Below are 104512 nucleotides of genomic sequence, written 5' to 3' on the forward strand. Positions count from 1 at the left end.
GGAAACGCCCGGTTACATTCCGAACCCGGAAGCTAAGCCCTCCAGCGCCGATGGTACTGCACTCGTGAGGGTGTGGGAGAGTAGGACGCCGCCGGACAAATTTTCAGAATAGGCCACCCCCACCCGGGGGTGGCCTATTCTGCGTTCCCGTTTGTTCCTGGTTGTAGTGGCCTCACCTGCGGGCTGACACCACCACTACAACCAGGATGTTGCGTGATCTCGCCGGCAGGCGGTCCGGACGGGCCGCTTCGGCGGCGCGGGCGAGCTGAGCCGGGGCCGGATATTCCGTTGAGCGTGATGTCTGTGAGTCATCGTGATGACTCACAGACATCACGCTGATCCCTGCAATAGAGGGCAGGCCGAGACACGCCTTCGGTTGAGACTGCCCCGCCGACGAGGTGAAAGAGCCGGGCGTTCCGGCCAGGCGGTCCGGGCTAGGCGGTGCGCGATCAGTTTCGGGTCTGCATGCCGTCGCGGAGGTTACGCAGCAGACCGCCGGCGTCGTCCGGCGAGCGACCCGGGAACATCGCCATGACCACGCTGCCGTGGTCGGCCCAGCCGCACACCGCGAAGTCACCGCCCTCACCGCTCGTGCTGCCACACTTCAGCACCCCGCCGAGGTCACCCGGGGACGCTTCGCGCAGACCGTTCACCGCGCCGGTCTCGTCCGACATCAGGCGGAAGAGGCTGTCCAGGTCGCGTTCCGGCTGCCAGAGCAGGGTGGTGCCGCCGAAGATGAGGACGGAGCGCTTGTCGTCGGCCGGGTCGCGGTAGACCGTGCCGAAGCTGCGGTCCAGCTCGATGTTCGCGGCCAGGCCGCTGCGCAGGTAGTCGGCTGTGCTCTTCGCCCGTTCGCTGTCGTCCCGGGTCAGACCCGCCACCTGATCGGGCGAGGTCAGCTGGGTGTCCTTCTGCTGTGCCACCTGCCACCCGCCGACACCGAGCACCCCGGCACCGGCGAGGCCGACCACCAGCGCGACCGTCCAACCGATCTTGCGACGGCGGGACCAGCCGCCGGACCGCTCGTCGGGGTCGCCTCCGGAGTCCCGGGTGCTCAGCTGGATCGGCTCTTCGGTCAGCTCCACCGGCTCGCGACCGCCGTCGAGCGACCGCTCGGTGAGATGTGCGTCGGACATAGCCGACACCGTACGCGAACGGCAGGTGGCGCACGTCAGGTCTGCGGAAGCCCTCCGTAGACTTGTCCGGTGACCGAGAGACTGGATGCCCAACGCCCCGACGCCCCGACCCTTGCCGGCCAGTACCAGCCCGGTGAGGTAGAGCAGCGACGGTACGAGCAGTGGGTAGCCGCTGGGCACTTCCGGGCCTCCGCGGACAGCGACAAGCCCCCGTTCACCATCGTCATCCCGCCGCCGAACGTCACCGGCTCGCTGCACATGGGCCACGCGTTCGAGCACACGCTGATGGACGCCCTGACCCGGCGTAAGCGGATGCAGGGTTTCGAGGCGCTGTGGCTGCCTGGCATGGACCACGCCGGCATCGCCACCCAGAACCTGGTCGAGCGTCAGCTCGCCGCCGAGGGTCTTTCCCGGCACGATCTCGGCCGGGAGAAGTTCGTCGAGCGGGTCTGGCAGTGGAAGGCCGAGTCCGGTGGCGCCATCCTGGGCCAGATGCGCCGCCTCGGCGACTCCGTCGACTGGGACCGTGAGCGCTTCACCATGGACGAGGGGCTGACCCGGGCCGTCCAGACGATCTTCAAGAAGCTGTTCGACGACGGCCTCATCTACCGGGCCAACCGGATCATCAACTGGTGTCCGCGCTGCCTCACGGCGCTCTCCGACATCGAGGTCGAGCACACCGACGACGACGGTGAGTTGATCTCGATCCGCTACAGCGACGAGGTCGTGGTGGCCACCACCCGAGCCGAGACGATGCTCGGCGACACCGCTGTGGCGGTGCACCCGGACGACGAGCGTTACCAGCACCTGATCGGCACCGAGGTCGAGCTGCCGTTGACTGGCCGCCGGATCCCGATCGTCGCCGACGCGCACGTCGACCCGTCCTTCGGCACCGGCATGGTCAAGGTGACGCCCGCCCACGACCCGAATGACTTCGAGATCGGCCAGCGGCACGACCTGCCGGCGCTGACCGTGATGGACGAACGCGGTGTGATCACCGTGCCCGGCCCGTTCGAGGGGTTGGACCGGTTCGAGGCCCGGCCCGCGATCGTGGCCGCGCTGCGGGAGCAGGGCCGGATCGTCGCCGAGAAGCGCCCGTACGTGCACGCGGTCGGGCACTGCTCGCGCTGCAAGACCACCGTCGAGCCGCGGCTGTCGCTGCAGTGGTTCGTCAACACCGCACCGCTGGCCCAGGCCGCCGGGGACGCGGTTCGCGACGGTCGGGTCCGCATCGAGCCGGCCGAGTTGTCGAAGCGCTACTTCGCGTGGGTCGACAACATGCACGACTGGTGCATCTCCCGCCAGCTGTGGTGGGGGCACCGCATCCCGGTCTGGTACGGCCCGGCGGGTGAGATCGTCTGCGTCGGCCCCGACGAGGCGCCGCCGACCGGCGAGGGCTGGCACCAGGACGAGGACGTCCTGGACACCTGGTTCTCCAGCGGTCTGTGGCCGTTCTCCACCCTCGGCTGGCCCGAGCAGACCCCGGACCTGGCGAAGTTCTACCCGACCAGCGTCCTGGTCACCGGGTACGACATCCTGTTCTTCTGGGTCGCCCGGATGATGATGTTCGGCCTCTACGCGATGGACGGCCGGCCGCCCTTCGACGTGGTCGCGTTGCACGGCATGGTGCGCGACCAGTTCGGCAAGAAGATGTCGAAGTCGTTCGGCAACGTGGTCGACCCGCTGGACTGGATCGACCGCTACGGCGCCGACGCCACCCGGTTCACCCTGGCGCGGGGCGCGAACCCCGGCCAGGACGTCCCGGTCAGCGAGGAGTGGTGCCAGGGCTCGCGTAACTTCTGCAACAAGCTCTGGAACGCCACCCGGTTCGCCCTGATGAACGGCGCGCACACCACGGGCGACCTGCCGCCCACCGAGCAGCTCTCCACCGTCGACAGGTGGATCCTGTCCCGGCTGGCGCACGTCACCGCCGAGGTCGACGAGCAGTTCGAGGCGTACGAGTTCGCCAAGGTGTGTGACCTGCTGTACCACTTCGCCTGGGACGACGTCTGCGACTGGTACGTCGAGCTGAACAAGCCGGTGCTCGCCGAGGGCGGTGAGCCTGCGGAGGTCAGCCGTCGGGTGCTCGGGCATGTGCTCGATCAGCTGCTGCGGCTGCTGCACCCGGTCATTCCGTTCGTCACCGAGGAGCTGTGGGTGGCGCTGACCGGCGGCGAGACGGTGCAGGGCGCTGCCTGGCCGGTTGCTGACCGGTCGCTTATCGACGACGCCGCCGAGGCCGAGCTGGTCGGTGTGCAGCGGGTGGTCACCGAGATCCGCCGGTTCCGTTCCGACCAGGGGCTGCGCCCGACGCAGCGGGTGGCGGCCCGCCTGGACGGGCTGTCCGGGGCGGGAATCGCCGCCCACGAGCCGCTGATCCGTTCGCTGGTCCGGCTGGACCCGGCCGGGGACGACTTCCAGGCCAGCGCCACGCTGGCCATGCCCGGCGCGGTCGGTGTCGCGTTGGACACCCGGGGGTCGATCGACCTGGCCGCCGAACGGGCCCGGCTCACGAAGGACCGTGCCGCCGCCGAGAAGGAGGTCGCGCAGGCCCGGGCGAAGCTCGACAACCCTGCCTTCATCGGCAAGGCCCCCGAGCCGGTGGTCGCGAAGATCCGCGACCGGCTCGCCACCGCCGAGGCCGACCTGGTCCGGATCGACGCTGCTCTGGAGACACTGTCCTCGTGACCGACCGTACCGAATTCGCCGCCGTCGAGGCGGAGCTGAACGCCCGTGGTTTCACCCGCATGGTCTTCGAGCTGGACCGGATCGAGTCCCTACTCGACCTGCTCGGCAGCCCGCAGCGGGCGTACCCCTCGATCCATCTGACCGGTACCAACGGCAAGACGTCCACCGCGCGGATGATCGACTCGCTGTTGCGGGCGCACGGGCTGCACACCGGGCGCTACACCAGCCCGCACCTGGAGAGCGTCCGGGAGCGGATCAGCCTGGACGGGGAGCCGGTCAGCGAGGAGCGGTTCACTTCGGTGTACCGGGAGATCGCACCGCTGGCCGAGTTGGTCGACGCGCGGTCGGACGAGCCGCTGACGTACTTCGACATGACCACCGCGCTGGCGTTCGCCACGTTCGCCGACGCGCCGGTCGACATCGCGGTGGTCGAGGTCGGCCTCGGCGGTGCCGAGGACGCCACTAACGTCATCCAGGCCGGGGTCTGTGTGATCACCCCGATCGGGCTGGACCACACCGAGTGGCTCGGCGACACGCTGCAGGACATCGCGTTGGCCAAGGCCGGCATCATCCACCCGGGCGCCACCGTGATCGCCGCGGCGCAGGAGGAGGAGGCCGCAGGCCCTCTCCTCGAACGCTGCGCCGAGGTCGGGGCCACCCTCGCCCGGGAGGGCGCCGAGTTCGGCGTGCTGAGTCGGGCGGTCGCGGTCGGCGGTCAGGTGCTCAGCCTGCAGGGCCTGGGTGGCGTGTACGACGACGTGTTCATTCCGCTGCACGGCGCCCACCAGGCGCAGAACGCCGCCGTGGCGCTCGCCGCCGTGGAGGCGTTCCTGGGTGCCGGGGCTCGACGTCAGCTCGACATCGAGGCGGTCCGGGAGGGCTTCGCGTCGGCCAGCTCCCCGGGTCGGCTGGAGCGGGTCCGCAACGCCCCGACTGTTCTGCTGGACGGGGCGCACAACCCGCACGGCATGAAGGCCACCGTCACCGCGCTCCAGGAGGAGTTCGCGTTCAGCAAGTTGGTGGCGGTGGTCGGTGTGCTGGCCGACAAGGACGCGGAGGCCCTGCTGGAGTTGCTGGAGCCGGTGGTCGACCATGTCGTGGTCACCCGCAACAGCTCGCCACGGGCGATGCCGACGGAGGAACTCGCCGCGCTGGCCGCCGAGATCTTCGGCGAGGAGCGGGTGGACTCGGCCGAGGAGATGCCGGACGCCATCGAGCTGGCGGTGGCGCTGGCCGAGGAGGACGTCCCCGGTGAGCTCAGCGGGGTCGGGGTGCTGGTCACCGGCTCAGTGGTGACGGTCGCCGACGCACGCCGGCTGTTGAAGCGATGACCAGCCCGGAGCGGGATCCGCACGCCATCGAGGATCCGACCGGCTCGCCGGTCGAGCAGCCGGTGGGGGAGGAGCCCACGGACGGGCAGCCGCGGCGCTCCGGGTTGCGCAACCCGGAGCGGGCGGTACGCGGCCTCGGTGCTGGCACGCTCAGCCTGGAGGCGCTGGTGCTGCTGCTGGCGATCCAGCCGATCCGGGTGGTCGGCGGTGACCTCGGCGGCGTCGCGATCGGTGCCGTGGTGGCGCTGGCGGTGGCCGCCGTCGTGCTCGCCGGCATGATGCGCCGCCCCTGGGCCTGGAACGCTGGCACCGTGCTTCAGGGCCTGCTGTTGCTGGGTGGTCTGTTGCACTGGTCGCTGCTCGGGCTGGGCATCATCTTCGCCCTGGTCTGGGCGTACGCGTTGCACGTCCGCCGCGTCATCCTCGGCTGACGTCCGAGCCGGTCAGCGGCAGTCAGGCGTCAGCGCGTTCGCGCCACTGGGTGAGCGCTACACCGTGGCCGTCCGGGTCGCGGAAGGCCGCCGCCCACCCCTCCAGCTTGGTGCCCCGGTTGACCACCCGGGGCGCGTACGTGAAGCGGACGCCCGACTCGCGCAACCGCTCGTATGCGGCTTCGATGTCGTTCACCTCAAGGTTGACGTGTACCAACCGGCGGCTGATGGGCGCCGCCCCGGTCACCTCGCGCAGGACGATCCGGGTCGCCCCGGAGGCGAGGACGGCGTTGTGCGCGCCCTGGTCGACCTCGCTGAAGCCGAGCATGTCGCGGTAGAAGCTGAGCGATCGGGGCAGGTCGGTGACGAGCAGGGTGAGGCCCACCCCGCTGATCGGCCCGGCCGGATCCGAGGCCGAGCCGGCGTCGAACCCGAAGATCGCCTGGTTCAGCTCCTCGTCGGTCACGGTCTCGTGTGCCGCCCCGGCCGAAGCGGGATCGTCAAGCGGAAGGTCGAGTGGGTCCAGCGGGTCGGCCGCGCCGCGGCCGGACCGCTGCGCGGGCGGTGGGTCGGCGCGCTGCGCGCTGAGCGGGTCGACGGAGTCGTCGGAGGGGACAGTCTCCGGCAGGTCGAACCGATCGGCGGCGGGCTCGTCGAAGCGTTCCTCGGCGGGCGGACGCGGCGCCGGGGTGGCCCGGCGGGGCAGCCCACCGGCCTGCTGCTCGACGAGGACGCCCTCCAACACCACCGGGCCACCCGGGCTCTGGTGCATCACCACGGGCTCGCGCTCCTCCGGTATGACGCCCGGGTCGTCGCGCCGGAGGTCGTCGCGTACCGGGTCGGTGCGCAGCGGGTCGCCGAGCGGATCCCGGAACGGGTCACCGACCGGGTCGCGGAAGTCGTCCCGGAAGTCGTCGTCCGGCGCGCGGTCGGCCCACGGGGGAGCGTCCTGCTGGATCAGCAGCTCGTCCATCGCCTCCGCGTCGGCGAACTCCGGCGGAAGGTCGGCGACGGCGGCGGCGGTCTCGGCGTGGGTCAGCACCTCGTCCCAGAGGACCTTGACGTGCCGCTGGTCGTCCAACGCGACCCGGATCGGCAGGGTCTGGCCCAGCGACGGCCACTTGGAGACCGGCACCCGCGGCTCGATGATCTTCTTGGATCGCGGCGGCAGACCGGGCGCGTCGATCACCAGCTGCAGTTCGCAGCGGCCGAACGCGTACTGGGTGGGTGGTTCGGAGGCGCTGTGCACGTGCCCGACACCGACCACCCACGTGCGACCACCGCCGCGTACGGTCGCCAGCGCGATCGCCAGCACCAGCAGGGCGACCCCGAGAGCCACGATGGCCCAACTGGTCATGCCCAGCCCGAACAGGACGACGAACGTGGCCACGGTGCCCAGCACCGTGCCGATCAGCTTGCGTACCGGCGCGATGGGTCGGTTCCCGCCATTCGACACAGTGGACCTCCCGAGGGTCAGGCCCAGGCTAGGCCGGATCGGCCACCGGGGGAAAGACCGGCCGCCGCGCCGGCGCCGGGACCGGGTCGCTAGGCTGACCGTACCGATCCCAAGCGTTCAGCGCGTACAGGAGGAACCCAGCGTGTCCAGCAACAGCCCGGATGAGCGCAGCCTCGTTCTGATCAAGCCCGACGCGGTCCGCCGCGGCCTGGTCGGCGAGGTCCTCTCCCGCTTCGAGCGCAAGGGGCTGCGGATCGACGCGATGGCGCACCGGACGATGGACGCCGCGCTCGCCGACGAGCACTACGCCGAGCACGTCGACAAGGCGTTCTACCCGCCGCTGAAGGACTTCATGACCAGCGGCCCGCTGGTCGCCCTGGTGCTCTCCGGCGACCAGGTCATCGACGTGGTCCGCGGGCTCGTCGGCGCGACCGACGGTCGCAAGGCCGCCGCCGGCACCATTCGGGGCGACCTGTCGCTGTCCAACCGGGAGAACCTGGTGCACGCCTCCGACTCGACGGACAGCGCCAAGCGCGAGATCGCGCTCTGGTTCCCCGAGCTGGGCTGACCCACATCGGCCGGGGTCAGCCGATCGCCGGCACCTTCGTCGGGTTGCCGACTACGTAGATCCCGGTGATCCGGCCGTCGGCCGCAGCGATGGTCAGCGTGTACCGACTGCCGTCCGCGCGGGTGATCAGCACCGCAGGTTCGCCGTTGAGCTCGACCGGGTGCACTGTCATCCGGTGGCGCGGGCCGTAGATCCCGGCGTAGAACCGGGCGATCCGGTCCGCGCCGGTTACCGGGTTCAGGGCGGCCCGCACCCGACCGCCCCCGTCGTTCCAGGCGGTGGCGTCGGCGGCCACCAGGTCGGTGAGCGTCCTCAGGTCACCGTCGCGGGCGGCGGCGAGGAATGCGTTCAGCAGCCGCTCCCGCTCCGGGCGACTGGCGGTGAACCGACGCTGCTCCTGCCGTACCCGCGTGGCTGCCCGGTGGTACAGCTGCCGGCAGTCGGCGGCGGACCGGCCCAGGATCTCGGCGATCTCCGCGTACGGCAGGTCGAAGGCCGTGTGCAGGACGTACACCGCCCGCTCCGGTGGGGTGAGTCGTTCCAGGACGTGCAGTAACGCGGTGGAGAGCGAGTCGCGTAGCTCCACCCGGTCCAACGGCCCGAACGGCGAGGGCACGGTCGGCACCGGCTCGGGCAGCCACGTCCCGACGTACGTCTCGCGGGCCGCCTGCCGAGCGCGCAGCCGGTCCAGGGCCAACCGGGTGACCACTCGGGACAGGTACCGGCGCGGCTCGTCGACCCGTGCGCGGTCCACCCCCAGCCAGCGCAGGTACGCCTCCTGGAGCACGTCCTCCGCGTCGTGCCGGCTGCCGAGCAGGCGGTACGCGAGCCCAAGCAGCATCGGCCGGTGCGCTTCGAGCGCACCGGCCGCCTCTGCTGCCTCGGTGGTCACACCTGGGCCGGGGGCTCCAGCCGCATCGTCACCCCGATCCGATTCCACACGTTGATTGTGGCGATCGCGAGGACGAGGTCGGCCAGTTCCTTCTCTGACCAGACCTTCGCGGCGTCGTCCCACACGTCGTCCGGCACCCCGTGCTCACCGAGCCGGGTGACCGCGTCGGTGAGGGCCAGCGCGGTCCGCTCCCGCTCGTCGAAGAAGGGCGCCTCCCGCCAGGTGGCGACCGCGAACAGTCGCCGGCTCGACTCACCGTCGGCGAGCGCGTCGCGGCTGTGCAGGTCCACGCAGTACGCGCACCCGTTGATCATCGACGCCCGCAGCTTCACCAGCTCCAGCACGGTGTGGTCGACGTTCGTCTGAACGTACTTCTCCAACCCCATGACGGCCTTGTACGCCTGTGGTGCGACCTCGGCCGGGTTCATCCGTTGCACGACTACCTCCTGATCGGTCCGACACCGTCACGACGGGTCGGCCGGGGTGGTTCGTGACAACCGTGGCTGTGACCCCGCTCATGTCAGCGAGGGCGGACCAGAATGCAGGGGCGTGGTCAGCCGCGCGCCGCCGGGGCGACGTCCTCCAGCACCTCGCGGGGACGGGGGATCTGGACGTCCTCGGCGACCGGGGCGGGCGGGGTGGGCGTCGTGCCATCGCCGTCGCGCGGGGCCGGCCGGCTCACCCGGGCGGCCAGCCGACGGCCCACCTCGATCATGGGTAGCTCGACCCAGCGGTACATCAGGTCCGCGGCGAGCAGCGCCACCACCGTCGTCGCCACGAAGAAGCCGGTGCTGCGATGCCCGAGCGCGGGCACCAGCCCGCCCGCCACCCGCGACGCGATCGACTGGATCAGATACAACGAGTACGACCGTTCGCCGACGAAGACCAGCGGCCGCAACCCCAGCCCGCGGGCGAGCACGCTGCGGGAGAGCAGGGCCGGCAGGAGCACCGTCGCCGCCAGGGCGTAGCAGCCGATCAACGACTCCTGCCCGAAGCGGGTGGGCCAGAACTGCGCGCACGCCTGGACCACGCCGAACCCCAGGATGACGACGGTGGCGGTCACCGGGTGGGTCAGCGGCCGGACCAGGGCGAAGCCGCGGGGGTGATGCATGACGATCGCGGTCAGGCAGCCGAGCAGGATCGCCACGTAGTGGATCGGCCAACTCAGCCAGGCGATGTCCGGCGGAATCATCGCGATGAAGAGCACGAGCAGGCAGAGCGTGACCATCAGGCGGCGGCGGAAGACGGCGGCGACCGCCACGAAGGCGATGGCCGGCCAGAACAGGTAGAACTTCTGCTCGATGCCGATCGTCCAGGAATGCAGGAACGGTGCGTTCCCCGTCAGGTTCTCGTTGAGGAAGAGCAGGTAGTACTTCATTCTCTGCTCGACCGGCTCGGGGTTGCCGTTGATCCGGGCCAGCCCCCAGTACAGGAAGAGCACCAGCAGGTAGACCGGCATGATCCGGAAGAACCGCCGCAGGTAGAACGCGCGCAGCGAGACCTTGCCGTAGCGGTGCTCCTCGCGCAGCAGCAGCGTCGTGATCAGGAAGCCGGAGAGTACGAAGAACAGGTGTACGCCGCTCCAGCCGCTCAGCCATTTCCAGGACGGGCCGCCGTAGTGGAATGCGATGACGATGACGGCGGCCACGGCCCGCAGCCCGTCCAACGCGGGGAATCGGCGCATGGCCTGAAATTCGTCGTACCGAAGCGAACGCACCGGCGAAGTTTGCGCGAGCGCGTCAGCGTGGTCAAGCCGCGCGGGACGCACTCCGCCATTCCGTCCAGACAACCGACGTTCCTGCTCGTGTCATCCAGACCGCCGCTCGCGGTCACCTCCGCCCGATAGACCCACGGGGTCAACCCATGATCGGGAGGAAGCATGACCGAGCTTGATCGACGTACCCTGCTGCGGGCCGGCCTGGTGGTCGGTGCCGGAGCCGCCGGCGGCGCCCTGCTGGGCGGTGCCGGCGCGAACGCCGCTGCGGCCTGGCGCCCGGCCGCGCGCCCGGTGCTCACCCACGGTGTGCAGAGCGGCGACGTGACCGCGGACTCGGCGCTGGTCTGGACCCGGGCCGACCGGCCGGGCCGGATGCTTGTCGAGGTGAGCCGTCGGCCGGACTTCCGTGGCGCGCGCACGCTGCGCGGCCCGGTGCTCACCCCGAACGGTGACTTCACCGGCAAGGTCCGGCTGCGGGGGCTGCCGGACGCCGAGCGGCTGCACTACCGGGTGCGGGTGGAGAGCCTGGAGCGGCACGGGGTGGTCAGCGAGCCGCTGACCGGAACGCTGACCACCGCACCGGGTCGGCATCGGCGCAGCGACGTGAAGTTCGTCTGGACCGGTGACATCGTCGGGCAGGGCTGGGGAATCGACCCGAACTTCGGTGGCATGTCGATCTTCCGGGCGATGCGGGAGACCCGGCCCGACTTCTACCTGTGCAGTGGCGACACGGTGTACGCCGACGGCCCGTTGGTCGAGTCGGTGACCCTGCCGGACGGGCGGATCTGGCGCAACGTGGTGACGCCGGAGAAGAGCAAGGTGGCCGAGACGCTGACCGAGTACCGGGGGCAGTACGCGTACAACCTGATCGACGAGCACCTGCGGGCGTTCAACGCGGCGGTCCCGCAGATCAACCAGTGGGACGACCACGAGGTGCTCAACAACTGGTACCCGGGGGAGATCCTGGACGACCCGCGCTACACCGAGCGGCGGGTGGACGTGCTCGCCGCCCGCGCGCGGCAGGCGTTCGGCGAGTGGCTGCCGGTGCCGGACGACGGGCCGCTCTACCGCCGGATCTCGCACGGGCCGCTGCTGGACGTGTTCGTGCTCGACATGCGGACCCACAAGGACCCGAACGACGGCAACACGTACGCCGACCCGAAGCGCGGCCTGCTCGGCCGGGAGCAGCGGGAGTGGCTGATCCGGGAGCTGAAGCGGTCCACGGCGACCTGGAAGGTGATCGCCAACGACCTGCCGATCGGCGTGGTGGTGCCGGACGGTCCGGGCGCGCAGGAGGGTGTCGCGCAGGGCGACCCGGGTGCGCCGGCCGGGCGTGAGTTGGAGTTCGCCGAGGTGCTGCGGGCCACCCACCGCGCCGGGGTGACCGGCATGGTCTTCCTCACCGCCGACGTGCACTACAGCGCCGCGCACCACTACGACCCGTCCCGCGCGGCGGTCGGCGACTTCACCCCGTTCTGGGAGTTCGTCTCCGGCCCGGCGCACGCCGGTGCGTTCGGCCCGAACGCGCTGGACGGCACCTTCGGCCCGCAGGCCGCGTTCGTGCACGCCCCGCCGGTGGCGAACACCGGCCCGGCGGGAGGCTTCCAACACTTCGGTGAGGTCAGCATCGATGGCCGGTCGGAAGCCCTAACGGTGCACCTGCGTGACCGCGACGGCGCCTCCCTCTGGACCACCACCCTCCCAGCCCCCTGACCCCCCCGGGGTCCCCTGCGGTTGATCATGAAGTTGTTGCCACGACACGCCGATCCGGTGGGCAACAACTTCATGATCACCGGGGCGGGGGTGGGGTGGGGATTAGTCGGCGGCGGGGTGGTGGGGTGGTCTTGTATCGTTGGGCTTTGTAGGGCGATGATCCGGCTATCACCGGTGAGCCTCCGGAAGAACAGCCGGGCAACCGGCTCAGTAGAACCGGACGGGTGCGGCCCGTCACAGCCGGCAATGAGCGGGCGGTCGATCCTGACCGCCAAGCGGGGTGGTACCGCGGGCCACCTGGGAGCGTCGTCGAGGCGTACCCCGGGAAGGTTCGTCCTCGCAGTCCCACGTTGAGTGACTGCACGAGGAGAGCGACCCCGATGGCCTATCCATTGCACGACCCGACCGCCGCCGGTGTGCCGGCGAGCCCGGACCTGCCCGCGGTCGAGCGCCGGGTGCTGGAGCACTGGACGGCCGACAAGACCTTCGAGGCCAGCATCGAGGCCCGTCCCGCCGGGACCGACGGTAAGAACGAGTACGTCTTCTACGACGGCCCGCCGTTCGCCAACGGCCTGCCGCACTACGGTCACCTCTTCACCGGCTACGTCAAGGACGTGGTGCCGCGCTACCAGACCATGCGCGGCCGGCACGTCGAGCGACGCTTCGGCTGGGACTGCCACGGCCTGCCCGCCGAGGTGGTGGCCGAGAAGCAACTCGGCATCACCAGCAAGGCGGAGATCATCGACCTGGGCGTGGCCCGGTTCAACGAGGCCTGCCGCGACTCGGTGCTGGAGTTCACCCAGGACTGGGAGCGGTACATCAACCGGCAGGCCCGCTGGGTCGACTTCACCAACGACTACAAGACCCTCGACCTGGACTACATGGAAAGCGTCATGTGGGCCTTCAAGACCCTGCACGACAAGGGTCTGATCTACGAGGGCTTCCGGGTGCTGGCGTACTGCTGGCGCTGCGAGACGCCGCTGTCGAACACCGAGACCCGGATGGACGACGTCTACCGGGACCGGCACGACCCCACCCTGTCGGTGTGGTTCGAGCTGACCGCCGACGAGTCCGCCCCGGAGCTGGTGCGCGGGCCGGTCAAGCTGGGCGTCTGGACCACCACGCCGTGGACCCTGCCGTCGAACCTGGCGCTCGCCGTCGGCCCGGACATCGAGTACGCGGTGCTGGAGCGCGACGGCGACCGGTTCGTCGTCGGCGCGGCGCGGCTGGCCGCGTACGCCAAGGAGCTGGAAGGGTACGAGCAGGTCGGCACGGTGTACGGCCGCGACCTGGCCGGGCGTCGCTACACGCCGCTGTTCGACTTCCTCGTCGAGCAGGCCGGGGAGAACGCCTACCAGGTGCTCGGCGCGGAGTTCGTCACCACCGAGGACGGCACCGGGATCGTCCACCTGGCCCCGGCGTTCGGTGAGGACGACCAGAACGTCTGCAACGCCGCCGGCATCCCCACCATCGTCACCGTGGACGACCACACCCGGTTCACCGCGCTGGTCCCGCCGTACCAGGGCGAGCAGGTCTTCGACGTCAACAAGCCGGTGATCCGGGAGCTGAAGGACCGGGGGGTGGTGCTCAAGCAGGACACCTACACCCACTCGTACCCGCACTGCTGGCGCTGCGACACCCCGCTGGTCTACAAGGCCGTGTCGTCGTGGTTCGTCGCGGTGACCCAGTTCCGGGACCGGATGGTCGAGCTGAACCAGGAGATCAACTGGACGCCCGGCCACATCAAGGACGGCTCGTTCGGCAAGTGGCTGGCGAACGCCCGGGACTGGTCGATCAGCCGGAACCGGTTCTGGGGCTCGCCGATCCCGGCCTGGAAGTCCGACGACCCGAACTACCCGCGCCTGGACGTCTACGGCTCGCTGGCCGACATCGAGCGGGACTTCGGCGTACGCCTGACCGACCTGCACCGGCCGGCGGTGGACGACCTGGTCCGCCCCAACCCGGACGACCCGACCGGGCAGTCGATGATGCGTCGGGTGCCGGAGGTGCTGGACTGCTGGTTCGAGTCCGGGTCGATGCCGTTCGCCCAGGTGCACTACCCGTTCGAGAACGCGGACTGGTTCGAGCACCACTACCCGGGTGACTTCATCGTCGAGTACATCGGGCAGACCCGTGGCTGGTTCTACACGATGCACGTGCTGGCCACCGCGCTGTTCGACCGGCCGGCGTTCCGCAACTGCCTGAGCCACGGCATCCTGCTCGGCTCGGACGGGCGCAAGATGTCCAAGAGCCTGCGCAACTACCCGGACGTCTACCACGTCTTCGACGCGTACGGCTCGGACGCGATGCGCTGGATGCTGATGTCCTCGCCGGTGCTGCGCGGCGGCGACATGGCGGTCACCGAGGCGGGCATCCGCGACGCCGTCCGGCAGGTGCTGCTGCCGCTGTGGAACGTGTGGTACTTCTTCACGCTCTATGCCAACGCCGACGGGTACCAGGCGCGGCGGCGCACCGACTCCACCCACCTGCTCGACCGGTACATCCTGGCGAAGACGAACGAGCTGGTGTCGACGGTCGGCGCGCAGATGGACGCGTACGACATCTCCGGTGCCTGCGCCACCGTCCGGTCCTACCTGGACGCGTTGACCAACTGGTATGTGCGCCGGTCCCGGGACCGGTTCTGGTCCGGTGACGCCAACGCCTTCGACACGCTGTCGACGGTGCTGGAGACCCTCTGCCGGGTGGTGGCGCCGCTCGCGCCGCTGACCGCGGAGGAGATCTGGCGTGGCCTGACCGGGGAGCGTTCGGTGCACCTGACCGACTGGCCGGAGGCGAGTGAGTTCCCGGCCGACCACGACCTGGTCGCCGCGATGGACAACGTGCGGGCGGTCGCCTCGGCGGCGCTGTCGCTGCGCAAGGCCAAGGGGCTGCGGGTGCGTCTGCCGCTGTCGAAGCTGACCGTGGCCTCGCCGGCGGCGGAGCAGCTGCGACCGTTCGCCGACCTGGTCACCGACGAGGTCAACGTCAAGACTGTCGAGTTCAGCGCGGAGCTGTCCGCGTACTGCGAGCAGGTGTTGACGGTGGTGCCCCGGGCGCTCGGCCCGCGCGTCGGCAAGCAGGTGCAGCAGGTGATCAAGGCGGTCAAGGCGGGCGAGTGGGAGCTGGTCGACGGCGCCCCGGTGGCCGCCGGCGTCACCCTCGCCGAGGGTGAGTACGAGCTGCGCCTGGTCGCGGCCGACGCCGAGCACTCCGCGCCGCTGCCCGGCGGCGAGGGCGTGGTGGTGCTGGACACCGACGTCACCCCGGAGTTGGCCGCCGAGGGGCTGGCCCGCGACGTGGTGCGGGTGGTCCAGCAGGCCCGCCGGGACGCCGACCTGGACGTCTCGGACCGGATCGTGGTGTCGGTGTCGGCCTCCGACGAGGTGCGCGCCGCGGTGGCCGCGTACGTCGACTTCGTCGCCGGGGAGGTGCTGGCCGACTCGGTGGACTTCGTCGAGGGCCTGGACGGCTTCGCCGGCGAGGTCGGCGAGGGTGAGCGAGTGACGGTCACCGTCCGCCGGTCGTAGCGCGCGGATGCGGACGCCGCCACACCTCAGTCTGCGGGGTGTGGAGGCGTCCGCTACCGTGACACCGCCTGTTCGCACCTGATCTGCCGGAGGACCAGTGCCCCTGCTCTACACCATCGGCAAGCTCACCGTGGCGCCCTCGCTGCGGTTGGCGTTCCGCCCGACCGTGGAGGGTCTGGAACACGTGCCGGAGACCGGCGGCGCGATCTTCGCCGGCAACCACCTCTCGGTGGCCGACGAGCTGTTCCTCGGCACGGTGGTGCCCCGACACCTGGCGTTCTGGGCGAAGTCGGAGTATTTCAAGGGCACCGGTGTGAAGGGCGCCATCTCCAAGTTCGTCCTCACCGGCCTGGGTGCGATCCCGGTCGAGCGGGCCGGTGGTCGGGCCGCGTTGTCCGCGTTCGACGCGGCGATCCCGGCGCTCAAGGGCGGTGACCTGGTGGTGGTCTACCCGGAGGGCACCCGCTCGCCCGACGGCAAGCTCTACCGGGGGCGGACCGGCGCGGCCCGGCTGGCCATCTCCGCGGGTGTGCCGATCATCCCGGTCGGCATGATCGGCACCGACAAGGCGCAGCCGATCGGTGCCCGGGTGCCCCGGCCCGGCGCTGCCAAGGTCACCGTCCGGTTCGGCAAGCCGCTGGACTTCAGCGGCCGGCCGGACGACCGTGCCTCGCTGCGGCAGATGACCGACGAGCTGATGAGCGAGATCCAGAAGCTCACCGGCCAGGAGTACGTGCCCCGCTACGCTCCGCCGCGCGCACACCCAGACCCCACCCGCGACGCCTGACCACCAGACCTAGGTCCAGCCCAAGGCACTAGGCCTTGGGCTGGACGATCTGGGCACGCAGGGTGGCCAGCAGGTCGGCGCTGTCGCCTACGGAGAGTCGGGTGAACACGCCGGTGGCGATGCTGCCGTGGTCGACCGACGTGCAAACCACCACGTCGCTGCCGTCGGCGCTACCCACCGCGCATCGCTCGTGCCGGCCCCGCACCCCGGTGTCCACGCTCTGCGGGGCGTTCAGCGCGTACCGCTCGGTGAGCCGGCTGATCTCGGCTTCCGCGTCCGACTCCGGGCTGAACCGGAAGCCGGTGCCGCCGAAGACCGTCACCCGCTTGCCGCTCGTCGTCGAGTAGACGCCGGCGAACGTCTCCTCGGCCAGCCAGTGCTCCTTGCGCACCTCGCCCTCCAACTGCCGGGCGGTCTCCGCGCTGCGGTCGTCCTGGCGCAGGCTGAGGTCGTCCACCTGGACGGGCAGTGCCGCCCGAGCGGGGTACTGGGCCGAGATCGGGAACCCGTAGTAGGCGGGGCAGCCGCAGCAGCAGGCCAGCGTGAGCAGCAGCAGCCATGGCCAGCGGCGTCGCCGACGGACCGGGACCGGCACGTACCCCTTGGGGGCCTGCCAGCCCGGTGGTGGCGTCGGTGGTGGCGTGGCCGGTCGCCGGCCCCGGCGCTGCTTCGGCGCCTTCGGCGGCGCGGGTGGCGGGGGTGGCGACATCGGCCGGGCCGGCACCATGGGGCCGATGGCCTGCGGCTGTCTCGGGGCAGCCGGCGGCGACACCGGGTACGGCCCGACCGGGGGACCGGGCGGCCCGGACCACGGCCGGGTGTCCGGCGGTGCCGGATACGTGGCCGTCGGCGGCAGCGGGGGCAGCTCGGCGGAGGGCAGGTCCCAGCCGCCGGTGTCCACGCCGGCCCACGGGTCGACCGGCGTCTGATGCTCCGGCGGGCTGACGGGGACGGGTGGGACAGGGGTCGGCTCGGCGGACTCGCCCCAGGCGGGCCGGCGCGGCAGCGGCGGCGGCACCGAGGCCGAGCCGCTCCACCTGGGCGCCGGGACCTCCGCGGTGGCGGCGGGTTCCGGCTGGTCCGGCGGTTCCGACTGGTTCGAGGGGTCCGGCTGGTCCGAGGGTACGGGTGGGGAGGTCGGCTCGTCGGCGACCGCCGGGTCCCGCTCCGGCTCCGCACCCGGGGTGCTCCCGTCGGCCGGCCGTGCTCCCGGCTGGGGCTCCGGCATCGCGGCAATCTCCTCTCGCGCCGATCCGAGGTTAGTACCGCGCCGCCACCACCGCCGATCGGGCGTGCGCGCGATCACCGCCGGGCAGCGCGTACCCTTGGGCATCATGAGTGCCTCGTCCACGACGCCGCGTGCGGCCGCGACCAATTCGGTCTGGTCCCAGCTTGAGCCGCTGCTGCCCCAGATCTCCAAGCCCATCCAGTACGTCGGGGGCGAGCTGGGTGCGGTGACCAAGGAGTGGGACACGGCGGCCGTGCGGTGGGCGCTGATGTATCCGGACGCCTACGAGGTGGGCCTGCCCAACCAGGGCGTGCAGATCCTCTACGAGGTGCTCAACGAGCTGCCCGACACCCTCGCGGAGCGGACGTACGCGGTCTGGCCGGACCTGGAGACGCTGATGCGCACGCACGGCGTGCCGCAGTTCACCGTCGACGCGCACCGGTCGGTGCGCAGCTTCGACGTGTTCGGCATCTCCTTCTCCACCGAGCTGGGCTACACCAACATGCTCACCGCGATCGACCTGGCCGGCATCCCGATGCTGGCCGCCGACCGCACCGACGCCGACCCGGTGATCGTGGCCGGCGGGCACGCCGCGTTCAACCCGGAGCCGATCGCCGACTTCATCGACGCCGCGGTGCTCGGTGACGGCGAGGAGGCGGTCCTGGAGATCACCGCGATCGTCCGGGAGTGGAAGGCCGAGGGCTCGCCGGGGGGCCGCGACGAGCTGCTGCTGCGGCTGGCCCGCACCGAGAGCGTCTACGTGCCGCGCTTCTACGACGTCGACTACCTGCCGGACGGCCGGATCCAGCGGGTCGTGCCGAACCGGGCGGACGTGCCGTTCCGGGTGCACAAGCGCACGACGATGGACCTGGACGCCTGGCCCTACCCGAAGAAGCCCCTCGTTCCGCTGGCCGAGACGGTGCACGAGCGGTACGCGGTGGAGATCTTCCGGGGCTGCACCCGAGGCTGCCGGTTCTGCCAGGCCGGGATGATCACCCGGCCGGTGCGGGAGCGGTCGATCACCACGGTCGGGCAGATGGTCCGCGAGGGCCTGGAGTTCTCCGGCTTCAACGAGGTGGGCCTGCTGTCGCTCTCCTCGGCGGACCACTCCGAGATCGGCGACATGTGCTCGGGCCTCGCCCAGCAGTACGAGGGCACGAACGTCTCGCTGTCGCTGCCGTCGACCCGGGTGGACGCCTTCAACATCGACCTCGCGCAGGAGCTGTCCCGCAACGGGCGGCGTACCGGCCTGACCTTCGCCCCGGAGGGCGGGTCGGAGCGGATCCGCAAGGTCATCAACAAGATGGTGTCGAAGGAAGACCTGATCCGTACGGTCGTCACCGCGTACACCAACGGCTGGCGGCAGGTGAAGCTCTACTTCATGTGCGGCCTGCCCACCGAGACCGACGAGGACGTCCTCGAGATCGCCGAGATGGCCCACGAGGTGATCAGGGCTGGTCGGGCCGCCACCGGCTCCAAGGACATCCGCTGCACGGTCTCGATCGGCGGGTTCGTGCCGAAGCCGCACACCCCGTTCCAGTGGGCCGCGATGGACCGTCCGGAGGTCATCGACCACCGGCTCAAGATCCTCAAGCAGGCCATCAACTCGGACCGCTCGCTGGGTCGGGCCATCGGCTACCGCTACCACGACGGCGAGCCGTCGCTCATCGAAGGGCTGCTGTCCCGGGGCGACCGCCGGGTCGGCTCGGTGATCCGCAAGGTCTGGGAGAACGGCGGCCGGTTCGACGGGTGGAGCGAGCACTTCTCGTACCAGCGCTGGGTGGACGCCGCGGCCGAGACGCTGCCCGCGTTCGGGGTGGACCTCGACTGGTACACCACCCGTCAGCGCGACGAGCTGGAGGTCCTTCCCTGGGACCACCTCGACTCGGGCCTCGACAAGGACTGGCTCTGGCAGGACTGGCAGGACTCGTTCAGCGAGTTCGAGCAGGACGACTGCCGGTGGACGCCCTGCTTCGACTGCGGTGTCTGCCCCTCGATGGACACCGAGATCCAGATCGGCCCCACCGGTAAGAAGCTGCTGCCGCTCACCCCGTTGGGCGGCAACGGCATGAAGGTTCAGGCGGGTCACTCGCACGCCTGACCGAGCCCGCCTTGGGGCAGCGCCGGTCGGCGGTGCCCCACCACCCTCCACATCCGACCGGTCGTCAAACGGGCCCGCATTCCGCGGGCCCGTTTGCGCTGTCTGGACTCCGCCACGCGCCAGCGTCGCCGCAGTGACCTCCCTGGATCGACAGTGATCTGTACCGGCTGCTGGTGGCTGGGGCTGCCCCGGCTGGGTCACACTCGATACGCTGCGTCTGACATGGACCGACCTCGGAGGGTCGGGGACGGGGGAGGAAGCGCATGGGCAGCATCCCGCCGCCGAACATCGGCGATCTGCACGTCAGCGTCGAGGATCTGGACGCTGCGGCGGCGTACGTCGAGCGGCTGAAGCAGTACGTCGAGGACACCCTCAGCTACGAGATGGAACGCATCAAGGAGCGGATGAAGGGCGACAGCAACAACGCCCAGACCGTTCCGAACGGCACCCCCTTCGGTGCCTACGAGGACGCCCGCATGCAGTGGCGGGCCCTTGAGACGTCCACGGGCAACATGGAGGCGCACCTCACGATGATCTCCCAGAAGCTCGCCGCGCTGAAGGAGGGCACCGAGGAGATCGCCAAGGCGTTCCGCGACACCGAGGCGCGTAACGCCGCCAACGGCAAGGAGATCGAGCGACTGCTGGAGTCTGCGGCGCCGCCGCCCACTGCCAGCGGCGCGCCCACCTACCCGTACACGGCCTGAGGGGGACGTCATGGCTGGAGGAACTTGGGAGCGGTGCGTCCGCGAGGTGACGCTCTCCGCGGACCCGGAGACGGTCGGCTCGGTCGGGGTGGGCTGGAGCAACCTCTCCAGCGGCCTGCAACAACTGCGCGACGCGCTCGTCGGCCGATCGTTCGTCGGCCCGATCGCGACCGGCCAGGAACGCCCGCACGTCGGCGGCCTGCCCGGGATGCTCGCCGGTTGGAAGGGCAGCGGTGGTGACGCCTACCGCGAGCACCTGGGCAAGATCGGCAAGCAGATCGAGGATCTGATCACCGACGCGACAAACGTCAGTGGCGCGTTGACGCGGATCGAGGGCGACATCCGCAAGTCGGTCTCCACGATCCCGATCCCGCTGATGGACGACTTCGGCATCAACGAGTGGAGCCTGCCCAACGGCACCGAGCTCGACGATGCCCGCGACGGGGAGAGCTCCTCGGGGTTCCTCGCCGCGCTGCGCAAGGACTACCAGAACAACCCCGCCTCGTACGCCGACGGCGCGTTCCGCGACAAGGCCGACGACCTCGAAGCGACGATGAAGGTCGACGGCCAGGCCGGCGACCAGAAGCGGGGCGGCTGGTGGGACACCAAGGCCCACCTGGACAACTGGTACCGGGACAACCAGCAGGCGGCGACCACGGCGATGGCGCCGCTACCCAAGGCGGTCTACACCGAGCGTCCCAAGCTCACCGTGAACGGGCCGGACGGGAGGCTCATCGAGGATGAAATCCGTCGCGACACCCGGGTCCCGCCGACCGGGCGGCCCGACATCGGTGGTGGCGAGTTCGGCGGGAAGCCCGACATCGGTGGTGGCGGCCCCACGATCGGTAGTAGGCCACCGGGCATCGGCGACGTGGGCGGTCCGACGTCGAGCGTCGACCCGTTCTCCCCGACCACGTCCGGTGGGCTCGGCGATGGCTCGCCCACCGGCCAGCTCACGACCCCACCGACCGGCTCCGGTTACCCGGGCTACGGCGACGATGACTACACCAGCGGTCTGGCTGGCGCCACTCCGAGCGGCGTCGGCGGCCTGGGCGGTGGCATCGGCGGCGGTGGGGTCGGCAGCGCCGGTCTCGGTGGTGCCGGCGGTGGTTTCGGCGGCGGGGCCGGCGTGGGTTCGGCCGGCGGGATCGGCGCCGGCGGTGGCCTGGGCGGCGGCGCCGGGATCGGCGTGGGCGGCATCCCCGGCATGGTGGGCGGCGGCAACGGCAAGGTGCCACCGATGACGAGCGCGGCGAACGCGCTGCGCGCCGCCGCAGGCGCGGGCGGCGCCGGGATGGCGGGTGGCGCGCGTGGCGGTGCCGGCGTCGGCGGGGCTGGAATGATGGGCGGCGGCATGATGGGCGGCGCGGGCGGCGCCGGGCACGGTGGCGGCACCGGCTCCGAGCACTCGTCGTGGTTGACTGAGGACGACGATCCGTGGGGCCCTGGTGACGGCGCGTCCCCGGGCATCCTTCGATGAGGACGGACGGATGAGGGTGAACGTCGGAAGCCTCCGGCCGGTAGTCGCCTGCCTGCTGGCGGGGTTCCTGGTGGTGGGGGCCGCCCAACCGGCGGCCGCCGCGCCACGGCGGGCCGAGCAGTGGTATCTGGACGAGCTCCGGATCGACCAGGTGCAGAAGATCTCGACCGGGCGCGGCGTGGTCGTGGCCGTGATCGACACCGGCGTCGAGGCCACCCACCCCGACCTGCGCGGTCAGGTGCTGCCCGGTGGTCGCAGCTACGGCGCCTCCGGAGACGGCCGAGCCGACGAGAACGGGCACGGCACGCACATGGCCGGCATCATCGCGGCGAAGAGCGGTGGCCGCGACGGGGTGGACGGCATCGCCCCCGGTGTGAAGATCTTGCCCATCAAGATGCGCAAGGACGACGGGTTCTTCCGCAGCGAGGGGATTGCCCGGGCCATCCGGATGGCCGTCGACGGCGGTGCCAAGGTCATCAACATGTCCTTCGGTGGCGCTGGCTTCGCCAACGCCGTGGAAGAGAGCGTAATCAAGTACGCGTTGGACCGTGACGTCGTCCTGGTGGCTTCCGCAGGAAACACCGCCCAGGGCCGTACCTCCGTGGGAAGCCCGGCCAACACTCCCGGTGTGATCGCGGTGACCGGGACGACCAAGGGTGGCAAGTTCTGGTCCGGCTCCGTCCAGGGGCCGGAGGCGGTGGTCGCCGCTCCGGGCGACAGCGTCTACAACGTCACCAACGAGGCGGGCTACGGCTGGGGCGATGGAACCTCCGACTCCGCTGCGATCGTCTCCGCTCTGGCCGCGTTGATCCGAGCCAAGTACCCGGACCTCAACGCTCCGAGCGTGATCAACCGGATCATCCGGACCGCGCGGGACGCCGGCCCCTCCGGGCGGGATCCGCAGTACGGCTTCGGGGTGATCGACCCGATGAAGGCGCTGACCGCGAACGTGCCGCCGGTCTCCGCCAACCCGCTGCTCGACCCGGCCGCGGCGGTCGACCCGAGTCCGGTCCGCACCGGGGGTGCGGACGAGGAGTTCGACGTCACCCAGCACGGCGATCGCGGTGGCCCCACCGACCAGCAGGTCATGGTGGTGGGCATCGGCATCGCCGTGGTGCTGGTGTTGCTGCTGGGGCTGGCGGTCTTCCTGATCTGGAACCGCCGTCGGTACCGGCGGGAGGCGGCCCGAGCCGCCGACATCCCGGACGAGGTGCTCGACCGGGCGGCCCAGGGCGGGTACCCGCCTCCGGAGGCGGGTTACGCCCCGCAGCCCGGCTATCCGCCGCCCGGGTACGCCCCTCCCTCGGGCTACGCCCCGCCGCCCGGTTACGGCCCACCCTCGGGTTACGCCCCGCCCCCTGGTTACGGGCCGCCCGGCGGAGCGCCGCCGCCCCCGCCGAGCGAGCGGTAACCGGTCCCGATCGTGATGGCCGGCTGGTGACCTACGCGTCACCGGCCGGCCATCGGCTTTCCTGACGGGCGGGTCGCGACCCGATTGACCGATTTGCACCCGTCTGCCGGGGCGATTCGCCCGCCCCGGCTGCGTACCGTCACGAGCCCTGCGCCAGGATGGGCGGACACGCAGGTACACCCGAGGAGCCCACGATCGCCAAAAAGCCTCAACCCGAGGGCGGCCAGGCGCCGGTCGTCCAGCGCGTCCGCATCCGGTACGCCAAGCGCGGGCCGCTGCGGTTCACCTCGCACCGGGACTTCGCCCGGGCGTTCGAGCGCGCGCTACGCCGGGCCGCCGTGCCGGTCGCCTTCTCCCAGGGTTTCCACCCGCACCCCAAGATCTCCTACGCCAGCGCCGCGCCCACCGGGGTGGCGAGCGAGGCGGAGTACCTGGAGATCGCTCTCCAGGCGACGGTCGACCCGGAGCAGCTGCGCGTCGCGTTGGACGCCGCGCTCTCGCCGGGGCTGGACATCCTGGACGCCGTGATCGCCGAGGGGGGCAACCTGCCGGACCGAATCGAGGCGTCGCACTGGCACATCGAGTTGCCTGAGGTCGACACAGCGGTGTTGCGCGCCGCGGTGGACGCGTTCGTGGCGGCCGAGGAGGTGCTGGTCGAGCGGATGACCAAGCAGGGGCGACGTACTTTCGATGCCCGCGCCGCCGTGATATCGATCGATGTCCAACTGCCTGCGCCGACGCCTTCCGGGGCACCGGCCGTACCGTGTGCGATACTCGAACTGGTCGTGCGGCAGGTCACCCCGTCCGTACGGCCCGATGACGTCCTTTCCGGCCTCCGCGTGGTGGCCGACCTGGAGCCGCCGGTTTCGCCGAGGGTGACCCGGCTGGCTCAGGGCACGTTGACCGCGCAGGGTGTGATCGTGGATCCGTTGGATGCGGACCGCGACGGGGCAGCCATCGTTGGGCACTGACCGACGGTCCGTGCTCTGGCAGGCAGACTTCGGCGGTCGCGCACCACGCGCGCCCGGCGGAAACACTTTTGCGGCGACCCTGCGTGGCAGCGCTCACCCGCGCCCGGGGTAGCCAGAACTGGAGAACGTCCATGCTCGAGAACGAGCCCGAGGGCGGCGAACGGACCGGTTCACAGCCGGCCAGCGAGACCGCCGACCAGAGCAGCACGGCCGACGGCGCCGCCGTCGCGCCGCCCCCCACCACCGCTGTCGGTTCGGCCTCGGTGGAACCTGCCGGCGCCCAGAGCGCTGCCGGCGGGGAGGCCGCCGAGCCGGCCGCGCCGGTGCGGCGCACCCGGACGACCCGACGCCGGGCCGCTCCGCTCAACCAGCCGGAGCAGACCGACGCTCCGATCGAGGCTTCCACCGGTGGGGTCGGCAGCGCCGAGTCGCCGCAGGCGGAGGTCTTCGCACCGATCTCCGGCGACCTGGACGTCGCCCCGAAGACCCCCCGGCGTCGCCGCAAGGCCACCGCCGTCGAGACGACCGCCGAGGAGCCGCTGGTCGCGGCCTCCGCAGAGGCGGCGTCGGCCGAGGTGGTTCCGCCGGTCAAGGTGACCCGGACCCGGCGCAGGAAGGCCACCCCGGCAGCCGTCGAGGAGCCGCCCGCCGTCGAGGAGCCGGTCTCCGACGAGGTGCCCGCGGTCGAGGAGCCGGTCGCCGTCGAGGAGCCGGCGGAGTCTGACCTGCGCGAGGCCGAGGCCGAGCTGAATGACACCGGGGCCACCTCGAGCGTGACCCGTGTCGGGCTGCCCTGGAGCACGCAGGAGCCCTCCGGCGACGTGTCGCCAGGTGCGGCCGTGTCCGGTGTGGCGGATGAGCCGAACGAGCCGGCCGAGATCGAGCCGGAGCAGCCGCGTACCCGGCGTCGCCGGGCCGCGCTCTCCGCCCCCACCGTGCTGTTCATGGCACCTCAGCCGGACGCCGTGCCGGTGACCCGGCCGGTGGAGCCCACTCCGGTGGCCGAGGAGCCGGCCGTCGAGGAGGCCGCTGAGCCGTCCCGCCGCCGTCGACGTGGTCGCCGCGAGGCCGAGCCGGTGGAGCCGATCGAGGCGATCGAGGCCGAGGAAGAGCCGACCGAGGAGGCCGACGAGGCCGCCGAGGCGGATGAGGACGACGAGGACAGCGCCGCCGCGCGCCGCCGCCGTCGGCGTGGTCGCCGAGGTCGGGGTCGGGGCAAGGGCGGGGCCGACGACGCCGAGGACGAGGAGTCCGAGGAGGCGGCGCAGGCCGACGAGGAAGAGACCGCCGAAGCTGAGGCAGAGGGCGACGAGGACGAGGAGTCCGAGGGTGGGGACGGCCTGACCCGTCGTCGCCGCCGCCGTCGCCGCCGTGGCGCCGGTGACACCGAAGGCGCGGCCGACGACGGTGTGCCGACCGTGGTGAAGATCCGTGAGCCGCGCCGGACCGTCGACGAGGTGCAGGGTGTGTCCGGCTCGACCCGGCTGGAGGCCAAGCGCCAGCGCCGCCGCGATGGTCGGGAGCAGCGGCGTACCCGCCCGCCGATCCTCAGTGAGTCGGAGTTCCTGGCTCGGCGCGAGGCCGTCGACCGGGTGATGGCGGTGCGCCAGCGCGGTGACCGTACCCAGATCGCCGTCCTGGAGGACGGGGTGCTGGTCGAGCACTACGTCACCCGCAACTCCTCCGGCACGATGGCCGGCAACGTGTACCTGGGCAAGGTGCAGAACGTGCTGCCGAGCATGGAGGCGGCGTTCGTCGACGTCGGCCGGGGCCGCAACGCGGTGCTGTACGCCGGTGAGGTCAACTGGGACATGTCCGGCCTGGAAGGGCGGGCCCGCTCGATCGAGCAGGCACTGCGCTCCGGTGACTCGGTGCTGGTCCAGGTCACCAAGGACCCGATCGGGCACAAGGGCGCCCGACTGACCAGTCACATCGCGCTCTCCGGACGGCACCTGGTCTACGTGCCCAACGGCAACGCCTCCGGGATCAGCCGCAAGCTGCCGGACAACGAGCGCAAGCGGCTGCGCGACGTGCTCAAGAAGCTGGTGCCGGACGGCGCGGGCGTGATCGTCCGGACGGCTGCCGAGGGCGCCACCGAGGACGAGCTGGCCCGCGACGTCAAGCGGCTGCAGGCGCAGTGGGAGGACATCCAGGCCAAGGCCGCCGAGGGCGGCGCGCCGGCGCTGCTCTACGGGGAGCCCGACCTGGTCATCCGGGTGGTCCGGGACCTGTTCAACGAAGACTTCCGCGAGCTGGTGATCGAGGGCGAGCAGTCGTACGACATCGTCGAGTCGTACCTGTCGCACGTCTCGCCGGATCTGGTCGACCGGGTGCGCCGGCACGTCGGCACGAGCGACGTCTTCGCCGAGTACCGGATCGACGAGCAGATCATCAAGGGCCTGGACCGCAAGGTCTTCCTGCCCTCCGGTGGCTCGCTGGTGATCGACCGCACCGAGGCGATGACTGTCGTCGACGTCAACACCGGCAAGTACACCGGCTCCGGGGGCAACCTGGAGGAGACCGTCACCCGCAACAACCTGGAGGCGGCGGAGGAGATCGTCCGTCAGCTCCGGTTGCGCGACATCGGCGGCATTGTGGTGATCGACTTCATCGACATGGTGTTGGAGTCGAACCGTGAGCTGGTGCTGCGCCGACTCACCGAGTGCCTTGGCCGGGACCGCACCAAGCACCAGGTCACCGAGATCACCTCGCTCGGCCTGGTGCAGATGACCCGTAAGCGGATCGGCGCGGGCCTGCTGGAGGCGTTCAGCGAGACCTGCGAGTGCTGCAAGGGCCGGGGCGTCATCATGCACACCGAGCCGGTGCCGGAGAAGCCACGCCCCGCCGGTGCGGCGGAGAAGGTCAAGGCGGTCGCCTCGTCTGTTGCCGCCGCTCCGGCCGCCGAGCAGGGCACCGCGTCGTCCCGCCGCCGGGCGCGTAAGAGCGCCCCGGCCGAGCGGACCGTGGTCGAGGTCGTCGACACCGCCACCGACTCCAGCGCCGAGCCGGACGCCGACTACCAGGACACCATGGGCTACGACCTGTCCCGCTACGAGTCGGACACCGCCGCCGCGCCGGCGATCTCCGATGCTCAGCAGGGCGAGTCGGCCCGGCTGGCCGCGGCGGACGACCCGGACGCGCTCGGCGACGGTGAGGGCGACGAGGAGACCACCGAGGGCGGCGGCGGCCGCCGCCGATCGCGCCGGGGTGGCACCCGTCGGCGGACCCGCCCCTGACCGCCTGACCGGCCATGTGTTTGGCGAGGTCCCTTCCCCGGCAATGTGACGGGGGAGGGACCTCGTCGTTGTGGCCACCCGGTCCAGGAACGGTCGTCCCGGGTCAGGAGAAGAAGATGCGCCGTCTGTTCGCCGTCACCGCGCTGGTCACCGTGCTCTCCAGCGTGGCCGGCTGTTCCACCGATCGGCCCATTGGCGGGGCCACCGAGGGCTCTGGCTCGGCGGGCGGTGGCGCTTCCCCCGGGCCGACCGGCCTGTTGACAAGCGGTGGTGTGGCGGGCGGCAACACCACCCAGGTGTGTCGCGCCGCGCAGGAGGCCAGCGCCACCGCCGTCCGGACGTACGTGGCGGAGTTGGGCCAGATGATCGCGGCGGTGGGTGCCGGGGACAGCCGCCCGGCCGAGGCCGCCCGGGGGCGGGCTGAGGTGGCGCTGATCGACTGGCGGACCGCGCTGCGGGAGCAGTCGGAGCGGACCGCCGATCCGCAGCTCAAGACCCTGCTCACCGATATCGGCACCGAGGTCTCCGCACTCGGAGCGGATGTCGAGTCGATCGACGAGACCGAACTCGACCGGCTCCAGCAGCGCCTCGACCAGCTCTGCGCCCGCTGACCAGGGCGGGCCGGTTTGGGATCCGGGCCGGCAATGGCGTACTCTTGCCTGCGGCGCACTTTTGGTGTGCCGAGTTCCCGTGTGCCCGCGCCGCCGTGCACTGCTACCCGGCGAGCCGCCGCGGGGACAACCGCCAGCAGCCTCAACGACAGGGAGTCCGCCTCCGATGTACGCGATCGTCAAGACCGGCGGCAAGCAGTACAAGGTCGCCGAGGGCGACGTGATCGAGGTCGAGAAGCTCACCGGTGCCCCCGGTGACGCGGTGAAGCTCACCGCGGTGCTCCTCGTCGACGGTGACGACCTGGTGACCGACGCGGCAAAGCTTGCCGAGGTCGCGGTGTCCGGCGAAATCGCCGCGCACACCAAGGGCCCGAAGATCCGGATCCACAAGTTCAAGAACAAGACTGGCTACCACAAGCGCCAGGGTCACCGCCAGCCGTTGACCCAGGTCAAGGTGACCGGCATCTCCAGCGGGAAGTAGGTCGTCCTCTCATGGCTCACAAAAAGGGTGCGTCCAGCTCGCGTAACGGTCGTGATTCTGCGGCCCAGCGACTCGGCGTGAAGCGCTTCGGTGGTCAGGTCGTCAGCGCCGGTGAGATCATCATCCGGCAGCGTGGCACCAAGTTCCACCCCGGTGACCTGGTCGGCCGTGGCGGCGACGACACGCTGTTCGCGCTGTCCGCCGGTTCGGTCCTGTTCGGCACCAAGCGCGGTCGCAAGACCGTCAGCATCGTTCCGCAACAGTAGTTCTCGGGCTAAGCGGGCCGCGGACCTCCGGGTCCCGGCCCGCTTAGCTTTTTTCGAAGTGCGGGGTCGGACCTCGCTGGAAGGATTGACGCCGTGGCAACGTTCGTTGACCGGGTCGTGCTGCACCTGCAGTCCGGCGATGGCGGGCATGGTTGTGCCTCGATCCACCGCGAGAAGTTCAAGCCCTTCGGCGGGCCGGACGGCGGCAACGGTGGGCACGGCGGCAGTGTGTCGCTGGTGGTCGACCCGCAGGTCACCACGCTGCTCGACTTCCACTTCCACCCGCACGTCAAGGCCGACAGCGGCAAGGGCGGCGCCGGGTCGAACCGGGACGGGGCCAACGGCCAGAACCTGCTACTCAAGGTGCCCAACGGCACCGTGGTGCAGACCACCGACGGCACCGTGCTGGCCGACATGGTCGGTGCCGGCACCACCTTCGAGGTCGCCCGCGGCGGGCGTGGCGGGCGTGGCAACGCGTCCCTGGCCAATGCCAAGCGCAAGGCACCCGGCTTCGCCGAGCTGGGGGAGCCCGGCGACCAACTGGACATCGTGCTGGAGCTGAAGAGCGTCGCCGATGTGGGCCTGGTGGGCTTTCCGTCGGCCGGCAAGTCGTCGCTGATCTCGGTGATCTCCGCCGCGAAGCCGAAGATCGCGGACTACCCGTTCACCACGCTGGTGCCCAACCTCGGCGTGGTCCGGATGGACAACCACACCTTCACCGTCGCCGACGTGCCGGGCCTGATCCCCGGCGCGGCCACCGGCAAGGGGCTGGGCCTGGAGTTCCTGCGGCACATCGAGCGCTGCTCCGTGCTGGTGCACGTCATCGACTCCGCGACCCTGGAGCCCGGCCGTGACCCGGTGGCCGACATCGACGCCATCGAGGCCGAGCTGAGCCAGTACGGCGGCCTGACCGACCGTCCACGGCTGGTCGCCGTCAACAAGGTCGACGTGCCGGACGGCCGGGACCTCGCCGAGATCGTGCGCCCCGACCTGGAGGAGCGCGGCTACCGGGTCTTCGAGGTCTCCGCGGCCACCCGGGAAGGGCTCAAGGAGCTGACCTACGCGATGGCCGAGTTGGTCGACGCGGAGCGTAAGGCCGCCCCGCCCGCCGAGCCGACCCGGATCGTGATCCGCCCGATGGCCGTGGACGACGACGGTTTCACCATCACGGCCGAGACGGACGGCTCGTTCACCGTTCGCGGTATCCGGCCGGAGCGCTGGGTCAAGCAGACCAACTTCGACAACGACGAGGCGGTCGGCTACCTGGCCGACCGGCTGGCCCGACTCGGGGTGGAGGCCAAGCTGGCCAAGGCCGGCGCGCAGCCCGGTGACCTGGTTCGGATCGGTGCCCGCGAGTTCGACTGGCAGCCGACACTCTTCGCCGGCGTGGAGTTCGTCCCCGGCAACCGGGGCACCGACGTCCGCCTGGAGGAGAAGTCGAACCGGGCCTCCGCCGCGGATCGGCTGGCGGCCCGGAAGGCTCGCCGGGTGCGGTCGGCGGACCACCTGGGTGCGGACGCGTCCGACGACCTCGACGACGACATCGACGACGAAGATGACGCCGAGTAGTTCGTTGCGCTCCGTGATCGGGTTGAATTCCGGAAACCTTCGCGAAATCCACGCCTCCTAGCGTGGGGTGATGTTGATCGAAGCCCGGCCTGCCATCGATCCGGAGATTGCCGCCATGGTCATCGCGCAGCAGCGTGAGCTGCGCGAGGCCGACGGTGGGTTGGATGGGCAGGTCTACGTCCCCCATGACGACGTGCGCTACCTGGCGGTGGTGGTCAACGGTCGGGCGGTCGCCTGCGGTGGGCTCCAGGCCATCGATGCCGAGACTGGCGAGGTCAAGCGGATGTACGTCCGGCCCGCGTACCGGGGGCGGGGCATCGCCCGTCAGTTGCTCGCCGCGCTGGAGGAGTGCGCGTTCCGGCAGGGGCAGTCGGTGGTCTGCCTGGAGACGGGCACCTACCTGCCGGCCGCGATCGCGTTGTACACCTCGTGTGGCTACGAGCGGATCCCGGTCTACGGCGAGTACGTGGGTAACCCGTACAGCGTCTGTTTCGCCAAGCGGCTGCCGGTCGCGGCCTGACGGCCGGCGTCGCCGCTGCCGCGCCACCGTGTAGCGGGTGACCAAGAAACCCAGGTCAGTGCCGGTCGGCCGGGCTGTCCAGGCGTCCGCCGGTGCCCGCCTGGCTCGACAGCAGCAGCCCGAGCGCGATCATCCCGAAGCCGAGCGCGAGGTGCAGCCAGTTGTCGGCGTCGTTGACCGGCAGGATGTTCGCCCCGCCCTCCGGGCTCAACCCCTCGATCACCAGGCCGTAGATCCAGAGCGCGAGGTAGATCGCGCCGCCGGCGGCCAGGAACACGCGGGCGCCGGAGACCCTGCGGGCCAGCACCAGACCGGCCAGCCCGAAGAGCAGGTGCACCGCGTTGTGCAGGATCGACACCTGGAACAGCCCGAGCAGGTGGGCGCCCGAGTGGTGCCCGCCGAACCTCAGCTCGCCGTAGTCGGTGGTGATGCCGGGAATGAAGCCGAGCACGCCGATCAGCAGGAAGACCCCGGCCACGACCAGCGCGGCCACCTGTACCCGGGGTCGGTGGCCGGCCGCTCGGCCGCCCCGTGCGTCTCGTGCCATCGCTGCCCCCTTCGTGGATCTGCCAGCCTTCGCGAACCTCACTGTCCGCAGCGGCGACGTGACGCAGCCCGACGATCCTCCATTTTGAAGACCATCCGGCCGGCGGCGCAGAGAAATACACGAAGAGGTATGGATGCCGAAACGCAGGGTAGGTGAATGGTCAGCGGCTGCGGAAACGCGACCGCATCCCCCCGACACAACCGCGACGATTTTCTGAGCGGAAGGGAAATCATGACCTACGATCTTTCACCGACGCCTTCCACGTACGGGCAGCAGTCGACAAACGGCGGTGGCGTCCGCGACCAGGCCCGCCAGGTCGGCTCGGAGGCCGCACAGGCTGGCGGCGCGGTCGCCCAGACCGCCAAGGAACAGGGCACCGAGGTCGGCCGCGAGGCGGCCCGGCAGGCCCGCAACCTGTACGGCGAGGCGCGCAGCCAGCTGGCCAGCCAGACTGGTGAGCAGCAGCGCCGGGCGGCCGGCGGGCTGCGTTCGCTGGCCGACGAGATGCGCTCGATGGCCGAGCAGGGTGGCCAGGCCGGCCCGGTGACCGAGCTGGCCCGCCAGGCCGCCGACCGGGTGCACGGCGTCGCCGGTTGGCTTGAGGCGCGCGAGCCCGGTGACCTGCTCACCGAGGTACGCGACTACGCCCGCCGCAGTCCGGGCACCTTCCTGGTCGGCGCGGCGGTCCTCGGCGTGCTGGCCGGCCGGCTGACCCGTGGCATCTCCGCCGCTGGTGACGGCTCCGGCAACGGTTCCTCGACCTATCGGGGCGCCGGGGCGTACGACCCGGAGCAGACCGCCGTGATCCCGACGCCGCCGCCGGCGCCCCGCGCGGTGCCGGACGCCGTCCCGCCGGGCGGCTACCTCGACCCGACCCCCGGCACGCACACACCGCCGACCTCCGGCGGTTACGCCGATCCGGCACCCGGCGGTCACGCCGAGCCCAGCCGGGGCGACTACACCGAGCCCAGCCGGGGCGACTACGCCGAGCACTCCGGCACCGGTCAGCCGCTGCCGCCGGTGACCCAGACCGACCCGCTGCCGGGCGTGCCGTCCAGCGGCAGCCCTCGCCCGTGAGCCGCCGAGTCATCCGAAGGGAGGCGAAGGCATGAGCATGCCGACGCAGGGGTCCGGCCTGGACTCCGGTTACCACCCCGACGCGGGTGCCCCGCACAGCGCGGCCGAGGTGAAGGGCAGCTCGCTGGGTGACCTGATGCGGCAGGTCACCACCGACCTGTCGACGCTGATGCGGCAGGAGGTCGAGCTGGCCAAGGCCGAGATCCGCCAGGAGGGCAAGAAGGCCGGCAAGGCGGCGGGCCTCTTCGGCGGTGCCGGCTTCGGCGGCTACATGGTCGCGCTCTTCGTGTCCATCGCCGTGTGGCAGTTCCTGGACAACGTCATGGACTCCGGCCTGGCCGCGCTGATCGTGGCCATCATCTGGGCCGCGATCGCCGCAGCCTTCTATTCCATGGCCAAGAAGAACGCCCAGCAGGTACGTGGGCTGAAGCAGACCAACGACAGCGTGCAGCGGATTCCCGACGCGCTCAAACCGCACCCGGAGGGAGTCACCCGATGAGCACCGATCCCGATCAGATCCGCCGGGAGATCGAAGCGACCCGTAACAGCCTCAGCTCCGACGTGGACGCGCTGGCGTACAAGGTCAGCCCCAGCCGCATCGTGGACGACCGCAAGCAGCGGGCCCGTTCCGCTCTGCAGAATGTGAGGAACAAGGTCATGGGAACCGCATCTGACCTCGGCCACGGCACTGGCCAGGCCGCCCACTCGGTGGGCGACCGTGCCTCGTCGGCGGCCTCCAGCGTCAGCGACGCGGCGCACTCGGCGGCGACCACGGTCAGCGACGCCGCGCACAGTGCGCCGCGGGTGATCCGGCAGAAGTCCCAGGGCAACCCTCTCGCCGCCGGCCTCATCGCGTTCGGGGTCGGCTGGCTGGCCTCGTCGCTGATCCCGGCCTCCCGCCGCGAGCAGCAGGCGGCTACCCAGGTGAAGGCCAAGGTCAGCGAGCACAGCGGGGCGGTGAAGGAGAAGCTGGGCGAGGTGGCGAGCGAGCTGCGCGAGCCGGCCCAGCGCGCCGCCGAGTCGGTGAAGGCCACCGCTCAGGACGCCGTGCACGCGGTCCGGGACGACACGAAGTCCGCCGCGCACGACGTCAAGGACCAGGCCCAGCAGGCAAGGCACCAGGTCAACTCCTAACCGCACCCGACCACCCCAACAGCAATGACAGCTCGCGGCCACCACCCGGTGCCCGCGAGCTGTCGCATTCCCCCGCCGATCTTGCACTTATGGTTGGGTTTTTGTCCCCTCTGGGGTGTTCTGTCCCAACACAAAGTGCAAGATCGCGCGGGTCTGCGGGGTGTGGGTCGCGGCTCGGCGGATTCGGGTGTCTCTGTAGCGGACGCCGCCGAGGACGAGGCGCTGGCCGAGCGCCAGCCAGCTGCACGCGCCACGTTCCAGCAGCCAGAGCGGGGCGGCCAGCGTGGCGCTCGGCGGAAAGACCCTCCCGCCGCCGGCACGGCGGCGACCGGCCTCGGCCAGGGCGACGACTCCGGCCGCCGCGCCGAGCAGCAGCCCGGGCCGGCGGGCCGCGAGCGCCGCCGCCAGCCCCGGCAGGACCGCGAGCGCGGTCAGCAGGCGAGCCGGCTGGGCCAGATCGTCGTACGCCTGGCGGACTCGTTGACCACGAAAGTGCGCGGCAGGCGGGGGCAGCCGGCGGACGTACAGCCAGCCCGGCTTGGCCTCGACACCGCCGTACCCGCGCACGGTGCGGATCAGCTCCAGGTTCTCGAAGAGCACATCCGGGTCGTACCCGCCCATGGCGAGGAAGGTGCTGCGCCGCACGGCGAGGGTGCCCGGGTAATCATCCCCGAGCGCCCGGTTGAGCAGCGTACGGCCGGTGTCCCACCAGGCGTGCCAGGGCAGCGGGTCGAAGTAGTTCTGCGGTCGTACGAGATCGACCCGGGCCAGCAGTCGGTGCATGGCGGTCAGCGCGACTTCGTCGTACCGGACGTCGTCGTCGGCGATCAGCACCTGCTCGTGGCCGGCCGCGCGGACGCCGGTGCGTACGCCGAGCACCTTGCCGTTGAGGCCGCGCTCGGCGGGGTCGGGTGGGAGGTGCCGGACCAACCCTCGCCAGGCCTCGGCGTGCCGAGCGAAGCGGTCCGGAGGTGAGCCGTCGACCACGAGCACGTCGACCCGGTCGGCCAGCCAGCGCAGATAGTCGGTCAGCTCGGTCAGGCCCAGGTCGGTGTGCCAGTGCAGCGGCAACACGTACGTCATCGGCAGGCGGGACGGTGCAGCGTCGACCCGCCGTGCCGCCCGCAGGACGTCGCCGCCGTACCGCTCGCCGCGCTCGCCGGTGGACCGGTAGCTGGCGCGGAGCAGCGCGAGGGTGCTGTCCGGGCTGCGGTCGGCCGGCATCCTCGCCATCGAGTGCTCCTCACGCGCGGGGCGGGCCGGTCGCCGCCGGCCGGCTGCGTCTACCCCCGTGGCCGCCGCTGAATCCCCCGCGCCGGCTGGCCCCTCCCAGGGGCGGCGGAACCTGGTTTGCTGCTGGTGGGACAACCACGGGGAGGGCGGATGCGCGACAACAGATCGCCGCACTGGCGGCAGCGGCGAGCGGCCGGGGCACTGGGTGGAGGCCGCGACGGGCGGTCCCTGATCGGGCCGCCACGGCGGCCCACCCGTCCACACCGGTTCTTCACCGTGCACCTGGGCTTCACCGCGCCGGGCACGGCCGAGGCGCGCGAGCTGGCCGTGGCGTACGCGGAGGCGCTGAGCCTGCTCCGCTCGGAGGTGGCGCTCGGGGCGGCGGCCCTGTCCCCGGCGGACGCCTGGCAGCGGGCCGAGCGGCTGTTCTGCGGTGCGCTCGGCCCGGACGGGGAGCGTTGCGTCGACGTGGCCGACCATCCCGGCTTTCACCATGCCCCGGGGCCCGGTGGCCTCGGCTGGGGCAACGGCGACGGCCCCGGCGATGGCTGACCACCGGCCGGAGTTGGTCGAGCCGGGAGCGCGTCGGCGACCCCGCCCCCGTGGCTGTGCCGGCACCCTGACCACGGGCACCGGCACGGCCATCCACCACCGACGAGTCGGCGGGCACGATCAGTCCAGGTCGAACTCGCCGTCCTGCGCGCCGGCCACGAACGCGTCCCACTCGGCCTGGGTGAAGACCAACACCGGCCCTTCCGGCTCGGCCGAGTTGCGCATCCCGATCAGGTCGTCGACGAAGGCGACCTCAACGGCACTGTCGGAGGTGTCCCCTTCGGCCCGCTGCCAGACCGCCCGAGAGAGGTCGAAGTCGCCCTTGGGGTGTTGCGCCATGGTTCTTTCCTCCAGTGCCGAGGGTCATGTGGTGACCGGGTGCCGATCCCCATCGGGCAGGATAAGCGGATGCCGAGCCTGACCCGTGTAGAGGCGACCGCGCGTGGCGCGGCGATTACTGTCGAGTCTTATCAGGTGGACCTCGACCTGACCGGTGACGCCGAGCTGTTCCGCTCCCGCGTCGAGATCCGGTTCCGAGCCACCGCCGGCGCCGCGACCTTCGCCGAGGTCAAGCCCGCCAAACTGCTCGGTGTACGCCTCAACGACCGCGATCTCGACCCCGACCTGCTCACCGACAACCGGCTGCCGCTCGACGACCTCGCCGGGGAGAACACGCTAATCGTCGAGGCGGAGATGGCGTACTCCAGGACGGGGGAGGGGATGCACCGCTTCGTCGACCCGGCCGACGGCGAGACCTACCTCTACGCCGAGTCCTTCCTCGACAACGTGCAGCGCATCTTCGCCGCCTTCGACCAACCCGACCTCAAGGCCCCGTTCACCCTCTCGGTCACGGCCCCACCGGAGTGGATCGTCGCCGGCAACGCCGAGGTGACGGCCAACCCGGCCCCCGGGCGCTGGGAGTTCGCACCGAGCGCACCCCTGGCCACGTACTTCTTCTCGCTGATCGCTGGGCCGTACCACGTCCGGCGGGCCGAGCACGACGGTGTGCCGCTGGGCATCTACTGCCGCCGGTCGCTCGCCGAGCACCTGGACGCCGACGCCGAGGAGATCTTCACCATCACCCGGCAGTGCCTGGACCGGTTCCACCAGCTCTTCACCGAGCGCTATCCGTTCGGCAAGTACGACCAGGCGTTCGTGCCCGAGTTCAACGGCGGCGCGATGGAAAATCCCGGCCTGGTCACCTTCCGCGACGACTACGTGTTCCGATCGGCGGTCACCGACACCCAGCGCGAGCAGCGGGCCGGCACCATCGCCCACGAGATGGCCCACATGTGGTTCGGCGACCTGGTCACCATGCGCTGGTGGGACGACCTGTGGCTGAACGAGTCCTTCGCCGAATATCTGGGCACCCGGGTCAGCGCCGAGGCGACCCGCTTCGACCAGGCGTGGACGACCTTCGCCATGCGCCGCAAGGCCTGGGGGTACGCCGCCGACCAGCGTCCCTCCACTCACCCGATCGCCCCGCAGGAGGTGGCCGACGCCGAGCAGGGCCTGCTCAACTTCGACGGCATCTCGTACGCCAAGGGGGCCAGCGTGCTGCGGCAGCTGGTCGCGTGGCTCGGCGACGAGGCGTTCCTCGCCGGTCTGAACGCGCACTTCGCCGCGCACCGTTTCGGCAACGCCACCCTCGCCGACCTACTGGCCAGCCTCTCCACCAGCAGCGGACGGGACCTCTCCGAATGGGCCGAGCTGTGGCTGCGCCGGCCGCAGGTCAACACGTTGCGTGCCGAGGTCACCGTGGACGCCGACGGCCGCTACCACGAGGTGGCCGTGGTGCAGACCGCGCCGGAGTCTCACCCGGTGCTGCGCCCGCACCGGATCGGCGTGGGCCGCTACTCGGCGGACGGCACCGTGCGGCGCGACGAGGTGGACATCGACCCGCGCGCCGACGGAGGCCGGACCGTGCTCGGCGCGCTGACCGGCGAGCCGGCGGCCCGGCTGCTGCTGCTCAACGACGGTGACCTCACCTTCGCGAAGGTGCGACTCGATCCGGCGTCGGCGGACGCCGTCGCGCTGGTGCTGCCCGGTCTGACCGATCCGCTGGCGCGGGCGGTGCTCTGGAGTGAGGCGCTCGACGCGGCGACCGACGGGGAGCGGCCGGTAACCGGCCTGGTCGACCTGATGGTCGCCGCGCTGCCCGCCGAGACCGAGGTGATCATCGCGGAGGACGTGCTCACCCTCAGCCGGTCACTTGTCGACCGCTACCTCGACCCGCTGACCCGGTCTGCGGCGCTGGCCCGGATCGCCGGGGCGTGCCGACAACTGCTCGACGGGGCGCCGGCCGGGGAGTCGTTGCAGCTCGCCGCCGCACGGGGCTGGATCACCGCGACCACCGACGCGGACCTGCTCGTCGGCTGGCTTGCCGGCCGGGACGTGCCGGTCGGTCTGCAGGTCGACGCGGAGCTGCGCTGGGCGGTGCTGCGCCGACTTGTGGTGCTGGGTGCCGCCGGCGAGGCGGAGATCGCCATCGAGGCCGCCGCCGACAACAGCTCCACCGGCGCGGAACGGGCCGCGCGCTGCCGGGCCGCCCTGCCCGACCCGGCAGCGAAGCAGGCAGCCTGGGAGATCATCGTGCAGGACGCCGAGCTGTCGAGTCGGCTGCTGGAGGCGACCGCCGAGGGGTTCTGGCAACCCGAACAGGCCGAGCTGACCAGCGCGTACGTCGATCGGTACTTCGCGGAGATGCCGGCCGCCGCGCAACGGCGTACCCCGTGGACGGCCGATCGGGTGGCGGCCCTGGCGTTCCCTCGCTACGCCGTGGCGCAGCCGACCCGAGAGGCGGCCGCGGCGCTGTTGGCCCGCGATGACCTGACGCCCGGCCTGCGCCGGGTGGTGACCGACGCCGACGACGACCTGCGTCGCGCGCTTCTCGCCCGGACGGCGGTGGCCGCCGCCTCGGCCTGAACGCTGGCTGGCGCGGGGCGGCCAACCTGCCGCCCCGCGCCCACAGCTCAGCGCAGGGCGGGCTCCGCCGTGACCGGCGCGTCCCAGTCGATGACGTAGCGCTGCTCGTCGGCGACGGTCTTCTCCGGGTCCAGCACCGTGCGCGCCATCAGCGGCATCAGCAACGGCATCAATGTCCGGGCGACCGCCCCGGGGGCCTTCGCATGGTTGATCCGGGCCGCGCGGGCGGCGACCTTCTCCACGCGGGTACGACGCAGCCGCACGTACGCGGAGAACGCCGCCTCGACGTCCGGCAGGTCACGCAGGCAGCGGGCGAGCTGCACCGCGCTCTCGATCGCCAGTGAGGCGCCCTGCCCCGAACTGTTCGACGGCGCGTGCGCCGCGTCGCCGACCAACACCATGCGACCTCGGTGCCAGTGCGGTACGGGCGGCATGATCTGCAACGACCCGACCACCTGGAGTTCGTCGGCGCTGCTGGTCGCGATCAACTCCCGGCCCGGGTCGTCGTCGCCGTACGTGGTGCGCAGCGTGTCCAGCCACTGCTCCGCCGGCACCGCGCGGGCCTCGACGAGGCTCATCGGCCGCTGCTGCGGCAGGTTGGCCCCCCACCGGGTGCCGCCGCCGGGCTCCGGCCAGTACAGGTAGTAGCCGCGTCGCCCGAACGCGAACGTCATCGTGCCCGGCTCGGCGTCCACCTCGTGCCGGGCGACTGCCTCGAAGCCGAGCAGCCCGGTGAACCGGGGGCCGGGCGCGGCCGGGTCGATGAGGCCCCGGACCGTGGAGCGGATGCCGTCCGCGCCGACGAGGATGTCGGCGGTCGCGGTGCTGCCGTCCTCGAAGTGGGCGGTCACGCCGTCGCCGGTCTGCGCGGCGTCGAGCAGTCGCTTGCCGTACGCGAACAGCACGCCCTCGGCGGTCGCCTGGTCGTGCAGCACCCGGTACAGCTCGGCGCGATGCACCACGCGCAGCGGCGGCACCCCGGCCAGCGTGGGCATGCTGATGCGGCGACGGCCGATGGCCAGGGCGCTGCGTTCGATCGGAGTCGCGATCGCCGTCACCGCCTCGTGGACGTCGACCGTGCGCAGCGCCGCCACGCCGTTGGGCGCGAGGGCGAGGGTGCCGCCGATGCCGTTGGCCGTCGTGGGGTACGCCTCGTAGACGGTTGCGGTGATGCCGGCGCGGCGCAGCGCGAGCGCTGTCACCGGCCCGGCGATGCCGCCGCCGATGACGATCGCGGTTCGTACCGTGGTCATGCTCTCTCCCTGGGTGTGGTCGTTGGTGCGCTGCCGCGTTGGCGCGCGGACGCACGGACCTGGGAGGGAGCCCGGTTATCCTCGTGGTTGCCGCTTCGGGCCGGGTGCCTTCCCAGGCGTCGGTTCGGGGTAAGGGCCCCGGCGAGGTGTTGGCGCACCTTGTCGGGGCCGATCTTCATTCGATGGTGTCCACGCTCCGGCTGTCTCCGGCCTTCTCGGTCAGCTCGGTCGGCATCTCGCCGGTCTCGTGGTAGGCCCGCCAGGTGTCCAGCCCGGGGTAGCTCCCCGAGGTCAGCTCCGCGAGCAGCGCCCGCAGCCAGGCTGCCTCCGCGTTGCGCATGGCGAGGTCGTACTCCGACTCCACCAGGAACAGCCGCGGAATCTCCCGCAGGTGCGCGTCGAGCGTCTCGCGGTCCTGGCGGATCGCGTCCTGCAGCAGGTCGAGCCGTTGCCGCAGCAGGTCGGTGGCCTCGTCGGGATGCAGTGCCGCGAGCACGGACAGCCCGGCCCGGAAGCGGGGATGCTCCGGCATCGGGGTGGCGACCAGCTCGCGGGCCCAGTCGACCAGCTCCGCCCGCCCCGCGTCGGTGATGCGGTAGACGGTGCGTTCCGGGCGTCGGCCCTCGCGCCTGCTCTCCACCGCCTCGATCAAGTGGTGTTTGTCCAGGTTGCCGATCACCGTGTAGAAGGACCCCCACTTGAACTCCATGTCCTGGTCCTTGCCCCAGGCGCGCAGTGTGGTGGCGATCTCGTACGGGTGCATCGGCCGCTGGGCCAGAGCGGACAGCACGGCCAGCGCCAGCAGGTTGCCGACCTTGCGCCGCTTCGGCACGGTGAATCCCTTCGCTCGTCGACGGTTACTCGTAGACGAATATACGCCCACGGTCAGCCTGGCTGCCACCCCTGCCTACGGCGGCTTGCTAGGCCGGGATGGTCGGAAATGACGCTCGGCCTACGATCATTGGGTGGAGGAAGATATCCGGCGGATCGGGATCATGGGTGGCACCTTCGACCCGATTCACCACGGGCACCTCGTCGCGGCCAGCGAGGTGGCGGACCGGTTCGGCCTGGACGAGGTGGTCTTCGTCCCCACCGGGCAGCCGTGGCAGAAGGCCGACGAGCCGGTCAGCCCCGCCGAGGACCGGTACCTGATGACCGTGATCGCCACCGCCTCCAACCCTCGCTTTCAGGTCAGCCGGGTCGATATCGACCGCAGTGGGCCGACCTACACGGTCGACACCCTTCGTGACCTTCAGGCCGAGTACGGCCCAAAGGTGCAGCTGTTCTTCATCACCGGCGCGGACGCTCTGCAACGCATCCTGTCCTGGAAGGACCTGGAAGAGATCTTCGAGCTGGCCCACTTCGTCGGCGTGACCCGGCCCGGCTTCCCGCTGACCGACAAGCACCTCCCGGCGGACACGGTCAGCCTGATCCAGGTGCCCGCGATGTCCATTTCGTCGACCGACTGTCGTGCTCGGGTCGCCCGAGGCGAGCCGGTCTGGTATCTGGTGCCCGACGGTGTGGTGCAGTACATCGCCAAGCGGAGCCTCTATCAGCGCTGAGCGCACCCGGTATGCCCTGGTTCATGCCTTTAACCGACCAGAACTGACCGATCGGGGTGCGGCCGGGTATGAGACGCTTGGAGGATCGCACGCTTGATCGAAGGAGAACGGTGACAGTTTCCGAACGCGCTCACGAGCTGGCTATCGCGGCCGCCCAGGCCGCCGCCGACAAGAAGGCGCAGGACATCGCGATCATCGACGTCGGCGACCAGCTCGCCATCACCGACGCGTTCGTGCTCGCCGCGGCACCCAGCGAGCGTCAGGTGCAGGCCATCGTCGACGCCATCGAGGAGACCCTGCTGGAGCTGCCGGAGAAGGCCAAGCCGATCCGGCGCGAGGGCGAGCGCGGTGGCCGCTGGGTGCTGCTCGACTACGTCGACATCGTGGTGCACGTCCAGCACACCGAGGAGCGCGAGTTCTACGGGCTCGACCGCCTCTGGAAGGACTGCCCCACCATTCCGTTCGTCGATCGCGACCTGGTCGAGGCCGACGCCAGCGGGTCCGCCGCCGCCGAATGACCCGGCTGATCGTCTGGCGGCACGGCAACACCGACTGGAACGCCGCCAACCGCGTTCAGGGGCAGACCGACGTACCCCTCAACGAGCTTGGCCGTGACCAGGCCCGCGCCGCCGCCCCGCTGCTCGCGGGGCTGCGGCCCGACGCCATCGTGGCCAGCGACCTCAGTCGTGCCGCCGACACCGCCGCCGCGCTCGCCGCGCTGACGGGTCTACCGGTACGCACCGACCCCCGGCTGCGCGAGCGGCACTTCGGCCAGTGGCAGGGTCTGCACCTCACCGAGGTCGCCGAACGCTTCCCCGAGGAGTACGCGCGCTGGCGGGCCGGCGACCCGGACCCGGGCGCGGATCTGGAGCCTCTGCACGACCTCGGCGAGCGGGTTGGCCTCGCGCTGCGGGAGGCGGCCGAGGCGGCACCGGGCGGCACCGTGGTGATCGCCACCCACGGTGGCGGCTCCCGGCAGGGCATGGGTCATCTGCTCGGCTGGGACACTGCCGTGCTGCGCTCCATCGGCTCGTTGGCCAACTGCCACTGGAGTGAGCTACGGCACGACGACCGCGCGCCGGCCATCGGGCGTCCGCAGGACGTCCGGGGTTGGCAGTTGCGGGCGCACAACGTCGGCCTGATCACCGCTCCGGTCGCCGCCGACGCGGTCTGAGCCCTCGCGCCTCGTCGTTCGCGGCCTCGATCGGCTAGCGTGCCGGGCATGCCCGTCGCGGTTGTCATCGACTCCACCGCCTACCTTCCGCCCGAGCTGGTGCAGGCGCACCGGCTGACCGTCGTGCCGTTGACCGTTGTGCTCAACGGCGCGGAAGGGCTGGAGGGGGTGGAGACCCAGCCGGCCGACGCGACCCTGGCGTTGAGCGCCCGCCGGGTCACGGCGACCACCTCCCGCCCGGCACCCGAGCAGTTCGCCCGGACGTACCGGCAACTGCTCGACGCCGGCGCCGACGGGATCGTCTCGGTGCACCTCTCCGCGGCGCTCTCCGGCACGGTGGACGCCGCCCGGCTGGCCGCCGCCGACCTGGGCGGCCGAGTGGAGGTCGTGGACAGCCGCTCGGCGGGCATGGGGCTGGGCTTTCCGGCCATCGCCGCCGCCACCGCCGCTGAGGCCGGCGCAGACCTTGCCGGGGTACGCGACGCGGCGCTCGCCGCCATCGCCCGCACCACCGTCTGGTTCTACGTCGACACGCTGGAGTTCCTCCGCCGAGGCGGCCGGATCAACGCGGCCGAGGCGCTGGTCGGCACCGCACTATCCGTCAAGCCGATCATGCACATGCCGGACGGGGCGATCGTGCTGCGCGAGAAGGTCCGTACCGCCAGCCGAGGCGTGGCCCGGCTGGTGGACCTGGCCGCCGAGGCGGCCGGCGACGACGACGTGGATCTCGGGGTACACCACCTGGCCGCGCCGCAACGGGCCGAGGCGTTGCGCGCCGCGCTGACCGAGCGGTTCGGCGACCGGCTGCACGACACGTACGTCTCCGAGGCGGGTGCTGTCGTCGCCGCGCACGCCGGGCCGGGCCTGGCCTGCGTGGTCGTCCACCGCCGATCGGAGAGCTGAGCGGCGCCCACGCCGTGCGTCCGGGCGCTCGGGCTTCCTAGCTGTCGGCGACGAAGACCCCTTGCCCCTGCTGGCCGTAGACCAGGTCCCGCTCGTGAAGTTCTTTGACGGCTCGATAGGCCGTGGAGCGTGCCACGTTGTAAAGCTCGCCGATCTCGGACACCGACGGCAATTGTTGGCCAGGCGAGTATTCGCCCGAGCGGATCTTCTGCTCGATGTCATCCGCCACGCGGCGGTAGTGCGGTGGTCTCGTCGGCATGAGCGGCTCTCCTGGACTTCAGCGGAGATCATGTTTCCAGCCCAGACGTGATCGAGACAAGGTGACAACGCAGCAAAGTGGAGATAGTGAGAACTTGACTACACTGAGACAGTAGATACAGTGAGACAGTGGTCGGGTGCTCCTGGACTTCAGCACTCCTGAGGTATCCGGTCTGCCCGCCCTGAGGGAGCGCGCCGCAAGGGTTCGGCCTCTCAGGGCGGGCCACTTCGGGTCGCGCGGAAGGTGCCAGCCATGCCAATCGATGAACCGGTGTCCACGGCGACCGAACTGTTCATGGCCAAGCGGGTGCTGGATGCTCACTGGACTCGGGCGCTCGACCGGCCGTGGCGGGCGGGCGGGTGCCTGGAGTGCCGAGGTCGCAACGACTGCCGGCAACTTGACTGGGCGTTGGCGCTAACGGCGGAAGTCGCCTCGGTCATGTTCCAGAAACCGTGAATGATCCCGCCCGCGCCGCCGTGTTAGCCTCCGTGCGCGCCCCAGATGGGCCTACCCCCCGGAGGTTCTGGCTACTTCAGCCACCACGCCGAGATCGACGCGATGCGCGCGTCTCTCGGGCGGGATCCGGGGCGGTAATGCCTTCGGGGTTGTTGTCATCTGCGTGGCTGGGTGAACGCTGCGGGCCTCCGGTCGGGTCAACGGATCGACCGGAAAGAAGACGGTACGCATGACTGTCACGTTCAACCACACCATCATCGCCGCGAAGGACAAGAGCGCGTCGGCCGCGTTCTATCGGGAGCTGTTCGAGCTGCCGGAGGCGCCGTCGTGGGGGCCGTTCATCAACGTCCAGCTGGACGAGGGTGTGCTGCTCCAGTTCGCCGAGCCGCCGGTGGACATCCAGATGCAGCACTACGCGTTCCTCGTCGACGACGAGATGTTCCCGCGTTGTCTGGCGTTCGTCGAGGAACGGGGCATCACGTACTGGGCCGACCCGCAGCTGGAGCGCGAGGGGGAGACCAACACCGAGCACGGTGGACGGGGCTTCTACTTCTTTGACCCGGCGGGCCACGCCATCGAGATCATCACCCGACCGTACCTGTAGCGGGCCCGGCGGCCGGTCGGGCGTTGCCCCACCGGCCGTCAGCCTCGCTGCGGAGCCTCGTGGGCGGTGGAATCCGCGCTCTAGCCCGGGTGGACGGGATTAGTCAGGTGGAACCCCGGCGCCGCGAAGTTGGCCCCATGCTCGCGATCGGACAGCACGAACGTTCCGCCCCGCTGCTCTGGCTGCCAACCGTTCTGCAGGCCGCAGATGATGACCTCCCGCACGTCTGCGGGTGTGGGGTAGCCGTCGTCGACAACATACGGCCCGGGGGCCGACAGCAGATCCGCTTCGAGTTTCTGGCCGTTCTTGCCAGCGGCACCCCAGGCGCGAACGTAGACGGCCCGGTGGTGGAAACCGTTGACCTGCACGCTGTGCAGCGCCGCGCGCCACGTATAGGTGTGCCCGTCGACGTGTATCTGCCGTAGTCGAGCCCCCACCTAAGCCACCTCCGTGGTCGAACCTTTCAAGATCGACGAGGGGTACTCTACTGCGCACGCCTCGATGGACCGGCAGGAATTTTGGGCAGCAGAACTGCTCTGCTGCCATGAGGCCTCGCTGACTGCTGGCAGTAGACCTGACGTACCCATAGCAGATCGCGGCATGATCAGGGCGTTGTCCACAGTGCCGCTGGTTGTCCACAGGGCGACTTCGTCACCCCCACCGTTCCCGGCCGCCGCCATAGCGTCGCGGTGTGTCGCACGACGAGGAGACAGAGGTACGCCAGCGTCTGCGCCGGCTGACGGAAACGGTTGTTCCGCCGTCACCCCGGCCCGAGGCGCTGGTTGCGGGCGTACCCCCGGTTGGTGTGCTGCCCGCCGCGCCGGTCGCGGAGCCGGCGTCGGGCGGCCTCGCGACCCCGCCGGAGGCGCGGTTGCCCGGCCCGGGGGCGTTCGACCCTGGGCGGCGGGGTGTGCGGGCGTTGGCGGTGGTCGCCGTGGTGGTGGTGTTGGTCGCGGCCGGTTGGGCCTGGCAGGCCCGGCCGCGTTCGGAGCCGGTCGCCCCGCTGGTCGCCGAGACCGTTTCGGCCGCGCCGGCGGGTGACCCCGGCGCGTCCGGCTCCGGGGAGCTGGTGGTGGCCATCGCGGGCAAGGTCCGAAAACCCGGTTTGGTACGCCTGCCGGCCGGGTCCCGTCTCGCCGACGCGGTGCAGGCGGCCGGCGGCGCGCTGCCCGGGGTCGACGTGGCGTTGCTCAATCCCGCCCGCAAGGTCACCGACGGCGAGCTGATCGTGGTCGGGGTGACGCCACCGCCGGTGCCGGGCGGCGCGGCCGGGCCTGCGGCGGGCGGTGCGGCGCCCGCCGCCGGCCCGTTGAATCTCAACACCGCGACACTGGCGCAGCTCGACGCGCTGCCCGGGGTGGGGCCGGTGCTCGCCCAACGGATCCTCACCCACCGGGATCAGCACGGCGGGTTCAAGTCCGTCGGCGACCTGCGCCAGGTCGACGGGATCGGCGATGCCCGTTACGAGCAGCTCAAGGATCTGGTGACGGTGTGAGCGACTACGCCGTCACCGCTGGCCCAGCACCGGCTGACCGGGCTCAGTCCGAGCCGCCGGATCTGCGACTGGCTGGGCTCGCCGTGGCAGCCTGGCTCACCGCGCTCGCCGGGCTGCACCTCGGCAGCCGATCCGTCCTGCTGGTGACCGGTGTGGCGGCCGGTCTGACGGCGGTTGGCGCTGTGCACCTGTTCGGTCGCCTCGGCCGCCCCCGAGCCGTGGTGCGGCGCTACGGGTGGGTCGCCGTGGCGGTCGGTCTCGGGGTGCTCTGCGGTGGTGCGGCCACTGCGGCCCGGCTCGCCGTTCGCGACGCGCCGCCGATCCGTGCCCTGGCCGAGCAGCGTGCCCCGGTCACCGTCGACCTGGTCGTCCGGGACGATCCGCGCCCAATCCGGAGCGCCGGGCGTCCGGGCATGCTGCTGGTGTCGACCGAGCTGGTCCGGCTCACCGGCCCGGATGGTCGACGAATCCACGCGTCGGTGCGGATGCTCGTTCTGGCGACCGACCCGGCCTGGCGGGGCCTGCTGCCCGGGCAGCGCCTCAGCGCCGACGGCCGGCTCGGCGTTCCGCGTGGCGGCGACCTCACCGCAGCGGTGCTCAGCACCAACGGCCCACCCGTGCGGCACGGCGTCTCGTCCTGGGTGCAGCGCGCCGCCGGGACGCTGCGTGCCGGCCTGCAACGCGCCTGCGCGCCGCTGCCCGACGACCCAGGCGGGCTGCTGCCCGGTCTGGTGGTGGGCGACACCAGTCGGCTGCCGCCCGCCGTCGAGGAGGACTTCCAGGCCACCGGCATGACTCATCTCAACGCGGTTTCCGGGAGCAACGTCGCGATCGTGGTGGGTGCGGTGTTGTTGCTGGCCCGGTGGTCACGGGCCGGCCCGTGGCTCGCCGCCGGTCTGTGCGGGGTGGCGCTGGTGGGGTTCGTCATTCTGGTCCGCCCGTCGCCGAGCGTCGTACGGGCCGCCACGATGGGAGCGATCGGGCTCGCGGCGCTCGCCGCCGGTCGTCCTCGGGCCGCGCTGCCCGCGTTGGCCGCTGCCGTGACCGTGCTGGTGCTCGTCGACCCGGAGCTGGCCGGCGATCCCGGGTTCGCGCTCTCCGTGCTGGCCACCGGTGGTCTGCTGTTGCTCGCGCCGCGCTGGCGGGACGGTTTGCGCCGACGGGGTGTCCCGCCTGGGCTGGCCGAGGCGTTGGCCGTGCCGGCGGCCGCTCAACTTGCCTGCGGCCCGGTCGTCGCCGGGATCTCCGGCACAGTGAGCCTGGTGGCGGTGCCGGCCAACCTGCTGGCGGTGCCAGCGATCGCGCCAGCAACCGTGCTGGGCGTGCTGGCGGCCGTGGTGTCCCCGATCTGGCCGGCCGGTGCCGAGTTCGCCGCATGGCTGGCGAGCTGGCCGGCCTGGTGGCTGGTGGTCGTCGCGCGGCAGGGCGCTCGGCTGCCGTCCGGCAACCTGCCCTGGCCGAGCGGGGTGTTGGGGGCGCTGCTGCTCGCCGGGCTGACCGTTGCGCTGTTGATCGCGGTGCGCCGGCCACTCGTACGCCGGCTGGTGGCAGTTGTCGGCGTCGCTGCCGTGCTGGGTGCGCTGCCGGTGCGGCTGGTCGCTGCCGGTTGGCCGCCCGCCGGTTGGGTGGTGGTGGCCTGTGCGGTGGGCCAGGGTGATGCCCTGGTGCTCCCGGTCGCCCCCGGTCGGGCGGTGGTGGTGGACGCTGGGCCGGAGCCGGGTGCGGTGGACGGTTGCCTGCGTCGGCTCGGCGTACGCGAAGTGCCCCTATTGGTGATCAGCCACTTTCACGCGGACCACGTGGGCGGGGTAGCCGGGGTGTTCCGGGGGAGGCGGGTGGGTGCCGTGCTGATTCCGTCGTCGACTGACCCGGAGAGCGGCCGGGACCTGGTCTGGGCGGCGGCCACCGGCGGGCGAGCCGCGCTGCTGACCACCGTGGCCGGCGCTCGCCATCCCGTGGGCGGGGTCGACCTGCTGGTGATCGGCCCGCCGTACCCGCTGGCCGGGACCAGGTCCGACCCGAACAACAACTCGCTTGTGCTGCGTGCCACGGTGGCCGGGGTGCGGATCCTGCTGCCTGGCGACGCGGAGACCGAGGAGCAGCACGCGATGGTGGCGCGGGCGGCACCCGGCCAGTTACGGGCGGACGTGTTGAAGATCGCCCACCACGGTTCGGCGTATCAAGACCCGAGTTTTCTCGACGCGGTGCGGCCGGCGGTGGCGCTCGTGCCGGTGGGCGCGGGCAACACCTACGGGCACCCGAGTCCAGGGCTGCTGGCCCGACTGAGCAGGGCCGGCACCCGAGTGCTGCGTACCGACACGGACGGCGACGTGGCGGCGATCCGAACGGTCGACGGGTTGGCGGTAGCCCGACGAGGTGTGCCCGCCGGCCGGCAGCCCTGACCCTCGGGCGGACAGCCCGAAGCTGCGTCTTCTCCGCGATCTTGCACTTACTGTCGCGGCATAGGGTGCATTCGGGGCATAGCGGCAACCGAAACTGCAAGATCGGCGCGGGTCGGGGGGATTGCGAACGCAGTGGTGCGGATTAGGAAGCGCGGGTGACTTGCGGATTAGATGGATAATTGAGGTGTATGTCTGGATTTGCACTGAGTGCGGGCTGCGCCGACCAAGTAGCGAATGAGCAGGCACGATCCCGCCGCAGGCCGTGCGAATATGGGCGGCGTGACCCCCGCCAGCCTCGCCCCCATTCTGCTCGTCCTCGGTGACGAGGAACTGCTCGCCACGCGCGCGGTCACCGAAGCTGTCGCGAAGGCCCGCAGCATCGAGCCCGAGGTGGACGTCCGCGAATACCAGGCCAGTCAGCTCACCGTCGGCGAGATCGCCGAGATGCTCAGCCCCTCGCTGTTCGGCGGGCGGCGGTTGCTGATCCTGCGTTCCGGCCAGGACGCCCGCAAGGACCTGGTGGCCGCACTGCTGGCGTATGCGAAGAATCCCGACCCGGACGTCCAACTGCTGGTGCTGCACCTGGGCGGCGCAAAGGGCAAGGCGTTCGCCGACGGCCTGCGGGCGGCCGGCGCGACAGTGGTCCCGGCCGCCAAGCTCAAGGGGCACCGCGACCGGGTGGCCTTCGTCCGCGACGAGATCCGCCGGGCTGGCGGAAAATGCACCGACGACGCTGCCGAGGCGCTCATCGCGGCGGTCGGCAACGACCTGCGCGAGCTGGCTGCCGCCTGCTCCCAACTGGTCGCCGACACCGACGGGCGGATCAGCGCCGACACGGTCTCTCGTTACTACCGGGGCCGGGTTGAGGTGACCGGCTTCACGGTGGCGGACGCCACCATGGTCGGCGACGTGCCGGCTGCGCTTGAGGCACTGCGCTGGGCCCTGCACGTCGGGGTCGACCCGGTGCCCATCGCCGACGCGCTGGCCGACGGGGTGCGGACGGTGGCCCGGGTGGCCTCGGCCGGGCGGGGCAGCCCGTACCAGCTCGCCAGCAGCCTCGGAATGCCCGCCTGGAAGATCGAGCGGGCGCAGCGGCAGGGGCGGGGTTGGACGCCGGAGGGTCTGGTCCGGGCCATGCAGGTCGCCGCCGAGTGCAACGCGGCCGTCAAGGGCGGCTCCGACGACCGGGCGTACGCCCTGGAGCGTGCGGTCTTCTCGGTCGCGGCGGCCCGGCAGGGCAGCACCAGGTGACGGGAGCGAACCGCCCAGCGTGGGCCGCCGCCATCGGAGTGGACGAGGAGCGTTACCGGCCGCTCTACGCCCGACTTCTCGGCCTGCGGTTCGTCAACCCAGGCGGCGTGCTGTGCTTCCTCTTCTTCGAGGGCGCCATCGCGCTGGCGGTGCTGCTCGCCCTGGCCGAGCTGGTCAGCTGGTGGGCGGTGCTGGTGCTGCCGATTGTGGTGGCGGCGATGGTCAAGCTCAACGACATGGTGGCCGCGGTCGTGGTCCGGTCCGCCGCGCTCGTGCCCGAGCAGGAGCGGGATCGGTTTCGCCGGCAGATGGAACCGGTGGTCGGCCGAGCCCGGGTGGAGTGGGTCTCGCACAGCGTTTCCGGCGTCGTGATCACCGCCGACCCGGTGCCGCCTCCCCGGCGTGCCAACCCGTCCGACTGAGCGCCGACCCGGACGAGGCCGCGTACAGATCGGCCGGCCTCAGGACACACGGAAGCCCCGGGCCTAGGCCCGGGGCTTTCCGAATCAGTCTGACGGTGAAATCGTCAGGCGGAGAGCGACACCACGCGCTTTGCGATCGCGGACTTGCGGTTCGCGGCCTGGTTGGAGTGGATCACGCCCTTGCTGACGGCCTTGTCCAGCTTGCGAGAGGCGTCCAGCATGAGCGCGGTCGCCTTCTCGACGTCACCGGCCTCGGCAGCCTCGTGGAACTTCCGGACGGCGGTCTTCAGCGACGACTTGACCGACTTGTTGCGCAGCCGGGCCTTCTCGTTCTGCCGGTTGCGCTTGATCTGGGACTTGATGTTCGCCACGCGACAGCCTCGTCTTGATAGCTCGGGTTGGTCAGCTTATTGCGCGGGATGACGAACACGTGTCATCGCTGCGCGAAGAGCCAGGTTACCAGGTCGCCCGGGACGAGCCAAAACGGCTCGGCCTTCGCGCGACGGAACCGGCCCGTCGGGCACCAGTTTACGCCCTCAGACGTCACGCCCGGCCACCGCAAGCCAGCCCGGTCACTGCCAGCCCTGGCGGTGGGCCAGCCAGTCGAGTGCCTGCTCGCCACTCCAGCGCTGGTGGGCGGGCAGGTGCGGCGAGGCCGTCGGCGGTGCCGCCGCCGCGCCGGTGAGGTAGTAGCCGGCCAGCGCGGCCAGGGTCGCGTCCAGCGCGTCCGGGGGAGCACCGACGGTGGCCGGGTGCGCGGCGAAGAGCCGGTCCCCGTCCAGTCCACTGGCGTACGCGGTGAGCAGCAGGCCGGCCAGGTCGAACCAGGCCGGCCCGGTGCAGACCCAGGTCCAGTCGCAGAACCAGGCTCGGCCGTCCGCGCCGATCAGCACGTTGTCGACCCGCAGGTCGCCGTGGATCAGGCCGGTCGTGCCGGCGGCGTACCGGGGGAGGAGGGACTCCAACTCCACCAGCTCGGGTAGTCGGCCTCGCATCGGGGCGGGCAGCGGCGGGGTCGGTTCGCGGCCGGCGGCGACCTCCTCCCACCAGAGGATGTCCGACCGGGCCAGGTCGGCCAGGTGCGGCAGGCCGAGCGCGGTCAGCTCGGCCGGCGGATCGGCCAGGGCGGTGGCGACCTGCGCGTACCCGGCGAGGGTGGCGTCCAACTCGGCGGGCACCCAGGGCAGGCGTGGGGTGTGCCCGTCGACGGCGTCGGTGCACAGCACGAACCAGCCGGCCGCGGAGAGGGTCCATCGCGGGCGGGGCGCCGGCAGGTCCGCCGGCAGCCGATCGAGGATCGCGGCCTCTCGGGCGTACCAGTCGACCAGATGCGGTTGCTCGGCGGCGGGTGCCGCCTTGACGAAGGCCCGACCACCGTCGGCGGTGTCGAGCACGGCGGCGAACCCCCGGGTGAAGCCCGCGTCCGCGACCCGGGCGGTGACCACCGCGGCGCCGAGCCGTTCGGCGACCGCGGACCGCAGCGCCGCCGGCAACGCCGGCCAGGACGGACGCAGCGCGCTCGCGTGGTACGGCACCGGCGGCAGCGGGGGAGGCGACATCCCACCATGCTGCCCCGGGGTACGTGCGCGACGCACGGCGACACTGCCAGACTGCCAAGCCATGAGGACCGAGGACTTCTGGCAGCTGATCGACGAGGCTCGGGCCGGTGGCGGGGGTGAGCCCGGCCCGGTCGCCGCGCGAGCCGTCGCGCTGCTCGCCGCGCGCGATCCGGAGGACATCATCGGGTACGCGCGGCACCAGACGCGGGTGCTGGCCGCCTCGCACAAGGCGGATCTGTGGGGTGCGGCGTACCTGATCAACGGCGGTGCCTCGGCCGACGGCTTCGAGCACTTCCGGGGCTGGCTGATGACCCAGGGTCGGGCCGTCTTCGCCCGCGCGGTCACCGAACCGGACTCGCTGGCCGAACTGCCCCAGGTGCGGGCGGCCTCACTGAGCGGCGAGGAGTTCTCCGCCGAGCAGATGCTCTCGGTGCCCTGGGACGCGTACCGCAAGGCCACCGCGGCCGAACTGCCGGCGGACCGCGACCCGGTGCGGACGCCGGACCTCAACGACTTCTGGGACTTCGACGACGAGGACGAGGCGCGGCGGCGGCTGCCCCGACTGGCCGCGCTCTTCGTCGAGCCGCCGATGGAGTGAGGGGTCCTCGGACCGATCCATCGCCCGCGCAGTGGGCGCACCCCGGCGGCGTGGGAACATAGAGGGGGTCGGCGGCGCGCCGGCCTGTTCACGTCAGCCGACCAGAACGGACCGCTGTGCCACCGAAGCTCGATCCCGGCGCGAACGCCCCTGGTGCCACCGACCCCGGTCGCATCCGGAACTTCGGCATCATCGCCCACATCGACCACGGGAAGTCGACCCTGGCCGACCGGATGTTGCAGCTCACCGGCGTGGTCGACCCCCGGCAGATGCGCGCGCAGTACCTGGACCGGATGGACATCGAGCGCGAGCGCGGCATCACCATCAAGAGCCAGGCCGTCCGCATGCCGTGGACCATCCGCGAGGGTGAGCGGGCCGGTGAGCACGCCGTGCTCAACATGATCGACACCCCGGGGCACGTCGACTTCACCTACGAGGTGTCCCGGTCGCTGGCCGCCTGTGAGGGCGCCGTGCTGCTTGTCGACGCCGCGCAGGGCATCGAGGCGCAGACCCTGGCCAACCTCTACCTGGCGCTCGAGAACGACCTGCGCATCATCCCGGTGCTCAACAAGATCGACCTGCCGGCCGCGCAGCCGGAGAAGTACGCCGAGGAGTTGGCGCACCTCATCGGCGGCGACCCCGCCGACTGCATCCGGGTCTCCGGCAAGACCGGCGAGGGCGTCCCGTACCTGCTCGACGAGATCGTCCGGCAGTTCATCCCGCCGGTCGGCGACGCCGAGGCACCCGCCCGCGCGATGATCTTCGATTCGGTGTACGACGTCTACCGCGGCGTCGTCACGTACGTCCGGGTCATCGACGGCCGGATCAGCGCCCGCGACCGGATCAAGATGATGTCCACCGGCGCGGTGCACGAGCTGTTGGAGATCGGCGTCATCTCACCCGAGATGGTCAAGGCCGAGGCGCTCGGCGTCGGCGAGGTCGGCTACCTGATCACCGGCGTGAAGGACGTCCGGCAGTCCCGGGTCGGTGACACTGTCACCATCAACAGCCGTCCGGCGGCCGAGGCGTTGGGTGGCTACAAGGACCCGAAGCCGATGGTCTACTCCGGCCTCTACCCGATCGACGGGTCCGACTACCCGAACCTGCGCGAGGCGTTGGACAAGCTCAAGCTCAACGACGCCGCCCTGGACTACGAGCCGGAGACCTCCGGCGCGCTCGGCTTCGGCTTCCGCTGCGGCTTCCTCGGCCTGCTCCACCTGGAGATCATCCGGGAGCGGCTGGAGCGCGAGTACAACCTCGACCTGATCTCCACCGCACCCAACGTCGTCTACCGGGCGATCACTGACGACGGCGAGGAGATCGTCGTCACCAACCCGAGCGAGTACCCCACCGGCAAGATCGCCGAGGTGTACGAGCCGGTGGTCCGGGCCACCGTGTTGACGCCCAACGACTACGTGGGCGCGATCATGGAGCTCTGCCAGGGCCGGCGCGGCACCCTGCTCGGCATGGACTACCTCTCCGCCGACCGGGTGGAGCTGCGCTACACGCTGCCCCTCGCGGAGATCATCTACGACTTCTTCGACCAGCTGAAGAGCCGTACCAAGGGCTACGCCTCGCTGGACTACGAGCCCTCCGGCGAGCAGGCGTCCGACCTGGTCAAGGTGGACATCCTGCTGCACGGCGAAGCGGTGGACGCGTTCAGCGCCATCGTGCACAAGGACAAGGCGTACAACTACGGCGTCACCATCGCCGCCAAGCTGCGCACTCTCATTCCGCGCCAGCAGTTCGAGGTGCCGATCCAGGCGGCCATCGGCAGCCGGGTCATCGCCCGGGAGACCATCCGGGCGATCCGCAAGGACGTTCTCGCCAAGTGCTACGGCGGCGACATCAGCCGTAAGCGCAAGCTGCTGGAGAAGCAGAAGGAAGGCAAGAAGCGGATGAAGATGGTCGGCCGGGTCGAGGTGCCGCAGGAGGCCTTCATCGCCGCCCTCTCCTCCGACTCCGGCGACGGCAAGGCCGCCGGGAAGAAGTAGCCCCCGTCGCGTTCGGCTCTGTCGCGTTCGGCTCTGTCGGGCGCGACCAGGATCCGCGCAGTTTCGGGGAAAGTGTTGCCTGGAGCCACATTGAGGCAGCAGTTTCCCTGAAGTTGCGCGGATCTTGCCGTATGTCTGGCCGGTGTTCCCGGCCCGCCTTGCGTGTCCCTGGCCCGCCCCGTTCGGGCTCCTGGCCCGTCGTACCTGCTGTCCGTGGTGCCCGCTGCCCGTCGTGGTTGCCGGCTCGGTGCTGGTTCGTGCTGGCGCAACCGTGTGGTGCGGGAAATTTTTCTGGCGCTGTGGTGGGGGTGGGCCGCGCGATGAAATGGGCTTCTACCTGTGTGGACGCACTCTCGTGCCAACCGACGCACCCCCTGACGCATTGACATCTGACGCTGTCCGTTGAAGTGAGTCGGTTTGGGCTTTCGACGGGTCGGGCACTTAGCCGTCACGACAGGAAGCACACATCGTGTGTCAGACATTCTTTTGAAGGAGGGCGACCGTGGAGTTCACCGTGTGGGGCATCATCACTGCGATCGTTGTTGGTCTCATCGTCGGCGCGCTCGGCCGCCTGGTCGTCCCGGGCCGGCAGAACATGCCGATCTGGCGGCATCGACTGGGGCGAGCTGCTGGTGCAGGTCGTGCTGGCTGCGATCGCGGTCGCGCTGGTGGCCGGTGTGGGTGGCCGCCGCCGCGTGACTCGGTAACACCACAGCATCACCCGTACCACCGTGACACCTTCGATGGGCGCCCGGCCGACAGGTCGGGCGCCCATCGGCGTTCTGCCCGCCGCAGCGGCCATGCCGCGCACGCCCGACGTCCCCGGGGACTCGCCCGACGTGCCCGCCCCGCGCCGCGCCGCGCCGTCCGGCCTCCGAGCCTTGCACCGCAAGATCGCGCAACATCCTGGATTTAGTGGCTTCCGCGGAGCTTCGTGGCCACTACTTCCTGTTCGAGCGTGACCTTGACGGCTGCGGGCGCTCAGAATCCTGCTCTGGCTGCTCTGGGGCCGGGTGGCTCTGCGGCCCGGCACGGTGGTGGAACGTGCCTTGGCAGGCTCAGTCGTGATCGTTTGATGGGTGAAGTCGGTTTGGATTTTTGTTGGGGCGGGCACTTAACGGTCACGACAGGAAGCACACATCGTGTGTCAGACATTCTTGAAGGAGGGTGGCCGTGGAGCTCACCGTGTGGGGCATCATCACTGCGATCGTTGTTGGTCTCATCGTCGGCGCGCTCGGCCGCCTGGTCGTCCCGGGCCGGCAGAACATGCCGATCTGGCGGGCCATCGGCATCGCGACCGAGACGAGCGGTATCGACTGGGCCGAGCTGCTGGTGCAGGTAGTGGTGGCCGCGATCGCGGTCGCGCTGGTGGCCGGTGTGGGTGGCCGCCGCCGCGTCACCCGATAACGACCCGGCATCATCTCGCGGCACAGCACTACTGGTAGGACAGCACGACTGGAGAGGGCGCCCGGCCGAGAGCCGGGCGCTCTTTCGTGCTGAAGTGCCCGACTTTGGGCCGATGCTAGGGCGCCTGTTCGTCGGGTCTCTGCGGTACGGTCGCCACGCTTCGGCCAATCCCGCCCACTGTCGTAAAAGAATTCTTCGTATTAAGGTGCGGCGGAGAAGGTTAGTTCCAAGCGGCGCGAGGGGAGAAGTGGCTTGAACAGGTGGAAGCGGCTGGCCCCGGTCACCGCCATGGTGGCCTCGGCCGCGATGGTGCTGACCGGTTGTGGGGGCTCCGGTGAGGACGCGGCCGACGACAGCAAGCTCACGGTCTGGATGATGGGTGAGGGTGGTCAGGCGCAGAACTCCTTCCTCGACGGTGTCGAGGCTGAGTTCCGCCAGAAGCACCCCGACACCGACGTGGTCGTGCAGTACATCCCTTGGCTTGAGGCGCCCAAGAAGTTCCAGGCCGCGCTCGCCGGCGGTGAGGGACCGGACATCACCGAGCTGGGCAACACCGAGACTCAGGGTTGGGCTGCTCAGGAGGCGCTCGCCGACGTGAGCTCTCGGATGGGCGGCTGGGCCGACAGCAAGGACCTGCTGCCCGACCTGGTGCGCAACGCGCAGCTCGATGGCAAGCAGTACGGCGTGCCCTGGTACGCGGGTGTGCGCGCGATCTACTACCGCACGGACTGGTTCGCCGAGGCCGGCGTGCAGCCCCCGAAGACCTGGGATGAGCTGGTCACCGTCGCCAAGGCCGTGCAGGCGAAGAAGAAGGGCACCTACGGCATCGCCCTTCCTGGCAACTCCGAGCTGCCCTTCTACTCCTTCCTCTGGGGCGCGGGCGGCGAGATCGCCAGCAACCAGGGCGGCACCTGGAAGTCCGGCTACAACACGCCGGAGGCGCAGCGGGCCGTCAAGTACTGGACCGACCTGGTGACCGTGCACAAGGTGGCCCCGCCGGCGGCCGCGGGTTGGAACGAGATCGACGCGCGTACCCAGTTCGCCACCGGCAAGGCCGCGATGGCCTTCGCCGGTAGCTGGCAGCAGGGTGCCATCAAGAAGGACAACCCCGAGATCGAGAAGGTCTGGGGTACGTTCCCGATCCCCGGCCCGGACGGCAAGGCGGCGCCCGGTTTCGCCGGCGGCTCGGACGTGGCGATCTGGAAGGACAGCGAGCGGCAGGACCTGGCCTGGGACTACCTGACCGTGCTGCTGAACAAGAAGAACTCGCAGAGCTTCGCGAGCAGCCTCGGCTTCTTCCCGGTCTACCAGGATCTGGTCGCTGGCGACGCGTACGCCAACGACAAGGTGATGGCGGCGTTCGCCACCACCATGCAGAACACCAAGCTCACGCCGCTCACCCCGAAGTGGGTGGAGGTCAGCCGGACGAAGACGGTGACCCAGGCGATGAACAGCTCGGTCATGAAGGGTCAGAAGACGGTCGAGAAGGCTACCGCCGACGCGGCCGGTGAGATGGAAAGCATCCTCAACGCCAAGTGACCACGCTGACCGAGGTGCCGGAGACGTCCGCCGCGCGGGAGACCCCCGCGCGGCGGCGTCGCCGAGTGGACCGCCTCCCTTACCTGTTGCTCCTGCCCGCCCTGGCGATCATCGGGGTGCTGCTGCTCTGGCCGCTCGGCCAGGTGGTGGTGATGTCCTTCTACCGGCTGAACAGCGTTCGGCAACTGCGCGGCGACCGGGAGTGGCCGTGGGTGGGGCTCGGCAACTACGCCGACATCCTCTCCGATCCGTTCTTCCTGACCGTGCTGCGCAACACGGTGCTGTTCGCCGCGGCCAACGTGCTGCTCACGATGGTGCTCGGCACCCTGGTGGGGCTGCTGCTCAACCGGCTCGGTCGCAAGATGGCGACGTTCGTGGCCAGCTGCGTGATGCTCGCCTGGGCGACGCCGGCGCTGACCGGCACGATCGTCTGGAAGTGGATCTTCGACGACACGAGCGGCCTGGTCACCTGGCTGTTCAACGCGCTGCCGGACGGGCTTTCCAACAGCCTGTTCGGGCGTAGCGACTGGACCGGCTACGGCTGGTTCAACTCGCCGCTGCTCTTCTTCGCCATCCTCACCCTGGTGGTGGTCTGGCACTCGTTCCCGTTCATCGCGGTGAGCGTGCTGGCTGGGCTCAAGAGCGTGCCGAGTGAGCTGCACGAGGCGGCCCGGGTGGACGGCGCCAGCCCGTGGCGGGTCTTCTGGAAGATCACCTTCCCGTTGCTGCGCCCGGTCTTCGGGATCCTGATCGTGCTCTCCACGATCTGGGACTTCAAGGTCTTCACCCAGCAGTTCGTGCTGGCCGGCGGCACCCAGGACCGGCCGACGTTCATGCTCGCCATCTACTCGTACGCCGAAGCCTTCTCTCCACCGCCGAAGTACGGACTCGGCGCGGCCATCGCGGTGATCCTCACCCTGATCCTGTTGGTGGTCACCGGCTTCTACGTACGGATGGTGCTCAAGCAGGAGGACGAGTCGTGAAGAAGGTCGCCCTCAACGGCGCCGGGGTGTTGGTCGCGCTCTTCGCGGCGTTCCCCGTCTACTGGATGATCTCCACCTCGCTGAAGCCGAGCAACGAGATCTTCTCGGCCACCCCGCAGCCGGTGCCGACCCACCCGACGTTGGCGCACTACCGGGAGATCCTGACCGGCAACCTGATTCCGGGCGTCAGCTTCCTCGACTTCTTCCTCAACAGCGCGCTGGTCGCCGTCTCCACAGTGGTGCTCAGCGGTCTGGTCGCGTTGCTCGCCGCGACCGCGGTGGCCCGGTTCCGGTTCCGGCTGCGGACCAGCTTCCTGATCATGCTGCTGGTGGTGCAGATGATTCCGCTGGAGGCGCTGGTCATCCCGCTGTTCCTGATGATCCAGCGGCTGGGCCTCTACAACACCCTGCCCAGCCTGATCCTCACGTACCTCGGTTTCTCGCTGCCGTTCGCGGTCTGGATGCTGCGCGGCTTCGTCGCCGCGGTGCCCAAGGAGTTGGAGGAGGCGGCGGCGATCGACGGGGCAAGCCGGGCCCAGACCTTCCGCCGGGTCCTCTTCCCGCTTGTCGCGCCCGGTCTGGTGGCCACCAGCATCTTCTCCTTCATCACCGCGTGGAACGAGCTGATCTTCGCGTTGACGTTCATCAACGACCAGGGGAGCTACACGCTGCCGGTGGCGATGACCTTCTTCTTCGGTCGGGACGACACCAACTGGGGGCCGGTGATGGCCGCGTCCACGTTGTTCACCCTGCCGGTCATCATCTTCTTCCTGCTGGTGCAGCGTCGGATGGTCTCCGGTCTGGTGGCCGGCGCCGTCAAGGGCTGACCCGCCCCGTAACTAGGCTGACGGGTATGACGGGCAGGGTGGCAGCCGTGAACCTCGGCATCGTGACCGAGGCGGAGTGGGCCGGCGACGCGAGCGGTCGCAGCGGCATCGACAAGCGACCGGTCGACGGGCCGGTGCCGCTGCTCACCGGCGGCCTCGCGGGCGACTTCATCGGCGACGGGGCCCGCCACGGTGGTCCTGACCAGGCGGTCTACGCGTACGCGGAGGAGGACGCCGCCTGGTGGTCCGCCGAGTTCGGCCGGTCCATCCGCTTGGGCGGCTTCGGTGAGAACCTGACCACCTATGCGGTCGACGTGACGGGTGCGGTGATCGGCGAGCAGTGGCAGGTCGGTTCCGCCCTGCTCCAGGTCACCAAGCCGCGGACGCCCTGCGCCACCTTCGCCGGGTTCTGGGGCGTACCGGATCTGATCCGACGCTTCACCGTCCGTGCCGCGCCGGGGGCGTACCTGCGGGTGCTGCGCGAGGGCGAGGTCGGCGCGGGCGACCCGGTCGAGGTGGTGGACCGGCCTGCGCACGGGGTGACCATCGGCGAGGTGTTCCGGGCGACCAGCCTGGAGCCGGAGTTGTTGCCCCGGCTGCTCGACGCGGAGGACCTGCCCGAGCCGATCCGGGAGAAGGCCCGCCGACGGCTCGGACGCTGACGGTCATCGGCGCGGCGTTCAGCGCATCAGGATGTCCTCGATGTGGGCGGTGGTGCCACCCCAGGCGGCAAGCGTGAGCTTCCCGCAGCCGGCGCTCTCCGTCTCGGCGAACTCGCCGGCCGGGATCCCGTCCACCTTCACGGAGTAGGTCGAGCCCCGCGCCGAGACCACCACGTGGCGGGTCTGCCGCAGGTCGGCGACCGGATAGGAGCCGCCGCCGACCCCACCGACGCCGGGTGTCGGCAGGGACGAGAACTTGGCGATGAAGGTGCCGTCGGAGTCCAGGTAGAGGATGATCGCGTCGCCGGTCGCCTGGTCGTTGTCGAGACCGCCGCGGGGGAGCACGGCCAGCCCGTAGTAGTCGACCGTGCCAGCGCCGAGCCGAACGTCGAACTCGACAGTGCCGTCGCACATCATGTGGTCCTTGAGGTATGCGCCCCACTGGCTCTCGATACTGTCCGGTGTGTCGATCCGCAACGCTGTTCCGTTGGCGACGAGGCTGAATGGCCCGTGCGTTCCGCCGAAGCGCTGGAAGCTGCTCGCGGCGACATACGGCGACCGTGGCGGCTCGTTCTTGCCGGTGGCTCCCGGTCGACCGGCGGCAGATCTCGTGGCGGGGCCCGGAGTCGTCTTCGGGCTGGTCGACTGCCGGGCGGACGCGGTCGGCGTGGGCGTGGCGCTCGCGGAGGCCTGCACCGGCACTGTGGGGGCCTGCGCCGGCACGGTCGTGGTGTCGGCCTGGGGCGGAGCGGATTGCCCGGCCGGCAGGCGGCCCTCCAGGAACGTGAAGATCGACGCTCCCACGAGGAGTACCGCGAAGATGCCGACTATCCATCGGTCGGTCAGCTTCTGCGGTGGTTTGATCCAGTTGCCGACGACACCGAGTGAGACTCCGAGAAGGAGCAGCGCCAGGGCGATGCCGTCGGTCATGCGGCACAGGGTACGGCCTGACCGGCGCGGTGCCGTTCAACTGTCGGCTAGCTGAAACTCCTGTCCGTCGCGCCGACGGGAACGGCCCCCGGCCATGCCGAAGGGCGATGACCGGGGGCCGTTCTCACGAGCGGAAGATCAGCGGAGCCAGGGGACGCTGCGGTCGAGCAGGCCGCGCTCCTTGAGCTCCTTGCGCAGCGGGATCTCGTCGTCGACGTACCCGTCCCAGTTGATGCCCCAGTAGTTGGCGGTGTGGGTGCCCTCACCGATCAGCTGGCGCTGCACCGGGGTGCGGTTGCGGTACCACTCGCCGTCCAGGTCGGGGTGCAGCTCGTCGAGCGGACGGATCCACCGGTAGGTGTAGCCGACGAAGAGCATCTTGCGGGTGATGGTCGACAGGTTCGTCGACCGCGAGTGCCACTGCCGGCGGTCGAAGATGAAGGCGTCGCCCGGGTTGGCGGTGATCTCCACCGTGCCCTCCGGGTCCGGGTTGTGCACGTTCAGGTCGTCCGGCCGGGGCAGCGAGTTCAGCAGGTGGCTGCCCGGGATGACCTTGGTGGCGCCGCGGCCGGTCTCGGAGAGGTCCGACAGCACGTACGCGACCTTCAGCGAGAACATCGGCCGGGGCAGGTTCGGGTCCATCGTCTCCGGGTCGGAGTTCTGCCGGTACCCGTCCTGGTGCCAGCCCCAGTACGGCTTCTCCGGCTCGGCGGCCGGTGGGGTGACGTCCAGGTGGTTGTGGTGGGTGTAGATGTTCCAGCCGGCCAGCCCCCACATGTACGGGAAGGCGATCGGGTGGGTCAGCAGCTCGCCGAAGAGCTCGTCGCGCTCCAGGAAGCCCAGCAGGTGCAGGGTGCCGTCCTTCTTTGTGGTGCCCTTCGCCTGCTCTTCCGCGTAGACGCGGTCGACCGCCGCCTCCAGCGCCGCCCGGTGGTCCTCCGTCAGGACGTTGCGCAGCAGGAGGAAGCCCTGCTCGTGAAACTCCTTGCGGTCAGTGTCGCTGATCGGTTCGTAACCGGTCCGGTCGCCGTAATCGAACACCGCGTCGCACCCCTCCCCAGAAGGTGAATCCTTTTTGGCACAGGCCGCCGAGCGTAACGCGCTGTAGCGGGTGCCGAGGGGGCGTCTTGTTGGGGGCAGGGTTGATTCGGGACTCTCGGCCGCGAAGCGGATGCGCGGAGTAGGAATCCTTAACCAATCACGTCTAATGTCCGCTTTGACTGTTTGTGCATTATCCGGATTCCTGTAATCCGGAGGTGCCCTCAACCCTCGCTGAAGACCTCGGCGACCACCCGCGATGCCGGATCTCCACCGACCTGGCTCCATTCGCCGTTCTTCGCGGTCCACTCCAGGGCGCCGAAGCGCACCCGCTTGACCCCGTGGTCCTGGGCGTGCGACACCAGCCAGTGCGCGTACCGCCAGCCGTCACGCTGGTCACTCGGTGTAACCGCCAGCCCGGTCGGGTCGGTCGGGTCGGTGCCCTTCAACCCCCAGTCCAGCACCAGGTTGCGGGTCAGCTGCGCGGCCGCCGCCGCGCCATGCATCGCCGGGGTACGCCCCACCGTGCAGGTGACCGCGCCGCTGGCGTCGCCGAGCAGGGCCCGGCTGAGCACCTCGGAGTCGTCGGCCCACTTCTGGTACGCCTCGGGGAACGCCGAGCGCTGCACCCGCTGGGCGGCATCGGTGACGCGCATCTCTTCCCAGCCGCGCACCTTCTTGAGGGCGGCGTAGAACCGGTTGGCCGCGTAACGCGGGTCGCGGATCTGCGTCGGGGTGCCCCAGCCCTGGCTCGGTCGCTGCTGGAACAGGCCGACCGAGTCGCGGTCGCCGGCGGCGAGGTTGCGCAGCCCGGACTCCTGGTACGCGGTGGCGAGCGCGACCACGACCGCCCGCTCGGGCATGCCGCGCTTCGCGCCGATCGCCGCGATGGTTGCCGCGTTGGCCATCTGGTCGGCGTCCAGCGCGACCCGTCCGTCGGCCTGCACGGTGCACTTGCGTGCCGTCAGCGGGAACTTGAGGTTGTCGCCGACCTGTCGTACGACGAGCCAGATCGCGATCACGGCGACGAGGATGAGGACCACTCCACCCGCCACGGTTGCCCGAGTTCGCACCCACACCCCCAGATCGACAGTCTGACAAGCGTACGTCCCCGCACGCCCCGCACGGGTCGTCCGAGCGGTTCGGGCCCAGCTTGGCCGACTCCGGGCCGGTTGGCGGTCGGCTACCGGTTGGCGACGTTCCCGCTCCGGTCGCAATCTCACCTGCCGGTCGTCCGGTCGTCCGCCCTGGTTGAGGGCTGTCGTATGCATCACGGGTCGCCGACGTGGGAAGCAATTCGCTGGTCAGGGACTTGACGGTGTTGACACGTCAATCCGACAAGTAGGGAGAAGTTCCATGGGAACCCTGGACGGCAAGGTCGTACTCATCACCGGCACCGGCGGTGGTCTGGGCCGCGTCGCGGCACTGACCTTCGCACGCGAGGGTGCGAAGGTCGTCGGGGTCGACCTCCAGGTCGCCGGTAACGACGAGACGGTCGAACTCGTCCGTCGCGCCGGCGGCGAGATGACCGGCATCGCCCCGGTCGACCTCACCGACCCCGAGCAGGTGCGCACGCTCGTCGACGACGCTGCCGCCGCCTACGGTGGGCTCGACGTGGTCTACAACAACGCGGCCGCGCTCCGCTTCGGCCCGATGCCCGATTTCTCCGTGCAGGACTGGCGCTACACCATCACCGGAGAACTCGACATTCCGTACTTCGTGTCGAAGTTCGCCTGGCCGCACCTGGTCCGGCGCGGAGGCGGCGTCATCATCAACGCCGCCTCCATGGCCGGGATGATCGGTGGCCACGTCCCGCCGATGGTCGGTCACACCGCAGCTAACGCCGGCATCATCGGCATGACGCGTCAGCTCGCGCTGGAAGGAGCGCCGCACGGGATCCGCGCGGTGGCGGTCAGCCCCGGCCCCACGCTCACCCCGGCCAGCGAACGCGACCTCGGTGACAACCAGGAGGCGCGCGACGCCATCACCAGCAAGACGCTGCTCAAGCGCTTCGCTCGCCCCGAGGAGGTCGTCGAGCTGGTGGTCTTCCTCGCGTCCGACCGGGCGTCGTACATCACCGGGGCCAACTATCCGGTCGACGGCGGCGCGACGGCGTGGTGACCGACCTCGGGGCGTCGCCGCTTAGCGGCGGCGCCCCGACGCTCAGCCGTCGAGAGCGGCCACCCATCGAGTCAATCGCTTCTCCCGGAACGCGGTGACCCCCTCGCGTCCCTCGTCGGACAGGAAGTAGCCGGTCGAGACGGCGGACAGCCGGGCCAGGTCGCCGCGCAACTCGGCGGCGCCCGGTCGGCGCAGCAACTCCTTCACGCCGGCCAGTGCCCCGGGCGCCCCGCGCACCAGCGAGTCGCAGTAGCCCCGTACCGCGTCGTCCAACCCGTCCGCAGGGACCGAGGCCGTGACCAGGCCGACCTCGGCGGCCCGGCGGCCGTCGAAGGTGTCCCCGGTCAGATACAGCTCGGCGGCGGCGCGGGGGTGCAGCCGGGGCAGCACGGTCGCCGAGATCACCGCCGGGATCACCCCGATGCGGACCTCGGTGAACGCGAACGTCGCCTCGTCGGCGCAGACCGCCAGGTCGGCGGCGGCGATCAGGCCCAGCCCACCGGCCCGTGCCGGCCCGGCGACCCGAGCCAGCACCGGCTTCGGGCACTCCCAGAGCGCCGCGAGCACGTCGCCCAGCATGCCGGCCGGCACCGTCCCGCTGGCGTACGCCGCGGCGGTCTCCTTCAGGTCCGCGCCCGAGCAGAAGACCGGGCCGCTGTGGTCGAGCACGATCACGCGGACCGTGTCGTCGGCGACCGCGTCCGCCAGCCCGGCCAGCAGTTGGGTCATCAGGCCGGTGGAGAGCGCGTTGCGGTTGTGCGGGCTGTCCAGGGTGAGGGTGGTCACCCCACGGGCCGTGGCGACCCGCACGAGGACGTCGGGAGTGGTCATGCCGGGCACACTAGTGGCCATGCCCGGCGTCCTTCCAGATGGTGAGACCGTCCCCGTCGACGGATCGTTGCCCGCCACCGCCACCACAGCGGTCGGCGCGCGTGGCTTCGGCGTGTACGTGCACGTGCCGTTCTGCGCCAGTCGCTGCGGTTACTGCGACTTCAACACCTACACGGCCGCCGAGCTGGGCGGTGGCGCGAGCCGCGAGGGGTACGCCGACACCGTCCTGGCCGAGCTGACGCTCGCCGCCCGGGTGCTCGGCGACAACCCGCCACCCCGGGTCGACACGGTCTTCGTCGGCGGCGGCACGCCCACCCTGCTCCCCGCCGACGACCTGGCCCGCATCCTCGACGGCATCGACCGCACCTGGGGGCTGGCCGCCGACGCCGAGGTGACCACCGAGGCCAACCCCGAGTCGGTCACCCCGGAATCGTTGAAGCGGCTGCGGGCCGCCGGCTACACCCGGATCTCGCTGGGCATGCAGTCCGCCTCCCCGGGGGTGCTGGCGATCCTGGACCGTAAGCACAGCGCCGGCCGGGCCACCGCCGCCGCCCTGGAGGCGCGCGACGCCGGGTTCGAGCACGTCAACCTGGACCTGATCTACGGCACCCCGGGAGAGCGGGCCGAGGACTTCGCCGCCTCGCTGGAGCAGGTCGTCGCCGCCGGGGTGGACCACGTCAGCGCGTACGCCCTGATCGTCGAGGACGGCACCCGGCTCGCCGCCCGGATGCGGCGCGGCGAACTGGCGTACCCCAGTGACGACGTGGCCGCGGACCGCTACCTGGCCGCGGAGGCCGCGCTCGACGCGGCCGGGCTCTCCTGGTACGAGGTCTCCAACTGGGCCCGCACCGAGGAGGCCCGCTGCCGGCACAACCTGCTCTACTGGACCGGCGCGGACTGGTGGGGGCTGGGCCCGGGGGCGCACAGCCACGTCGGCGGGGTGCGCTGGTGGAACGTCAAACACCCCTCGGCGTACGCCCAACGGTTGGCTGCCGGCGCGTCTCCCGGCCTGGCCCGGGAGGTGCTCACGGCCGACGAGGCGCACATGGAGGACGTGATGCTCCGGCTGCGGCTGGCCAGTGGCCTGCCGCTGGCGGTGCTCGACGCCACCGGGCGGGCCGGGGCCGAGCGGGCGCTGGCTGGCGGCCTGCTCGACGCCGCGGCGTACGCGGCCGGCCGGGCGGTGCTCACCCTGCGCGGCCGGTTGCTCGCCGACGCGGTCGTCCGTGACCTGCTCCCCTGACCGAGCCCACCACCCCTCGTGAACGGCAGCAGTGCGCCGGACCGGCCGGGGGAGCGGCCGGCCCGGGTCACTTGATGAAGTTGGCCGACATCGGGTAGCGGTACGGGTTGCCCTCGTTGGCCTTCACGCCGGCGATGATCCCGAACAGGATCTGGATCACCACGACGGCGATGCTGGGCAGGAAGAGCAGGCACCAGCTCACGAAGAGCAGCACGAACGCGATGACCGACCAGAGGATCTGGAAGTTCAGGGCGGCGAGCGCGTGCGCCCGGACGGTCGGCGACTGTTGGCCGCGGGCCAGGTAGGCGATGAGCGGGGCGACGAAGCCCAGCGGACCAAAGCTGATCAGCGCGCCGAGGGCGCCGCCGAAGTGCGCGACAAGCGCCCAGGTCTTGTCCTCGTTGTTGGCGTAGCCGCCGCCGGGGCCGCCGTAGGCCCCACCGGTCGGATATCCGCCAGCCGGCGGGTAGCCCCCGGGCGGCGGATAGCCACCTGCCGGAGGGTAGCCACCTGACGGCGGTTGGTCACCGGTGGGCGGCGGATAGCCACCGGGCGGGGGATAGCCGCCCGGGCCTGGTGCCCCGGACAGTGGTGCGGTGGGCGGCTCGGCCGACGGGAACGGGCCCGGGGAGGTCGGCTCCGGCGGGTAGTTGCCGGTGTCACCGGAACCGGGAGGGCGGGGAGGTTCAGTCATGGATGTCACGGTAGGTGCCCACGGCAACGCCGCACCAGAGCGACACCGCCCGGCAGTGCGGGCCGATCGGCCCAGCGGGGTGGTGTGGGCCGCACCGACAGGTGGTCGTTGATCATCGCGTGGGCGGGTACGCCGACGTAGACTGGCACTCGTTACAGTCGAGTGCCAGGACGGCTGGGCCGGCCCAAGACGCCGGCGGCCGACGTGCGACAGGAGGTGCGGAGGATGGGTCTCGACGACCGGAAACTCGCCGTGCTCCGCGCCATCGTCGAGGACTACGTCTCCACCCAGGAGCCGGTCGGCAGTAAGGCGCTTGTCGAGCGGCACCAGCTCGGGGTCTCCCCGGCCACGGTCCGCAACGACATGGCCGTGCTGGAGGAGGAGGGCTACATCCGGCAGCCGCACACAAGTGCCGGCCGGGTGCCCACCGACCGCGGCTACCGCCTCTTCGTCGACAGGTTGTCCCGGGTCAAGCCGCTCAGCCCGGCCGAGCGCCGGGCCATCGAGCGCTTCCTGGTCGGTGCGGTCGACCTCGACGACGTGGTGCACCGCACGGTGCGGCTGCTCGCCCAGCTCACCCGGCAGGTCGCCGTCGTGCAGTACCCGAGCCTGGCCCGCTCCTCGGTGCGCCACCTGGAGCTGGTGCCGATCTCCACGACCCGGTTGATGCTTGTCATGATCGCCGACACCGGGCGGGTGGAGCAGCGACTCGTGGAGTTGCCCGGGCCGGTGCTCGCCGACGACGTCACCGACCTCCGTCGACTGATCAACGAGAAGCTCGCCGGCGCCCGGCTGTCCGAGACGCCACCGCTGGTGCAGGCGCTTGTCGAGGAAGCACCGACCGACCTGCGCCCGACCATGACCACGCTCGCCACCGTCCTGCTGGAAACGCTTGTCGAGCGGCACGAGGAACGGATCGCGCTCGCCGGCACCGCGAACCTCACCCGGGGCGGTCTGCTCGACTTCCAGGGCTCCCTGCGGCCGATCCTTGAAGCTCTGGAGGAGGAGGTCGTGCTGCTCAAGCTCATCGGTGAGACTGAGCCGAGCACGACCCGGGTGTTGATCGGCGACGAGAACGAGTTCGACAACCTGCGCGCCGCCTCCGTGGTCAGCACCGGGTACGGCCCGGGCGCCACCATCCTGGGCGGTATGGGGGTGCTGGGCCCCACCCGGATGGACTACCCCGGCAACATCGCCACAGTGCGCGCCGTGGCACGCTACGTGGGCGAGTTGCTGGCCCAGAACTGATTGGTCAGGGCCGATGCGGCCGGCTGCGGCCGCCGACCGGCGCAACGCGAGACGAACATGAGGACACGGAACGCAGTGGCCAGGGACTACTACGGCATTCTCGGTGTGAGCCGGGAAGCCTCCGATGACGAGATCAAGCGCGCCTACCGCAAGCTGGCACGCCAGTTCCACCCGGACGTCAATCCGGACCCGGAGGCTCAGGAGAAGTTCAAGGACATCAACGCCGCGTACGAGGTCCTCTCGGACGACCGGAAGCGGCAGATCGTCGACCTGGGCGGCGACCCGCTCGCCCCGGGTGGTGGCGGCGCTGGCGGCCCGGGAGGCCCCGGAGGTGCCGGCCCGTTCGTCGGTTTCCAGGACATCATGGACGCGTTCTTCGGCGGTGCGGGCGGCAACGCCCGTGGCCCGCGTCCGCGTACCCGGCCGGGTGCCGACGCGATCCTGCGCCTCGAGCTCGACCTGCACGAGACGGCGTTCGGCGTCGAGGCCCCGATCACCGTCGACACCGCCGTGCTCTGCACCACCTGCTCCGGCGCCGGAACCGCCGCCGGCACGCACCTGGCGACCTGCGAGGCGTGCGCCGGTCGGGGCGAGGTGCAGTCGGTGCAGCGCACCTTCCTCGGCCAGGTGGTCTCCGCCCGGCCGTGCACCGTGTGCCAGGGCTACGGCACCACCATCCCGCACCCCTGCCCGACCTGCGCCGGCGACGGCCGGGTGCGCACCCGCCGCTCGCTGACTGTCAAGATCCCGGCCGGCGTCGAGGACGGCATGCGGATCCGGCTGGCCCAGCAGGGCGAGGTGGGCCCCGGTGGGGGCACCGCCGGTGACCTCTACGTGGAGATCCACGAGCGCCCGCACGACGTGTACTCCCGTAAGGGCGACGACCTGCACTGCCGCGTCACCGTGCCGATGACGGCGGCGGCGCTGGGCACCCGGCTGACCATCAAGACGCTGGACAGCGAGGAGACCGTCGACGTCAAGGCCGGCACCCAGCCAGCCAGCACGCTGCGCCTGCGCGCCAGGGGTGTGCCGCACCTGCGCGGCACCGGCCGAGGTGACCTCTACGTGCACCTGGACGTGCGGACGCCGACCAAGCTCGACCCGGACCAGGAGAAGATGCTGCGCGATTTCGCCAAGACCCGTGGCGAGGAGGTCGCCGAGCTGTCCAAGCAGGGCGGCTTCTTCTCCCGGATGCGCGACGCGTTCAACGGGCACGCCTGAGTGTCCGCGCCGCTCTTCCTGGTCGAGGCGCTGCCCACCGGCGACGCGCTGACCCTGGACGGCCCGGAGGGCCACCACGCCGCCACCGTGCAACGGCTGCGGGCCGGCGAGGAGTTGCTGCTCGCCGACGGCCGGGGTGGCACGGCCGCCGCCGTGGTCACCGCCGTCGGCCGGGGCAGCTTGGACGTCACAATCACCTCCCGGGGGTACGCGGACGCGCCGGTCCCCCGGCTGGTGACCGTGCAGGGCATCGCCAAGGGTGACCGGGGCGAGCTGGCCGTGCAGGCGATGACCGAGGTCGGGGTCGACGAGATCGTGCCCTGGGCGGCGTCGCGCTCGGTGACCCAGTGGCGTGGCGACCGGGGCGTACGCGCTCGGGAGAAGTGGGTGGCGACCGCCCGGGAGGCGGCCAAGCAGGCCCGCCGCCCGTGGCTGCCGGTGGTGGCCGGTGCGCCGGACGAGTCCACCGCGACGGTGGCTCGCCGGATCGCCGGTGCCGCCGCCGGGTTCGTGCTGCACGAGGAGGCCGAGGAGCGGCTCACCACCGCAGACCTGCCGTCGGTCGGCGAGATCGTCCTGGTGGTCGGCCCGGAGGGTGGCATCGCCCCGGCCGAGCTGACCGCCTTCGCCGAGGCCGGCGGGCGACCCGTACGCCTCGGGCCGGCCGTGCTGCGCACCTCCACCGCCGGGGTCGCGGCCCTCAGCGTGCTAGCCACCCGCCTAGGCCGCTGGTAACCCCGCGCCGCTTCGCGTCGCGCCGCGCATCCTCAGCGAGATCTTGGAAGGATAAGGCCCTTCCCGGGGCGCTTTCCTTCCAAGATCTTGTCGGAACGGAGTCTCAGCTGCGCAGGTAGGAGGCGCCGTTGAGGTCGACGATGGTGCCGGAGGCCCACTCGGCCTGCGGCGAGGCCAGCCAGTGCACGGCGGCGGCGATCTCCTCGGGTTTGCCCACCCGGTCGAACGGGCTCTGCGCCCGGATGGCCGCACCCTGCTCACCGCGCAGGTGCTCGGTGGTCATGTCGGTCGCCACGAAGCCCGGCGCGACGGTGGCGACAGTGATGCCGTACGGCGCGAGCGCCACGGCGAGGGACTGGCCCAGTGCGTTCAGCCCCGCCTTGCTGGCGCCGTACGCCGGCTGGTCCGGCTCGCCGCGGAACGCGCCCCGGGACGAGACGTTGACGATCCGGCCGCCGCGTTCACGCATGTGCTGGGCGGCGCACCAGGTGACGTTGCCGGCCCCGGTCAGGTTGGTCTCCAGCACCTGCCGCCAGCGCTTCTGCCACTGCTCGTAGGAGGCGCCGAAGATCGGGTGCGGGTCGTCCCGGTCGCCGTACATCCCGGCGTTGTTGACCAGCACGTCCAGCCCGCCGAGCAGTTCGGCGGCCCGGTCGACCATGACCCGGACCGCGTCCGGATCGGTGAGGTCGGCGCGGACCACCACGTGCCCGGCGCCGGGCAACTGCGCGCGCAGCTCCTCGGCCGCGTCGGCGGAGTCGCGGTGGTGGATCGCCACCCGGTCGCCGCCCGCCGCGAACGCTTCCGCCACCGCGCGGCCGATCCCGCGCGAGGCCCCGGTCACGAGTACCGCCCGATCCGTCATGCCGGCCATCCTGCCTCAGCCGTACCTTGGCTCTTTACACTGCCCCGATGGGATCCGACTGCCTGTTCTGCCGCATCGTCGCCGGGGAGATCCCGGCCACTGTGGTCCGGGAGACCGACACCACGCTCGCCTTCCGCGACATCGGCCCGAAGGCGCCGGTGCACGTCCTGGTCATTCCGAAGGAGCACTACGCCGACGTCGCCACGCTGGCTGAGGGTGACCCGGCGCTGGCCGCAGACGTGCTGGCGACGGCCGCCGCCGTGGCCGAGGACGAGGGCCTGCTGGGCGACGGTTTCCGGCTGATGTTCAACACCGGCGCGTACGGCGGGCAGGAGGTGTTCCACGTGCACGCGCACCTGCTCGGTGGCGCGCCGCTCGGCCCGATGCTCGCCCGGAACCTGGCGTGAGCGAGCGCAGCGAGCGAACCAGCAGGCTCAGTAGCGTGGCGCCTCGCACCGTCGCGCAGCGCAGCGGAGCGACGGCGTGAGCCAGCCCGACAGCCGCGCCGACGAGCACCTGGGCCGGTTGGTCCGGCGGGTGCAGGCCGAAGCCCGGGTGCCGGCGGTGTCGGCGGCGCTGCACCGGGCCGACCGACAGTTGTGGAGCTGCACGGTCGGCGAGACCGGCACCGACAGCCCGCTTGGGTCGAGCACCCAGTTCCGGATCGGCTCGGTCACCAAGACGTTCACCGCGGTGCTGATCCTGCAGTGCCGCGACGACGGGCTACTGGACCTGGACGACCCGGTGGGCCGGCACCTGGACCTCCCGGCGCACGGCGAGCTGACCGTGCGCCGGCTGCTGTCGCACACCGCTGGTCTGCAACGCGAGCCGTTCGGCGACATCTGGGACAGCCTGCGCGCACCGGACGCCGACCAGTTGGTCGCGGAGCTGGACCGGGCCGAGCGGGTGCTGCCCACCGGCCGTCGGTTCCACTACTCCAACCTGGGCATGGCCGTACTCGGCCAACTCGTCGCCCGACTGCGGGGCGAGAGCTGGGCGCAGGCGCTCACCGAGCGGATCCTGACGCCGCTGGGGCTGACCGACACCACAGTGACCCCACGGCCGACGGCGGCCACCGGCTTCCTGGTCGACGCGTACTCCGACGAGGCGCACCCGGAACCACCTACCGACTTCGGCGCGGTCGGCCCGGTCGCCCAGCTCTGGGGCACCGCCACCGACATGGCCCGCTGGGCGGCGTTCCTGGCTGACCCGGCGGCGCTGGACCCGACCGGCGCGGTGCTCGCCCCGGCCACCCTGGACGAGATGCGCTGGCCGCTGACCACGACCGACGAGACGCTCTGGGGCGTGGGCTTCGGGCTCGGGCTGATCCTCGTCCCGCAGGGGGAGCGGGTGCTGCACGTCGGGCACGACGGGGCGATGCCCGGGTTCCTCGCCGGGGTGTACGGCCGCCGGGGCGGCGACGGCACGGCCGGCGCGATGGGCGCCGCGGTGCTCGGCTCGTCCGGCACGGCGACCGAACTGCTCGACCTGCCGCACCGGCTGCTCGCCGCAGCGGTCGAACACGACCCGGCCGAGATCGAGCCCTGGCGGCCCGGCGCACCCGCTCCGGCGGCCCTGCGGGCCGTGCTCGGCCGCTGGTGGGGTGAGGGTTCCGAGTACGTCTTCTCCTGGCACGACGGCGCCCTGCGGGCGCGTGGGGTCGGGGACCCGGCGGGACGTCCCCCGGCGATCTTCACCCCGCTGGCGGACCAGCCGGACGTGTTCCGCACGGTCTCCGGTCGGGAAGTCGGTGAGCTGCTGCGGCTGACCCGGGACGAGGCCGGCGTGGTGGTCCGGATGCACTGGGCGACGTACCGATTCACCCGCCACCAGGAGACCTTCGACAGGTACGACTTCCGGGCCGGGAGTTGATCGCGGCCAGCGGAAATGGGCGCGATGCGGCCCGCGTTGAACCGATACGATGGGTGTAACGTCCGCACGCCAGGCCAGCAGGCCGGCGCCGAGATCGAGAGCAGGTGGCGCAGGGCCCTACGGCCCGACCTATGACCGGCACCCCACCTCCCGGCCCGCCCCGGGTGCAGACCAAGATCACCGTGCCCGACCCGAAGATCATGGTCAATCTGCTCGGCGCAGGCGACGAGATCCTCCGACTCGTCGAACGCTCGGTCAACAGTGACGTGCACGTCCGCGGCAACGAGATCACCATCACCGGTGACCCCGCGGACAACGCCCTCGCCGAGCGGGTCTTCAGCGAGCTCCTCGAACTCATCGAGAAAGGCGAGACCCTGACCACTGACGCCGTAAGGCGTACCGTCGGCATGCTCGAGCAGGGCAGCGCCGAGCGGCCCGCCGAGGTCCTGACACTCAACATCCTGTCCCGGCGCGGGCGCACCATCCGCCCCAAGACGCTCGGGCAGAAGAAGTACGTCGACGCGATCGACTCGCACACCATCGTCTTCGGCATCGGCCCGGCCGGCACCGGAAAGACCTACCTGGCGATGGCGAAGGCCGTCCAGGCGTTGCAGGCCAAGCAGGTCAACCGGATCATCCTCACCCGGCCGGCGGTAGAGGCGGGCGAGCGGCTGGGCTTCCTGCCCGGCACGCTCAACGACAAGATCGACCCGTACCTGCGCCCGCTCTACGACGCGCTGCACGAGATGCTCGACCCGGAGACGATCCCGAAGCTGATGGCCCAGGGGACGATCGAGGTCGCCCCGCTGGCCTACATGCGAGGCCGTACGCTCTCCGACGCGTTCATCATCCTGGACGAGGCGCAGAACACGACGCCCGAGCAGATGAAGATGTTCCTCACCCGACTCGGCTTCAACTCCAAGATCGTCGTGACCGGTGACATCACCCAGGTGGACCTTCCCGGCGGGACGAGTAGCGGCCTGCGGGTGGTTCGGGAGATCCTGGAAAACGTCGAGGACGTGCACTTCTCCCAGTTGTCCAGCTCCGACGTGGTCCGCCACCGGCTGGTCGGGGAGATCGTCGACGCGTACGCCCGCTGGGACGCCGAGCGGGAAAATCAGCAGGCGCAGGGCGTTCACGCCGTGCCTGGGCGACCTGCCCAGGGCGGTCGGGCCGGCCGCCGCCGCTAAAGCAGAGGAAAGCAGTTGTCCATCGAGATCGCCAACGAGTCCGGTGTCGACGTCGACACTGACGCCGTGCTCGCCGTCGCCCGCCACGCCCTCGACGAGATGGGGGTCAACCCCCTCGCCGAGCTGTCCGTGCTGCTTGTCGACATCGACTACATGACCGAGCTGAACCACCGCTGGATGGGTGGCGACGGCCCGACCGACGTGCTCGCCTTCCCCATGGACGAGGGCAGCGTCGACCACGGCCCAGGCGAGTCCGCACCGGCCGGCGGCGAGCCCGCCCTGCTCGGCGACATCGTGCTCTGCCCCGAGGTGGCGGCCAAGCAGGCGGCGACCGCCGGGCACGCACCCGCCGACGAGCTGCACCTGCTCACCGTGCACGGGGTGCTGCACCTGCTCGGGTACGACCACGCCGAGCCGGAGGAAGAGCGGGAGATGTTCGCACTCCAGGCTCGACTTCTGGCGAGCTGGCGGTCGACCCGCACCCAGTGATGTCCACACCTCCGTTACTGGCGGCCGGCGCCACCGCCGGCCTTCCCGACTTCCAGCTGATCGTCTTCGCGGCCGGCCTGGTGGTGTTGGCTGGCCTGATCGCGATGACCGAGGCGGCGCTCGCCGCGGTCTCACCGGCCCGAGCCGCCGAGCTGGCCCGCGACGGCGTGCGCGGCGCCCGCACCCTCCAGGTCGTGGCCGGCGACGTCGTCCGGCACCTCAACCTGCTCCTGCTGTTGCGGCTGCTCGCCGAGCTGACCGCCACCACGCTTGTGGCGCTCGTGGCGGTGGACAGCTTCGGCGCCGGCTGGCGGGCCGCGCTGGTGACCGCTGGCGCGATGACAGTGGTCAGCTTCGTGATGGTGGGCGTCGCTCCGCGCACCATCGGCCGCCAGCACGCGTACGCCGTGGGTCGTGCGGTGGCGCCGCTGGTCCGATGGCTGGGCCGGGCGCTCAACCCGCTCGCGTCGCTGCTGATCCTGATCGGCAACGCGGTCACCCCGGGGCGTGGCTTCCGGGAGGGGCCGTTCGCCACCCAGGTGGAGTTGCGTGAGCTGGTCGACCTGGCCGAGCAGCGCGGCGTGGTCGAGCACGGCGAGCGCCAGATGATCCATTCCGTCTTCGCGCTCGGCGACACCATCGCCCGTGAGGTGATGGTGCCGCGGACGGAGATGGTGTGGATCGAGGAGGGCAAGACCCTCGCCCAGGCGCTGGCGCTCTTCCTGCGCTCCGGCTTCTCCCGCATCCCGGTGATCGGCGAGAGCGTCGACGACGTACTGGGCGTGCTCTACCTCAAGGACCTGATCCGCCGCTCCCGCGGCGGAGACCCGGAGGCTGAGCAGTTGCCGGTGGCCGAGCTGATGCGCCCGGCGACCTTCGTGCCGGAATCCAAGCCGGTCGACGACCTGCTGTCGGAGATGCAGGCGGCCCGCAACCACCTGGTCATCGTGGTCGACGAGTACGGCGGCACCGGCGGTCTGGTCACCATCGAGGACATCCTGGAGGAAATCGTCGGTGAGATCACCGACGAGTACGATGTCGAACGCCCGCCCGTCGAACGTCTGGCGGACTCCTCGGTGCGGGTGACCGCTCGCCTGCCGGTGGAGAATCTGGGCGAGATGTTCGACACCGACCTGCCCACCGACGAGGTGGAGACGGTCGGCGGCCTGCTCGCCCAGTCACTGGGACGGGTGCCGATCCCGGGTGCCGAGGCCGAGGTCGCCGGTCTCCGCCTGGTCGCCGAGGGCACCACCGGCCGGCGCAACCGGATCGACACCGTCCTGGTCAGCCGGGTGGAGCCAGGTCATGAGCAGGACACCGCGGGGCGTGGAGAGCACGCTGGCCCCGGGGACGACACGGACAACTATCGAGACGACGAGAGGCAACCCGCCGATGCCTGACACACCCGCCGCGCCTGCCGCTCGGCCCGCCCCCATCGCGTCGGGCGCGCTGAGCGCCGAGGACGGCAAGCTCGTCGTCCTGGCCCGGGGCGCCCGCGCACGGGTTGGCGCCGTGGAGGGCGCCGCAGTCCGCGATCAGGACGGCCGGACGTACGCGGCGGCCAGTGTCGCGCTGCCGTCGCTGACGCTCACCGCGTTGCAGTTGGCGGTCGCTTCGGCCGTCGCGGCCGGGGCGAGCCGGCTGGAGGCTGCGGCGGTGGTGACCGAGGCGTCGACGCTGGACGGCGCCGGGCACGCGGCCGTGCGAGACCTCGCGGCGGACGCACCGGTGCACGTGGCCGCTCCGGACGGCACGGTCCTCGGCACGGTGACCCAGTGAGCCCGGTGCAGGACCCGGAGGCGCGACCGTACCGGGCCGGGTTCGGCTGCTTCGTCGGTCGGCCCAACGCCGGCAAGTCGACGCTTACCAACGCCATCGTCGGCACCAAGATCGCCATCACGTCGAACAAGCCGCAGACCACCCGGCACGTCATCCGGGCGGTGCTGCACCGACCGGAGTCGCAGCTGGTCCTCGTCGACACGCCGGGCCTGCACCGCCCCCGTACGCTGCTCGGCGAACGCCTCAACGACCTGGTCCGGTCCACCTGGACCGAGGTCGACGTGATCGGCCTGTGCATCCCGGCCGACGAGCCGGTCGGGCGCGGCGACCGGTTCATCACCGGCGAGCTGGCCGAGTTGAAGGCGACAGTGCTGGCGGTGGTCACCAAGACCGACCTGGTGGACAAGCGTCGCCTGGCGGAGCAGTTGCTCGCGGTCAGCAAGATGGGGGAGTTCGCCGAGATCGTGCCGGTGAGCGCGGTGTCCGGGCACCAGGTGGACACGCTTGTCGACGTGATGACCAGCTACCTGCCGCCGTCACCGCAGCTCTACCCGGACGACATGCTCACCGACGATCCCGAGCAGGTGCTGGTCGCGGAGCTGATCCGGGAGGCCGCCCTGGAGGGGGTTCGCGACGAGCTGCCGCACTCCATCGCCGTGGTGGTGGAGGAGATGATCCCCGAGGGTCAGGTCATGAAGATCTACGCCGACCTGTACGTGGAGCGGCCCAGCCAGAAGGCCATCGTGCTCGGGCACAAGGCGAGCCGGCTCAAGGAGGTCGGCACCAACGCCCGTAAGCAGATCGAGGAGCTGCTCGGCGGCCGGGTCTATCTCGACCTGCACGTGCGGGTCGCGAAGGATTGGCAGCGCGACCCGAGGCAGCTGCGCAAGCTGGGCTTCTGACCCACCTCGTCGGAGGCGCCCGACCGGCGGCATGATCGCCTTCGGTCGGGCCGGGGGAGATGTTCACGTTCGGTTGGGGCCGCGGCCGTTTGGTGCGGATGCCGCGCAGGGTAGGGAAGTAATGCCCCGCGTCCCCGACCCAGATGCAGGCTGATGCGCAACAGGTATCTCGATCTCCTCCGTTTCCTGGCCATCGTCCGAGTGGTGGTCTACCACGTCACCGGATGGGCGACCCTCACCCTCGTCTTCCCCGCCATGTCGGTGATGTTCGCGCTGGCAGGCTCGCTGATGGCCGCGTCGCTGACCCGCTCCGGCCCGGCGGCGGTGGGGCGTCGGCTGCGTCGACTGCTGCCGTCACTGTGGGTGCTCGCGGTGGTCTTCGTGCCGGCCATGCTGCTCACCGGGCTGGCGGTGAGCCCCCGGGTGCTGCTGTGGCTGTTCCCGATCGCCGATCCGCCGGCCAACAACTGGGGCGCCCTTGCGCTGAGCGTCATCTGGTACCTGCGCGACTACCTGTGGTTCGTACTCGCCTCGCCGGTCGCGTTCTGGCTGTTCCGGCGTGCCCCGCTGCCGACCCTGCTCGCCCCGTACCTCCTGCTGGTCGCGATCGAGGTGGGGATCTACCCGGCGCCGCCGATGCTGCGCGAGTTCGGTCTCTACTTCGGCGCGTGGCTACTCGGCTTCGCCCACCACGCCGGGATGCTGCGTCGGCTCGCCGGCCGGGTGCTGTACCCGTTGGCGCTCGTCCTCGCCGTGGGCGGCGGCGCCTGGATCATCGGGCACCCCGGCCCACGCGGGTACGACCTGAACGACAACCCACTGGGAAACGCCCTCTGGTCGGCCGCGTTCATCCTGATCGTGCTGGGCCGGGCGCCGGCCGGGGTGGCCTGGCTGAGCCGAAGCTGGCTGGCCGACCGGGCGGTGACCGTGGTCAACCGGCGAGCACTCACCATCTACCTCTGGCACATGCCGTTCGTGGTGGCGCTCACTCCGCTGGTCGACGTGGTGGGCTGGTCCCACCAGAACCCGGTGGGGTTGGCCATCCGGGTGCTGCTGGTCTTCGCGCTGGTCGGGCTGGTCACCCTGGCCGTCGGCTGGGTCGAGGACGTCGCCGCCCGCCGCCGCCCGGAGCTGATCCCCGGTGGGCAGGTGCCGGCCGCCGAGCCGGCGGTCCAGCCGGACGCCGATGCGGTGGACGGCGCCGAGGCGACGGGGGTGACCGTCGGACTGCCGGCGCAGCGGGTGGCCGGGTCGGCGAGCAATGTCGAGGTCAACGCTCGCTGATCGTGACGTTGCCGCTGCTGGCCGAGCCGTCGAGCACCAGGGTCGCCGTCGGGTTGTCGGCGACGGTCACGGTCTTGTCGCCGGAGTCGGCGTTGGACCGGACCCGGTAGCTGCCCTCCGGCACCAGCAGCGTGACGTCACCGCTGGAGGCGTGGACCCGGGCCGACGCGGGCTGGTCCAGCTCGACGTTGACGTTGCCGGAGCTGGCCTCGGCGTCGACCGTGCCGCTGAGCCGGCGTGCGGTGATGTCTCCGGACGAGGCGCGCAGCCGTACCCCCGCGGTGGCCTCGCTCACCTCGATGTTGCCGGAGCGGGTCTCCACCGCGAGCGCGCCCGACGCGCCGGAGATCCGCACGTCGCCCGAGCCCACCTGGAGCTGCACCGGGCCGACCCGGCTCAGCTCGACGTCGCCGGAGCCGGTGTCACCCTGCACCGTCACACCCTCCGGCACCGTCACCTCGTAGGAGATGCTGCACCGATTGCCGCAGTCGGTGTCCAGCACCAGCTCGCTACCCTTGATCTCGTACCGGACGTTGTCCGGTTCGCCGCCCTGGTAGCGCACCACCCGCTTGATCCGCACCTCGGACGCCGGGCCGGTGCCACGGAGCACCACGTCGCCCGACCCACCCGAGACCCGGACCGTGGTGATCCGGACCGCCTCGGTGTTGTCGTAGTCGAGCCGACGAAACGACAGGTTGTCGCACCCGGCGAGCACGATGAGGGTCGTCGCGAGCCCCAGCGCGACGGGGGCGCCGACGCGACGAGGGCGCGGGATGGTGATGCGGTGCAGTGCCATGACCGGCACGCTACGGCCGAGCACGAGGCGGGCGCATCGGGGTTCATCCGAGCATCCACCCCGAACCAACCCTGATTTCGCACCCCGAGGAGAATGGCCCGATGGCCGGGTATCGCCGACAGCTCTACCGCGACGACGCGGTGGTGCTGCGCGTGCAGAAGCTCGGCGAATCCGACCGGATCATCACCCTGCTCACCCGCCGGCACGGCCGGCTGCGGGCGGTGGCCCGCGGGATCCGCCGCACCACAAGCAAGTTCGGTGCCCGGCTGGAGCCGTTCGGCCACGTCGACCTCCAGCTCGCCGGCGACCCAAAGGGCAACCACGGCAGCTCACTGCACACCGTCAGCCAGGTCGAGGGCATCGACCTGTACGGCAAGCGGTTCCTCGGCGACTATCCGCGCTACACGGCGGCCAGCGCGATCGCCGAGACCGCCGAGCGGCTGACCCCGGTGGAGCGGGAGCCGTCACTGCGGCTGTTCCAGCTCACCGTCGGCGCGTTGAAGGCGCTGTCCCGGGGCGAGCACGCCACCACGCTGGTGCTCGACGCGTACCTGTTGCGCGGGATGTCCCTCGCCGGCTGGGCACCGGCGCTGGTCGCCTGTGCGGTCTGCGGCACGCCCGGGCGGCACCGGGCGTTCTCCGTGCCAGCTGGCGGCGTGGTCTGTCCGGATTGTCGGCCACCGGGGGCGGCGCATCCCGCGCCGGCCACCATCGACCTGATGTCCGCGCTGACCACCGGCGACTGGGTGATCGCCGACGGCACCGACGCCGCAGTGCGTCGGGAGTGCAGTGGGCTGGTCGCGGCTCACCTCCAGTGGCACCTGGAGCGCGCGCTACGCTCGCTGCCGCTGGTCGACCGGGGTTCCTCGGCGACCGGCGCGGCCTCGCCGCCGGGAGGCGTCGGGGCCGTGGTGCTCCGGCCACGCGGCGACGTCGAGGCCGGGGCGGACGGCGCGAACAGGGAGTGACCGAGTGATCCGATCGAAGAAGGCTGGCCGGCGCGAGCCGACGCCACCGGTGCCGCACCCGTCCGGGGCCCGACCGCCGGCGCTGCCCGCCGAGGCCGTGCCGAGGCACGTGGCGGTGGTGATGGACGGCAACGGCCGCTGGGCCAAGGACCGCGGGCTGCCCCGCACCAAGGGGCACGAGGCGGGGGAGCACAGCCTCTTCGACACCATCGAGGGCGCCATCGAGATGGGCATCCCCTACCTGTCGGCGTACGCGTTCTCCACCGAGAACTGGCGACGCTCGCCCGACGAGGTCCGGTTCCTGATGGGGTTCAACCGGGACGTGATCCGTCGTCGCCGCGACCAGTTGGTCGACCTCGGCGTACGGGTGGTGTGGTCGGGTCGGCCCGGCCGGTTGTGGAAGAGCGTCATCTCCGAGTTGCAGACCGCCGAGGAGATGTCCCGCGACAACTCGACGCTGACCCTGCAGTTCTGCGTCAACTACGGCGGGCAGGCCGAGATCGGTGACGCCGCCGCCGCGATCGCGCGGGACGTGGCGGCCGGCCGGCTGGATCCGGCAAAGGTCACCGAGAAGACCGTGGCGAAGTACCTCTACCACCCGGAGATCCCGGAGGTGGACCTGTTCCTGCGACCCTCCGGGGAGGAGCGGATCTCCAACTTCCTGCTCTGGCAGACCGCGTACGCCGAGTTGGTCTTCCTGGACACGCTCTGGCCCGACTTCGACCGCCGCCACCTCTGGTACGCGTGCGAGTTGTACGCCCAGCGGGACCGACGCTTCGGCGGCGCGCTGCCCAACCCGGTCGCCCCGGTTATCTGAGCCGACGCGCTTACCCGCACGTCACTCTGGGTATCAGAGACGTCAGAAGTCACTGACGGAGGTGAACCCACATGATCCAGAAGCGCATTGCCCAGTGGGCGGTGATGGCGGTCGCGGTGCCGTTGGCCGCAGCCGGTGCCCGCCGGCTCAGTCACACCCTGGAGGCCCGGCGTGGTCCCTCCGGGGCGACCCGGTTGCTGACCAAGGGTGCGGATCTGATCCGCCCGCAGAAGGCCAAGCGCCGCCGCTTCTTCTGACCCACCCCGATTTCTCGGCGCCGTCCGCACCCCGTGTGCGGGCGGCGCCTTGCTCTGTTTCGGGGTGCGGTGAAAGGGGGGCGGGTAGGGTCCGGAGGTGGTGGGACGACGGCGGTTGGGGTGGATATGCGGGATCTCCGATTCAAAATGATCATGGCGTTGAACGCCGCCGATCTGGGTGACCCGATCTGCGAGCAGGTGGCTGAGATCTGTGCCGAGATCGCCGAGCAGCACTGCGCCGAGTTCGGTCACGCGCCGCAGCTGCGGACCGGTGAGATCGCCGAACTGGCCACCGGCGAGCCGGCCCTGACCTGGGCGCCATCGACCCCCGACGCCGGGCAGCGTGCCTGGTGACCATGCCTGCGCCCGCGGTCGACATCCGCCGGGCCGAGGATCGCTTCGCCACCCGGATCTCCTGGCTGGATTCCCAGCACTCCTTCTCGTTCTCCCGGCACTACGACCCGGCCAACACCCACCACGGCCTGCTGCTTGTCAACAACGACGACGTGGTCCGGCCGGGGGCCGGGTTCGAGACCCACCCGCACCAGGACATGGAGATCGTGACCTGGGTGCTGCGCGGTTCCCTGGTGCACCAGGACTCCACCGGGCACTCCGGGGTGATCTACCCGGGTCTGGCCCAGCGGATGAGCGCCGGCACCGGCATCCTGCACTCGGAGAAGAACGACGCCTGGCGGCTCGACAACCAGGAGCCGCACAGCGACCCGGTGCACTTCGTGCAGATGTGGGTGCTCCCCGACGAGCAGGGCGTCGACCCCGGCTACGAGCAGCTGGAGATCGAGGACGAGCTGTTACGCGGTGGTCTGGTGCCGATCGCCTCCGGGATGGACCGCTACGACGGTGCGTCCGCGATCCGGATCCGCAACCGGTACGCGACCCTGCACGCCGCCCGTCTCGCCCCCGGCGACGAGGTCACCATCCCCGACGCGCCCTACGTACATCTCTACGTGCCCAACGGCACGGTGACCCTGGAGGGCAGCGGCCCGCTCGGCAGCGGCGACGCGGCCCGGCTCACCATGACCGGCGGCCGGCGGGTCACCGCCGACGAACCGGCCGAGATCCTCGTCTGGGAGATGCACGCAACGGTCGCCTGACCGCGTTACCCGCGCATGATCTCGCCCGGACATGGATGTAGTGGCCTCCCCGCCGGGGGAGACCACTACATCGAGGATCGAGCACGATCACGGTGGCGCGGAGACGCCGCCCCGGCTACGCCGGGGACTCGGCGCGATCCCCCGCCCAGGTGGTGTGGAACGCGCCGTCGCGGTCCACCCGCTGGTAGGTGTGCGCGCCGAAGTTGTCCCGCAGACCCTGGATCAGCGCGGCGGGCAGCCGCTCCGCGCGCAACGCGTCGAAATACGCCAGCGACGACGAGAACGCGGGCGTCGGCACGCCGGCCCGGGTCGCGTCAGCCACCACTCGCCGCCAGCTCGGCACGCCAGCGCTGACCGCCTCGGCGAAGTACGGCGCCACCAGCAGCGTCGGCAGGTCGGGCTGCTCGTCGTACGCCTCGCGGATGCGGTTGAGGAAGCGGGCCCGGATGATGCAGCCGCCCCGCCAGATCGTCGCGGTGCCACCGAGGTCGATGTCCCAGTTGTACTCCTGGCTGCCGGCGCGAATGTGGTCGAAGCCCTGCGCGTACGCGACGATCTTGGAAGCGAGCAGCGCCCGGCGGACGTCCTCGACGAACGCGTCCCGGTCGGCGACCTGCCACTTCTCACCCGCGTCTCCGAACGCCCGGCGGGCTGCCTCGCGCTGGTCGACGTGCCCGGAGAGCGAACGGGCGAAGGTCGCCTCGGCGATCCCGGTGATCGGGATGCCCAGGTCCAGCGCGCTCTGCACGGTCCAGCGACCGGTGCCCTTCTGCTCGGCCCGGTCCTGCACGATGTCCACGAACGGTCGGCCGGTCGCCGCGTCGGTGTGCGCGAGCACGTCGGCGGTGATCTCGATGAGGAACGACTCCAGCTCGCCGTTGTTCCAGTCGCGGAAGATTTCCGCGATCTCGGCCGGCGAGGCGTCCAGACCAGCGCGGAGCAGGTCGTACGCCTCGGCGATCAGCTGCATGTCGGCGTACTCGATGCCGTTGTGCACCATCTTGACGAAGTGCCCGGCGCCGTCCGGCCCGACGTGCATGCAGCACGGCACGCCGTCCACCTGAGCGGCGATCTTCTCGAACATCGGCCCGAGCTTGGCGTACGACTCGGCGGAGCCACCCGGCATGATGCTCGGCCCGCGCAGCGCGCCCTCCTCACCGCCGGAGACGCCGGTGCCGCTGAAGTGCAGCCCCTGCGCGCGCAGCGCCTCCTCCCGGCGGCGGGTGTCGGCGAAGTGCGCGTTGCCGCAGTCGACGATGATGTCGCCCTCGTCGAGCAGCGGCACCAACTCGTCGATCACCGCGTCGGTGGGCGCGCCGGCCTTGACCATGACGATGACCGCGCGGGGTCGTTCCAGTGACGCCACGAAATCGGCCATCGTCTCGCCGGGAACGAACGTGCCCTCGTCGCCGTGCTCGGCCACCAGGCTGCGGGTGCGCTCCGGCGAGCGGTTGTGCACTGCCACCGTGAAGCCGTTGCGGGCCAGGTTGCGGGCCACGTTGCGACCCATCACCGCCAGCCCGGTCACACCGATTTGTGCCCTCGCCTGCTCAGCCATCCGTGCCGCCACCTCTCGTCACACCACTATCAGCGTTTGGAAACTTACCGTGATGTGGGCCGATGTGGACCAGTGACCGACGTCCTGTTACTGCACGTAATGTGGACATTGCCGCTGGCGGCTCGGACCCTCGGCAGTGGTCGGTGCGCCCCGCACAGGGAAACATGTCGTCATCCCGCGCCGCGCGCGTCAGCCTTCGGCGAGACGGGCTTCGATTCGGGCGATCTTCCCGGTCAGCGCGTCGGTGACCCCGGGCCGGACGTCGGCCTTGAGCACCACACTCACCCGGGGCGCCTGCGCGGCGACCACGTCGACCGCCCGCTTCACCACCGCCATCACCTCGTCCCATTCGCCCTCGACGGTGGTGAACATGGCATCGGTCCGGTTGGGTAGGCCGGACTCCCGGACCACCCGCACCGCCTCGGCGACCAGGTCACCCACGGAATCGCCACCGCCGAGCGGGGTGATCGAGAACGCGATCAGCATGTGCCGATCGTGCCAGTAAAACGGGTGCGCGTCTCCTCGGGCGGTGGTTAGGCTGCGGGCATGCGTAACTGACGCCCCATCTTCCGAGCCGGCCCGCCGTCCCGCGTCGCGGTCCGTGCGCTCCCGGGCGTCCCGCATCCCCTCCCGCCGTTTGGCGGCGTTGGCCCTGCCCGATCCCCGGTGAGCAGTCCCTTCCCCACTCGATCGCCGCGCAACGGCGGTCACCAGCCGTCCGACCGACCGCCGCAGCGCGGGACCGGCCGTGCCGGTCGGCACTGAAGGAGGCCCGGATGCCTGCCAGGCGTAACCCGAAGAAGACCCGTACCCAGCGAACGACGCCGCTCGGCGTCGACCCGGCGGCCGGCCATGGCCCGCTTCCACCCGCCCTCCCGGCCCTCGATCTCGCGGCCGAACCGGCCCTGCCGGCGGTGCTGATCGAACCGGCCCTGCCGGCGGTGCTGATCGAACCGGCGGTGCTGGTCGAGCCGGCCCTGCTGGCGACTGTTCCGGACGAGGTGGCGCTGCCGGTCGACGTGCCGGCAGCGGTCGACGTGCCGGCGGTTGTCGACGCGCCCACGGTGGGAAATCTGCCGACGCCAGCCGCGCGACCGAAGGCACCGACGGCCGGGCCACCGCAGGGTGGCGGCAACCGCTCTGGCGGCGGCCGCAGCCAGCAAACCGGCCAGGCCCGCCGCTACGCCTTCCGCCGTAGCTGACCGAACCACCCATCCACTCCACCCCCTGCCCTGACCCTCCCGGCCCCGCCGATCTTGCATTTTCTGTCCTCGCATCACCGGCATATCGGGATGAACCAACGACAGAAACCGCAAGATCGGCGGGGGTGGTCGTGGGCGCTGATGTTGTGCGGATCCGGGCGGCGGGCGGTGGCTTAGTGGATTAGCGGGCGGAAGGTGCCGAGGAGGACGCTTGTGGTCAGGGCGGCTCCGGCCAGGACGACTGCCCCGGCGATGAGGAGGGCGTCGGCGCGGGTGAAGTGCTGCCGGCGGGCGACGGTACGGGGTGTGCCAGCGTCGAAGCCGCGGGCGTCCATCGCCACCGCCAGCCGGGTGCCTCGACGGATCGCCCCGACCAGCAGCGCGAACGCGGTGGAGGCGAACAGCCGCAGCTTCGCCACCGGATTGCGTCCCGCGTCGACGCCGCGTGCGCGCCGAGCCATGCTGATCATCTGCCACTCCTGACCGAGTAGCGGCACCAGCCGGAACGCGGCCAGCGCCCCGATGGCGAACCGGGCCGGCGCCTTCACGTTCTGGATCAACGCGTCGGCCAGATCGGTGGGGTCGGTGGTCGCGAAAACGATCACACCGGGCAGCGCCACCGCGAACACCCGCAGCACCAGGCCGAGCGCGGTGAGCAGCACGCCGGTGCTCACCAGCACCGGCCCAGCGTCCAGTAGGACCCGGCCGGACCGGTCGGCCGCGAACAGCACCAGGGTGACCAGGATGCCGGCGGCACTGAGCAGCAGTGGCCAGGCCCGCCGGGCCAGCACCCGGTAGCGGATGCCGAACAGCGGCAGCAGCGCGAGTTCGAGGGCGATGGCGATCGCCGGGGCCACCGGGTCCAGGGTCGCCAGCAGGGTGAACGAGAAGACCAGGGCGGCGGCGACCTTCGCCACCGGATTGCGGCGGGCCAACGGCGCGTCGGGCGCGGCGACCGGCTCGATGCTGATCATCGCTCGTCGTCCGGGGCCGGTCGCAGGGTGACGGTGCGGTCGGCGAGCGCGGCGACGAAGTCCGCGTCGTGGGTGACCGCGACCACGCCGTGCCCGGCGTCGCGCAGGTCGGCGAAGAGGTCGACCAACTCCCGCCAGGTCCGCCGGTCCTGGCCGAAGGTGGGTTCGTCGCAGATCAGCAGGCGTGGCGCGGTGGCCAGGGCCGTCGCCACGCTCAGCCGCCGCGCCTCACCACCCGAGAGGGTGTACGGGTTGGCAGCGGCGAGCCGAGCCAGCCGCAGCCGATCCAGCAGCCCGGCCACGGTCTCCTTGACGACCGCCTCGGGTTGACCGGTGCGGCGCGGGCCGAGCGCCAACTCGTCGAAGACCGTGCTGGTGACGAACTGGTGCTCCGGATCCTGGAAGACCGACCCGATCCGCCGGGCCAGTGCGGGGGCCCGCCAGCGGTGTGGGGGAGTGCGGTGGTCCGCGCCTGCCAACTCGGCGGACGCGGTGACCCGCCCGGTGCCGGGCCGGAGCAGGCCGCCGAGCAGCAGCGCCAGGGTGGACTTGCCGGCACCGTTCGGTCCGCGTACGGCGAGTGCCTCACCGGCGCGTACCGCCAGGTCGGTGGAGCCCAGCCGGGGCGGCAGGCCGAGCCGGTCGGCGGTGAGCAACAGCTCCCCGGGGCCGGTGGTGGCCGGGCGGGGGGCGATGGGGTGACCGGGCACCCAGACCCCCTCGGCGGCCAGGGTGGCGCCGTGCGCGGCGAAGACCGCCTCGGGGGTGCCGTCCGCGCGGACGCCGCCCCCCGGTTCCAGGACGACCACCCGGTCGACGAGCGGCAACGCCTCGGCGACCCGGTGCTCGACCAGGATCAGCGTGGTGTCGGCGTCCAGTGCGCTGGCCACCGCCTGCCGGACCAGGTCGGCCCCGGCCGGGTCGAGGTTGGCGGTCGGCTCGTCGAGCAGCAGCAGGGCGGGGCGGAGGGCCAGCGCGCCGGCCAGAGCGAGGCGTTGCTGCTCGCCGCCGGAGAGAGCTGCGGTGTTGCGGTCGGAGGAGTACGGGAAGCCGACCCGGTGCAGCGCCTCGTCCACCCGGGGCCAGATCTCGTCGGCCGGCACGCCGCGGTTCTCCAGCCCGAACGCGACGTCGTCGCCGCAGCGGGCCATCACGAGCTGGGTCTCCGGGTCCTGGAAGACGATGCCGACTCGTTCCCGCCCCTTGCGTGGGTCGAGCCCGTCGATCTCGACGGTGCCCTCCTGCTCGCCGGAGTCCTCGGGGAGCAGCCCGGCCAGCGCGCTGAGCAGGGTGCTCTTGCCGGCCCCGGAGGGCCCGAGCAGCAGAACCCGCTCCCCAGCCTCAACCCGCAGATCAACCCCGCGCACCGCCCAGGCCCGCCGCCCAGCGTGCCGCCACCCGAACCCCCGCAGCAAAACCCCGCCCACCGAACCCCCTTCCGGGTCGCGCTCGCTTGCGTTGATCAAGAGGTTTGCGTCAGAAAATCGCCGTCCGTTGACGCAAACCTCTTGATCAACGCGATGAGGTGGGGGGCGTCAGATCAGGGCTCGGTCTCGGCCTACCGGGAAGCGGTCCAGGACGCCGGTGTTGGCCAGGGCCTTGGTCAGCAGCCAGCCACCAGCGCCGGCGATCACGGTGGAGCTGACGACGGTGATGACGAGCATGGGCAGCCGGAAGCTGAGCAGCTCCAGTTCGCTGTAGTACCGGACCTGGTCGAAGATCGCGGCGGCCAGGCCAGCCAGCGTGCCAGAGAGGAGAGCCGCAGGAAGGCGGAACGACCGGTAGCGGAAGGCTGCGAACCCCAGCTCGGCACCGACTCCCTGGAAGGCGCCCTGCATAACGGCGACCAGCCCCCATTGGCTGCCCAGGAGTACGGACACGAGAGCGGCGAGGAACTCGCAGTAGAAGGCCGCGCCGGGCCTTCTGATCACCAGGCCGCCCAGCACGCCGGGCAGCAGCCAGACGCCGTATAGGAGAGCCTGAGCCGGCGGGAAGAAGGTAAAGGCCCCCTCTGTCGCAGACCACAACAGGCCCCAAGCCCAGAAGATGATGCCGAAGGCGACCCCGAGCACCGACGTTATGACGATGTCGATGGTGCGCCAACGGTTGGTGGTGTTGTCCATGCATTGCTCCCAGTTCAAGGAAGAGAACCAGGAGAAGACGCACGCCGCGTCCGGTGGCGCCGGACTGCGGCGCGGCTGGAGGTCGACCGAACTCCCTGCGCTGGCATTACCCAGATCAGGTTCGAGGGTCTGCGGGCGTACCCGCACTCTCAGCGCTGTGCGCTCCCCTGTCGGATATGAAGTTGTCTCGTGAAGGCTAGCACGCGTGACCGGCTGCGACTCAAGTGGTCGTCGGCGCGCAGTTTTGAAATGCAGTAAGGGGTCCCAATGAAGCGTGGGACCCCTTACGAACTGCCGAATGAAGGCAGGTTTCTAACCGATCGTGCAGAGAACCTTTCCTGAACTTACCGAACAGTTAACGTTGAGTCCACTGCTGAACTTGACCCACTTGAAAGCGGGGACACTGTAGGTGCGTCCACCGGTCCGGTTTTCCTTGACGGTGTAAGCCGATTCGACCATGAAGCCGTCCGTGTCAAAATTTGCTCCGCGAATTTGGTCGTCGGACTGGCCTGACGGCAGCCACCAGGTAGTGCATGCATAGGTGGTGCTCGCGCCCGCTGCGGTCCAGGTGGGGCAACTGGTAGACCCGCCACCGAGATCGGCGATCTTTACCGTGTAGCTCGAAGGGAGCTGATTGGTCACGTCCCCGTCGGTTACGCCGAGAGGGCTTACGTCCGCTCCTGCTCCGTTCGGAATCGCGGGATCGGTCGGGAGCGCCGCAGCCGATGCCTGGCCTGGAATGGCTAGGGCGGCTGCCGCGAGGGCGGCGAACGCCATGATTGCGGATTTACGTCGAGACATTTATCCCCCGTAAGGCTGGGGCCAGCGATATCGCTCTGGCCGTCGATGCGAGTGAATGCTGCCATACGGCTTGTGGCTTTGCAACGCTTGCGTTTGATCTGCTGAGGTGCTGTGGTTGCTAGCAACAAGATAGGTGGAGTTGCGGACACGTAAGGTGTCCCCTTGTTGGCTGGTTCGGCTTGAAGACTTGGTCGTCCGGTCGCTGGGCCAGACACACGTGGTAGTGGGCCATGTCACCCGCACCTGCCTAATGAGGGGACCAATTGCTGCCGCAGACGGCTCTGCGATTCGTGGGTACGCTTGGCGATCATGCGGGTTGACGCGCGAGGCTTCACGTTCGAGGTGACCGTTGGCGGTCCGCCGCACGGCGTACCCGTCCTGCTACTGCACGGTTTCCCCCAGCACAGCGGCGAGTGGGACGACGTGGTGCCGACGCTGCACACGGCCGGGCTGCGCACGTACGCGCTGGACCAGCGCGGTTACTCACCCGGCGCGCGGCCCACGGCGGTGGCCGACTACCGGATCCCCGAGCTGGTCACCGACGTGGTGGCGGTGCTCGACGCGCTCGGGCTGGACGCTGTCCACCTGGTCGGCCACGACTGGGGCGCCGTCGTGGCCTGGGCGGTCGCCGCGCGGTACCCCGAGCGGGTCCGCACGCTGACCGCGGTGTCCGTACCGCATCCGGCGGCCATGGCGCACGCCTTGACGACCGACGGCCAACAGAAGGCCCGCTCGTCGTACATCGCGCTGTTCCGCAAGCCGGACAAGGCGGAGAAGGTGCTGCTGGCGTGGCACGCCACCGCGCTGCGCAAGCTGCTCGGCGGGGTGGGCGACTCGTCCCGGGTGAGCCGGTACGCCGACCCGATGCGCGAGCCGGGGGCGCTCACCGCCGCGCTGAACTGGTACCGGGCGATGACCCGCGCCGACCTGGCCGGCGTCGGCCCGGTCGCGGTGCCCACCACGTACGTCTGGAGTGACCGGGACGTCGCCATCGGGCGGACCGCCGCCGAGGCGTGCGCGGCGAACGTCACCGGGGAGTACCGCTTCGTGCAGCTGACCGGGGTGAGTCACTGGATCCCGGACGCGGCGCCAGCCCCGCTCGCCGAGGCGATCCTGGCGCGAGCCGGCGGAACGGCCCGAGCCGGCGGAGCGGCTTGAGCCGTGCTGCTCAATGAGGGAGAGTCATCGTGACGGCGGACGCCAGCGGGCCAGGCACCCGGCGTTCGATCGCCGCGCAGCTACGCGTGCTGGGCGTACGCCCCGGCGCGACGCTGCTGGTGCACGCCGCGCTGCGTCCGCTGGGCTTCGTGGCCGGCGGGCCGCACGCGGTGGCGCTCGCCCTGCGCGACGCGCTCGGCCCGGACGGCACGATCGTCGTGCCCACCCACACGCCCGACAACAGCGATCCCGCGCAGTGGCGCAACCCGCCGGTGCCGGCGGACTGGTGGCCGCTGATCCGCTCGGAGATGCCGGGCTTCGACCCGGCGGTCACGGCGAGCCGGTTCATGGGTGCGCTCGCCGAGACGGTCCGCGGCTGGCCGGGTGCCCTGCGCAGCTCCCATCCCCACGTGTCGTTCGCCGCGCTCGGGCCAGCCGCCGAGCAGGTGGTGGCCGGGCACACGCTTGTCGACTCTCTCGGCGAGGGTTCCCCGCTGGCCCGGCTCTACGACCTGGACGCCGACGTGTTGCTGCTCGGCGTGGACCACTCGGTGAGCACCTCGATGCACCTGGCCGAGTACCGCTGCCCCGGCTCGCCCCGCGAGCGGCTCGGTGCTGCGGTGCGTACCGCCGACGGTGGTCGGGAATGGGTGTGGTGGCAGGACGTACGGCTCGACGCGGACGACTTCGCCGCGTTGGGCGTGGACCTGGAGGCCACCGGGGCGGTACGTACCGCCCCGGTGGGCGCCGGGACCGGCAGGTTGATGCGCCAGCGGGCGGCGGTCGACTTCGCGGTTCGTTGGCTGGCCCGCAATAGGACGACGGAGGACGTATGACGGTGAGTGCCGAGGACTACCTGGCCGTGGTGACCGAGACGATCGGCCGGGTGGCCGCAAGTCAGCGGGAGGGGGTGGGGCGAGCGGCCGACCTGATCGCCGAGGCCGTTCGCGCTGACGGCGTGGTGCACGCGTTCGGTACCGGGCACTCGGAGGCGCTCGCGATGGAGATCGCCGGCCGGGCCGGAGGTCTGGTGCCGACCAACCGGATCGCGCTACGCGACCTGGTGCTGATCGGCGGCGAGCCGGCCGAGCGGCTCGGCCCGCTGCTGGAACGGGATCCGGCCGTCGCGCACCGCCTCTACGAGTTGGCCCCGGTGCGCCCTGCCGACGTCTTCGTGCTCGCTTCGAACTCCGGGGTCAACGGCGCGATGGTGGAGTTCGCCACGCTGGTCAAGGAGCGCGGTCACGGGCTGGTGGCGATCACCTCGGCACGGCACTCCGGCCAGATGGCCTCCCGGCACCCGTCCGGGCGCAAGCTGAGCGACCTCGCCGACGTGGTGCTCGACAACGGCGCGCCGTACGGTGACGCGACGCTGCCCCTGCCCGGCGGCGGCGCGGTCGGCGCGGTCTCCTCGATCACCGCGGCGCTGCTGGCGCAGCAGGTGACTGTGGAGGTGGTGGCGCGGTTACTGGCGGCGGGGGAGCGGCCACCGGTCTACCTGTCGGCGAACATCCCGGACGGCGACGCGCACAACAACGAGCTGGAGGCCCGGTACGCGGGCCGCATCCGACGCGGGTCCTGACATCGCGGCAAGATGAACGGCAGATGTCGTGAACTTGTTTCGCGCTCGGCCGGGTGGGGCATTGGCGTTGCTGCCGGCGGCCGGGACCGCCGGCAGTAGCGTCTCACCGGAGGTAGCGCGTGTCCAAGGAGACCGAGAAGCAGCGTTGGCAGCGCAACTTCGCCGACCTGTTGCAGGAGTTGCGGGTCGCGCAGACCGGCGTGCAGATCCTCTTCGCCTTCCTGCTCACCCTGCCGTTCAGTAACGGGTTCACCCAGACCAGCGAGTTTCAGCGCGACGTCTACATCGTGGCGTTGCTCGCGGCGGCCGCCGCCACCGCACTGATCATTTCGCCGGTGGCGTTCCACCGGGCGCTGTTCAGGCAGGGGCGCAAGCCGGAGTTGGTCCGCTTCGCGCACCGGATGGCCACCGGCGGCCTCGCCTTCATGCTGATCGCGATGGTCAGCGCGGTGCTGCTGATCACCGACTTCGTGCTGGACCGGCCGATCGCCTTCGTGCTCAGCGCGCTGGCCGGAATCTGGTTCCTCACGTTCTGGGTGGTCCTGCCGTTCGTCCGGCGCAACTGGGGTGAGGACGACATCGACGACGACGACGATGATCCGGACACGCTCAGTGGCCGCTGACCACGCCGATCTTCACGCAGCGCTACCGCTGGGTAACAACCGGGGGTAGCGTGGCGGTAGTCGCGCACGTCGACGCAGCCGCACCGAACTTCGAGGGGGCAGCCGTGACCACGACGCAGAACGGCCGACCGGCACCGGACGGCCCCGACTCCGAAACCACCGCCGGTGCGGCCGCGCCGCTGCCCGCCGAAGCGGGGCAGGTCTCCGAGAAGGAGGCCCGGCAGGTCGCCGAGGCCGCCCGCGAGTCCACCTGGGACCGGCCCAGCTTCGGCAAGGAGCTGTTCCTCGGCCGGTTCCGGCTCGACCTGATCGACCCGTGGCCCCGCTCCGATCCGGACGACGTGGCCCGCGCGGAGGAGTTCCTTGGTCGGTTCCGCGCCTTCCTGACCTCCGAGGTGGACGGCGCGGCCATCGAACGCGACGCGTCCATTCCCGACGCGGTCTTCCACGGTCTGGCCGACCTTGGCGCGTTCGGCATGAAGATCGACCGGAAGTACGGCGGGCTCGGCCTGAGCAACCTGCACTACTGCCGGGCGCTCATGCTGGCCGGCTCGGTCAGCCCGGCCATCGGCGCGCTGCTCTCGGCACACCAGTCGATCGGCGTGCCGCAGCCGTTGAAGATGTTCGGCACCGCCGAGCAGAAGCAGCGCTTCCTGCCCCGACTCGCCGCTGGCGAGGTGTCCGCGTTCCTGCTCACCGAGCCCGACGTCGGCTCCGACCCGGCCCGGTTGGCGACCATCGCCGAGCCGACCGAGGACGGCACCGGTTACCGGCTCAACGGGGTGAAGCTCTGGGCCACCAACGGCATCGTGGCCACCCTGCTGGTGGTGATGGCCCGGGTGCCGGCCACCGAGGGGCGCCGAGGGGGAATCACCGCCTTCGTGGTGGACGGCGACAGCGCGGGCGTCACCGTCGAGCGGCGCAACGAGTTCGTCGGCCTACGCGGCCTGGAGAACAGCCTCACCCGGTTCCACGACGTGTTCGTGCCCGCCGAGAACGTCATCGGCGGCGAGGGTAAGGGGCTGAAGATCGCCCTGACCACGCTGAACACCGGCCGGCTCTCGCTGCCGGCAATGTGCGTGGGCGCCGGCAAGTGGGCGTTGAACGTGGCCCGGGGCTGGGCCGCCGACCGGGTCCAGTGGGGTCGACCGGTGGGCGAGCACGAGGCGGTGGCGCAGAAGCTCTCCTTCATCGCCGCCACCACGTACGGCATGGAGACCATGCTCGACCTCTGCTGCCTGCTCGCCGACGACGACCACAACGACATCCGGATCGAAGCGGCGCTGGTCAAGCTGTACGCCAGCGAGATGGCCTGGAAGATCGCCGACGAGCTGATCCAGATCCGGGGCGGACGCGGCTACGAGACAGCCGACTCACTGGCCGCCCGCGGCGAACGCCCGGCCGCCGTCGAACAGATGCTGCGTGACCTGCGGATCAACCGGATCTTCGAGGGCTCGACCGAGATCATGCACCTGCTGATCGCGCGGGAGGCGGTCGACGCCCACCTGTCGGTCGCCGGCGACATCATCGACCCGGACGCGGGGCTGGGCCGCAAGGCACGAGCCGGCGCGCGAGCGGGTGCCTTCTACGCGAAGTGGCTGCCCACCCTGGCTGTGGGTCGGGGGCAGAGCCCTTCGGCGTACGCCGAGTTCGGCCCGCTCGCCGCGCACCTGCGGCAGGTGGAACGCTCGTCGCGCAAGCTGGCCCGGTCGACGTTCTACGCGATGTCCCGCTGGCAGGGAAAGATGGAGCGTAAGCAGGCGTTCCTTGGCCGTGTGGTGGACATCGGCGCGGAGTTGTTCGCGATGTCTGCGGTCTGCGTCCGGGCCTCTGCCGAACGGGACAGCCGCCCGGAAAACGTCGAGCTGGCCGACCTGTTCTGCCGGCAGGCGCGGGTGCGGGTGGATGCCCTGTTCGCCGCACTCTGGGACAACACCGACTCGGTCGACACCGCCGCCGCGAAGCGGATCCTCGCCGGCCGCTACGCGGGCTTGGAGGAGGGCGTGATCACCCCGTCCGACGAGCTGCCCTGGGTGGCCCGCTGGTCGCCCGGCCCGTCCACCGCCGAGGACGTGCGCCGCCGCATCCCCCCAAAGCCGTAGCCCTGCGCGCAGCGCCGCGTGGGCCAGCGGGTGCCCGGCCCGCCGCCCCGTGGGCCACGGTCGCGCCGGTCAGCGGGCGACCGCCCAGGCGAGCACTCCGGCCAGGATCAGACCGTTGAGCCCGGCCAGGGCCAGGTACGCCGCGGGTGGGATCTTCTTGCCCCGGCGTACGAAGGAGACCAGGACGGCGGCGTAGCTGAGCAGCAGAACGGCGATGACGACGAGGAAGTAGAACACCCGACGACCTTAGCGACACCGTCGCCGGGCTGGACCTGCGGCTGGTGGGTGGCGCGCGGCGATCTCCAGAGAGCGGCGATCAAGGGTGCAGTCGGCACCAACCTCAGCGGCCCCGGCCGCGTAGGCCGAGTTGGCGCAGCTCCAACGCGGCCAGGGCGTCAACGGTGGCGTCGTCGCCGCGCCGCCACGCCTCGGCCACGTCCGGGCCGATCCGGGTCAGCTGGCCCAGTGGTTGGGTGGCCAGCGCGCGCAGGGCGAGCAGGTCCCGACCGGCCGGCCCCACGGCCAGCTTCGCCGCCGACCCGGCCCGGCGCATCCAGCGGACCCGCAGCGGCAGCCAACCGAAGAGCACGATGCCGAGCGGGAAGATCAGCACGGCGATGGCCAGGGCGAGGGCCAACTGGTCGACCAGGTGCTGCTGGTCGCGGCCGGCGTCGGCGAGCGACCGGGCGGCGTCGGCGGCGCGCTGGAACGGCGCGGTCAGCTCGTCGCCGACCAGTGGCACTCGGCGAACCTTGCCGCCGGCGTCGGCGAGGTTGTCGGCGAGGCCACTGCCGGCGCCCTCCAGCTTCTGCCCCGGTACGGCGAGCTTCTGCACCAGGTCGTGCAGCCACAGCGCGCCGCGGATCGCCGCGTACACCCAGGCGACGACGAGGAGGTCGGTGAGCAACTGACGGACGAAGGTCGGAAACCGATCGGCATAGATTTTCACGCCGGACAGCGTGCCACGAACGAACCCGGCCCGGCACCCGGCGAAGGTGGGTTCCGGCACGGCGGGCGTGCGACGCCGTCACCTAGATTGGATCTTTGACGGGTTGGTGAGCGCTCCGGAGGGGCAATGTCTCGGGTCGTGGTTCGTGCCGTTGCCGCATCATGGCCGGCGCCGGTGGTCGTCGAGGTAGCTGATTTCGGGGCCGACCCCACCGGCCGGGCCGACTCCGCGCCAGCGGTCACTGCGGCCCTGCGGCACGCTCGGACCCTCGACCGTCCAGTCCGGATCGTCTTCTCGACGGGCACCTACCAGCTGTACCCGGAGCAGGCCGAGACGCGCGAGCTGTACGTGTCCAACACCGTCGGCGCCGACGAGCGGTACCGCGACAAGAGGATCGGGCTACTCGTCGAGGACATGCGTGACGTCACGATCGACGGTCGCGGCGCGAAGCTCGTCTACCACGGCCTGCAGACGGCGTTCGCGGTGATCCGCTCGACCAACGTGACGTTCCAGGGCTTCTCGTTCGACTACGCCGCGCCGAAGGTCATCGATGCCATGGTCGTCGCTGCGGGCGTGACCGACGGACACGCCTACCGCATCCTGACGATCCCCGCCGGAAGTCCGTACCGGGTGAACGGGACGCACATCACCTGGCTCGGCGAGACCAGCCCGGTCACCGGGCAGCCGTACTGGTCAGGCGTCGACGGGCTCGAGTACACGCAGATCCACGACCCGGCGGCGCAGCGGACCTGGCGCGGCGACAACCCACTGTTCACCGGCGTCGCCAGCGTCACCGACCTCGGCAACCGCCAGATCCGGATCGACTACACGAGCGCCACGGCGCCGGCGGACGCCGGGCTCGTCTATCAGATGCGCCTGATCGAGCGGGAGGAGCCGGGCGCGTTCATCTGGGAGTCGAAGAACGTCACGATGCGCTCGATGAACGCCCACTACCTGCAAACCTTCGGCATCGTGGGCCAGTTCAGCGAGGACATCACCATCGACGAGGTGAACTTCGCGCCGGACCCGCGCTCGGGCCGGACGACGGCCTCCTTCGCCGACTTCGTCCAGATGTCTGGCATCAAGGGCACGGTCACGATCACCCGAAGCGTCTTCGACGGCCCGCATGACGACCCGATCAACATTCACGGCACCTATCTCGAGGTCATCGGTAGGCCGGGGCCGGACACCCTCACCCTCGCCTACCGGCACCCGCAGACCGCCGGCTTCCCGCAGTTCTACCCCGGCGACGAGGTGGAATTGGTCGACAAACTCACCATGGCCCCGCTCGCCGGCGACCCCTTGGTGGTCACCGCGGTCGACGGGCCGAGCGGGATGGACCACACCAAGCCGCTGACGTCCATGACCGTCACCTTCGATCGGCCGCTCCCCAGCGGCGTCGAGGTAGGCGGCACGGTCGCGGAGAACATCACCTACACACCGTCCGTCGTCATCTCCGACAACGTCTTCCGCAACGTACCGACCCGCGGTGTGCTGGTCACCACCCGCAAGCCGGTGCTGATCACCGGCAACCGGTTCGAGGCGATGTCCATGTCCAGCATCTACATCTCCTCCGACGCGTACCAGTGGTACGAGTCCGGGCCGGTCGCCGACGTCACGATCCGAGAGAACTCGTTCACCAGGCCCGCCGGTCCGGTCATCTTCATCGAACCGACCAACCGCCTCATCGACCAGGCGAAACCGGTGCATCACAACATCTCGGTCCAGCAGAACACGTTCGACATCGACGACGTCCCCGTCGTCGACGCCAAGAGCGTCGGTGGGCTCGACTTCACCGCAAACACCGTCCGGCGGCGGGACGGGGCGAGTCATCCGGCCTACACGTCACCGCTGTTCGTGTTCCACGGCAGCGCGGACATCCGGGTCGCGGGCAATCGCTATGACAAGGGGTTGAACACCACAGTCGCGCAGGACCCCCACGAGGCGGTGGGCAGGTCGGAGTCTTGACCCGCCGGTCAGCGCACGCAGGCCGGGCAGGTGCCGAAGATCTCCAGGGTGTGGCTGACGTCGGCGTAGCCGTGTTGCGCGGCGACCCGGTCGGCCCAGCTCTCCACGGCCGGGCCGGCCACCTCGACCGTACGACCACAGGCCCGGCAGACCAGATGGTGGTGGTGCCCCTCGCTGCACCGGCGGTAGAGGTGCTCGCCGCCGGGTGGACGCATCACGTCGATCTCACCCGCGTCGGCCAACCCCTGCAGGGTGCGGTAGACGGTGGTCAGGCCGACCCGCTCGCCGCGCTGGCGCAGCATCGCGTGCAGGTCCTGAGCGCTGTGGAAGCCCTCCATCTCGCCCAGCAGCGCGCTGACCGCCGAACGTTGCCGGGTGTTGCGCACCGCGGCGCTGCTCTCGCTCATGATCCCTCCCCGGCGTGGCTGACCGCGTCCGACACGATGTGCGCGACGTGCTCGTCGACCAGGCTGTAGGCGATTTCCCGGCCTCGGCGGGAGCCGCGCACCACGCCCGCTCCGCGTAGCACCCGCAGGTGCTGGGAGACCAGTGGTTGCGCCGCTCCGAGCTTCTCCACCAGCTCGTGCACGCACCGCTCACCGCCGGCCAGCTCACTGACGATGGCCAACCGGATCGGCGCGGACAGGGCACGGAGCAACTCGCTGGCCCCGTCGAAACCGTCGTAGCCCGTCGCGCTGGTCATCCTGTAACGGTAACCAATACCACCGACGTGCCGCTGATCAGCATCAGCTCAGCACGACCTCGTGCGGTTCCGGTGTCGGCGCGGCGGTCGGCGTCGTCCGGCGGCGCAGCGTCCGCCAGACACCGCCGGCCACGGCCACCACCAGGAACGAGGCGATCGCCACCAGCACCACCGAGGCGCCCGGCGCGGTGTCCGCCGTGGCCGCCACCCACACACCCGTGCCGGCGGCGAAGAGCCCGAGCGCCATCGCGGCGGCCATCGTGCTGCGGAAGCCCCGGGTGACCTGCTGGGCGGTGGCGACCGGCACCACCATCAGCGCACTGATCAGCAGCACGCCGACGGCCCGCATGGCGATGGTCACGGTGACCGCGGTGGCGACCGCGATCAGCAGGTTCAGCGTGCGCACCGGGAGGCCGGAGACCCGGGCGTACTCCTCGTCGTGGCTGACCGCGAAGAGCGCCGGCCGCAACGCGATCATCGTGACCAGGATCGCCGCGCCGAGCACCGCGATCGTGGTCAGGTCGGCGGGCGAGATGGTGGTCAGCGACCCGAACAGGTAGGCGTTGAGGTTCGCGCTCGTCGCGTCGGAGAGACCGACCAGCAGCACACCACCCGCGATGCCGCCGTAGAAGAGCAGGGCCAGGGCCAAATCACCTGAGGTACGCCCGCGAGCGCGGACGATCTCGATGGCCACCGCGCCGATGGTGGCGGCGATCACCGCGACCAGCACCGGTGAGCGGTTGAGCAGCAGCCCGGCCCCGACGCCGGTCAGCGCCACGTGCCCGACACCGTCGCCGATCAGCGCCAGCCGGCGTTGCACCAGGTAGATGCCGAGCGCCGGGGCGGCCAGGCCGATCACCAGCGCGCCGATCAGGGCACGCTGCATGTAGGGGTACTGGAAGAGTTCCATGTGTCAGTTGCTCCACAGCCCGGCGGGCTCGTCGTAGCAGTGCGGGTGCACGTGGTCGTGGTCGGGCTCCGCGTGATGGCCGGCCGGGTCCGGCACCGCCCCGTCGTGGGCGATGCGACCCTCGTGGACGACCACGGCCCGGCTGATCACCGGTCGCAGCGGGCCCAACTCGTGGGCGACGAGCAGCACCGTCCCGCCGTCGGCGACGAAGTCGCGCAGCGCGCCGGCGAACGCCTCCTGGCTGGCCGCGTCCACCCCGGCGGTGGGCTCGTCGAGAACCAGCAGCTCCGGCTGCCCGGCCAGGGCACGGGCGATCAGGGTGCGCTGCTGCTGGCCGCCGGAGAGCGTGGACACCGGGTCACCGGCGCGGTCGGCGAGCCCGACGGCGAGCAGTGCGGCGTCGACGGCGGCCCGGTCGGCTCGACCTGGCGGACGCAGCACCCCCCGACGGGCCAGCCGGCCGGAGGCCACCACCTCGCGGACGGTGGCCGGTACGCCGCCGCCGGCGCCGAGGCGCTGCGGGACGTACCCGATGCGGGCCCACTGCCGGAAGCGGCGCAACGGCCGGTCGAAGAGGGTGACCGAGCCGGCGCTGATCGGCACCAGCCCGAGCACGGCGCGGATCAGGGTGGACTTGCCGGAGCCGTTGGCGCCGAGAATCGCGACCACCTCGCCGGCGGTCACGGTGAGCGAGATGTCCCGGAGCACGGGGCGGCCGTCGTAGCCGACCACCCCGTGCTCGACGGTGATGACAGGCGTGGTCACGAGCAGCTCAACGCCGTCTGCAGGGTCTGCAGGTTGGTACGCATCACCGAAAGGTAGTCCCCGTTGCTGTCTGCGGCGAGCCCTTCGATCGGGTCGAGCACGGCGGTCTTCGCGCCGACCTGACCGGCGATGGTCTCGGCGACCTTCGGGCTGACCAGCGTCTCGAAGAAGATCGTGGTGGCCTGGTGCTCCTTCGCCTCCTCGATCACGTGCGCGAGGCGCTGCGGCGAGGGCTCGACGTCGGGGCTCAGCCCGGTGATGCCGACCTGGTCGAGCTGGTACCGGTCGGCGAGGTAGCCGAACGCGGCGTGGCTGGTCACGATCTCCCGCCGCTGGCAGGTCGCCAGGCCGTGCTTGAACTCACCGTCCAGGGTCGTCAGGTCGGCGCGCAGGGCTGCGGCACGAGCGGTGTAGTCGGCGGCGTGGCCCGGGTCGGCCTTGCCGAGCCGCTGGGCGAGTTGGTCGCCGATGCCGGCCAGCCGGGTCGGGTCGAGCCAGACGTGCGGGTCCTTCCCGCCGCTCTCCTCGGTGTGCCCCTCCTCGCCCTCGTGGTCGTGCCCGCCAGCGGACGCGTCCAACAGCGGCTGCACGCTTGTCACGTCGAACGCCCGGTCGCCGCCGTTCTGGGCGACGGCGTCGTCCACCGCCGGCTGGAACCCCTTGAGGTAGACGATCAGCTCCGCGTCGCTGACCTCGCCGACCTGGCTCGGGTTGAGCTCCAGGTCGTGCGGCTCGGCACCGGGCTTGGCCAGGTTGGTCACCCGGACCGCGTCGCCGCCGATCCGCTCGGCCAGGAACTGGAGGGGGTAGAACGCGGCCACCACGTCGACTCGTTTGGGGTCGGCGCCGGCGCCACCGGTGGAGCAGCCGGCTGCGGCGCCGAGGGTGAGGAGGGCGGTCGCGGCGGCCAGGACACGGAACGTGGCGCGGTTGGTCATGCCGTCAACTGTCCGTGGCAACGATAATGATTGTCAAAAACGCATGATTGCATGTCAGAGGAGCTTCGCGAGACCCACCGTCACCAACAGGGTGAGCATCACGAGCCGAATCAGCCGGGTCTGCGGCGCCTGAACCGCCCAGGTCGTCGCCATCAGGGCGATCAGGACCCCGGCGAGCGCGAGCGTCAGCAGCCCGCCGATCACCCCGGGCGTGAAGAACGCCACCAGCACCACCACCAGGGTGAGCAGGAACACCGACGTCGGGTTCGCCCCGGCCAGCCGGGCGAGCAGAGGGCGCTGCGTACGCTGCATCCCACAGACTCTACGAGGAGGCACCCCCGTTGCTGGTGACCAACCGGTTCGTGGTCGACGTCGATGCCGCCGACGGCTTCACCGAACGGGCGCACGCCGCCCTCACCGCACTGGCCGCCCGCCCCGGCTACCTGCGCGGTCAACTGGTCCGGGCGCTCGACGACCCCCGGTACTGGTCGCTGGTCACCGAATGGGAGTCGGTCGGCACCTACCGGCGGGCGCTGGGCGCCTTCGAGGTCAAGGTCAGCGCCGTACCGCTGCTCGCCGAGTCGGTCGACGAGCCCTCCGCGTACGAGGCGCTGGCCAGCGCCGCCCCCGGCGGGGCCGTGGTCGTCGCCGAGAGTGATCGGGCTGCGGGTCCTTACCGCTGAGCCGTTGGACACTACGCTGGCTCCTATGACCGCACCCGCCCCGCCGCCCGGTCCCGGGGTGGCGCCGCCGTTCGCCGCGCCTCCCACCGAGGGCCGCCGGACCCGGCTCTGGATCGGCCTCGGCGTCGGCGCGCTCGCCGTGGCGCTCTGCTGTGGTGGGGGCGGCACCGCCGTCGTCGGCCTGGCCGTCAGCGGGGTCCAGGCGATCCGGGAGCAGGCCCGCACCGTGACCGGCGACTACTACCAGGCGCTTGTCGAGCGGAACTACGGGCGGGCGTACGAACAGCTCTGTGACGACGCGCAGCGGCGCGAGTCCCGGCCCGAGTTCGAGCGGCGCGCTGCCGCCGAACCGCAGGTCGCCGCGTTCCGGGTGGGTGAGGTGGACACCACCTACCTGACCGTGCCGGTCGACGTGACGCTCGCCGGCGGCGACCGGGAGCGGCAGCAGGTGCGTCTCGGCCAGGACGGGCAGACCGGCGGCGTGGAGGTCTGCGGGGTCAGCTGACCCGCCCCCGGTATTCTGCTGGGCTCGGGGCGACGGTCGTCGTACCGTTGTCCCGAACCGACCGTTCCATCCACATCTCGCCCCCGCCGACCGCCAGCCGGCGTAGGAGGAAACATGCCAGCCGACCGTATCGACGCCGTCGTCAGCCTCGCCAAGCGCCGAGGCTTCGTCTTCCCCTCCAGTGAGATCTACGGGGGCACCCGATCGGCGTGGGACTACGGCCCGCTCGGCGTGGAGCTCAAGGAGAACGTCCGCCGGCAGTGGTGGAAGACCATGGTCCAGCAGCGCGACGACGTCGTCGGCCTGGACTCCGCGGTGATCCTGGCCCGCAAGGTGTGGGAGGCGTCCGGCCACATCGCCGAGTTCGTCGACCCGCTCACCGAGTGCCAGTCCTGCCACAAGCGGTTCCGCGCGGACCACCTGGAAGAGGCGTACGCCGAGAAGCACGGCAAGCCGCTGACCTCACTCGCGGAGCTGAACTGCCCCAACTGCGGCAACAAGGGCACCTTCACCGAGCCGAAGATGTTCAACGGCCTGATGAAGACCTACCTCGGCCCGGTGGAGAGCGAAGAAGGGCTGCACTACCTGCGCCCGGAGACCGCTCAGGGCATCTTCGTCAACTACAAGAACGTCGAGACGGTCGCCCGCAAGAAGCCGCCGTTCGGCATCGCGCAGACCGGCAAGTCGTTCCGTAACGAGATCACCCCGGGCAACTTCATCTTCCGGACCCGCGAGTTCGAGCAGATGGAGATGGAGTTCTTCGTCGAGCCGGGCACCGACGAAGAGTGGCACGAGTACTGGCTCCAGGAGCGCTGGAACTGGTACCTCGACCTCGGCCTCTCGGCGGACAATCTGCGCCTCTACGAGCACCCCAAGGAGAAGCTCTCGCACTACTCCAAGCGGACGGTGGACATCGAGTACCGCTTCAAGTTCGGTGGCACCGAGTTCGCCGAGCTGGAGGGTGTCGCCAACCGCACCGACTTCGACCTCTCCACGCACAGCAAGCACTCCGGCGTCGACCTGTCGTACTTCGACCAGAGCAAGAGTGAGCGCTGGATGCCGTACGTCATCGAGCCGGCCGCGGGTCTGACCCGCGCGGTGCTCGCCTTCCTGCTGGAGGCGTACGACGAGGACGAGGCGCCGAACACCAAGGGTGGCGTGGACAAGCGCACCGTGATGCGGTTCGACCCGCGGCTCGCCCCGGTCAAGGTGGCGGTGCTGCCGCTGTCGCGCAACGAGGCGCTGTCGCCCAAGGCCAAGGACCTCGCGACGCTGCTGCGCAAGCGCTGGGTGGTGGAGTTCGACGACTCGCAGGCGATCGGCCGCCGCTACCGCCGGCAGGACGAGATCGGCACCCCGTTCTGCGTGACCGTCGACTTCGACACCCTGGACGACAACGCCGTTACGGTGCGCAACCGGGACACCATGGCCCAGGAGCGGGTTTCCCTGGACCAGGTCGAGCGCTACCTGATCGAGCGTCTCCCCGGCTGCTGAGGTTCCACGCACGGGGCCTCGGCCGACGCGATAAGCGCCGGTCGGGGCCCCGTACACTTGTCCGGTGACTGTCTCGACCATGCCCGCGCTGCGCCCGCTGACTCTCGGGCCGTATCAGGTGTGGCCGCCGGTGGTGCTCGCGCCGATGGCCGGGATCACCAACGTCGGGTTCCGTCGGCTCTGCCGGGAGCAGGGCGGCGGCATCTACGTCTGCGAGATGATCACCACGCGGGCTCTGGTCGAGCGGAACCCGAAGACGCTGCGCATGATCACGTTCGGCGACGACGAGAAGCCGCGCAGCCTCCAGCTCTACGGCACCGATCCGGAGATCACCGCCGCCGCCGTGCGGATCGTCGTCGAACGCAACCTGGCCGACCACATCGACCTCAACTTCGGCTGCCCCGTACCCAAGGTCACCCGGCGTGGCGGTGGCGCGGCGCTGCCGTGGCGGCGCCGACTCTTCGCGCGGCTGGTGCAGGCCGCGGTCGCTGCCGCGTCGCCGGCGGGGGTGCCGGTCACGGTCAAGATGCGCAAGGGCATCGACGACGACCACCTGACGTACGTCGAAGCCGGGCTCGCCGCCCAGGAGGCCGGCGTGGCTGCGGTGGCCCTGCACGGGCGGACGGCCGCGCAGCGCTACTCGGGCACCGCCGACTGGGACGCGATCGCCACGTTGAAGCAGGCCCTCGACGTGCCGGTGCTCGGCAACGGCGACATCTGGGAAGCCGACGACGCGCTGCGGATGGTGGCCCACACCGGCGTCGACGGCGTGGTCATCGGGCGTGGCTGTCTGGGCCGGCCGTGGCTCTTCGCCGACCTGGAGGCCGCCTTCAACGGTCGGTCGGAGCGGCGGCTGCCCGCCCTCGGTGAGGTGGCGGTGACCATGCGCCGGCACGCCGAGCTGCTGGTCGACCAGTTCACCGCCGGCGCCCGCAACCCGGCCCGGGGCGAACGGGACGGCTGCACCGACTTCCGCAAGCACGTCGCCTGGTACCTCAAGGGCTTCCCCGTCGGCGGCGAACTGCGCCGCTCGCTGGCGATGATCGAAAGCTTGGCCCAGCTCGACGACCTGCTCGGCAAGCTCGACCCGACGGAGCCGTTCCCGGTGGCTGCGCTGGGTCAGCCGCGCGGCCGTACCAACTCGCCGGGCAAGGTCTCCCTGCCGGACGGCTGGCTGGCCAGCCGAGACGACGACACCGTCCCCGAGGGCGCCGAGATGGACGACTCCGGCGGCTGAGCCTGGCTGCCTCGCTTTGGCTGGTCGAGTCTTTGGTCGATCGAGCGGGACACCCCCGCAACGTCCCTTTAAGCGCGGGCTCGGCGCAGGGGCTTGGGTATGCGGAAGGGCCGGGCCCCGTGGTGGGGTCCGGCCCTTCGATTGCGTGTGGGTCAGCTGGTGGAGTAGCCGCGGGTGGCGATCCAGTCGGCGAGGTGCTCGAC

106 protein-coding genes, 1 rRNA gene, 1 pseudogene and 1 riboswitch are annotated in these 104512 nt (G+C 71.0%); of the genes and pseudogenes, 71 read left to right on the top strand and 37 right to left on the bottom strand.

Annotation, left to right across the window (positions count from 1 at the left end; genetic code table 11):
- Window positions 1-97 (top strand): 5S ribosomal RNA (gene rrf / locus IF46_RS33490); the annotation flags it as partial.
- Window positions 98-449: 352 nt separating this feature from the next.
- Here the strand turns inward: rrf and IF46_RS0129745 are convergent.
- Window positions 450-1136 carry a hypothetical protein gene (locus IF46_RS0129745; protein WP_030491720.1) on the bottom strand — a complete coding sequence of 229 codons (687 nt, stop codon included), beginning with the start codon at window positions 1134-1136 and terminating at the stop codon, window positions 450-452.
- A gap of 69 nt (window positions 1137-1205) precedes the next feature.
- On the opposite strand from IF46_RS0129745, the gene IF46_RS0129750 reads away from it, so the two are divergent.
- From IF46_RS0129750 to IF46_RS0129760, 3 genes are read left to right on the top strand one after another with little or no spacing between them, the layout of a single operon-like run.
- Entirely contained in the window at window positions 1206-3824 is a 2619-nt protein-coding gene (locus IF46_RS0129750; RefSeq protein WP_030491721.1) for a valine--tRNA ligase, read from the top strand.
- On the top strand, window positions 3821-5155 hold the full coding sequence (locus IF46_RS0129755; RefSeq protein WP_030491722.1) for a bifunctional folylpolyglutamate synthase/dihydrofolate synthase: 1335 nt from the start codon (window positions 3821-3823) through the stop codon (window positions 5153-5155). Before IF46_RS0129750 ends, IF46_RS0129755 begins: the two co-directional genes overlap by 4 nt.
- On the top strand, window positions 5152-5586 hold the full coding sequence (locus IF46_RS0129760) for a DUF4233 domain-containing protein (RefSeq protein WP_030491723.1): 435 nt from the start codon (window positions 5152-5154) through the stop codon (window positions 5584-5586). The genes IF46_RS0129755 and IF46_RS0129760 overlap by 4 nt, the downstream gene beginning before the upstream one ends.
- A 22-nt stretch (window positions 5587-5608) precedes the next feature.
- Here IF46_RS0129760 and IF46_RS0129765 read toward each other — a convergent pair whose 3' ends face one another.
- Window positions 5609-7042: a VOC family protein gene (locus IF46_RS0129765; RefSeq protein WP_030491724.1), complete on the bottom strand. Its 1434-nt coding sequence runs from the start codon at window positions 7040-7042 to the stop codon at window positions 5609-5611.
- 142 nt (window positions 7043-7184) lie between these two features.
- Between IF46_RS0129765 and ndk the strand changes: the two genes are divergently transcribed.
- Window positions 7185-7610, top strand: a complete 426-nt coding sequence (gene ndk, locus IF46_RS0129770) for a nucleoside-diphosphate kinase (protein ID WP_030491725.1) — start codon at window positions 7185-7187, stop codon at window positions 7608-7610.
- A 16-nt stretch (window positions 7611-7626) separates the two neighbouring features.
- Here the strand turns inward: ndk and sigJ are convergent, their stop codons facing one another.
- The 3 genes from sigJ to IF46_RS0129785 all read right to left on the bottom strand — a co-directional run bounded on the left by sigJ (window position 7627) and on the right by IF46_RS0129785 (window position 10219).
- Window positions 7627-8502, bottom strand: a complete 876-nt coding sequence (gene sigJ, locus IF46_RS0129775; RefSeq protein WP_030491726.1) for an RNA polymerase sigma factor SigJ — start codon at window positions 8500-8502, stop codon at window positions 7627-7629.
- Complete coding sequence (locus IF46_RS0129780) at window positions 8499-8930, bottom strand: carboxymuconolactone decarboxylase family protein (RefSeq protein ID WP_420063605.1); 432 nt, start codon at window positions 8928-8930, stop codon at window positions 8499-8501. Before IF46_RS0129780 ends, sigJ begins: the two co-directional genes overlap by 4 nt.
- A 125-nt stretch (window positions 8931-9055) precedes the next feature.
- On the bottom strand, window positions 9056-10219 hold the full coding sequence (locus IF46_RS0129785) for an acyltransferase family protein (RefSeq protein ID WP_157563658.1): 1164 nt from the start codon (window positions 10217-10219) through the stop codon (window positions 9056-9058).
- Between the two features lie 162 nt (window positions 10220-10381).
- Here IF46_RS0129785 and IF46_RS0129790 point away from each other — a divergent pair, with 162 nt between their 5' ends.
- The 3 genes from IF46_RS0129790 (at window position 10382) to IF46_RS0129800 (ending at window position 16246) form a co-directional block, all read left to right on the top strand.
- Entirely contained in the window at window positions 10382-11932 is a 1551-nt protein-coding gene (locus IF46_RS0129790) for an alkaline phosphatase D family protein (RefSeq protein WP_030491729.1), read from the top strand.
- Between the two features lie 380 nt (window positions 11933-12312).
- Window positions 12313-15459, top strand: coding sequence for an isoleucine--tRNA ligase (gene ileS, locus IF46_RS0129795; RefSeq protein WP_030491730.1), 3147 nt, complete (start codon window positions 12313-12315; stop codon window positions 15457-15459).
- Window positions 15460-15556: 97 nt separating this feature from the next.
- Entirely contained in the window at window positions 15557-16246 is a 690-nt protein-coding gene (locus tag IF46_RS0129800) for a lysophospholipid acyltransferase family protein (protein WP_030491731.1), read from the top strand.
- 28 nt (window positions 16247-16274) lie between these two features.
- Here the strand turns inward: IF46_RS0129800 and IF46_RS35580 are convergent, their stop codons facing one another.
- Complete coding sequence (locus IF46_RS35580) at window positions 16275-17474, bottom strand: hypothetical protein (RefSeq protein WP_269640374.1); 1200 nt, start codon at window positions 17472-17474, stop codon at window positions 16275-16277.
- Between the two features lie 106 nt (window positions 17475-17580).
- On the opposite strand from IF46_RS35580, the gene IF46_RS0129810 reads away from it, so the two are divergent.
- The 11 genes from IF46_RS0129810 (at window position 17581) to IF46_RS0129860 (ending at window position 30824) form a co-directional block, all read left to right on the top strand.
- A complete protein-coding gene (locus IF46_RS0129810) occupies window positions 17581-19575 on the top strand; it encodes a TIGR03960 family B12-binding radical SAM protein (protein WP_030491733.1) in 1995 nt (664 codons plus the stop codon).
- 263 nt (window positions 19576-19838) lie between these two features.
- Window positions 19839-20279: a hypothetical protein gene (locus tag IF46_RS0129815; protein ID WP_030491734.1), complete on the top strand. Its 441-nt coding sequence runs from the start codon at window positions 19839-19841 to the stop codon at window positions 20277-20279.
- Between the two features lie 10 nt (window positions 20280-20289).
- The gene (locus IF46_RS0129820; protein WP_030491735.1) at window positions 20290-21759 is read left to right on the top strand and encodes a hypothetical protein; all 1470 of its coding nucleotides are present in this window, start codon (window positions 20290-20292) and stop codon (window positions 21757-21759) included.
- A 10-nt stretch (window positions 21760-21769) separates the two neighbouring features.
- Window positions 21770-23170 (top strand): type VII secretion-associated serine protease mycosin, encoded by a 1401-nt coding sequence (gene mycP, locus IF46_RS0129825; RefSeq protein ID WP_051724269.1) that lies wholly within the window; start codon window positions 21770-21772, stop codon window positions 23168-23170.
- Window positions 23171-23328: 158 nt separating this feature from the next.
- Window positions 23329-24141 (top strand): TIGR03936 family radical SAM-associated protein, encoded by an 813-nt coding sequence (locus tag IF46_RS0129830; protein ID WP_084598103.1) that lies wholly within the window; start codon window positions 23329-23331, stop codon window positions 24139-24141.
- 131 nt (window positions 24142-24272) lie between these two features.
- Window positions 24273-27377 (top strand): Rne/Rng family ribonuclease, encoded by a 3105-nt coding sequence (locus IF46_RS0129835; RefSeq protein ID WP_030491738.1) that lies wholly within the window; start codon window positions 24273-24275, stop codon window positions 27375-27377.
- Window positions 27378-27493: 116 nt separating this feature from the next.
- Complete coding sequence (locus IF46_RS0129840) at window positions 27494-27988, top strand: hypothetical protein (protein ID WP_030491739.1); 495 nt, start codon at window positions 27494-27496, stop codon at window positions 27986-27988.
- A 166-nt stretch (window positions 27989-28154) separates the two neighbouring features.
- Window positions 28155-28469 (top strand): 50S ribosomal protein L21, encoded by a 315-nt coding sequence (gene rplU / locus IF46_RS0129845; RefSeq protein WP_007464063.1) that lies wholly within the window; start codon window positions 28155-28157, stop codon window positions 28467-28469.
- Window positions 28470-28480: 11 nt separating this feature from the next.
- Window positions 28481-28735 carry a 50S ribosomal protein L27 gene (gene rpmA / locus IF46_RS0129850; protein ID WP_030491740.1) on the top strand — a complete coding sequence of 85 codons (255 nt, stop codon included), beginning with the start codon at window positions 28481-28483 and terminating at the stop codon, window positions 28733-28735.
- A gap of 93 nt (window positions 28736-28828) precedes the next feature.
- On the top strand, window positions 28829-30304 hold the full coding sequence (obgE, locus tag IF46_RS0129855; protein ID WP_030491741.1) for a GTPase ObgE: 1476 nt from the start codon (window positions 28829-28831) through the stop codon (window positions 30302-30304).
- Between the two features lie 70 nt (window positions 30305-30374).
- Window positions 30375-30824 (top strand): GNAT family N-acetyltransferase, encoded by a 450-nt coding sequence (locus tag IF46_RS0129860; protein ID WP_030491742.1) that lies wholly within the window; start codon window positions 30375-30377, stop codon window positions 30822-30824.
- Window positions 30825-30879: 55 nt separating this feature from the next.
- Here the strand turns inward: IF46_RS0129860 and IF46_RS0129865 are convergent, their stop codons facing one another.
- A complete protein-coding gene (locus IF46_RS0129865) occupies window positions 30880-31371 on the bottom strand; it encodes a DUF4383 domain-containing protein (protein WP_030491743.1) in 492 nt (163 codons plus the stop codon).
- 231 nt (window positions 31372-31602) lie between these two features.
- Between IF46_RS0129865 and IF46_RS0129870 the strand changes: the two genes are divergently transcribed.
- Genes IF46_RS0129870 through IF46_RS0129880 form a run of 3 tightly spaced genes read left to right on the top strand, consistent with a single transcriptional unit; the run spans window position 31603 to window position 33582 of the window.
- A complete protein-coding gene (locus IF46_RS0129870) occupies window positions 31603-32448 on the top strand; it encodes a hypothetical protein (protein ID WP_030491744.1) in 846 nt (281 codons plus the stop codon).
- Window positions 32449-32479: 31 nt separating this feature from the next.
- Window positions 32480-32947, top strand: a complete 468-nt coding sequence (locus IF46_RS0129875) for a phage holin family protein (protein WP_030491745.1) — start codon at window positions 32480-32482, stop codon at window positions 32945-32947.
- Complete coding sequence (locus tag IF46_RS0129880; RefSeq protein ID WP_030491746.1) at window positions 32944-33582, top strand: DUF3618 domain-containing protein; 639 nt, start codon at window positions 32944-32946, stop codon at window positions 33580-33582. Before IF46_RS0129875 ends, IF46_RS0129880 begins: the two co-directional genes overlap by 4 nt.
- An 87-nt stretch (window positions 33583-33669) precedes the next feature.
- On the opposite strand, the gene IF46_RS0129885 is transcribed toward IF46_RS0129880, so the two are convergent.
- On the bottom strand, window positions 33670-34815 hold the full coding sequence (locus tag IF46_RS0129885; RefSeq protein ID WP_232234215.1) for a glycosyltransferase: 1146 nt from the start codon (window positions 34813-34815) through the stop codon (window positions 33670-33672).
- Window positions 34816-34965: 150 nt separating this feature from the next.
- Here IF46_RS0129885 and IF46_RS0129890 point away from each other — a divergent pair, with 150 nt between their 5' ends.
- Complete coding sequence (locus IF46_RS0129890; RefSeq protein ID WP_030491748.1) at window positions 34966-35367, top strand: hypothetical protein; 402 nt, start codon at window positions 34966-34968, stop codon at window positions 35365-35367.
- 120 nt (window positions 35368-35487) lie between these two features.
- Here the strand turns inward: IF46_RS0129890 and IF46_RS0129895 are convergent, their stop codons facing one another.
- Window positions 35488-35706, bottom strand: coding sequence for a DUF397 domain-containing protein (locus IF46_RS0129895; RefSeq protein WP_030491749.1), 219 nt, complete (start codon window positions 35704-35706; stop codon window positions 35488-35490).
- 69 nt (window positions 35707-35775) lie between these two features.
- Between IF46_RS0129895 and pepN the strand changes: the two genes are divergently transcribed.
- A complete protein-coding gene (pepN, locus tag IF46_RS0129900) occupies window positions 35776-38292 on the top strand; it encodes an aminopeptidase N (protein ID WP_030491750.1) in 2517 nt (838 codons plus the stop codon).
- Between the two features lie 47 nt (window positions 38293-38339).
- Here the strand turns inward: pepN and IF46_RS0129905 are convergent, their stop codons facing one another.
- Together IF46_RS0129905 and IF46_RS0129910 are read right to left on the bottom strand one after the other, a co-directional pair.
- The gene (locus tag IF46_RS0129905) at window positions 38340-39545 is read right to left on the bottom strand and encodes an FAD-dependent monooxygenase (RefSeq protein WP_030491751.1); all 1206 of its coding nucleotides are present in this window, start codon (window positions 39543-39545) and stop codon (window positions 38340-38342) included.
- Between the two features lie 175 nt (window positions 39546-39720).
- Entirely contained in the window at window positions 39721-40377 is a 657-nt protein-coding gene (locus tag IF46_RS0129910) for a PadR family transcriptional regulator (protein WP_030491752.1), read from the bottom strand.
- Window positions 40378-40510: 133 nt separating this feature from the next.
- Here IF46_RS0129910 and nadD point away from each other — a divergent pair, with 133 nt between their 5' ends.
- The 4 genes from nadD to IF46_RS0129930 all read left to right on the top strand — a co-directional run bounded on the left by nadD (window position 40511) and on the right by IF46_RS0129930 (window position 43184).
- Window positions 40511-41107: a nicotinate-nucleotide adenylyltransferase gene (gene nadD / locus IF46_RS0129915; RefSeq protein WP_030491753.1), complete on the top strand. Its 597-nt coding sequence runs from the start codon at window positions 40511-40513 to the stop codon at window positions 41105-41107.
- Between the two features lie 110 nt (window positions 41108-41217).
- A complete protein-coding gene (gene rsfS / locus IF46_RS0129920; RefSeq protein WP_030491754.1) occupies window positions 41218-41625 on the top strand; it encodes a ribosome silencing factor in 408 nt (135 codons plus the stop codon).
- Window positions 41622-42281 carry a histidine phosphatase family protein gene (locus tag IF46_RS0129925; protein WP_030491755.1) on the top strand — a complete coding sequence of 220 codons (660 nt, stop codon included), beginning with the start codon at window positions 41622-41624 and terminating at the stop codon, window positions 42279-42281. Before rsfS ends, IF46_RS0129925 begins: the two co-directional genes overlap by 4 nt.
- Before the next feature lie 48 nt (window positions 42282-42329).
- Window positions 42330-43184: a DegV family protein gene (locus tag IF46_RS0129930; RefSeq protein WP_030491756.1), complete on the top strand. Its 855-nt coding sequence runs from the start codon at window positions 42330-42332 to the stop codon at window positions 43182-43184.
- Window positions 43185-43221: 37 nt separating this feature from the next.
- Here IF46_RS0129930 and IF46_RS0129935 read toward each other — a convergent pair whose 3' ends face one another.
- Window positions 43222-43443 carry a GntR family transcriptional regulator gene (locus IF46_RS0129935; RefSeq protein ID WP_030491757.1) on the bottom strand — a complete coding sequence of 74 codons (222 nt, stop codon included), beginning with the start codon at window positions 43441-43443 and terminating at the stop codon, window positions 43222-43224.
- 252 nt (window positions 43444-43695) lie between these two features.
- On the opposite strand from IF46_RS0129935, the gene IF46_RS0129940 reads away from it, so the two are divergent.
- Both IF46_RS0129940 and IF46_RS0129945 read left to right on the top strand, forming a co-directional pair.
- Window positions 43696-43899 carry a hypothetical protein gene (locus tag IF46_RS0129940; RefSeq protein WP_157563661.1) on the top strand — a complete coding sequence of 68 codons (204 nt, stop codon included), beginning with the start codon at window positions 43696-43698 and terminating at the stop codon, window positions 43897-43899.
- Window positions 43900-44128: 229 nt separating this feature from the next.
- Window positions 44129-44503: a VOC family protein gene (locus tag IF46_RS0129945; RefSeq protein WP_030491759.1), complete on the top strand. Its 375-nt coding sequence runs from the start codon at window positions 44129-44131 to the stop codon at window positions 44501-44503.
- An 80-nt stretch (window positions 44504-44583) separates the two neighbouring features.
- Here IF46_RS0129945 and IF46_RS0129950 read toward each other — a convergent pair whose 3' ends face one another.
- Window positions 44584-44940 (bottom strand): hypothetical protein, encoded by a 357-nt coding sequence (locus IF46_RS0129950; protein WP_051724270.1) that lies wholly within the window; start codon window positions 44938-44940, stop codon window positions 44584-44586.
- 254 nt (window positions 44941-45194) lie between these two features.
- On the opposite strand from IF46_RS0129950, the gene IF46_RS0129955 reads away from it, so the two are divergent.
- The 4 genes from IF46_RS0129955 to IF46_RS0129970 all read left to right on the top strand — a co-directional run bounded on the left by IF46_RS0129955 (window position 45195) and on the right by IF46_RS0129970 (window position 50073).
- Window positions 45195-45998 carry a ComEA family DNA-binding protein gene (locus IF46_RS0129955; protein ID WP_030491761.1) on the top strand — a complete coding sequence of 268 codons (804 nt, stop codon included), beginning with the start codon at window positions 45195-45197 and terminating at the stop codon, window positions 45996-45998.
- On the top strand, window positions 45995-48400 hold the full coding sequence (locus IF46_RS0129960) for a ComEC/Rec2 family competence protein (protein ID WP_030491762.1): 2406 nt from the start codon (window positions 45995-45997) through the stop codon (window positions 48398-48400). The genes IF46_RS0129955 and IF46_RS0129960 overlap by 4 nt, the downstream gene beginning before the upstream one ends.
- A 270-nt stretch (window positions 48401-48670) precedes the next feature.
- Window positions 48671-49651, top strand: coding sequence for a DNA polymerase III subunit delta (gene holA, locus IF46_RS0129965; RefSeq protein WP_030491763.1), 981 nt, complete (start codon window positions 48671-48673; stop codon window positions 49649-49651).
- Window positions 49648-50073 carry a hypothetical protein gene (locus IF46_RS0129970; RefSeq protein ID WP_036393720.1) on the top strand — a complete coding sequence of 142 codons (426 nt, stop codon included), beginning with the start codon at window positions 49648-49650 and terminating at the stop codon, window positions 50071-50073. Before holA ends, IF46_RS0129970 begins: the two co-directional genes overlap by 4 nt.
- A 104-nt stretch (window positions 50074-50177) precedes the next feature.
- Here the strand turns inward: IF46_RS0129970 and rpsT are convergent, their stop codons facing one another.
- A complete protein-coding gene (gene rpsT, locus IF46_RS0129975) occupies window positions 50178-50444 on the bottom strand; it encodes a 30S ribosomal protein S20 (RefSeq protein ID WP_030491765.1) in 267 nt (88 codons plus the stop codon).
- Window positions 50445-50645: 201 nt separating this feature from the next.
- Window positions 50646-51632 (bottom strand): phosphotransferase, encoded by a 987-nt coding sequence (locus IF46_RS0129980; protein ID WP_036393723.1) that lies wholly within the window; start codon window positions 51630-51632, stop codon window positions 50646-50648.
- A 61-nt stretch (window positions 51633-51693) separates the two neighbouring features.
- Between IF46_RS0129980 and IF46_RS0129985 the strand changes: the two genes are divergently transcribed.
- From IF46_RS0129985 to IF46_RS0130020, 8 genes and pseudogenes are all read left to right on the top strand, one after another.
- Window positions 51694-52230, top strand: coding sequence for a DUF4240 domain-containing protein (locus tag IF46_RS0129985; protein WP_030491767.1), 537 nt, complete (start codon window positions 51694-51696; stop codon window positions 52228-52230).
- Window positions 52231-52346: 116 nt separating this feature from the next.
- Window positions 52347-54224: a translation elongation factor 4 gene (gene lepA / locus IF46_RS0129990; protein WP_030491768.1), complete on the top strand. Its 1878-nt coding sequence runs from the start codon at window positions 52347-52349 to the stop codon at window positions 54222-54224.
- A gap of 502 nt (window positions 54225-54726) precedes the next feature.
- A pseudogene (locus IF46_RS35400) lies at window positions 54727-54931 on the top strand (GlsB/YeaQ/YmgE family stress response membrane protein).
- 466 nt (window positions 54932-55397) lie between these two features.
- Window positions 55398-55631, top strand: a complete 234-nt coding sequence (locus tag IF46_RS0130000; protein WP_030491769.1) for a GlsB/YeaQ/YmgE family stress response membrane protein — start codon at window positions 55398-55400, stop codon at window positions 55629-55631.
- Between the two features lie 252 nt (window positions 55632-55883).
- Complete coding sequence (locus IF46_RS0130005) at window positions 55884-57170, top strand: sugar ABC transporter substrate-binding protein (protein WP_030491770.1); 1287 nt, start codon at window positions 55884-55886, stop codon at window positions 57168-57170.
- Window positions 57167-58153 (top strand): carbohydrate ABC transporter permease, encoded by a 987-nt coding sequence (locus IF46_RS0130010; RefSeq protein WP_030491771.1) that lies wholly within the window; start codon window positions 57167-57169, stop codon window positions 58151-58153. Before IF46_RS0130005 ends, IF46_RS0130010 begins: the two co-directional genes overlap by 4 nt.
- Window positions 58150-58980, top strand: a complete 831-nt coding sequence (locus IF46_RS0130015) for a carbohydrate ABC transporter permease (protein WP_030491772.1) — start codon at window positions 58150-58152, stop codon at window positions 58978-58980. The genes IF46_RS0130010 and IF46_RS0130015 overlap by 4 nt, the downstream gene beginning before the upstream one ends.
- 26 nt (window positions 58981-59006) lie before the next feature.
- Entirely contained in the window at window positions 59007-59642 is a 636-nt protein-coding gene (locus IF46_RS0130020) for an MOSC domain-containing protein (RefSeq protein WP_030491773.1), read from the top strand.
- Between the two features lie 18 nt (window positions 59643-59660).
- Here the strand turns inward: IF46_RS0130020 and IF46_RS0130025 are convergent, their stop codons facing one another.
- The 3 genes from IF46_RS0130025 to IF46_RS0130035 form a co-directional block, all read right to left on the bottom strand.
- Window positions 59661-60572 carry a hypothetical protein gene (locus tag IF46_RS0130025; protein WP_030491774.1) on the bottom strand — a complete coding sequence of 304 codons (912 nt, stop codon included), beginning with the start codon at window positions 60570-60572 and terminating at the stop codon, window positions 59661-59663.
- Between the two features lie 138 nt (window positions 60573-60710).
- Window positions 60711-61613 carry a phytanoyl-CoA dioxygenase family protein gene (locus IF46_RS0130030; RefSeq protein WP_030491775.1) on the bottom strand — a complete coding sequence of 301 codons (903 nt, stop codon included), beginning with the start codon at window positions 61611-61613 and terminating at the stop codon, window positions 60711-60713.
- 221 nt (window positions 61614-61834) lie between these two features.
- Complete coding sequence (locus IF46_RS0130035) at window positions 61835-62689, bottom strand: hypothetical protein (protein WP_030491776.1); 855 nt, start codon at window positions 62687-62689, stop codon at window positions 61835-61837.
- Window positions 62690-62966: 277 nt separating this feature from the next.
- Between IF46_RS0130035 and IF46_RS0130040 the strand changes: the two genes are divergently transcribed.
- Entirely contained in the window at window positions 62967-63731 is a 765-nt protein-coding gene (locus IF46_RS0130040; RefSeq protein ID WP_030491777.1) for an SDR family NAD(P)-dependent oxidoreductase, read from the top strand.
- A 42-nt stretch (window positions 63732-63773) separates the two neighbouring features.
- On the opposite strand, the gene IF46_RS0130045 is transcribed toward IF46_RS0130040, so the two are convergent.
- Window positions 63774-64562 (bottom strand): enoyl-CoA hydratase-related protein, encoded by a 789-nt coding sequence (locus IF46_RS0130045; RefSeq protein WP_030491778.1) that lies wholly within the window; start codon window positions 64560-64562, stop codon window positions 63774-63776.
- A gap of 19 nt (window positions 64563-64581) precedes the next feature.
- Here IF46_RS0130045 and hemW point away from each other — a divergent pair, with 19 nt between their 5' ends.
- Window positions 64582-65805, top strand: a complete 1224-nt coding sequence (gene hemW / locus IF46_RS0130050) for a radical SAM family heme chaperone HemW (protein WP_030491779.1) — start codon at window positions 64582-64584, stop codon at window positions 65803-65805.
- Window positions 65806-65872: 67 nt separating this feature from the next.
- Here hemW and IF46_RS0130055 read toward each other — a convergent pair whose 3' ends face one another.
- Window positions 65873-66499, bottom strand: coding sequence for a DUF4870 domain-containing protein (locus IF46_RS0130055; RefSeq protein WP_030491780.1), 627 nt, complete (start codon window positions 66497-66499; stop codon window positions 65873-65875).
- Window positions 66500-66504: 5 nt separating this feature from the next.
- The gene (locus IF46_RS34615; RefSeq protein WP_157563665.1) at window positions 66505-66648 is read right to left on the bottom strand and encodes a hypothetical protein; all 144 of its coding nucleotides are present in this window, start codon (window positions 66646-66648) and stop codon (window positions 66505-66507) included.
- A gap of 76 nt (window positions 66649-66724) precedes the next feature.
- On the opposite strand from IF46_RS34615, the gene hrcA reads away from it, so the two are divergent.
- The 3 genes from hrcA to IF46_RS0130070 all read left to right on the top strand — a co-directional run bounded on the left by hrcA (window position 66725) and on the right by IF46_RS0130070 (window position 69703).
- Window positions 66725-67747, top strand: coding sequence for a heat-inducible transcriptional repressor HrcA (gene hrcA, locus IF46_RS0130060; RefSeq protein WP_030491781.1), 1023 nt, complete (start codon window positions 66725-66727; stop codon window positions 67745-67747).
- Window positions 67748-67822: 75 nt separating this feature from the next.
- Window positions 67823-68968, top strand: a complete 1146-nt coding sequence (gene dnaJ / locus IF46_RS0130065; protein ID WP_030491782.1) for a molecular chaperone DnaJ — start codon at window positions 67823-67825, stop codon at window positions 68966-68968.
- Entirely contained in the window at window positions 68969-69703 is a 735-nt protein-coding gene (locus IF46_RS0130070) for a 16S rRNA (uracil(1498)-N(3))-methyltransferase (RefSeq protein WP_030491783.1), read from the top strand.
- Window positions 69704-69806: 103 nt separating this feature from the next.
- On the opposite strand, the gene IF46_RS0130075 is transcribed toward IF46_RS0130070, so the two are convergent.
- Window positions 69807-70568, bottom strand: coding sequence for an SDR family NAD(P)-dependent oxidoreductase (locus tag IF46_RS0130075; protein WP_030491784.1), 762 nt, complete (start codon window positions 70566-70568; stop codon window positions 69807-69809).
- Window positions 70569-70615: 47 nt separating this feature from the next.
- Here IF46_RS0130075 and IF46_RS0130080 point away from each other — a divergent pair, with 47 nt between their 5' ends.
- From IF46_RS0130080 to IF46_RS32950, 8 genes are all read left to right on the top strand, one after another.
- On the top strand, window positions 70616-70975 hold the full coding sequence (locus tag IF46_RS0130080; RefSeq protein ID WP_030491785.1) for a histidine triad nucleotide-binding protein: 360 nt from the start codon (window positions 70616-70618) through the stop codon (window positions 70973-70975).
- 76 nt (window positions 70976-71051) lie between these two features.
- Window positions 71052-72440, top strand: coding sequence for a serine hydrolase domain-containing protein (locus tag IF46_RS0130085; protein WP_030491786.1), 1389 nt, complete (start codon window positions 71052-71054; stop codon window positions 72438-72440).
- A gap of 131 nt (window positions 72441-72571) precedes the next feature.
- Window positions 72572-73630: a PhoH family protein gene (locus tag IF46_RS0130090; RefSeq protein ID WP_030491787.1), complete on the top strand. Its 1059-nt coding sequence runs from the start codon at window positions 72572-72574 to the stop codon at window positions 73628-73630.
- Window positions 73631-73645: 15 nt separating this feature from the next.
- Window positions 73646-74119: an rRNA maturation RNase YbeY gene (ybeY, locus tag IF46_RS0130095; RefSeq protein WP_030491788.1), complete on the top strand. Its 474-nt coding sequence runs from the start codon at window positions 73646-73648 to the stop codon at window positions 74117-74119.
- Window positions 74095-75519, top strand: coding sequence for a hemolysin family protein (locus IF46_RS0130100; protein WP_157563683.1), 1425 nt, complete (start codon window positions 74095-74097; stop codon window positions 75517-75519). Before ybeY ends, IF46_RS0130100 begins: the two co-directional genes overlap by 25 nt.
- Window positions 75512-75898 carry a hypothetical protein gene (locus IF46_RS0130105; protein WP_030491790.1) on the top strand — a complete coding sequence of 129 codons (387 nt, stop codon included), beginning with the start codon at window positions 75512-75514 and terminating at the stop codon, window positions 75896-75898. The genes IF46_RS0130100 and IF46_RS0130105 overlap by 8 nt, the downstream gene beginning before the upstream one ends.
- Window positions 75899-75903: 5 nt before the next feature.
- On the top strand, window positions 75904-76800 hold the full coding sequence (gene era, locus IF46_RS0130110) for a GTPase Era (protein ID WP_157563692.1): 897 nt from the start codon (window positions 75904-75906) through the stop codon (window positions 76798-76800).
- Between the two features lie 153 nt (window positions 76801-76953).
- Window positions 76954-78084 carry an acyltransferase family protein gene (locus IF46_RS32950; RefSeq protein WP_036393733.1) on the top strand — a complete coding sequence of 377 codons (1131 nt, stop codon included), beginning with the start codon at window positions 76954-76956 and terminating at the stop codon, window positions 78082-78084.
- On the opposite strand, the gene IF46_RS0130120 is transcribed toward IF46_RS32950, so the two are convergent.
- Window positions 78071-78880, bottom strand: coding sequence for a DUF4097 family beta strand repeat-containing protein (locus tag IF46_RS0130120; RefSeq protein WP_030491792.1), 810 nt, complete (start codon window positions 78878-78880; stop codon window positions 78071-78073). The genes IF46_RS32950 and IF46_RS0130120 overlap by 14 nt on opposite strands.
- Before the next feature lie 101 nt (window positions 78881-78981).
- On the opposite strand from IF46_RS0130120, the gene recO reads away from it, so the two are divergent.
- From recO to IF46_RS0130145, 5 genes are all read left to right on the top strand, one after another.
- Window positions 78982-79848: a DNA repair protein RecO gene (gene recO, locus IF46_RS0130125; RefSeq protein ID WP_036393736.1), complete on the top strand. Its 867-nt coding sequence runs from the start codon at window positions 78982-78984 to the stop codon at window positions 79846-79848.
- A 4-nt stretch (window positions 79849-79852) separates the two neighbouring features.
- Window positions 79853-80665, top strand: coding sequence for an isoprenyl transferase (locus IF46_RS0130130; RefSeq protein WP_030491794.1), 813 nt, complete (start codon window positions 79853-79855; stop codon window positions 80663-80665).
- Between the two features lie 71 nt (window positions 80666-80736).
- Entirely contained in the window at window positions 80737-80922 is a 186-nt protein-coding gene (locus IF46_RS0130135) for a hypothetical protein (RefSeq protein ID WP_030491795.1), read from the top strand.
- 147 nt (window positions 80923-81069) lie between these two features.
- Window positions 81070-81276, top strand: coding sequence for a thioredoxin reductase (locus IF46_RS0130140; protein WP_198041568.1), 207 nt, complete (start codon window positions 81070-81072; stop codon window positions 81274-81276).
- 2 nt (window positions 81277-81278) lie between these two features.
- Window positions 81279-82034, top strand: coding sequence for a pirin family protein (locus tag IF46_RS0130145; RefSeq protein WP_030491797.1), 756 nt, complete (start codon window positions 81279-81281; stop codon window positions 82032-82034).
- A 115-nt stretch (window positions 82035-82149) separates the two neighbouring features.
- Here IF46_RS0130145 and gndA read toward each other — a convergent pair whose 3' ends face one another.
- Both gndA and IF46_RS0130155 read right to left on the bottom strand, forming a co-directional pair.
- Window positions 82150-83592, bottom strand: a complete 1443-nt coding sequence (gndA, locus tag IF46_RS0130150) for an NADP-dependent phosphogluconate dehydrogenase (RefSeq protein WP_030491798.1) — start codon at window positions 83590-83592, stop codon at window positions 82150-82152.
- Window positions 83593-83781: 189 nt separating this feature from the next.
- The gene (locus IF46_RS0130155; protein ID WP_030491799.1) at window positions 83782-84078 is read right to left on the bottom strand and encodes an MTH1187 family thiamine-binding protein; all 297 of its coding nucleotides are present in this window, start codon (window positions 84076-84078) and stop codon (window positions 83782-83784) included.
- Between the two features lie 290 nt (window positions 84079-84368).
- Between IF46_RS0130155 and IF46_RS0130160 the strand changes: the two genes are divergently transcribed.
- Window positions 84369-84794 (top strand): hypothetical protein, encoded by a 426-nt coding sequence (locus tag IF46_RS0130160; RefSeq protein WP_030491800.1) that lies wholly within the window; start codon window positions 84369-84371, stop codon window positions 84792-84794.
- A gap of 173 nt (window positions 84795-84967) precedes the next feature.
- Here IF46_RS0130160 and IF46_RS0130165 read toward each other — a convergent pair whose 3' ends face one another.
- The 4 genes from IF46_RS0130165 to IF46_RS34620 form a co-directional block, all read right to left on the bottom strand.
- Window positions 84968-85768 carry an energy-coupling factor transporter transmembrane component T family protein gene (locus tag IF46_RS0130165; protein ID WP_030491801.1) on the bottom strand — a complete coding sequence of 267 codons (801 nt, stop codon included), beginning with the start codon at window positions 85766-85768 and terminating at the stop codon, window positions 84968-84970.
- Window positions 85765-87195 (bottom strand): ABC transporter ATP-binding protein, encoded by a 1431-nt coding sequence (locus IF46_RS0130170; protein ID WP_030491802.1) that lies wholly within the window; start codon window positions 87193-87195, stop codon window positions 85765-85767. Before IF46_RS0130170 ends, IF46_RS0130165 begins: the two co-directional genes overlap by 4 nt.
- Before the next feature lie 108 nt (window positions 87196-87303).
- On the bottom strand, window positions 87304-87891 hold the full coding sequence (locus IF46_RS0130175; RefSeq protein WP_030491803.1) for an ECF transporter S component: 588 nt from the start codon (window positions 87889-87891) through the stop codon (window positions 87304-87306).
- Window positions 87892-87965: 74 nt separating this feature from the next.
- Window positions 87966-88070, bottom strand: a riboswitch (TPP riboswitch).
- Window positions 88071-88203: 133 nt separating this feature from the next.
- On the bottom strand, window positions 88204-88668 hold the full coding sequence (locus IF46_RS34620; RefSeq protein WP_157563686.1) for a hypothetical protein: 465 nt from the start codon (window positions 88666-88668) through the stop codon (window positions 88204-88206).
- A 333-nt stretch (window positions 88669-89001) separates the two neighbouring features.
- Here IF46_RS34620 and IF46_RS0130180 point away from each other — a divergent pair, with 333 nt between their 5' ends.
- The 5 genes from IF46_RS0130180 (at window position 89002) to IF46_RS0130200 (ending at window position 94157) form a co-directional block, all read left to right on the top strand.
- Window positions 89002-89850 carry an alpha/beta fold hydrolase gene (locus IF46_RS0130180; RefSeq protein ID WP_030491804.1) on the top strand — a complete coding sequence of 283 codons (849 nt, stop codon included), beginning with the start codon at window positions 89002-89004 and terminating at the stop codon, window positions 89848-89850.
- Window positions 89851-89879: 29 nt separating this feature from the next.
- Complete coding sequence (locus tag IF46_RS0130185) at window positions 89880-90686, top strand: aminoglycoside N(3)-acetyltransferase (protein WP_030491805.1); 807 nt, start codon at window positions 89880-89882, stop codon at window positions 90684-90686.
- Window positions 90683-91432, top strand: coding sequence for a sugar isomerase domain-containing protein (locus tag IF46_RS0130190; protein WP_030491806.1), 750 nt, complete (start codon window positions 90683-90685; stop codon window positions 91430-91432). The genes IF46_RS0130185 and IF46_RS0130190 overlap by 4 nt, the downstream gene beginning before the upstream one ends.
- Window positions 91433-91551: 119 nt before the next feature.
- Window positions 91552-92055 carry a DUF6328 family protein gene (locus tag IF46_RS0130195; RefSeq protein ID WP_030491807.1) on the top strand — a complete coding sequence of 168 codons (504 nt, stop codon included), beginning with the start codon at window positions 91552-91554 and terminating at the stop codon, window positions 92053-92055.
- Window positions 92056-92159: 104 nt separating this feature from the next.
- Window positions 92160-94157 (top strand): acyl-CoA dehydrogenase family protein, encoded by a 1998-nt coding sequence (locus tag IF46_RS0130200; RefSeq protein WP_030491808.1) that lies wholly within the window; start codon window positions 92160-92162, stop codon window positions 94155-94157.
- 69 nt (window positions 94158-94226) lie between these two features.
- On the opposite strand, the gene IF46_RS34940 is transcribed toward IF46_RS0130200, so the two are convergent.
- Together IF46_RS34940 and IF46_RS0130210 are read right to left on the bottom strand one after the other, a co-directional pair.
- On the bottom strand, window positions 94227-94394 hold the full coding sequence (locus IF46_RS34940) for a hypothetical protein (protein WP_198041570.1): 168 nt from the start codon (window positions 94392-94394) through the stop codon (window positions 94227-94229).
- Between the two features lie 103 nt (window positions 94395-94497).
- Window positions 94498-95106: a hypothetical protein gene (locus IF46_RS0130210; protein ID WP_030491809.1), complete on the bottom strand. Its 609-nt coding sequence runs from the start codon at window positions 95104-95106 to the stop codon at window positions 94498-94500.
- A 126-nt stretch (window positions 95107-95232) separates the two neighbouring features.
- On the opposite strand from IF46_RS0130210, the gene IF46_RS0130215 reads away from it, so the two are divergent.
- Window positions 95233-97074 (top strand): alpha-1,3-galactosidase, encoded by a 1842-nt coding sequence (locus IF46_RS0130215; RefSeq protein ID WP_051724271.1) that lies wholly within the window; start codon window positions 95233-95235, stop codon window positions 97072-97074.
- An 8-nt stretch (window positions 97075-97082) separates the two neighbouring features.
- On the opposite strand, the gene IF46_RS0130220 is transcribed toward IF46_RS0130215, so the two are convergent.
- The 6 genes from IF46_RS0130220 to IF46_RS0130245 are packed head-to-tail and all read right to left on the bottom strand — an operon-like array spanning window position 97083 to window position 100702.
- Window positions 97083-97481 carry a Fur family transcriptional regulator gene (locus IF46_RS0130220; protein WP_030491811.1) on the bottom strand — a complete coding sequence of 133 codons (399 nt, stop codon included), beginning with the start codon at window positions 97479-97481 and terminating at the stop codon, window positions 97083-97085.
- Window positions 97478-97777, bottom strand: coding sequence for an ArsR/SmtB family transcription factor (locus tag IF46_RS0130225; protein ID WP_030491812.1), 300 nt, complete (start codon window positions 97775-97777; stop codon window positions 97478-97480). Before IF46_RS0130225 ends, IF46_RS0130220 begins: the two co-directional genes overlap by 4 nt.
- 43 nt (window positions 97778-97820) lie before the next feature.
- Entirely contained in the window at window positions 97821-98687 is an 867-nt protein-coding gene (locus tag IF46_RS0130230; RefSeq protein WP_030491813.1) for a metal ABC transporter permease, read from the bottom strand.
- A gap of 3 nt (window positions 98688-98690) precedes the next feature.
- A complete protein-coding gene (locus IF46_RS0130235) occupies window positions 98691-99452 on the bottom strand; it encodes a metal ABC transporter ATP-binding protein (protein ID WP_030491814.1) in 762 nt (253 codons plus the stop codon).
- Window positions 99449-100390 carry a metal ABC transporter substrate-binding protein gene (locus IF46_RS0130240; protein ID WP_030491815.1) on the bottom strand — a complete coding sequence of 314 codons (942 nt, stop codon included), beginning with the start codon at window positions 100388-100390 and terminating at the stop codon, window positions 99449-99451. Before IF46_RS0130240 ends, IF46_RS0130235 begins: the two co-directional genes overlap by 4 nt.
- A 54-nt stretch (window positions 100391-100444) precedes the next feature.
- A complete protein-coding gene (locus IF46_RS0130245; RefSeq protein WP_030491816.1) occupies window positions 100445-100702 on the bottom strand; it encodes a hypothetical protein in 258 nt (85 codons plus the stop codon).
- A 29-nt stretch (window positions 100703-100731) separates the two neighbouring features.
- On the opposite strand from IF46_RS0130245, the gene IF46_RS0130250 reads away from it, so the two are divergent.
- The 4 genes from IF46_RS0130250 (at window position 100732) to dusB (ending at window position 104309) form a co-directional block, all read left to right on the top strand.
- Window positions 100732-101073 (top strand): antibiotic biosynthesis monooxygenase family protein, encoded by a 342-nt coding sequence (locus IF46_RS0130250; RefSeq protein WP_030491817.1) that lies wholly within the window; start codon window positions 100732-100734, stop codon window positions 101071-101073.
- 25 nt (window positions 101074-101098) lie between these two features.
- Entirely contained in the window at window positions 101099-101578 is a 480-nt protein-coding gene (locus tag IF46_RS0130255; RefSeq protein WP_030491818.1) for a hypothetical protein, read from the top strand.
- Between the two features lie 114 nt (window positions 101579-101692).
- Entirely contained in the window at window positions 101693-103072 is a 1380-nt protein-coding gene (locus IF46_RS0130260) for a glycine--tRNA ligase (RefSeq protein ID WP_030491819.1), read from the top strand.
- Window positions 103073-103151: 79 nt separating this feature from the next.
- The gene (gene dusB, locus IF46_RS0130265; RefSeq protein ID WP_030491820.1) at window positions 103152-104309 is read left to right on the top strand and encodes a tRNA dihydrouridine synthase DusB; all 1158 of its coding nucleotides are present in this window, start codon (window positions 103152-103154) and stop codon (window positions 104307-104309) included.
- Window positions 104310-104512 lie beyond the last annotated feature (203 nt).

The sequence above is a fragment of the Micromonospora chokoriensis genome (genome assembly GCF_000718555.1).
Lineage (GTDB): Bacteria > Actinomycetota > Actinomycetes > Mycobacteriales > Micromonosporaceae > Micromonospora > Micromonospora chokoriensis_B.

Bases quoted from the DNA above. Each gene is read 5' to 3' on its own strand.
- IF46_RS0129745 (WP_030491720.1), bottom strand. From the start codon at position 1,136: ATGTCCGACGCACATCTCACCGAGCGGTCGCTCGACGGCGGTCGCGAG.
- IF46_RS0129760 (WP_030491723.1), top strand. From the start codon at position 5,152: ATGACCAGCCCGGAGCGGGATCCGCACGCCATCGAGGATCCGACCGGC.
- IF46_RS0129780 (WP_420063605.1), bottom strand. From the start codon at position 8,930: ATGAACCCGGCCGAGGTCGCACCACAGGCGTACAAGGCCGTCATGGGG.
- IF46_RS0129790 (WP_030491729.1), top strand. From the start codon at position 10,382: ATGACCGAGCTTGATCGACGTACCCTGCTGCGGGCCGGCCTGGTGGTC.
- ileS (WP_030491730.1), top strand. From the start codon at position 12,313: ATGGCCTATCCATTGCACGACCCGACCGCCGCCGGTGTGCCGGCGAGC.
- IF46_RS35580 (WP_269640374.1), bottom strand. From the start codon at position 17,474: ATGCCGGAGCCCCAGCCGGGAGCACGGCCGGCCGACGGGAGCACCCCG.
- IF46_RS0129810 (WP_030491733.1), top strand. From the start codon at position 17,581: ATGAGTGCCTCGTCCACGACGCCGCGTGCGGCCGCGACCAATTCGGTC.
- IF46_RS0129815 (WP_030491734.1), top strand. From the start codon at position 19,839: ATGGGCAGCATCCCGCCGCCGAACATCGGCGATCTGCACGTCAGCGTC.
- IF46_RS0129820 (WP_030491735.1), top strand. From the start codon at position 20,290: ATGGCTGGAGGAACTTGGGAGCGGTGCGTCCGCGAGGTGACGCTCTCC.
- mycP (WP_051724269.1), top strand. From the start codon at position 21,770: ATGAGGGTGAACGTCGGAAGCCTCCGGCCGGTAGTCGCCTGCCTGCTG.
- IF46_RS0129830 (WP_084598103.1), top strand. From the start codon at position 23,329: ATGGGCGGACACGCAGGTACACCCGAGGAGCCCACGATCGCCAAAAAG.
- IF46_RS0129835 (WP_030491738.1), top strand. From the start codon at position 24,273: ATGCTCGAGAACGAGCCCGAGGGCGGCGAACGGACCGGTTCACAGCCG.
- IF46_RS0129840 (WP_030491739.1), top strand. From the start codon at position 27,494: ATGCGCCGTCTGTTCGCCGTCACCGCGCTGGTCACCGTGCTCTCCAGC.
- rplU (WP_007464063.1), top strand. From the start codon at position 28,155: ATGTACGCGATCGTCAAGACCGGCGGCAAGCAGTACAAGGTCGCCGAG.
- rpmA (WP_030491740.1), top strand. From the start codon at position 28,481: ATGGCTCACAAAAAGGGTGCGTCCAGCTCGCGTAACGGTCGTGATTCT.
- IF46_RS0129860 (WP_030491742.1), top strand. From the start codon at position 30,375: ATGTTGATCGAAGCCCGGCCTGCCATCGATCCGGAGATTGCCGCCATG.
- IF46_RS0129865 (WP_030491743.1), bottom strand. From the start codon at position 31,371: ATGGCACGAGACGCACGGGGCGGCCGAGCGGCCGGCCACCGACCCCGG.
- IF46_RS0129870 (WP_030491744.1), top strand. From the start codon at position 31,603: ATGACCTACGATCTTTCACCGACGCCTTCCACGTACGGGCAGCAGTCG.
- IF46_RS0129875 (WP_030491745.1), top strand. From the start codon at position 32,480: ATGAGCATGCCGACGCAGGGGTCCGGCCTGGACTCCGGTTACCACCCC.
- IF46_RS0129880 (WP_030491746.1), top strand. From the start codon at position 32,944: ATGAGCACCGATCCCGATCAGATCCGCCGGGAGATCGAAGCGACCCGT.
- IF46_RS0129885 (WP_232234215.1), bottom strand. From the start codon at position 34,815: ATGGCGAGGATGCCGGCCGACCGCAGCCCGGACAGCACCCTCGCGCTG.
- IF46_RS0129890 (WP_030491748.1), top strand. From the start codon at position 34,966: ATGCGCGACAACAGATCGCCGCACTGGCGGCAGCGGCGAGCGGCCGGG.
- IF46_RS0129895 (WP_030491749.1), bottom strand. From the start codon at position 35,706: ATGGCGCAACACCCCAAGGGCGACTTCGACCTCTCTCGGGCGGTCTGG.
- pepN (WP_030491750.1), top strand. From the start codon at position 35,776: ATGCCGAGCCTGACCCGTGTAGAGGCGACCGCGCGTGGCGCGGCGATT.
- IF46_RS0129905 (WP_030491751.1), bottom strand. From the start codon at position 39,545: ATGACCACGGTACGAACCGCGATCGTCATCGGCGGCGGCATCGCCGGG.
- IF46_RS0129925 (WP_030491755.1), top strand. From the start codon at position 41,622: ATGACCCGGCTGATCGTCTGGCGGCACGGCAACACCGACTGGAACGCC.
- IF46_RS0129930 (WP_030491756.1), top strand. From the start codon at position 42,330: ATGCCCGTCGCGGTTGTCATCGACTCCACCGCCTACCTTCCGCCCGAG.
- IF46_RS0129935 (WP_030491757.1), bottom strand. From the start codon at position 43,443: ATGCCGACGAGACCACCGCACTACCGCCGCGTGGCGGATGACATCGAG.
- IF46_RS0129940 (WP_157563661.1), top strand. From the start codon at position 43,696: ATGCCAATCGATGAACCGGTGTCCACGGCGACCGAACTGTTCATGGCC.
- IF46_RS0129945 (WP_030491759.1), top strand. From the start codon at position 44,129: ATGACTGTCACGTTCAACCACACCATCATCGCCGCGAAGGACAAGAGC.
- holA (WP_030491763.1), top strand. From the start codon at position 48,671: ATGGGCGGCGTGACCCCCGCCAGCCTCGCCCCCATTCTGCTCGTCCTC.
- IF46_RS0129980 (WP_036393723.1), bottom strand. From the start codon at position 51,632: ATGTCGCCTCCCCCGCTGCCGCCGGTGCCGTACCACGCGAGCGCGCTG.
- IF46_RS0129985 (WP_030491767.1), top strand. From the start codon at position 51,694: ATGAGGACCGAGGACTTCTGGCAGCTGATCGACGAGGCTCGGGCCGGT.
- IF46_RS0130020 (WP_030491773.1), top strand. From the start codon at position 59,007: ATGACGGGCAGGGTGGCAGCCGTGAACCTCGGCATCGTGACCGAGGCG.
- IF46_RS0130025 (WP_030491774.1), bottom strand. From the start codon at position 60,572: ATGACCGACGGCATCGCCCTGGCGCTGCTCCTTCTCGGAGTCTCACTC.
- IF46_RS0130040 (WP_030491777.1), top strand. From the start codon at position 62,967: ATGGGAACCCTGGACGGCAAGGTCGTACTCATCACCGGCACCGGCGGT.
- IF46_RS0130045 (WP_030491778.1), bottom strand. From the start codon at position 64,562: ATGACCACTCCCGACGTCCTCGTGCGGGTCGCCACGGCCCGTGGGGTG.
- hemW (WP_030491779.1), top strand. From the start codon at position 64,582: ATGCCCGGCGTCCTTCCAGATGGTGAGACCGTCCCCGTCGACGGATCG.
- IF46_RS0130055 (WP_030491780.1), bottom strand. From the start codon at position 66,499: ATGACTGAACCTCCCCGCCCTCCCGGTTCCGGTGACACCGGCAACTAC.
- hrcA (WP_030491781.1), top strand. From the start codon at position 66,725: ATGGGTCTCGACGACCGGAAACTCGCCGTGCTCCGCGCCATCGTCGAG.
- IF46_RS0130075 (WP_030491784.1), bottom strand. From the start codon at position 70,568: ATGACGGATCGGGCGGTACTCGTGACCGGGGCCTCGCGCGGGATCGGC.
- IF46_RS0130080 (WP_030491785.1), top strand. From the start codon at position 70,616: ATGGGATCCGACTGCCTGTTCTGCCGCATCGTCGCCGGGGAGATCCCG.
- IF46_RS0130090 (WP_030491787.1), top strand. From the start codon at position 72,572: ATGACCGGCACCCCACCTCCCGGCCCGCCCCGGGTGCAGACCAAGATC.
- IF46_RS0130105 (WP_030491790.1), top strand. From the start codon at position 75,512: ATGCCTGACACACCCGCCGCGCCTGCCGCTCGGCCCGCCCCCATCGCG.
- IF46_RS32950 (WP_036393733.1), top strand. From the start codon at position 76,954: ATGCGCAACAGGTATCTCGATCTCCTCCGTTTCCTGGCCATCGTCCGA.
- IF46_RS0130120 (WP_030491792.1), bottom strand. From the start codon at position 78,880: ATGGCACTGCACCGCATCACCATCCCGCGCCCTCGTCGCGTCGGCGCC.
- recO (WP_036393736.1), top strand. From the start codon at position 78,982: ATGGCCGGGTATCGCCGACAGCTCTACCGCGACGACGCGGTGGTGCTG.
- IF46_RS0130135 (WP_030491795.1), top strand. From the start codon at position 80,737: ATGATCCAGAAGCGCATTGCCCAGTGGGCGGTGATGGCGGTCGCGGTG.
- IF46_RS0130140 (WP_198041568.1), top strand. From the start codon at position 81,070: ATGATCATGGCGTTGAACGCCGCCGATCTGGGTGACCCGATCTGCGAG.
- IF46_RS0130145 (WP_030491797.1), top strand. From the start codon at position 81,279: ATGCCTGCGCCCGCGGTCGACATCCGCCGGGCCGAGGATCGCTTCGCC.
- gndA (WP_030491798.1), bottom strand. From the start codon at position 83,592: ATGGCTGAGCAGGCGAGGGCACAAATCGGTGTGACCGGGCTGGCGGTG.
- IF46_RS0130155 (WP_030491799.1), bottom strand. From the start codon at position 84,078: ATGCTGATCGCGTTCTCGATCACCCCGCTCGGCGGTGGCGATTCCGTG.
- IF46_RS0130160 (WP_030491800.1), top strand. From the start codon at position 84,369: ATGCCTGCCAGGCGTAACCCGAAGAAGACCCGTACCCAGCGAACGACG.
- IF46_RS0130165 (WP_030491801.1), bottom strand. From the start codon at position 85,768: ATGATCAGCATCGAGCCGGTCGCCGCGCCCGACGCGCCGTTGGCCCGC.
- IF46_RS0130175 (WP_030491803.1), bottom strand. From the start codon at position 87,891: ATGGACAACACCACCAACCGTTGGCGCACCATCGACATCGTCATAACG.
- IF46_RS34620 (WP_157563686.1), bottom strand. From the start codon at position 88,668: ATGGCGTTCGCCGCCCTCGCGGCAGCCGCCCTAGCCATTCCAGGCCAG.
- IF46_RS0130180 (WP_030491804.1), top strand. From the start codon at position 89,002: ATGCGGGTTGACGCGCGAGGCTTCACGTTCGAGGTGACCGTTGGCGGT.
- IF46_RS0130190 (WP_030491806.1), top strand. From the start codon at position 90,683: ATGACGGTGAGTGCCGAGGACTACCTGGCCGTGGTGACCGAGACGATC.
- IF46_RS0130215 (WP_051724271.1), top strand. From the start codon at position 95,233: ATGTCTCGGGTCGTGGTTCGTGCCGTTGCCGCATCATGGCCGGCGCCG.
- IF46_RS0130220 (WP_030491811.1), bottom strand. From the start codon at position 97,481: ATGAGCGAGAGCAGCGCCGCGGTGCGCAACACCCGGCAACGTTCGGCG.
- IF46_RS0130225 (WP_030491812.1), bottom strand. From the start codon at position 97,777: ATGACCAGCGCGACGGGCTACGACGGTTTCGACGGGGCCAGCGAGTTG.
- IF46_RS0130230 (WP_030491813.1), bottom strand. From the start codon at position 98,687: ATGGAACTCTTCCAGTACCCCTACATGCAGCGTGCCCTGATCGGCGCG.
- IF46_RS0130240 (WP_030491815.1), bottom strand. From the start codon at position 100,390: ATGACCAACCGCGCCACGTTCCGTGTCCTGGCCGCCGCGACCGCCCTC.
- IF46_RS0130245 (WP_030491816.1), bottom strand. From the start codon at position 100,702: ATGCAGCGTACGCAGCGCCCTCTGCTCGCCCGGCTGGCCGGGGCGAAC.
- IF46_RS0130255 (WP_030491818.1), top strand. From the start codon at position 101,099: ATGACCGCACCCGCCCCGCCGCCCGGTCCCGGGGTGGCGCCGCCGTTC.
- IF46_RS0130260 (WP_030491819.1), top strand. From the start codon at position 101,693: ATGCCAGCCGACCGTATCGACGCCGTCGTCAGCCTCGCCAAGCGCCGA.
- dusB (WP_030491820.1), top strand. From the start codon at position 103,152: ATGCCCGCGCTGCGCCCGCTGACTCTCGGGCCGTATCAGGTGTGGCCG.